Source organism: Paenibacillus sp. FSL M7-0896, assembly GCF_037975415.1.
Lineage (GTDB): Bacteria > Bacillota > Bacilli > Paenibacillales > Paenibacillaceae > Paenibacillus_AQ > Paenibacillus_AQ silagei.
In genome coordinates this window covers 1,095,756-1,211,098 of the sequence record NZ_CP150250.1, presented here as the reverse complement: position 1 = coordinate 1,211,098, position 115,343 = coordinate 1,095,756, and the positions used below count along the sequence as shown (strand labels likewise).

General features: G+C 54.0%; 105 protein-coding genes, 1 pseudogene and 1 other annotated feature (2 of these 107 cut by a window edge). Of the genes and pseudogenes, 34 read left to right on the top strand and 72 right to left on the bottom strand.

The window, feature by feature from the left end; genetic code table 11:
- From ilvC to ilvB, 3 genes are all read right to left on the bottom strand, one after another.
- Positions 1–971, bottom strand: partial view of a ketol-acid reductoisomerase gene (gene ilvC, locus MKY12_RS05185; protein ID WP_036727672.1) — the 5' portion only. The gene continues 22 nt to the left of window position 1, outside the view; 971 of the gene's 993 nt are visible here — the first part of the coding sequence; its start codon is at positions 969–971; its stop codon lies off the left edge, out of view.
- Between the two features lie 205 nt (positions 972–1,176).
- Complete coding sequence (gene ilvN / locus MKY12_RS05180) at positions 1,177–1,656, bottom strand: acetolactate synthase small subunit (protein WP_036727931.1); 480 nt, start codon at positions 1,654–1,656, stop codon at positions 1,177–1,179.
- Positions 1,657–1,661: 5 nt separating this feature from the next.
- The gene (gene ilvB, locus MKY12_RS05175) at positions 1,662–3,413 is read right to left on the bottom strand and encodes a biosynthetic-type acetolactate synthase large subunit (protein ID WP_036727670.1); all 1,752 of its coding nucleotides are present in this window, start codon (positions 3,411–3,413) and stop codon (positions 1,662–1,664) included.
- A gap of 621 nt (positions 3,414–4,034) precedes the next feature.
- Between ilvB and MKY12_RS05170 the strand changes: the two genes are divergently transcribed.
- Positions 4,035–4,481, top strand: a complete 447-nt coding sequence (locus MKY12_RS05170) for a GNAT family N-acetyltransferase (protein WP_036727669.1) — start codon at positions 4,035–4,037, stop codon at positions 4,479–4,481.
- A 21-nt stretch (positions 4,482–4,502) separates the two neighbouring features.
- Here MKY12_RS05170 and MKY12_RS05165 read toward each other — a convergent pair whose 3' ends face one another.
- The 5 genes from MKY12_RS05165 to MKY12_RS05145 all read right to left on the bottom strand — a co-directional run bounded on the left by MKY12_RS05165 (position 4,503) and on the right by MKY12_RS05145 (position 9,953).
- Complete coding sequence (locus MKY12_RS05165; protein WP_036727667.1) at positions 4,503–4,853, bottom strand: hypothetical protein; 351 nt, start codon at positions 4,851–4,853, stop codon at positions 4,503–4,505.
- Between the two features lie 274 nt (positions 4,854–5,127).
- A complete protein-coding gene (locus tag MKY12_RS05160) occupies positions 5,128–6,084 on the bottom strand; it encodes an ABC transporter permease (protein ID WP_036727665.1) in 957 nt (318 codons plus the stop codon).
- On the bottom strand, positions 6,085–7,161 hold the full coding sequence (locus MKY12_RS05155; RefSeq protein WP_339313108.1) for an ABC transporter permease: 1,077 nt from the start codon (positions 7,159–7,161) through the stop codon (positions 6,085–6,087).
- Entirely contained in the window at positions 7,154–8,692 is a 1,539-nt protein-coding gene (locus MKY12_RS05150; protein ID WP_339313107.1) for an ABC transporter ATP-binding protein, read from the bottom strand. Before MKY12_RS05150 ends, MKY12_RS05155 begins: the two co-directional genes overlap by 8 nt.
- Before the next feature lie 178 nt (positions 8,693–8,870).
- Positions 8,871–9,953 (bottom strand): BMP family ABC transporter substrate-binding protein, encoded by a 1,083-nt coding sequence (locus MKY12_RS05145; protein WP_036727661.1) that lies wholly within the window; start codon positions 9,951–9,953, stop codon positions 8,871–8,873.
- A 308-nt stretch (positions 9,954–10,261) separates the two neighbouring features.
- On the opposite strand from MKY12_RS05145, the gene MKY12_RS05140 reads away from it, so the two are divergent.
- Complete coding sequence (locus MKY12_RS05140) at positions 10,262–10,804, top strand: acyl-CoA thioesterase (protein WP_036696107.1); 543 nt, start codon at positions 10,262–10,264, stop codon at positions 10,802–10,804.
- An 84-nt stretch (positions 10,805–10,888) separates the two neighbouring features.
- On the opposite strand, the gene rplT is transcribed toward MKY12_RS05140, so the two are convergent.
- From rplT to MKY12_RS05120, 4 genes are all read right to left on the bottom strand, one after another.
- Entirely contained in the window at positions 10,889–11,248 is a 360-nt protein-coding gene (gene rplT / locus MKY12_RS05135) for a 50S ribosomal protein L20 (RefSeq protein ID WP_036649386.1), read from the bottom strand.
- A gap of 31 nt (positions 11,249–11,279) precedes the next feature.
- Positions 11,280–11,480 carry a 50S ribosomal protein L35 gene (gene rpmI / locus MKY12_RS05130; RefSeq protein WP_036696104.1) on the bottom strand — a complete coding sequence of 67 codons (201 nt, stop codon included), beginning with the start codon at positions 11,478–11,480 and terminating at the stop codon, positions 11,280–11,282.
- 57 nt (positions 11,481–11,537) lie between these two features.
- Complete coding sequence (infC, locus tag MKY12_RS05125; RefSeq protein WP_209879757.1) at positions 11,538–12,035, bottom strand: translation initiation factor IF-3; 498 nt, start codon at positions 12,033–12,035, stop codon at positions 11,538–11,540.
- 57 nt (positions 12,036–12,092) lie between these two features.
- Positions 12,093–12,236: a sequence feature (ribosomal protein L20 leader region), on the bottom strand.
- Positions 12,237–12,319: 83 nt separating this feature from the next.
- Positions 12,320–13,561 carry a glycosyltransferase family 2 protein gene (locus MKY12_RS05120; RefSeq protein ID WP_036727659.1) on the bottom strand — a complete coding sequence of 414 codons (1,242 nt, stop codon included), beginning with the start codon at positions 13,559–13,561 and terminating at the stop codon, positions 12,320–12,322.
- Between the two features lie 417 nt (positions 13,562–13,978).
- Here MKY12_RS05120 and MKY12_RS05115 point away from each other — a divergent pair, with 417 nt between their 5' ends.
- Both MKY12_RS05115 and MKY12_RS05110 read left to right on the top strand, forming a co-directional pair.
- Entirely contained in the window at positions 13,979–14,506 is a 528-nt protein-coding gene (locus tag MKY12_RS05115; RefSeq protein WP_036727657.1) for a phosphatase PAP2 family protein, read from the top strand.
- Between the two features lie 53 nt (positions 14,507–14,559).
- The gene (locus tag MKY12_RS05110; RefSeq protein WP_339254358.1) at positions 14,560–15,699 is read left to right on the top strand and encodes a glycosyltransferase; all 1,140 of its coding nucleotides are present in this window, start codon (positions 14,560–14,562) and stop codon (positions 15,697–15,699) included.
- Positions 15,700–16,262: 563 nt separating this feature from the next.
- Here MKY12_RS05110 and trmB read toward each other — a convergent pair.
- Positions 16,263–16,979, bottom strand: coding sequence for a tRNA (guanosine(46)-N7)-methyltransferase TrmB (trmB, locus tag MKY12_RS05105; RefSeq protein WP_076160578.1), 717 nt, complete (start codon positions 16,977–16,979; stop codon positions 16,263–16,265).
- A 201-nt stretch (positions 16,980–17,180) separates the two neighbouring features.
- Positions 17,181–17,354, bottom strand: a complete 174-nt coding sequence (locus tag MKY12_RS05100; protein WP_179090500.1) for a hypothetical protein — start codon at positions 17,352–17,354, stop codon at positions 17,181–17,183.
- A 245-nt stretch (positions 17,355–17,599) separates the two neighbouring features.
- Here MKY12_RS05100 and MKY12_RS05095 point away from each other — a divergent pair, with 245 nt between their 5' ends.
- From MKY12_RS05095 to MKY12_RS05080, 4 genes are all read left to right on the top strand, one after another.
- A complete protein-coding gene (locus MKY12_RS05095) occupies positions 17,600–18,556 on the top strand; it encodes a TIGR01212 family radical SAM protein (protein WP_209879751.1) in 957 nt (318 codons plus the stop codon).
- Positions 18,556–19,152, top strand: a complete 597-nt coding sequence (locus MKY12_RS05090) for a class I SAM-dependent methyltransferase (protein ID WP_339313106.1) — start codon at positions 18,556–18,558, stop codon at positions 19,150–19,152. Before MKY12_RS05095 ends, MKY12_RS05090 begins: the two co-directional genes overlap by 1 nt.
- A 120-nt stretch (positions 19,153–19,272) precedes the next feature.
- On the top strand, positions 19,273–20,241 hold the full coding sequence (locus MKY12_RS05085; protein ID WP_339313105.1) for a type I phosphomannose isomerase catalytic subunit: 969 nt from the start codon (positions 19,273–19,275) through the stop codon (positions 20,239–20,241).
- Positions 20,242–20,330: 89 nt separating this feature from the next.
- The gene (locus MKY12_RS05080) at positions 20,331–21,293 is read left to right on the top strand and encodes an alpha/beta hydrolase (protein WP_339313104.1); all 963 of its coding nucleotides are present in this window, start codon (positions 20,331–20,333) and stop codon (positions 21,291–21,293) included.
- Positions 21,294–21,839: 546 nt separating this feature from the next.
- Here MKY12_RS05080 and MKY12_RS05075 read toward each other — a convergent pair.
- The 5 genes from MKY12_RS05075 to recQ form a co-directional block, all read right to left on the bottom strand.
- On the bottom strand, positions 21,840–22,691 hold the full coding sequence (locus MKY12_RS05075) for a hypothetical protein (RefSeq protein ID WP_339313103.1): 852 nt from the start codon (positions 22,689–22,691) through the stop codon (positions 21,840–21,842).
- 582 nt (positions 22,692–23,273) lie between these two features.
- Positions 23,274–23,858 (bottom strand): nucleotidyltransferase family protein, encoded by a 585-nt coding sequence (locus MKY12_RS05070; RefSeq protein WP_339313102.1) that lies wholly within the window; start codon positions 23,856–23,858, stop codon positions 23,274–23,276.
- Positions 23,851–24,360: a GNAT family protein gene (locus MKY12_RS05065; RefSeq protein ID WP_339313101.1), complete on the bottom strand. Its 510-nt coding sequence runs from the start codon at positions 24,358–24,360 to the stop codon at positions 23,851–23,853. Before MKY12_RS05065 ends, MKY12_RS05070 begins: the two co-directional genes overlap by 8 nt.
- A gap of 457 nt (positions 24,361–24,817) precedes the next feature.
- Positions 24,818–26,755, bottom strand: a complete 1,938-nt coding sequence (locus MKY12_RS05060) for a B12-binding domain-containing radical SAM protein (protein WP_339313100.1) — start codon at positions 26,753–26,755, stop codon at positions 24,818–24,820.
- Positions 26,756–26,770: 15 nt separating this feature from the next.
- Positions 26,771–28,597: a DNA helicase RecQ gene (gene recQ, locus MKY12_RS05055; RefSeq protein WP_036727639.1), complete on the bottom strand. Its 1,827-nt coding sequence runs from the start codon at positions 28,595–28,597 to the stop codon at positions 26,771–26,773.
- A 187-nt stretch (positions 28,598–28,784) separates the two neighbouring features.
- On the opposite strand from recQ, the gene MKY12_RS05050 reads away from it, so the two are divergent.
- The 9 genes from MKY12_RS05050 to MKY12_RS05010 all read left to right on the top strand — a co-directional run bounded on the left by MKY12_RS05050 (position 28,785) and on the right by MKY12_RS05010 (position 37,342).
- Positions 28,785–30,410 (top strand): spore germination protein, encoded by a 1,626-nt coding sequence (locus tag MKY12_RS05050; RefSeq protein WP_339313099.1) that lies wholly within the window; start codon positions 28,785–28,787, stop codon positions 30,408–30,410.
- The gene (locus MKY12_RS05045; protein WP_339313098.1) at positions 30,403–31,500 is read left to right on the top strand and encodes an endospore germination permease; all 1,098 of its coding nucleotides are present in this window, start codon (positions 30,403–30,405) and stop codon (positions 31,498–31,500) included. Before MKY12_RS05050 ends, MKY12_RS05045 begins: the two co-directional genes overlap by 8 nt.
- Positions 31,497–32,720, top strand: coding sequence for a Ger(x)C family spore germination protein (locus MKY12_RS05040; RefSeq protein WP_339313097.1), 1,224 nt, complete (start codon positions 31,497–31,499; stop codon positions 32,718–32,720). The genes MKY12_RS05045 and MKY12_RS05040 overlap by 4 nt, the downstream gene beginning before the upstream one ends.
- 42 nt (positions 32,721–32,762) lie before the next feature.
- Positions 32,763–32,948 (top strand): CLC_0170 family protein, encoded by a 186-nt coding sequence (locus MKY12_RS05035; protein ID WP_339254332.1) that lies wholly within the window; start codon positions 32,763–32,765, stop codon positions 32,946–32,948.
- Between the two features lie 81 nt (positions 32,949–33,029).
- The gene (locus tag MKY12_RS05030) at positions 33,030–34,001 is read left to right on the top strand and encodes an RluA family pseudouridine synthase (RefSeq protein ID WP_339254330.1); all 972 of its coding nucleotides are present in this window, start codon (positions 33,030–33,032) and stop codon (positions 33,999–34,001) included.
- Positions 34,002–34,059: 58 nt separating this feature from the next.
- On the top strand, positions 34,060–34,584 hold the full coding sequence (locus MKY12_RS05025) for a hypothetical protein (protein ID WP_339254328.1): 525 nt from the start codon (positions 34,060–34,062) through the stop codon (positions 34,582–34,584).
- 24 nt (positions 34,585–34,608) lie between these two features.
- The gene (locus MKY12_RS05020; protein WP_209879711.1) at positions 34,609–35,004 is read left to right on the top strand and encodes a hypothetical protein; all 396 of its coding nucleotides are present in this window, start codon (positions 34,609–34,611) and stop codon (positions 35,002–35,004) included.
- A gap of 25 nt (positions 35,005–35,029) precedes the next feature.
- Positions 35,030–35,599, top strand: a complete 570-nt coding sequence (locus MKY12_RS05015) for a TetR/AcrR family transcriptional regulator (protein WP_209879708.1) — start codon at positions 35,030–35,032, stop codon at positions 35,597–35,599.
- Positions 35,600–35,761: 162 nt separating this feature from the next.
- The gene (locus MKY12_RS05010; protein WP_339313096.1) at positions 35,762–37,342 is read left to right on the top strand and encodes an oleate hydratase; all 1,581 of its coding nucleotides are present in this window, start codon (positions 35,762–35,764) and stop codon (positions 37,340–37,342) included.
- Between the two features lie 345 nt (positions 37,343–37,687).
- Here MKY12_RS05010 and MKY12_RS05005 read toward each other — a convergent pair whose 3' ends face one another.
- Positions 37,688–38,413, bottom strand: coding sequence for a DsbA family oxidoreductase (locus MKY12_RS05005; protein WP_339313095.1), 726 nt, complete (start codon positions 38,411–38,413; stop codon positions 37,688–37,690).
- Between the two features lie 257 nt (positions 38,414–38,670).
- Between MKY12_RS05005 and MKY12_RS05000 the strand changes: the two genes are divergently transcribed.
- The gene (locus MKY12_RS05000; RefSeq protein ID WP_339313094.1) at positions 38,671–39,603 is read left to right on the top strand and encodes a glycosyltransferase; all 933 of its coding nucleotides are present in this window, start codon (positions 38,671–38,673) and stop codon (positions 39,601–39,603) included.
- 169 nt (positions 39,604–39,772) lie between these two features.
- Here MKY12_RS05000 and MKY12_RS04995 read toward each other — a convergent pair whose 3' ends face one another.
- Both MKY12_RS04995 and MKY12_RS04990 read right to left on the bottom strand, forming a co-directional pair.
- Positions 39,773–41,527 carry an SGNH/GDSL hydrolase family protein gene (locus MKY12_RS04995; RefSeq protein WP_339314787.1) on the bottom strand — a complete coding sequence of 585 codons (1,755 nt, stop codon included), beginning with the start codon at positions 41,525–41,527 and terminating at the stop codon, positions 39,773–39,775.
- 201 nt (positions 41,528–41,728) lie between these two features.
- Positions 41,729–42,301 carry a TetR/AcrR family transcriptional regulator gene (locus tag MKY12_RS04990; protein WP_076081854.1) on the bottom strand — a complete coding sequence of 191 codons (573 nt, stop codon included), beginning with the start codon at positions 42,299–42,301 and terminating at the stop codon, positions 41,729–41,731.
- 240 nt (positions 42,302–42,541) lie between these two features.
- Here MKY12_RS04990 and MKY12_RS04985 point away from each other — a divergent pair, with 240 nt between their 5' ends.
- On the top strand, positions 42,542–43,675 hold the full coding sequence (locus tag MKY12_RS04985; protein ID WP_339254318.1) for an FAD:protein FMN transferase: 1,134 nt from the start codon (positions 42,542–42,544) through the stop codon (positions 43,673–43,675).
- 425 nt (positions 43,676–44,100) lie between these two features.
- Here the strand turns inward: MKY12_RS04985 and MKY12_RS04980 are convergent, their stop codons facing one another.
- The 8 genes from MKY12_RS04980 to MKY12_RS04945 all read right to left on the bottom strand — a co-directional run bounded on the left by MKY12_RS04980 (position 44,101) and on the right by MKY12_RS04945 (position 51,647).
- Entirely contained in the window at positions 44,101–44,811 is a 711-nt protein-coding gene (locus MKY12_RS04980; protein ID WP_339254317.1) for an HAD family hydrolase, read from the bottom strand.
- 25 nt (positions 44,812–44,836) lie between these two features.
- Positions 44,837–45,298, bottom strand: coding sequence for a GNAT family N-acetyltransferase (locus tag MKY12_RS04975; RefSeq protein WP_339313093.1), 462 nt, complete (start codon positions 45,296–45,298; stop codon positions 44,837–44,839).
- 12 nt (positions 45,299–45,310) lie between these two features.
- The gene (locus MKY12_RS04970; RefSeq protein ID WP_036727618.1) at positions 45,311–45,817 is read right to left on the bottom strand and encodes a metallophosphoesterase; all 507 of its coding nucleotides are present in this window, start codon (positions 45,815–45,817) and stop codon (positions 45,311–45,313) included.
- 181 nt (positions 45,818–45,998) lie between these two features.
- The gene (locus tag MKY12_RS04965) at positions 45,999–47,210 is read right to left on the bottom strand and encodes an anti-sigma factor (RefSeq protein WP_339313092.1); all 1,212 of its coding nucleotides are present in this window, start codon (positions 47,208–47,210) and stop codon (positions 45,999–46,001) included.
- The gene (locus MKY12_RS04960; RefSeq protein ID WP_339254311.1) at positions 47,203–47,706 is read right to left on the bottom strand and encodes a sigma-70 family RNA polymerase sigma factor; all 504 of its coding nucleotides are present in this window, start codon (positions 47,704–47,706) and stop codon (positions 47,203–47,205) included. Before MKY12_RS04960 ends, MKY12_RS04965 begins: the two co-directional genes overlap by 8 nt.
- A 589-nt stretch (positions 47,707–48,295) precedes the next feature.
- Positions 48,296–49,582, bottom strand: coding sequence for an AAA family ATPase (locus MKY12_RS04955; protein WP_036727614.1), 1,287 nt, complete (start codon positions 49,580–49,582; stop codon positions 48,296–48,298).
- Between the two features lie 2 nt (positions 49,583–49,584).
- On the bottom strand, positions 49,585–51,024 hold the full coding sequence (locus MKY12_RS04950; protein ID WP_339254309.1) for an RtcB family protein: 1,440 nt from the start codon (positions 51,022–51,024) through the stop codon (positions 49,585–49,587).
- A 362-nt stretch (positions 51,025–51,386) separates the two neighbouring features.
- Positions 51,387–51,647, bottom strand: a complete 261-nt coding sequence (locus MKY12_RS04945) for a YqkE family protein (protein WP_036727612.1) — start codon at positions 51,645–51,647, stop codon at positions 51,387–51,389.
- 90 nt (positions 51,648–51,737) lie between these two features.
- Between MKY12_RS04945 and MKY12_RS04940 the strand changes: the two genes are divergently transcribed.
- A complete protein-coding gene (locus MKY12_RS04940; protein WP_036727611.1) occupies positions 51,738–52,091 on the top strand; it encodes a helix-turn-helix domain-containing protein in 354 nt (117 codons plus the stop codon).
- Positions 52,092–52,110: 19 nt separating this feature from the next.
- Here MKY12_RS04940 and MKY12_RS04935 read toward each other — a convergent pair whose 3' ends face one another.
- From MKY12_RS04935 to MKY12_RS04925, 3 genes are all read right to left on the bottom strand, one after another.
- Positions 52,111–52,614 (bottom strand): GNAT family N-acetyltransferase, encoded by a 504-nt coding sequence (locus tag MKY12_RS04935; protein ID WP_209876604.1) that lies wholly within the window; start codon positions 52,612–52,614, stop codon positions 52,111–52,113.
- A gap of 118 nt (positions 52,615–52,732) precedes the next feature.
- A complete protein-coding gene (locus tag MKY12_RS04930; RefSeq protein WP_339314785.1) occupies positions 52,733–53,575 on the bottom strand; it encodes an SDR family oxidoreductase in 843 nt (280 codons plus the stop codon).
- 136 nt (positions 53,576–53,711) lie between these two features.
- Complete coding sequence (locus MKY12_RS04925; protein ID WP_339313091.1) at positions 53,712–54,917, bottom strand: PQQ-dependent sugar dehydrogenase; 1,206 nt, start codon at positions 54,915–54,917, stop codon at positions 53,712–53,714.
- A gap of 174 nt (positions 54,918–55,091) precedes the next feature.
- Here MKY12_RS04925 and MKY12_RS04920 point away from each other — a divergent pair, with 174 nt between their 5' ends.
- Positions 55,092–56,186 carry a Xaa-Pro peptidase family protein gene (locus tag MKY12_RS04920; protein WP_339313090.1) on the top strand — a complete coding sequence of 365 codons (1,095 nt, stop codon included), beginning with the start codon at positions 55,092–55,094 and terminating at the stop codon, positions 56,184–56,186.
- 113 nt (positions 56,187–56,299) lie between these two features.
- On the opposite strand, the gene MKY12_RS04915 is transcribed toward MKY12_RS04920, so the two are convergent.
- A complete protein-coding gene (locus MKY12_RS04915; protein WP_339313089.1) occupies positions 56,300–57,007 on the bottom strand; it encodes a queuosine precursor transporter in 708 nt (235 codons plus the stop codon).
- Between the two features lie 301 nt (positions 57,008–57,308).
- Between MKY12_RS04915 and MKY12_RS04910 the strand changes: the two genes are divergently transcribed.
- Positions 57,309–58,997, top strand: a complete 1,689-nt coding sequence (locus tag MKY12_RS04910; protein ID WP_036727606.1) for a methyl-accepting chemotaxis protein — start codon at positions 57,309–57,311, stop codon at positions 58,995–58,997.
- A 449-nt stretch (positions 58,998–59,446) separates the two neighbouring features.
- Here the strand turns inward: MKY12_RS04910 and MKY12_RS04905 are convergent, their stop codons facing one another.
- The 12 genes and pseudogenes from MKY12_RS04905 to cobD all read right to left on the bottom strand — a co-directional run bounded on the left by MKY12_RS04905 (position 59,447) and on the right by cobD (position 73,887).
- On the bottom strand, positions 59,447–59,773 hold the full coding sequence (locus tag MKY12_RS04905) for a YnfA family protein (protein ID WP_339313088.1): 327 nt from the start codon (positions 59,771–59,773) through the stop codon (positions 59,447–59,449).
- Between the two features lie 2 nt (positions 59,774–59,775).
- Complete coding sequence (locus tag MKY12_RS04900) at positions 59,776–61,332, bottom strand: cobyric acid synthase (protein WP_339314783.1); 1,557 nt, start codon at positions 61,330–61,332, stop codon at positions 59,776–59,778.
- A gap of 792 nt (positions 61,333–62,124) precedes the next feature.
- Complete coding sequence (gene cobS, locus MKY12_RS04895; RefSeq protein ID WP_339313087.1) at positions 62,125–62,937, bottom strand: adenosylcobinamide-GDP ribazoletransferase; 813 nt, start codon at positions 62,935–62,937, stop codon at positions 62,125–62,127.
- On the bottom strand, positions 62,934–63,497 hold the full coding sequence (gene cobU / locus MKY12_RS04890; protein WP_339313086.1) for a bifunctional adenosylcobinamide kinase/adenosylcobinamide-phosphate guanylyltransferase: 564 nt from the start codon (positions 63,495–63,497) through the stop codon (positions 62,934–62,936). The genes cobS and cobU overlap by 4 nt, the downstream gene beginning before the upstream one ends.
- Positions 63,494–64,556: pseudogene (gene cobT / locus MKY12_RS04885) on the bottom strand (nicotinate-nucleotide--dimethylbenzimidazole phosphoribosyltransferase). The gene cobU and the pseudogene cobT overlap by 4 nt, the downstream one beginning before the upstream one ends.
- Positions 64,557–65,531: 975 nt before the next feature.
- A complete protein-coding gene (locus MKY12_RS04880) occupies positions 65,532–66,749 on the bottom strand; it encodes an aminotransferase class I/II-fold pyridoxal phosphate-dependent enzyme (protein ID WP_339313085.1) in 1,218 nt (405 codons plus the stop codon).
- Positions 66,746–67,720 (bottom strand): D-alanine--D-alanine ligase, encoded by a 975-nt coding sequence (locus MKY12_RS04875; RefSeq protein WP_339313084.1) that lies wholly within the window; start codon positions 67,718–67,720, stop codon positions 66,746–66,748. The genes MKY12_RS04880 and MKY12_RS04875 overlap by 4 nt, the downstream gene beginning before the upstream one ends.
- A gap of 9 nt (positions 67,721–67,729) precedes the next feature.
- Complete coding sequence (locus tag MKY12_RS04870) at positions 67,730–69,190, bottom strand: PLP-dependent aminotransferase family protein (RefSeq protein ID WP_339313083.1); 1,461 nt, start codon at positions 69,188–69,190, stop codon at positions 67,730–67,732.
- Positions 69,191–69,874: 684 nt separating this feature from the next.
- Positions 69,875–70,618: a histidine phosphatase family protein gene (locus MKY12_RS04865; RefSeq protein ID WP_339254290.1), complete on the bottom strand. Its 744-nt coding sequence runs from the start codon at positions 70,616–70,618 to the stop codon at positions 69,875–69,877.
- A 95-nt stretch (positions 70,619–70,713) separates the two neighbouring features.
- The gene (gene cbiB / locus MKY12_RS04860; RefSeq protein ID WP_339254288.1) at positions 70,714–71,670 is read right to left on the bottom strand and encodes an adenosylcobinamide-phosphate synthase CbiB; all 957 of its coding nucleotides are present in this window, start codon (positions 71,668–71,670) and stop codon (positions 70,714–70,716) included.
- 40 nt (positions 71,671–71,710) lie between these two features.
- Positions 71,711–72,721, bottom strand: coding sequence for an adenosylcobinamide amidohydrolase (locus MKY12_RS04855; protein ID WP_339313082.1), 1,011 nt, complete (start codon positions 72,719–72,721; stop codon positions 71,711–71,713).
- 74 nt (positions 72,722–72,795) lie between these two features.
- Positions 72,796–73,887 (bottom strand): threonine-phosphate decarboxylase CobD, encoded by a 1,092-nt coding sequence (cobD, locus tag MKY12_RS04850; RefSeq protein ID WP_339314781.1) that lies wholly within the window; start codon positions 73,885–73,887, stop codon positions 72,796–72,798.
- Between the two features lie 752 nt (positions 73,888–74,639).
- Between cobD and MKY12_RS04845 the strand changes: the two genes are divergently transcribed.
- On the top strand, positions 74,640–75,644 hold the full coding sequence (locus MKY12_RS04845) for a lipoate--protein ligase (RefSeq protein ID WP_339313081.1): 1,005 nt from the start codon (positions 74,640–74,642) through the stop codon (positions 75,642–75,644).
- Between the two features lie 88 nt (positions 75,645–75,732).
- On the opposite strand, the gene MKY12_RS04840 is transcribed toward MKY12_RS04845, so the two are convergent.
- Positions 75,733–76,443, bottom strand: a complete 711-nt coding sequence (locus tag MKY12_RS04840; protein ID WP_036727589.1) for a metal-dependent hydrolase — start codon at positions 76,441–76,443, stop codon at positions 75,733–75,735.
- 231 nt (positions 76,444–76,674) lie between these two features.
- Here MKY12_RS04840 and MKY12_RS04835 point away from each other — a divergent pair, with 231 nt between their 5' ends.
- The 3 genes from MKY12_RS04835 (at position 76,675) to MKY12_RS04825 (ending at position 79,094) form a co-directional block, all read left to right on the top strand.
- Positions 76,675–77,586, top strand: coding sequence for a DMT family transporter (locus tag MKY12_RS04835; RefSeq protein WP_036727588.1), 912 nt, complete (start codon positions 76,675–76,677; stop codon positions 77,584–77,586).
- Positions 77,587–77,727: 141 nt separating this feature from the next.
- Positions 77,728–78,540 carry a Cof-type HAD-IIB family hydrolase gene (locus MKY12_RS04830; RefSeq protein ID WP_209876570.1) on the top strand — a complete coding sequence of 271 codons (813 nt, stop codon included), beginning with the start codon at positions 77,728–77,730 and terminating at the stop codon, positions 78,538–78,540.
- A 197-nt stretch (positions 78,541–78,737) separates the two neighbouring features.
- Positions 78,738–79,094: a hypothetical protein gene (locus tag MKY12_RS04825; protein ID WP_339313080.1), complete on the top strand. Its 357-nt coding sequence runs from the start codon at positions 78,738–78,740 to the stop codon at positions 79,092–79,094.
- A 9-nt stretch (positions 79,095–79,103) separates the two neighbouring features.
- Here MKY12_RS04825 and MKY12_RS04820 read toward each other — a convergent pair whose 3' ends face one another.
- Positions 79,104–80,861, bottom strand: a complete 1,758-nt coding sequence (locus MKY12_RS04820) for an ABC transporter ATP-binding protein (protein WP_339313079.1) — start codon at positions 80,859–80,861, stop codon at positions 79,104–79,106.
- A 477-nt stretch (positions 80,862–81,338) separates the two neighbouring features.
- Between MKY12_RS04820 and MKY12_RS04815 the strand changes: the two genes are divergently transcribed.
- Complete coding sequence (locus MKY12_RS04815; RefSeq protein ID WP_235191956.1) at positions 81,339–82,277, top strand: AraC family transcriptional regulator; 939 nt, start codon at positions 81,339–81,341, stop codon at positions 82,275–82,277.
- A gap of 210 nt (positions 82,278–82,487) precedes the next feature.
- Positions 82,488–83,465: an SDR family oxidoreductase gene (locus tag MKY12_RS04810; protein ID WP_036727572.1), complete on the top strand. Its 978-nt coding sequence runs from the start codon at positions 82,488–82,490 to the stop codon at positions 83,463–83,465.
- 185 nt (positions 83,466–83,650) lie between these two features.
- Here the strand turns inward: MKY12_RS04810 and MKY12_RS04805 are convergent, their stop codons facing one another.
- From MKY12_RS04805 to cysT, 5 genes are all read right to left on the bottom strand, one after another.
- A complete protein-coding gene (locus MKY12_RS04805; RefSeq protein ID WP_036727571.1) occupies positions 83,651–84,433 on the bottom strand; it encodes an MBL fold metallo-hydrolase in 783 nt (260 codons plus the stop codon).
- A gap of 199 nt (positions 84,434–84,632) precedes the next feature.
- Entirely contained in the window at positions 84,633–85,706 is a 1,074-nt protein-coding gene (locus tag MKY12_RS04800) for a sulfate ABC transporter substrate-binding protein (RefSeq protein WP_339254270.1), read from the bottom strand.
- Positions 85,707–85,735: 29 nt separating this feature from the next.
- The gene (gene cysA, locus MKY12_RS04795) at positions 85,736–86,800 is read right to left on the bottom strand and encodes a sulfate ABC transporter ATP-binding protein (protein WP_036727567.1); all 1,065 of its coding nucleotides are present in this window, start codon (positions 86,798–86,800) and stop codon (positions 85,736–85,738) included.
- Between the two features lie 2 nt (positions 86,801–86,802).
- The gene (locus MKY12_RS04790) at positions 86,803–87,600 is read right to left on the bottom strand and encodes a sulfate ABC transporter permease subunit (protein ID WP_036727565.1); all 798 of its coding nucleotides are present in this window, start codon (positions 87,598–87,600) and stop codon (positions 86,803–86,805) included.
- Positions 87,597–88,412 (bottom strand): sulfate ABC transporter permease subunit CysT, encoded by an 816-nt coding sequence (gene cysT, locus MKY12_RS04785; protein ID WP_036727564.1) that lies wholly within the window; start codon positions 88,410–88,412, stop codon positions 87,597–87,599. Before cysT ends, MKY12_RS04790 begins: the two co-directional genes overlap by 4 nt.
- 194 nt (positions 88,413–88,606) lie before the next feature.
- Here cysT and MKY12_RS04780 point away from each other — a divergent pair, with 194 nt between their 5' ends.
- Complete coding sequence (locus tag MKY12_RS04780; RefSeq protein WP_339257323.1) at positions 88,607–89,008, top strand: secondary thiamine-phosphate synthase enzyme YjbQ; 402 nt, start codon at positions 88,607–88,609, stop codon at positions 89,006–89,008.
- Between the two features lie 144 nt (positions 89,009–89,152).
- On the opposite strand, the gene MKY12_RS04775 is transcribed toward MKY12_RS04780, so the two are convergent.
- The 3 genes from MKY12_RS04775 to MKY12_RS04765 all read right to left on the bottom strand — a co-directional run bounded on the left by MKY12_RS04775 (position 89,153) and on the right by MKY12_RS04765 (position 91,852).
- A complete protein-coding gene (locus MKY12_RS04775; protein ID WP_339254268.1) occupies positions 89,153–89,734 on the bottom strand; it encodes a TetR/AcrR family transcriptional regulator in 582 nt (193 codons plus the stop codon).
- A 3-nt stretch (positions 89,735–89,737) separates the two neighbouring features.
- Positions 89,738–90,370, bottom strand: a complete 633-nt coding sequence (locus tag MKY12_RS04770) for a YigZ family protein (RefSeq protein WP_209876642.1) — start codon at positions 90,368–90,370, stop codon at positions 89,738–89,740.
- Between the two features lie 126 nt (positions 90,371–90,496).
- Complete coding sequence (locus MKY12_RS04765; RefSeq protein ID WP_036700477.1) at positions 90,497–91,852, bottom strand: glucose-6-phosphate isomerase; 1,356 nt, start codon at positions 91,850–91,852, stop codon at positions 90,497–90,499.
- 260 nt (positions 91,853–92,112) lie between these two features.
- Here MKY12_RS04765 and MKY12_RS04760 point away from each other — a divergent pair, with 260 nt between their 5' ends.
- The 4 genes from MKY12_RS04760 to MKY12_RS04745 all read left to right on the top strand — a co-directional run bounded on the left by MKY12_RS04760 (position 92,113) and on the right by MKY12_RS04745 (position 96,156).
- Positions 92,113–93,012, top strand: coding sequence for an NAD(P)-dependent oxidoreductase (locus tag MKY12_RS04760; RefSeq protein WP_327196471.1), 900 nt, complete (start codon positions 92,113–92,115; stop codon positions 93,010–93,012).
- A gap of 669 nt (positions 93,013–93,681) precedes the next feature.
- Positions 93,682–94,497 (top strand): ATP-binding cassette domain-containing protein, encoded by an 816-nt coding sequence (locus MKY12_RS04755; RefSeq protein WP_339313078.1) that lies wholly within the window; start codon positions 93,682–93,684, stop codon positions 94,495–94,497.
- Positions 94,498–94,524: 27 nt separating this feature from the next.
- Positions 94,525–95,355 carry a hypothetical protein gene (locus MKY12_RS04750; RefSeq protein WP_339313077.1) on the top strand — a complete coding sequence of 277 codons (831 nt, stop codon included), beginning with the start codon at positions 94,525–94,527 and terminating at the stop codon, positions 95,353–95,355.
- 9 nt (positions 95,356–95,364) lie between these two features.
- Complete coding sequence (locus MKY12_RS04745; protein ID WP_339313076.1) at positions 95,365–96,156, top strand: ABC-2 family transporter protein; 792 nt, start codon at positions 95,365–95,367, stop codon at positions 96,154–96,156.
- An 81-nt stretch (positions 96,157–96,237) separates the two neighbouring features.
- Here MKY12_RS04745 and MKY12_RS04740 read toward each other — a convergent pair whose 3' ends face one another.
- Together MKY12_RS04740 and tkt are read right to left on the bottom strand one after the other, a co-directional pair.
- Positions 96,238–96,555, bottom strand: a complete 318-nt coding sequence (locus MKY12_RS04740) for a pyrimidine/purine nucleoside phosphorylase (RefSeq protein ID WP_339254261.1) — start codon at positions 96,553–96,555, stop codon at positions 96,238–96,240.
- A gap of 35 nt (positions 96,556–96,590) precedes the next feature.
- Positions 96,591–98,639: a transketolase gene (gene tkt / locus MKY12_RS04735; protein ID WP_339254259.1), complete on the bottom strand. Its 2,049-nt coding sequence runs from the start codon at positions 98,637–98,639 to the stop codon at positions 96,591–96,593.
- Between the two features lie 318 nt (positions 98,640–98,957).
- Between tkt and MKY12_RS04730 the strand changes: the two genes are divergently transcribed.
- Positions 98,958–99,602, top strand: a complete 645-nt coding sequence (locus tag MKY12_RS04730; protein WP_339222834.1) for a hypothetical protein — start codon at positions 98,958–98,960, stop codon at positions 99,600–99,602.
- Positions 99,603–99,680: 78 nt separating this feature from the next.
- On the opposite strand, the gene MKY12_RS04725 is transcribed toward MKY12_RS04730, so the two are convergent.
- The 14 genes from MKY12_RS04725 to MKY12_RS04660 form a co-directional block, all read right to left on the bottom strand.
- The gene (locus tag MKY12_RS04725) at positions 99,681–103,556 is read right to left on the bottom strand and encodes a hypothetical protein (RefSeq protein WP_339313075.1); all 3,876 of its coding nucleotides are present in this window, start codon (positions 103,554–103,556) and stop codon (positions 99,681–99,683) included.
- A 16-nt stretch (positions 103,557–103,572) separates the two neighbouring features.
- Positions 103,573–105,849: a hypothetical protein gene (locus MKY12_RS04720; protein WP_339313074.1), complete on the bottom strand. Its 2,277-nt coding sequence runs from the start codon at positions 105,847–105,849 to the stop codon at positions 103,573–103,575.
- Positions 105,850–105,852: 3 nt separating this feature from the next.
- Positions 105,853–106,455, bottom strand: coding sequence for a hypothetical protein (locus MKY12_RS04715; RefSeq protein ID WP_339313073.1), 603 nt, complete (start codon positions 106,453–106,455; stop codon positions 105,853–105,855).
- A 71-nt stretch (positions 106,456–106,526) separates the two neighbouring features.
- Positions 106,527–107,024, bottom strand: coding sequence for a hypothetical protein (locus tag MKY12_RS04710; protein WP_339313072.1), 498 nt, complete (start codon positions 107,022–107,024; stop codon positions 106,527–106,529).
- 20 nt (positions 107,025–107,044) lie between these two features.
- Positions 107,045–107,425 carry a hypothetical protein gene (locus MKY12_RS04705; RefSeq protein WP_339254249.1) on the bottom strand — a complete coding sequence of 127 codons (381 nt, stop codon included), beginning with the start codon at positions 107,423–107,425 and terminating at the stop codon, positions 107,045–107,047.
- Positions 107,426–107,440: 15 nt separating this feature from the next.
- Positions 107,441–107,584 (bottom strand): hypothetical protein, encoded by a 144-nt coding sequence (locus MKY12_RS04700; protein WP_155991580.1) that lies wholly within the window; start codon positions 107,582–107,584, stop codon positions 107,441–107,443.
- Positions 107,585–107,589: 5 nt separating this feature from the next.
- Positions 107,590–107,799 carry a hypothetical protein gene (locus MKY12_RS04695; protein WP_339313071.1) on the bottom strand — a complete coding sequence of 70 codons (210 nt, stop codon included), beginning with the start codon at positions 107,797–107,799 and terminating at the stop codon, positions 107,590–107,592.
- Positions 107,800–107,899: 100 nt separating this feature from the next.
- Positions 107,900–108,751 (bottom strand): hypothetical protein, encoded by an 852-nt coding sequence (locus MKY12_RS04690; protein ID WP_339313070.1) that lies wholly within the window; start codon positions 108,749–108,751, stop codon positions 107,900–107,902.
- Positions 108,752–108,780: 29 nt separating this feature from the next.
- Positions 108,781–109,818 (bottom strand): hypothetical protein, encoded by a 1,038-nt coding sequence (locus tag MKY12_RS04685; RefSeq protein ID WP_209876520.1) that lies wholly within the window; start codon positions 109,816–109,818, stop codon positions 108,781–108,783.
- Positions 109,819–109,833: 15 nt separating this feature from the next.
- The gene (locus MKY12_RS04680; protein WP_339313069.1) at positions 109,834–111,408 is read right to left on the bottom strand and encodes an ATPase, T2SS/T4P/T4SS family; all 1,575 of its coding nucleotides are present in this window, start codon (positions 111,406–111,408) and stop codon (positions 109,834–109,836) included.
- Complete coding sequence (locus MKY12_RS04675) at positions 111,405–112,469, bottom strand: hypothetical protein (protein ID WP_339313068.1); 1,065 nt, start codon at positions 112,467–112,469, stop codon at positions 111,405–111,407. Before MKY12_RS04675 ends, MKY12_RS04680 begins: the two co-directional genes overlap by 4 nt.
- A 30-nt stretch (positions 112,470–112,499) precedes the next feature.
- Positions 112,500–113,282, bottom strand: a complete 783-nt coding sequence (locus MKY12_RS04670) for an SAF domain-containing protein (RefSeq protein ID WP_339313067.1) — start codon at positions 113,280–113,282, stop codon at positions 112,500–112,502.
- A 274-nt stretch (positions 113,283–113,556) separates the two neighbouring features.
- Positions 113,557–114,453: a formyltetrahydrofolate deformylase gene (gene purU, locus MKY12_RS04665; protein ID WP_339313066.1), complete on the bottom strand. Its 897-nt coding sequence runs from the start codon at positions 114,451–114,453 to the stop codon at positions 113,557–113,559.
- Positions 114,454–114,498: 45 nt separating this feature from the next.
- On the bottom strand, positions 114,499–115,343 hold the 3' portion of the coding sequence (locus MKY12_RS04660) for a deoxyribonuclease IV (RefSeq protein WP_036727528.1). The gene runs 283 nt beyond the window's last position; the window shows 845 of its 1,128 coding nt (coding positions 284–1,128); its start codon lies off the right edge, out of view; its stop codon occupies positions 114,499–114,501.

The window sequence follows — 115,343 nt, the reverse complement described above, 5'->3', positions numbered from 1 at the left end:
ATTTCACGCAGCTGGCTGCCAACCACTTCTACCGGATGAGCGGCTTCATTGCGGCGGGTAGCGGTCAGGAAGGCACGGCCGGATTGGTTCTCAAGGATAAAGTCGCGGGCGAATTTACCCTGTTGAATATCAGACAGTACTTCTTTCATAGCTTTCTTAGTCTCAGCAGTGATGATGCGTGGTCCAGTTACATAGTCACCGTATTCCGCTGTGTTACTGATGGAATCGCGCATGCTGGACAATCCGCCTTCATATACCATGTCAACGATCAACTTCAGCTCATGCAAGCACTCGAAGTAAGCCATCTCAGGCGCATATCCGGCTTCAGTCAATGTCTCGAAACCAGCCTTAATCAGTTCGGACACACCGCCGCAGAGAACAGCCTGTTCACCGAACAGATCCGTTTCTGTCTCTTCACGGAAGGAGGTTTCGATGACTCCGGCACGGGTACAGCCGATGCCTTTGGCATACGCCAGACCAATAGCCTTGGCATTGCCGGTTGCATCCTGTTCAATAGCGATCAGGCCGGGAACGCCGAAGCCTTCAACATAAGTGCGGCGAACCATGTGTCCAGGAGATTTAGGAGCTACCAACAGCACATCCGCATCCTTAGGAGCTACGATTTGTCCAAAATGCACGTTGAAACCGTGGGAGAACATCAGAGCCGCGCCATTCTTGAGGTTCGGTTCGATATCATTCTTATATACAGATGCCTGAGTTTCGTCCGGCATGAGGATTTGCACCACATCTGCACGGGATACTGCTTCTGCTACAGACAATACTTCAAAGCCGTCATTCTTGGCAGTTTCAAAAGATTTACCTTCACGCAGACCGATAACCACCTGAAGACCACTGTCACGCAGGTTCTGTGCCTGGGCATGTCCTTGGCTACCGTACCCGATTACTGCAATTGTCTTTCCCTTCAATACGCTAAGCTCTGCATCCTGTTCATAGTACGTTGTAACTGCCATTGTCAAAATCCTCCTTTAATTTGGGACCCATCGTAAAGAGCGGGTGCTTCAAGAGCACACTCCTGTTAGGCTTACTCTATTATAGCGTGCTCCTCAAGCCCCCGCTCTTTAGCGGGCAAAGTCTGTCCTAATCTTAATTAAATTAATGTCTTAATTAAATTAATGCACGCAAGCAGCAATTCGTTAAAGCTGTAAAATGTGACGATTAGGCATTCCCGCGGATCATTGCCGTTACTCCTGTCCGGGACAGCTCCTTAATACCATAAGGCTTAAGCAGCTCAATCATTGCATCAATTTTGGTGGTTTCTCCGACTACCTGCACCAGCAGGCTTGCCGTACCGATATCTACTACCGAGGCACGGAAGGTCTCGACTACGCCCATAATCTCAGGCCGCTCAGAGGGCTCAGCCTTGACCTTAATGAGCGCCAGCTCACGGGCAACCATAGGCTTTGAACCCAGATCAACTACCTTAATTACATCAATCAGCTTGTAGAGCTGCTTCTCAATCTGCTCCAGAGTATGCTGATCACCTAACGTTACAATGACCATCCGGGACAATCCGACCTCTTCGGATTGCCCAACAGTAATACTCTCAATATTGAACCCCCGGCGGCCGAATAATCCGGATACCCGCTGCAGCACTCCAGGCTGGTCATTCACAAGCACAGCAATCGTATGTCTCATCACTGTTATTCATCCCCCATCAGCATTTGATCAATGGTAGACCCTTGGGTTACCATCGGGTAGACATTCTCGTCTTTGGGGACAACGAATTCTACCAGGACAGGTCCAGGTGTTTCCATGGCTTCTTTCCAGGCGGCGCTGGCTTCTTCCTTGTTCGTTGCCCGCAGGCCCTTCACACCGTAAGCCTCAGCCAGCTTCACAAAGTCCGGGCTGCCCGCCAGATCGGTATAGCTGTAACGCTTCTCATAGATCAGGTTCTGCCACTGACGGACCATTCCGAGTACCTGATTGTTAATCACAACGATCTTGACCGGAATCTTATTGATCGCACAGATCGCAAGCTCCTGGGAACACATCTGCATGCCGCCGTCACCATTAATGGAGACTACGAGCCGCTGCGGATGGGCCATTTGTGCCCCGATCGCTGACGGGAATCCGAAGCCCATTGTTCCAAGGCCCCCCGAAGTAATCCATGAACGCGGATGGTTGAACTTGTAATATTGAGCAGCCCACATCTGATGCTGGCCTACGTCAGTCGTCACAATAGCTTCACCTTTGGTGGTGTCATTGATCATCTGGATGACCCACTGCGGCTTCAGCTCCGTCTCCGAATCCTTGTACCGGTACGGCTGGTCCAGCTTCCACTGGGCAATCTGTGTTCTCCAGGCGTCAGCCTTCGAGGCACGCTTCACATCCGGGATCAGCATTTCCAGAACCGTCTTAACATCGCCCACAATCGGAATATCAGTTGCTACATTCTTGCCGATCTCGGCCGGATCAATATCGATATGCACGATCTTCGCTTTGGGAGCGAAGCCGTCCAGCTTGCCGGTTACGCGGTCATCGAACCGGGCACCGATGTTAATCAGCAGATCACATTGCTGAATGGCGTTATTGGCCGTGTATGTGCCGTGCATTCCCGGCATTCCCATCCACAACTCTTCGCCGCTCGGGTAACACCCCAGTCCCAGCAATGTAGTAGTAATTGGAATCTCCGTGCGCTTCACGAATTCATACATGGACTCATGCGCTCCAGAGTAGATGACTCCGCCGCCTGCAATAATAATAGGACGCTCCGCCGCCTCAATAGCCTTCACCAGCTTATCGAGCTGCAGCTTATTGGGAACCGTGCGCGGATTGTAGCCGCGAAGGTTAACTCCCTGGTGTTCTGCCGGAGTGAACAATGTCATCGCCGCCGATACATCCTTCGGAATATCGATCAGTACCGGACCTTTACGTCCCGTATTCGCAATATGGAAGGCTTCATGAATAATTCGCGGCAGATCCTCAACATCCCGCACCAGATAGCTGTGCTTCGTAATCGGCATCGTTATCCCGGTAATATCCGCTTCCTGAAAAGCATCTGTGCCAATCAGGCTGGAGAATACGTTACCGGTAATGACCACCAGCGGAACCGAATCCATAAAAGCTGTAGCGATTCCGGTTACCAGATTGGTTGCCCCGGGGCCTGAAGTGGCAATACATACGCCCACTTTACCGCTCGCTCTTGCGTACCCGTCAGCCGCATGGATCGCTCCCTGCTCATGGCGTGTCAGAATATGATTGAAATCGTCGAATCCATAAAGAGCATCATATATATAGAGTACAGCCCCGCCGGGATATCCAAATACAGTATCTACACCTTCCAGTACAAGACTGCGCAGGAGGACTTCGGAACCCGAAACCACCTCTGGATTTTTCCATTTCTCACGTAACTGCTCTATCGACCGCACTTCTTCCGGTAATTGCGCGCTCATCAGTATTCCTCCCTTCGATCGTTCACATGCATTATTCAAATGACAGGACGTCAGTATCCAACCTTTAATATTAGCGAACAGGCTTAAATCTTTCCTGTTTCAACAAAAAAACCTTTCGCCTCCCACGCGCAGAAGAAGCGCGTGAGGGACGAAAGGTTTAGCTTCCGTGGTACCACCCATGTTTGCATAACATCTCACGATGATATGCCTTATCAGGTATACAAAAATCCATCGATGTAGGCAGGGCCCAAATCTTCGTAACCTGAAGTCCCTAACGCGGACCAAACGATTCCCCCTAATAATTCCACCGCTCCTGCTGGTGGACCTTTCAGGGAAACAGCTCCGAGGTGAGCTCGTATATAAGGGATTCTGGTGGAGGTTGCAGCAATTCCTCTCACTCTCTGAACAAAAGAGCCCTTAAAACTTCGTCCTCATCATTGCCGATACATGTATGCTCGTTAAATGTTTAGACACATTATATGATTCCTCACACGGTTAGTCAATACCCATCTGCGGGTTATACATTAAATTGTTCATAAAATCTTGTTCTATTCTTGCCGGAACGCCCACACCGCCCGGGGCATATGATGTACGACAATGCGTGGAAAGGGGGCAATATTTATGATTCGTTACCGCAGACCCAGGCAGGATGACACGATTATTTATGACTTAATTGAAAAGCAGCTTGTCCCGTTATCCCATCTTCCGCAGACAATCATTAATCAGGTCAGGAAGGATCTGCCCCGCCGCCTGGGACAGGGAGTCACACTTGTTGCTTGTCCCGACTACGACAGTGATCCGCTGGGGTTCGTGCATTTTCTGCTGCATGGCGATTTATTATACATTGATATGCTCGCCATTGCCCCGGATGCAAGGCGTAAGCGATACGGAAATATGCTTATGGACAGGGCGGAGCGGTTTGCACTATCCCGTGCATGCCACAGAGCAAAGGTCTCTGTAGATACCGGAAATACTGCCGGTCTGAACTTTTATGAAAAACTGGGCTACAGCGTAGCCCGTTATCAACCGCAAAACTACTGCTATGAGCTTGAGAAACAGTTCCGCTGATAAAGCAGCAAGTTATATGGCTTAAAAGAATCCGATCGGCGGAATTCCATAACCAGGACCTGGGCCGTAGCCGCCATAAGGGCCGGGAACTGGACCATGGCCATAACCATAACCGCCCCCGTAAGGAGCACCGCCATACCCGTAGCCTCCGCCATAACCGTAAGGAGCCGTACCAATGGCCAGCAAATCAAACAATACGAGCGGAATCAGTGCCTTGGTTTGTACTTTTTTACCACTGATACGCTGCAGAATCAACCGGTTTCCTGAGATGCGGATCAGTTTGCCCGTCACTTTGGACCCGTCTTTTTTTACCGCCACGATATGTTTGCCTATCAGCTTGATCACTTGTTGCTTCGTAACCGGGTGTGCCATAATATCCCTCCTGTAGTTGTTTCTTAACACTCTATTCGCCTCACCCGGTATTTGCCTGTACATCTGCCCGCCTCCGGGCTGAAAGTATTCGCAGCTGCTGCCTGCAATGATTACAAAATCCCCCCACAAAGTGGGACTTTAGCTTCGACGATGACTCAGGTGCTTTGCGGGGACCCCAAAACATATAAATTCTTATCTATCAAAAAAGCGCATTCCCGGAAATCCGGAAATGCGCTCTGTTCTGTTAAGCTCTGGAATTGGTATACCGATAGCCTTAGCGTTTGCTCGGATCGTAAGGTTCACCAAGCGCCTTAGGTGCCGAGGAACGGCCCACAGCACTCACCAGAACGATAATGGTTAACACATAAGGAATCATGAAGATGAATTCCTGCGGAATGCTCTTGGACCATTCAAACAGCTGGACATAGTTGCGGATCGCCTGGGAGAAGCCGAAGAATACCGCAGCACCGAAGGCACCAAGCGGATTCCACTTCCCGAAGATCATCGCAGCAATGGCAATAAAGCCTTGTCCCGAGATCGTATTGTGCGCAAACGTACCTGTAGTAGTCAAGGTAATGGTGGCTCCGCCGATACCCGCCAGCAGTCCGCTCAGCATGACACCGATATATCTCATCTTGTTGACATTGACACCCAGGGTATCAGCCGCACTCGGATGTTCACCGACTGCGCGCAGACGGAGTCCAAACGGAGTTTTGAACAGGATGAAATAAATGACAATGACTAAGATAATCGCCAGATAAGTGGTTGGATAGGAGTTAAATATCCCCTCGCCGATAACCGGAATCTTAGAGAGCCCGGGAATCGCCACTTTGCTGAATCCGTCGATCAGCGGAGTTTCGCCTGATCCTTCGAAGAACAACTTAACCATGTACAATGTGCTGCCTGCGGCCAGGAAGTTAATAACCGTACCGCTTATCGTCTGGTCAGCCTTGAAGGTAATCGCAGCCACAGCATGGATCAGTGAACCGATTACTCCGACAGCCATGGCACAAAGCACCCCGACCCAAGGTGCCCATTCGCCCATGCCTGCATCTTGAGCATAGTAGCCACCTACTGCAGCTGCAAAGGCGCCAAACATCATTAAGCCTTCAAGTCCGATGTTCACGACACCGGATCGTTCAGAGAAGATGCCGCCGAGGGAGGCAAATATTAGCGCTGTGGAAAAAACAAGCGTCGTATTGAGCAGTTGGCCTAAGACTACGAAGTCCATCTATAACACCTTCTCTTTCTTGCGCTTGAAGTAAAACGGTTTGAGCACCCAGCGTACAATGCCTTGCGCAGCAATGAAGAATATGATCGAACCGATTACAATACGGATCAGCTCCGGAGGCACATCCGCACCGAAGCTCATGCCTGCCGAACCGTACGTCAGCGTGCCATATAGAATAGCAGCGAGAATGACACCCAGCGGATGGGTCAGTCCAAGCAGGGCAACAGCGATACCGTCAAATCCATAACCAGGTGAAGCTGCAAATACGGATTGATAATGGAATACACCCAGTACTTCACCAGCGCCTGCGAGACCTGCGAACACGCCGCTGATGAACATTGCCTTCACCACATTGCGTCCGACATTCATTCCTGCATATTCGGCAGCATGCGGGTTCAAGCCTACTGCACGCATTTCGTAGCCCTGCTTGGTCTTCCAGAGATAGACATAGAAGAAAGTTGCTGCCGCCAGAGCAATCACGGTTCCCCAGTGCAAGCGGGCATTATCAAAGGTGGAGAAGAGGAAGGTCATGGATAGAGAAGCCGGATTATCCTCCGACCGGTTCTGCCCTTGCAGAAGCAGGAACGTCCGGACAATATAATTCGACAGGAAGAGCGCAATCCAGTTCAACATGATCGTTGTGATAACTTCATTAATACCGCGCTTGGCCTTCAGATATCCGGCAATACCGGCCCATAGTCCGCCGCATACAGCAGCTGCAATGACCGCAAGCGGAACTAACAGGAAGCCGGGCAATACCCCGCCAAGCTTAATGCCGACAACAGATGCAGCCGTCATCCCGATCATGACCTGCCCGTCCGCACCAATGTTGAACATCCCTGAGCGGAAGGCAAAGGCTACAGCCAGACCCGTCAGCATAAGCGGAGTCATCTCGCGGATCGCCTCACCGAAATCATACGGGCTGCCGAACACGCGCTTGAACAGCGCAGAGTAAGCCGCAATAGGATCATAACCGCCAATCAGCATGACGATAGCACCTACAAGGAAACCCATCAGAATTGCTACAAGAGGAATTATGTAGCTGTCTGTTGCGAATATTTTCCGGAGTCTAGACATCCGCATGACCTCCCCGCTTCAAACTGCCCGCCATCATCAGACCCAGCTCCTGGTCATTCGTATCCTGCGGGAATACCTCTCCGACAATCTGTCCTTCATAAATAACGGCAATCCGGTCGGACACATTCATAATTTCATCCAGCTCAAATGAAATCAGCAGTACAGCCTTGCCTTGGTCACGCTGCGCAATCAGCTGCTTCTGCACAAATTCAATGGCTCCGACATCCAAACCGCGCGTTGGCTGAGCGGCAATCAGAAGAGTCGGATTCTTGTCTATTTCCCGCGCAATAATCGCTTTTTGTTGATTACCGCCGGATAAGGAGCGGGCTTTATTCTCTATGGAAGGTGTGCGCACATCGAATTGTCTTACCAGATCTTCGGCATGCTTGTTAATCACATCTGTGTTCAAGAACCCTTTCTGGTTATATGGACTCTTATAATACGTCTCCAGAACCATGTTCTCGCTCACGGTGAAGTCCAGCACCAGACCATGCTTGTGACGGTCCTCCGGAATATGGGAGACATTCATTTCAGATACCTTGCGCGGTGACAGATTGCCAATCTCCTTACCGGAGACCTGGATCGAACCTGAGTCAATCTTGCGCAGCCCGGTAATGGCCTGAATCAGCTCACTCTGGCCGTTACCGTCCACTCCGGCGATTCCGAGAATCTCCCCCGCCTTAACTTCGAAGCTCAGGCCATTCAGCACAGGCACGCCATCCTTGCTTTTGCTGCTGACATTAGACAGCTTCAGGATGCTCTCGCCAATATGCGGCGGCTGCTTGTCCACTTTGAAGGTTACTCCGCGTCCGACCATCTTCTCAGCAAGCTCGTTAGGATTGGTCTCGGTGGTCTTCACCGTATCAATCACCTTACCGCGCCGGATAATGGTGACACGGTCGGAAATCTGCATGATTTCTTTCAGCTTATGTGTGATCAGAATAATGGATTTACCTTCTGCAACGAGCCGCTTCATAATCGCCATCAGTTCCGTAATTTCCTGCGGCGTTAGTACAGCGGTAGGCTCATCGAATATAAGTATATCCGCTCCGCGGTACAGGGTTTTCATAATTTCTACCCTTTGCTGCATGCCTACCGAAATGTCATGAATTTTGGCATTTGGATTGACTTGGAGCCCGTACTGCTCAGATAGCTTACGAACCTGCTCCGCAGCGGATTTATAGTCAATTTTAAGACCTTTCTTCGGCTCCATGCCCAGAACAATGTTCTCGGTGACCGTAAAAGGATCAACAAGCTTGAAATGCTGGTGAACCATACCAATGCCAAGCTCAATAGCTTTATTGGGGTTATCAATAATAACCGGTTTCCCGTCGATTTCGATGCTGCCTTCATCGGGCTGGTACAGTCCGAATACGATATTCATCAAGGTTGATTTGCCTGCCCCGTTCTCACCAAGCAGCGCATGGATCTCCCCTTTTTCCAGCGTCAGACTAATGGAGTCGTTCGCAACGATACCGGGAAAGCGTTTTGTGATTTGCTTCAACTCTACGACAGGAGCCGCAGCACTCATGGAATCACCCTCATCACAGAATATATATAATATTGCCTTTTAGACACGGCTGTACCGCCCCACACAAGGACGGTACAGTTGTGATTGTCTATAACAGATGCTGACAGAGAACAAGGCCAGTGTTTGAACCGGCCCTGCTTCGTCGTTATGTTAAATCGGGTTAAGCTGAAGCAATGAATTACTCGGAAGGAACAACGATTGTTCCATCAATGATTTGTTTGCTGTATTCGTCAACCTTAGCCAGAATATCGGCAGTAACGTTAGCTTTGGATGTTTCAGGAAGGCCTACACCGTTGTCTTTCAGACTAAGAACAGTTGTAGTACCGCCTTTGAAGGTACCGTCAACAACCTGCTGGGAAACCTTCTTAACCGCTTCGTCAACACGTTTGATCATGGAAGTCAGCGTTACATCATCGCCAAATTCCAGGGACTGGTCTTTGTCAACGCCGATAACCCATACTTTGCTGCCGCCGGCTTTGTTGCGGGATTTCGCTTCGTTAAATACGCCGTTGCCTGTTGCGCCTGCAGCAGGGAAAATAATGTCGTTGCCGGCATCATACAGCGTTGCAGCCAAAGATTTACCGGTATCAGGCTTGTCATAAGCACCTGCATAAGTGATAGTTACTTTTGCATTAGGGTTAACCGCTTCTACGCCGGCTTTGAAGCCCACTTCGAAACGTTTGATAACCGGGCTTTCCATACCGCCGATGAAACCTACTTTGTTGGTTTTGGTTGTCATACCAGCAACAACACCCACCAGGAAGGAGCCTTCATTCTCGGCAAAGGTTACAGATTCAACGTTAGGAGCGTCCACTACACTGTCGATGATCGCAAGGTTAGCATTCGGGTTCTCTTTGGCAACCTTCAGTACAGCATCGCCAAGGTCGAAGCCAATTCCCCAAGTGAGGTCATAACCGCCTTTAACGAACTGGTTAAGGTTAGGCTCATAGTCTGCATTGGATTTACTCTGCAGGTATTTGATCTCAGCGCCGAATTCCTTCTCCATAGCCTCCAGTGCTTCCCAGGAAGACTGGTTAAAGGACTTATCGTTTACTCCGCCTACGTCAGTTACTAGACCCAGTTTGACAGCCTTAGGAGCGTCAGTTGCTGCTGGTGCTTCTGTTGCAGCTGCGTCTGTTGGTGCAGTAGTTGCTGTTCCAGCATTGGAGCCGGAATTAGCGCTGTTATTGTTACCGCAACCTGCCAGAATGACAGTGAAGGCCATAACCATAACCAAAGATAGTTGGTAAAACTTCTTCATCGAAAGTGATCCCCCTTAGTAAATTGGATGTCTTCTGTGTTCTGCTTTGGACATACCATTAGTACAAATTATACCTGCAAAAAAAGCTAAAATCCAGTCTATTAATGACCTCAGGTCAATAATAATTTGCATTTTTCAACAAGAAATCGCTTACCTTGACACGGGCTGTTATTTCTGTGTCCGTTGTATGTTAGAAAACCTCAAAATGTAGCTTATGGCTCCAAGTGCATTAACATTATTATTGCACAGGGAAGGCTTTTCTATTATCATGTATGATTACATCTTGTACGCAAAGGGAGTTACTGAAAATGGAACAAGAACACACACCACAAGCTGCACCCGACTTCAAATACTGTCATGAATCCCGCGTATTCAAAACCGGCCGCGTCTTCCCGAATGATGTGAACAATCACAAGACACTGTTCGGCGGCAAGCTCATGAGCACCATCGATGAAGTGGCCTCCATCTCGGCCATGCGCCACTGCCGGGTCAATGTAGTAACGGCATCCGCTGACTCTGTCGACTTCCTCCTGCCGATCCGGCCGACGGACTCCGTCTGCTTCGAATCCTTTGTCTCCTGGACGGGCCGCACCAGCATTGAGGTATTCGTCAAGATTATCTCCGAGAATCTCTACACAGGCGAACGCGCCGTTGCCGCAACTTCCTTCCTGACCTTCGTAGCTATGAATGAAGACGGCACTACAGCCCCTGTTCCGGCCATCGTGGCCCAGACCGACGAAGAGAAGCTGATCTGCCAGTCTGCTGACGAGCGGTCTGCGCTGCGCAAGCTGAGACGCTCCAGCAGCAAGAAACTCGCTTCGCTGCTTAGCACAACGAAATACTGGGAATAGCTGTCCATCCGGCGGTTCCCACCGCGCAAAAAAGCACCGTCACACGGGAGAACCCGCAGGCGGTGCTTTTCGGTTTATAGCGTCTTACGCGTTGATCTTCTCTTTGGCAACAACAGCCAGGGAGTTGAAGGCGTTCAGATCATTCACTGCCAGATCAGCCAGCATCTTACGGTTCACTTCTACACCAGCCAATTTCAGGCCGTATACAAGCTTGCTGTAAGACAGACCGTTCAAACGGGCTGCAGCATTGATACGAACGATCCACAGTCTGCGGAAGTTACGTTTCGTCTGACGACGGTCACGGTATGCGTAAACCATCGATTTCATTACTTGCTCTTTAGCTGTTTTGAAAATGCGGTGCTTGGAACCGAAGTAACCCTTTGCCAGCTTCAATACTTTTTTATGTCTACGACGAACTACAAATCCGCCTTTAACTCTTGCCATATTAATAAACCTCCCAAAAATGTGTGATTAACTATTTCAAGTTAGCGAGTCCTTGTTTCAAACGTCTTACATCCCCAGGGGCCATTACCGGATTGCCGTTCAATACGCGTTTTGCACGTTTCGATTTGTGGGACAGCAAGTGGTTCTTGTGAGCTTTGTAACGCAATACTTTACCAGTTCCAGTGATCTTGAAGCGGCCTTTCAGGCTGCTATGTGTTTTCATTTTAGGCATGGTGTTTCCTCCTTGAATATTATGCGGCGCCAAATTGCTATGCAAGTGACTCCAGGATTATTGGGGCTTCGGAGCCAGAATCATAATCATGCTGCGGCCTTCCAGCTTAGGCTGGCGCTCTACAACAGCAAGCTCTTCTACTTCGCTCTTCACGCGCTCCAGGATCTTCTGGCCGATACTAGCGTGGGTAATCTCACGGCCGCGGAAACGGACGGAGCACTTCACTTTATCGCCTTCGCCCAGGAACTTGATTACATTGCGGAACTTGGTCTGATAATCATGTTCCTCAATGTTTGCACGGAACCAGACTTCCTTGAGATCCACGATCTTCTGGTTCTTGCGGGCTTCCTTCTCTTTCTTCTGCGTTTCATAACGGAACTTGCCGTAATCCATGATGCGGCATACCGGCGGCTTCGCCTGCGGTGCTACGTTGACTAAATCCAGATTAAGATCGATCGCCATTTGTAACGCCTCGCGGATCGGCTTGATCCCGATTTGTTCACCCTCTGCTCCGACCAGCCGAACCTCTTTGGCACGAATTTCATCATTGATCATATGTTCCTTACTGATAATCCTTCACCTCCGAATAATTTTCAGATAATATATTACGGTTCTCCATAAAAAAGGGATGCCGGTAATTCCCCGACACCCCGTTTGATCAACGTTCATGAATTGTAACCATTCATAAAGCATTGAGATCAAAACCAGCAGGCTGTTAGCCTGTCAGGTGAGAAGCCGGTGCTTCTGCTTGCAATCCCTATGTTTTGCACACTTGAATACTATACATCATCAGACTGAAGATGTCAACATCCTCTGAAATTATTAATTTACAGTGCGGATTATGAAACCTGCTTGCTCTGCACTTCCTCCAGCCGGACTACGCGCGTATGCTTGGTATGACTCCACTGCTTGTTGTTCTGCGTGAAGAACGCATAGAACGTGATGGGATACCACGAGAGCAGATAGACCGGGAACACCAGCAGGTACAGATAGACCTTCTTGAACTTCACCCGCTCCAGGGCCATGGCCAGCAGGAAGGTCAGAATGTTCGCCCCTACGGCAAAGTACCCGAGCCACAGCGGCAGATGTCCGTAAATATTCGCAATATGCGGACCGCCAAACACAGCATTATCCACAAACATTACGGCAGTCATCAGGAACGTAAGCAACACAATGTATACGTTCGCTCCATACAGTGCCAGGTCGAACTTCGTCAGGCTGCGTTCCTTGATCCCCTGCCACAGCAGCGGGAAGAAGTAACGGCGGGCTACGGTGAAATGACCCTGCATCCAGCGCAGACGCTGTCTGGAGGAAGCCTTGAAGGTAAGCGGCTTCTCATCGAATACTTTGGCATCATAATTAAATCTTGGATATACGCCCTTGGAGGCGCTGCGCATGGTGAATTCCAAATCCTCAACCAGACTGGTTGCCCCCCAGCCCATTTCCTTCAGCAGGTTCGTCTCGAAGCACATGCCTGTACCGCCGAGGAAGTTGGCCATCTTCAGATTATGGCGCGACAGCTGCCACAGCCGGTTGATGTACCAGTAGGATACGCCGTAAGCAGCCGTGATCCAGGAATCCTCCGGGTTCTTCGTATCAATGTAGCCTTGAATGACCCGTCCGCCTGAACACAGATCGTTGTTCATCTCTGTCAGGAACTCTGTATGTGCGAGGTTGTCGGCATCGAACATGACTACAGCGTCGTACTGGCGGGGCAGCGCCCACAGCTCCTTCAGCATCCACTCGATGGCATAGCCTTTACCGCGCAGGTTGCTGTTGGTACGTACACAGGCATTCATGCCGTGCTCCCGCACGATCGCAGCGGTATTATCCGTACAGTTGTCACAGATGACAAATACATCGTACAGTTCCTGGGGATAATTAAGCTGCTTCAGGTTCTCCATCAGAGCGCCAACCACTTCTTCCTCGTTGTGTGCGGCGACCAGTACGGCAAATGACTTTTGCGGCGCATGCCTAACCTTGTTCTTCTTCTTGCGCAGTCCAAACAGCGAAAATGCAAACTGATAAACTGCGATTGCCGCCAAGATCACTTGGAGCGTAACAAACAATGCGTCTGTCATGATCTTTAGATGCCCCCTTTTTCCAAATCTTGATGTTTTTTCTCTTTCTCTCTCTCTAACTTGCTAACGTTCTATCTGACCCTTTTGTTGCATCCCTTACTGTAGACAAGAATTTCCCCTTAGTTCCGGGCAGGATTCCGAATTGTGTTATGTCCCGTTTCACAAGATATGAATATGGATTCCAGTGTACTGGCTGGCTCCTTATTTCTCTGTTACCTTATAAACGCGATCTTCCTGCTTGAATCATTGTAGTCGCTTTGGGGCTCACAAGTCAAAAGAGACATTTTTCGAGCGGACCCGAGCTTTTTCTTGAACGGGCTACCTTAAAAAAGTATGATAAAGACAGCTTCAGGCCGTGAAATCTGCTGCTTAAGCTGCGCCAGAACTCTTTTAGCCGGACTATCGGAGGGACATGATATGAGACCTTTATTCAAGAAACTGCATCTCCTGGAGCAGCGGGTGTTTCAATGGATTAACGGACGGATGCACAATCCGTTTCTGAACTTCTGGCTCTTCTACCTCACTCATCTCGGAGGTGCAACAAGCGCGATCGGCATCAATCTCTTGGTCTGGGCAGTGTGCCCGCAGCCATGGAGAACTACAGGACTTCAGGCACTGGCCGCGCTGGCGATAAGCCATGTGCCCGTCGCTATCGCCAAAAAGCTCTACCCGCGCCTGCGGCCCTATCTGGCCCTGCCGGACACCAATACGTTCCGCAATCCGCTTAAGGATCATTCTTTTCCTTCAGGCCATACGACCGCTATCTTCGCCTCAACGGTTCCTTATATGATAGCCTTTCCTGTCCTGACTGCGGTCCTGCTTCCTCTGGCCTGCACAGTCGGCTTCTCCCGGATCTACCTCGGGCTGCATTATCCATCTGATGTCCTCGCAGGAGCGGTCATTGGGTCTGGAGTCGCAGCCGGTACGCTTGCCCTCTGGATATGATGCCTAAGGGGCGCCGGCCGGTCAATACCTCTAGGGAACAGGTGAACTATACATTGCGCAAAAAAAGAATATTATTGCTGTCAGAGGGCTTCGGTGCCGGGCATACCCAGGCTGCATATGCGCTGTCGAGCAGCCTGCGGAAGCTGTCTCCGGAGGTGCAGACCAAGGTGCTGGAGCTGGGGAGCTTCCTGAATCCCAAGGTGGCCCCGCTCATTGTCTCGGCATACCGCAAGACGGTTACCTCCCAGCCCCGGCTGATGGGCTATGTGTACCGTCACCAGAAATCATTCAATCGTCTTACCACACTTGCCCTGCACCGCTTGTTTTATACGCATGCCCAAAATATTGTGAAGCAGCTGAAGCCGGACATTATCGTCTGTACCCACTTCATTCCCGGTGCTGTTATCTCACGCCTGAAGCGGCTTCACCCGTCGCTGAAGGCTCCGCTGATTACAGTCATTACAGATTATGACGCCCATGCCAGCTGGATCAGCCCGCAGGTGGACCGCTATCTGGTATCCACCCCTGAGGTCAAGGCGAAGCTGCGCCGCCGGGGCGTTGCCGCCTTTAAGATCCGGGTGACCGGCATTCCTGTCCACCCGAGCTTCTGGGAGCAGCACGGCCGGGAAGACATTCAAGAGCAGTTCAAGCTGCTTGGTGTTCCGACGGTCATGGTCATGGGCGGTGGATGGGGCATGATGAATGACGAAGTAGTGAATGCGGCTCTGGCCGGATGGCGGGACAAGGTGCAGATTGTGTTCTGCCTCGGCCAGAATGACAAGCTGCTGCAGGAGATGATGCAAGACCCGCGGTTCAGGCATCCCAACATCCGGCTGCTGGGCTTCACCCGGGAGATTGACAAGCTGATGGAGGTGTCCGACCTGCTGGTCACCAAGCCGGGCGGCATGACCTGCAGCGAAGGCTTGGCCAAGGGCATTCCGATGCTCTTTCACTCTCCGCTGCCGGGCCAGGAAGAAGAGAACTGCCGGTACTTCACTGCCGCCGGACTGGGAGAGCCGATCAGCTCCCTCGATGTAGTTGACAGGTGGATGGAGCGGCTGCTGAATGATTACGGAAATGTCCGTGCGGCGCGCAAGGCCCATCTGGAGGCCATCTCCAGGTACAACCCGCTGCAAAGCGCCCAAAGCATTATTGATATGCTGGATAAACCGCGCGCAGAACATGGGGAGTAGAGAACCAGGTAAGGAAAGGCACAAAATCACCCTTACGGGTGAATGAGATTACCTGCGCGCCAGCAAATGTATGCTGTTTTTCACATACATTAGGGCCACATGCCTGCGCGCTAGCAAGTGTATGCTGTTTTTCACATACATTAGGGCCACATGCCTGCGCGCTAGCAAATGTATGCTGTTTTCCGCATACATTCGAGCCATGCGCCTGCATATGAGCACAATGTATGCTGTTTTCCGCATACATTCGAGCCACACGCCTGCATATGAGCACAATGTATGCTGTTTTCCGCATACATTCGAGCCATGCGCCTGCATGTGAGCACAATGTATGCTGTTTTCCGCATACATTCGAGCCATGCGCCTGCATGTGAGCACAATGTATGCTGTTTTCCGCATACATTCGAGCCACACGCCTGCCCACCACTTATCCACAACAGAAAAAAACCATAATTCCCCAAACAACAAAAGGCAGTCCGGCATGAATGAACCGGACTGCCTTTTGTTGTAATACCGATAATGCTGCTTACAGGCCAGCTGACAGGCTGCAGGAAACTGCCCGCAGCCTAGAGGCGGTACTTGTCCAGACGGGTGGCCTGATATTGCTTCAGCGCCTCGTCTCCGACAATTGCCTCGCAGCGGTGAATGTTCACGCCCCGTCCATAGAACTTGGTCTCGTATTCGGTCATTACATGCTCTTCGTTGATCACGCCGCCCTCATGCAGGTCAAGCGAAATATTCTTCATCTGCAGGCCATAGTCTGCAAAGGCATTAAGCGAGAATTCAAACAGGCTGCGGGAATCCGTCTTCAAATGGATCTCGCCGAGCGGACTGAGCAGTCCGCGGTATTTATCCAGAAAACGCGGATGCGTCAGACGGCGGCGGGCATGCTTGCTTTTCGGCCAGGGATCACTGAAGTTGAGATAGATCCGTTCCAGCTCCCCTGGAGCGAACACTTCCTCCGCGTAATCGATATTGGCCAGGGCCACTCTCACGTTGGGCGGTGTCTCTTCTCCTGCCGGCTCCCATACATTCCGGGCCTTCTCGGCTGCGCGCCGCACCAGCTCGTCATACATATCCACGCCGATGAAATTAATCTCCGGGTATTTGAAGCTCATTTGACTGATAAACTGTCCCTTGCCCATTCCGAACTCCACATGAATCGGATGATCATTGCCGAACAATTCGGACCAGCGCCCCTTCAGGCTGCGTGGTTCCAGGATGACCAGATCGGTCTGCTCCTCAAGACTTTCACGTATTCCTTTTCTTCCTCGTAAACGCATAGGTACTCCTCCGCTTATCTCTTTATTGCCTTATCTGTGAATAGGATAAATGCCACTTGCAATATTGTGCCGAACTTACCGGCAAAAGTAAAGGGATTTCAGCAAAAGAAAAGGAACCTCCATCCCGCCCCTGTTGGACTGGTCGAAAGTTCCGTGCGTGTTGTATCTGTAATACCGGCCCGCCGTTCAGCGGACTGCCATTTATTTATCGAACTCGAAGGTCTTCTCGAACGCATTGCGGATCTTCCGCTGCGCTTCTGTCTTGATCTTGTGGTTGCCGTTGAATTCTACGCCTGTCAGGGCGAGAGCTTCATCGGGAGTCAGCTGCACATCAATCGAACCTTTGTTATCAGCAAATACCGTTGGAGAATTCATCGTTATCACCTCTAAGGTTTAGTATGGACCGGACGACACGAAATTATGAATTCAAGCATAAGATTGTGGTTGCTGCAGCGTCTTTTTTAACACTTTAAATATAACATAATGTGTAAGCATTTTCAAGCCGGATGGCGGTAATTCACAGCCTATTTTTAGTTTTTTTTCGGCGGATTTCCGGGAGGGATTGTTACGTTCATCACGGATTTTTGATACAATGGGAAGGTTAATGAAAGGAGCTGCACATGTCTAATCTTTTACAGGCCTCCTCTCCGCTTCTGTGGGGGGATAAACGGTTCCATACCTGGAACTACGAAATGCGCGGGCAGATGGATACCAAGGTGTTCAAGGTCATGCTCGATGCGGGCTTCACCTGTCCGAACCGTGACGGTTCCATCGCCAAAGGAGGCTGTACGTTCTGCAGTGCCAGAGGGTCAGGCGATTTCGCCGGAAGCCGCCGGGATGATCTGGTCACCCAGTTCAACCATATCCGCGACCGCCAGCATCAGAAATGGCCGAATGCCAAATATATCGGCTATTTCCAGGCCTATACCAATACGTATGCTCCTGTCGAGGAGCTAAGGGAATATTATGAAGTCATTTTGCAGCAGCCCGGGGTTGTCGGCCTCGCCATTGCCACCCGCCCCGACTGCCTGCCGGATGATGTAGTGGAGTATCTCGCGGAGCTGAACCAGCGCACCTATCTATGGGTGGAAATGGGGCTTCAGACCATTCATCAGTCCACTTCGGATCTGATTAACCGCGCGCATGATACCGCCTGCTATACTGAAGCTGTTGCGAAGCTCCGCCGTCACGGCATCCGGGTGTGTACCCATATCATTCACGGTCTTCCGCAGGAAACGCATGAGATGATGCTGGAGACTGTAGCTGCTGTAGCGAATATGGGGGTTCAGGGGATCAAAATCCACTTGCTTCATCTCATGCGCAAAACGCCGATGGTGAAGCAGTATGAAGCCGGGCTGCTGCGGTTCCTGGAGCAGGATGAATATGTGAAGCTCATTGCCGACTCGCTGGAAATTCTGCCGCCGGACATGATCGTCCACCGCTTGACCGGCGATGCCCCGCGCGATGCTCTGATCGGCCCGATGTGGAGCCTCAAGAAGTGGGAAGTGCTGAATGCCATTGACCAGGAGCTGGTTGCCAGGGACACCTGGCAGGGTAAGTACTGGAGGAAGGGCTGATGGGCTTCCTGTCTGTCCTTAGCTTCGCCCATAAGCTGATCGCTGAGCGGCTCCCGCCCGGCGGAATGGCTATCGACGCCACCGTGGGAACCGGCGCCGACACCCTGTTCCTCGCCAAGGCGGCCGGGCCGCGCGGCGGGGTGTACGGGTTCGACATCCAGCCGCAGGCGCTGGCTCTTGCCGGCGAGCGCCTGCGGCTAGCCCGGGAGGAAGCGCCTGCTGCGCTGGCTCCCGTGACGCTGCTGCAGCAGAGCCATGCAGCAATGGCTGAAGCCGTTCCGCCCGCTTGGCGCGGAACGGCCTCGGCGGTGATGTTCAACCTCGGCTATCTGCCCGCAGGCGATGCCGATAAGACTATCATCACCGAGCCGGGAAGCACGCTGGCCGCGCTGGAGGCGTCGCTTGCGCTGCTCCGCCCGGGCGGGATCATCACGGCCGTGCTGTATCCCGGCCACGAAGGCGGCGGCCGCGAAGCCGCCGCTGTCGAAGCCTGGGCCGCCGGACTGGCCCAGCAGGACGCGCAGACTATCGTGTACCGCCAGCTTCAGCGCGAGTCTGCCCCTTATGTTGTAGCGGTAGAGAAGAAAAGAAGCTGAGCAGAGATTGCAATCGCCCAGTTTTCGCAGCGATTGTATTTTCCCGGGACACCATCATCGGGTTGACAGCCCGGGACAAGACAAAACACCAATTCAATTATCAGGAAGGAAGATGTTGTAATGACGAAACCATATCCTCTGAAATTTCAGCCGGAATTCAAAGAACGTGTCTGGGGGGGCCGGGCGCTGGAGAAATTCGGCCTTGATCTGCCCGAAGGCCATATCGGCGAAGGCTGGATGATTGCCGATCATCCGAATGGCACCTCCTCTGTAGTCAACGGTGAGCTGGCCGGACAAGGCCTGGATGCCATCCGTGAGCAGTTCGGGCACGAGTGGTTCGGCAGCAAGGGCATCACGGAGGAAGGCGGAAGATTCCCGCTGCTGATCAAGCTGCTGGATTGCAACGATAACCTCTCTGTACAGGTGCACCCTACGGATGATTATGCCGGACTTCCCAAGGGAGAGCTGGGCAAAACCGAAATGTGGTACGTGCTGGACGCCAAGCCAGGCGCCAAAATCATCTACGGCCTGAAGGAAGGCGTCACCCGCGAGATGCTAAAGGTCGCGCTGGAGAACGGAACGGTGATGGACAGCCTGCAGGAAGTGACTGTAGCTGCCGGTGACTCCTTCTATATTCCTGCCGGGACTGTACACGCCTTGTGTGCAGGTGTCGTTGTAGCGGAGATCCAGCAGAACTCTGACACTACATACCGGATTTACGATTACGACCGTCCGGGTCTGGACGGGAAGCCGCGCGAGCTGCATATCGAGGATTCCCTGAATGTTACCGCCTATGAAGGCGCAGGCGCGACTTCGATGAAGACCGATGGTGCAGTGGCCGGTGAATGGCTGCAGATTGCCTCCTCCCCTTATTTTATCGTGGAAAAAGGTCTGGTGTCCGGCGAATGGCAGCTCGCCACCACCGATGACAGCTTCACCATCCTGGTGATCTGCGAAGGCAGCGGCCACCTGATCTGGGACGGCGGCTCCCAGCCATACGCAGCGGGCGAATGCTATCTGCTTCCGTCCAGCCTTGGCGCTTACAGCATTGAAGGACAATCTACCGTGCTGCGCTCTTATCTGCCTTAAGCAGACGGACTGTGTTTCACTTGGATCAGGGTAGCACCAGGTACTCTTTACGCTAGGAATGCTGAACTTCATTTTCAGGAGGACAGGCGATGACTGAGAACACTTTTTCCATGACTGATCCCTTAGATGTCAAAATCCATGTCTATGAATGGCTGCCGGACACGGGAACAGAGATCCGGGGGATTGTGCAGATTGCACACGGGATGTGTGAGACGGCTGCGCGGTATGCCCGGTTCGCTTCGGCGCTTGCCGCAGCCGGTTATGCCGTGTATGCCAATGACCACCGGGGGCATGGGCTTACCGCCGGCAGAGTCAACCTGCTCGGTGACAGCGGGGAGAACGGCTTCTACTGGATGCGGCGCAACCTGCTGCAGCTTGCGGGGGTTGCCTGCTCCCGGCATGAGCATGCCCCTATCTACCTGTTCGCGCACAGCATGGGTTCGTTTCTGGCTCAGAAGCTCATGTGCGAAGAGGGGCATGAGATTTACAGCGGCTTCATCCTCAGCGGCACCAATGGTCCCCGGAGCATGCTGCGGCTGGCAGAATCCTTGTCGGCTATGCAGTTAAGGCTGCAGGGCGATCATCACCGCAGTGTACTGCTGAATGGCATTGTTTTCGGCGCTTATAACCGGTCCTTCTCTCCGGTCCGCACAGCTTTTGACTGGCTCAGCAGTGATCCGGAGGAGGTAGATAAGTTCATTGCAGACCCGTACTGCGGGGCGATCTGCACCACCCGCTTCTTCCGGGACTTCTTCCATTTGCTGCGTGAGCTTCATACCAGGTCCACTCTTCAGCACCTATGCAGCGACAAGCCGGTCTACCTGTTTGCGGGCGAGAAGGACCCTGTGGGGATGAACGGTCAAGGGGTGATGCGTCTGGCTGAGTTATACCGGAAGCAGGGGCTTCAGGATGTAGAATGCAAGCTGTATCCGGGAGGAAGGCATGAGATGCTGAATGAGGTCAACCGGGACGAGGTCACGGCCGATGTGCTGGACTGGCTCGCCCGCCACCTGCCTGCCGAATCCATGCGGCTTCAGCCTACGGCGGATTAGCCTATTGATGCAGACGCACTTACTGGTCTGGTGCTGACGTTGGTCTGATGCTTACGGTGGTGTAACACAGTGCATACCTATGTCGCCACTGCACTTTGATCCGCAGGTATAGTACGACAAGAGAGGCACTCCGCCCGGACGGAGTGCCTCTCTTTCGATTATTTTGCCGTAGCAGCTGTATAGCGTCCTCATCGGTAATATTTAACCGTAGCAGTTAGTTAAGCTCTGTGGTAATTCTCACCTTAGCTGTAACGTAAGGTCTGCCGCTGATCCTGCAGTAGCAATTGTTGTACTTTTTGCAGGATCTCCACCCTATCAGCACCGTCACAGTAGAAAATGTTGCACTTTTTGCATTATTTTTAACAAATTAACGCTCTTAGAAGCACCAGTTGTTGCATTCTGTGCAGGATTTCTCCATGTTGACGCTCCAGAAGCAGCGAATGTTGTAATTCATACACGATTTCCAGGCTTCTTCTTAAGCCTCACTTACCGCGTCAAAACCCAAATTATCACCTCAGGTATTAACAGTAACTCTACGAGGACCCTTTATTCACGCTCTAAATATCCTGCCAGTCTCCCCGCTAAATCTTGCTTATACGCCAGAAGATCATACGAAGAATTATTGACTTTGATCTTGTGCATGTTTATGCGGTTATATATAATTTCTTCCAATTTCAGTCTGGCCTCAAGAACCTTCAGAGTTCCTTCTAAGCCCTGGTGCCCCTGTTTAAAGCCATACCCCTGTTTGGTGTAATATTCAATGAACCCCTCTGACCACTCCAGGGGTCTTTCGCGGACTGCTTTGCGGAAAGAATGCTCCAGATCGTCCTGTTCAATATAGATTAGCAGCGGATTCAATCCGGCCGTGATGGCCTCCAGCTCCAACGTGTAGCTTATAATGTCTTCCTCGGCTGCCCCATGCTTAATCATGCCCATTGTTACCGGGTTCTGGATAAAGCAGCAATCGAACACATACGTGTCCGCCCCCTGCAAGGCCTTTTCCGCGAACTGCCTCCATCTTGCTGTAATCAGCTCCCTGTTCTGCGCGAACGACAATTCATACACATCGTTCCGGGCAAAAATATCCGTGCCTTCCTTTGGAACCCGGGAACTGTGTTCATTTAGGATTTTCCGGTATTCCACCAGGTAATGGCTGTCATGAACAGTTGTCCGCGGACTTAATACATGCCTTGAATCGGCCCACATCCCCAACAGCTCATCGTACTCTGCCTTTGTAAGACAAGCGACACCATCATAATCCGCCGGATGATCCAAATTCCCCTCCAGGAATAGCTGAGCTTTAGTGCCCGACTCAGCAAGAATGTCATAAATCAGCTGCGCCGTGGTGGATTTCCCGAAGCCGGGTAAGCCCTCGATAAAAATCAATTTAGGTTGCATATAGTAGTTCCCCCATTCACGATTTAGGAGGATAAGCAGATAAGAAGCCATTGAGATGCGGTGTCCCGGCAACAAAAAAAAGATACCCTAAGGTATCCGCAGAAGTCGGTCTATGAACCAAGCTCACCCTGCATACCCTGTAAGATTAAAGAAAGACATGCCTAATAGCATCGTGTTCTCCACTAATGCTGGCATTCTTCCGGTTAATTTATCCTTACAGAGTAATCCACATGATAAGGTATATGCTCCTTTAATTGCATCTCATCATTTAACGTAACACTTAATGGAGATAAATACAATGAAGTGTTTATAAAAGAAGTGTTTTTGAAAATAGCTTATATTTCAGAAGACTCCGGAGTTTTTGTATATTCGCTGATAGAAGCATGTGGTGTTTCCGCAGCCTCCCCTATCAAGGTACGAAAAGCCATGCCGTGTCCGGTAATGATCACCTTTTGGAACCCGAGATATTGGTCAATCACCTTCTCTACACGGTTCCTCAGCAGCTCCTTAGATTCCCAAATCCGGGTCTCCCCGGGAGGATAAGCTCCGCCGTCTATTCGCCCAAAAACGGTCAGAGTCTCACTACCCCCAAGGGACCACTGTAAGCTCCGGCCACTTCGACTTCCATTTCTGCGTCTTCGCTTCGTAGATCTTCTCGCTGATCAGTGCTTTGTTGGGGCGTAGAATTAATTGAAATAAATCCTCCAGACCAAATGGGGCATAAACCTTCCAGTCACCGTTCAGCTCAAGCCGTGCTCCCAGAGAAGTCACCGTGGTTGGCCAGCTATTAATTGCAGCTTCCAGCGATGTGTAGGGCTGGATCTCCACACCGAACTTCTGGGGGTACCACAGATGAACTCGGGCCTGATTCTTGAGATCGACCGGGATAGCAATTCCCGCAAAAAGCTTCTTGCCCTTCGCAACCACCTTATCCTCAGCAGCATAACTCAGATCAGCTGCATCATAGTAAATAATATCGATGTCACTAATTCCGTACCCCGGCGCACGCCCGGTAAGCTCATTCCACACCGTTTGCACCAAGCATCCTGCACCTATGTAGTAAGGGAACGGGGCCAAGCCTTGGGCACGCTTAAAAATATCCATTAGCAGTGTATTGCGGGTGAATAGCTCCGTAAGACGGTTATACATTTCATCGCAACTATCCATCGCCCAAATCCCCCACACTCCCGCCAGACAGCGCATATTGCAAAATCAGCTGTGTTCCCTTGCTACCACTGCGCCGCAGGCCGTGATCCTGAAATCCGGCACGGAGATATAGCTGACTGGCGGCGGTATTGCGTTCATTCACAGCCAGCACAATCTGCCGGGCTTCAGGGTAGTGACAGCGCACAAAATCCGGCAGCAGTGCCATCGCTGCTTTGGCGAACCCGCGGCCCTGGCTGGCGCAGTCCATCAGGAAGGCCCGGAGAAGAACTGCTCCTTCGTAGTCCTGGTAGAAATTCGAGATACCTTCACCAGTATGAAGGATGAAGAAGCCCACCGCCCGTTCTCCACAGGTAATGACCACTCCCTCCTTACCGGCATCCTCCTTGATATCCTGAAGCGTCTCCTCCGGCAGTCCGGTGAACTGCAACTGCTCCGCCGGAAGCTTAAAGCCAAGTAACTGGTCCTTGAATTGCTCCCCGTGCTCGTCACCGTATCTAAACAATGATATGTGCTGCTCCTGACTCAACTGTATGCCCCCCATAGGTAACCGACTCCCGCTCATGCTCCCTTGCGGCCGCTTCGCCGAATGTGGTCGGTTTTTCGATTACATTTGGCTCACGTGCCCACTCAGCGCCAAATATGGTCGGTTTTTCGATTACATTTGGCCCACGCTACCACGCAACGCCGAATGTGGTCGGTTTTTCGATTACATTTGGCTCACTCGCACACGCAACGCCGAATGTGGTCGGTTTTTCGATTACATTTGGCCCACGTGGGCACTCAGCGCCAAATATGGTCGGTTTTTCGATTACACTTGGACCACGTGGGCACGCAACGCCGAATGTGGTCGGTTTTTCGATTACACTTGGTTCACGCGCCCACGGAACGCCGGATGTGTCCGGTTTTTCGCATACATCCGCATCGGCAGGCAGGTGTCCAGTGTAGTCAGGGGCATTCCCCTACAAAGGCAGCGTATAATACTGCGCCCGCTGGCTCTCGTCCTGCTGATACAGGACGACCAGCAGCGTGCGGCCATCGCTTGCCCCGGGGTGCGGACCCGGCAGGGCCGTCCCGCTCCCGGCGGCGACCGCCGTTGCAGCCGCCCGGCCTTCACTCCCGCCTCCCCCGGCAACCGCCGGAGGCGATACTTCTGCCTTGATTGCGGCAACTGCTTCACCTTCGCCAGAAGCTCCAACCTCCGCCTCAGCGCCAAGCTCCCCGTCATAGCGCAGCCCGCTGATCGATTCCAGCACCGGATCGAGCCGGAACGGCAGCTCGTCGAGCACGATGAACTTCTGGAGCTCCCGCTCGCTAAGTCCGGCCTCCGCCAGCTTGGCCGAGATTAGCTCCGGCTGACTGGCGATCTGCTTCAGGTGCTTCGCCCACTCCGCTTTATCAAGCACATCGTCCCACCAGATCTTGCGGGGCTTGTACTTGTGGGCGAGGAAGTAGTCCAGCTTCATCAGGCCGGTGACTATGTCCATAGAGGCCGTGCCCCGGTCCGTCAGGAAGTCATGCAGCCGGGTGAACAGATCCTCCAGCTGATGCCCGATCTTCTGCCAGCCCCGCTCTTCCCAGTAGTCACCGAACTCCTGGAAGAAGTCGAACGGAGACGGGAAGACATGGCGGATCAGGTACTTGACCGAATGAGCCAGCCGCTGGCTGTTCCAGTACTTCTCCAGCACATCCTCCAGCCGCTTGAGCCGGATAATATCGGCGAACGGCATCACATGGCTGCTGAGAATTTCGTATGGCGCATGCTCCATATACGTATAGTCATATTTGGCGGCCTGGGCGCGCAGCCCGGTGCCGCGCAGCATTTTGAGGAACCCTAATTGCAGCTCCTCCGGCTCCATGGCGAAGACGTCATTAAACGTCTTGCGGAAGGTGTCGTAATCCTCCATTGGCAATCCGGCGATCAGATCGAGATGCTGGTCGATGTTGCCGCTGGCCTTGATCTTCATCACAGTGCGCGACAGCTTGGTGAAGTTCTGGCGGCGCTTGACCAGCTCATTCGTCTCGTCATTCGTCGACTGGACGCCGATCTCGAAGCGGAAGACGCCCGGAGGGGCGTTCTGCGCCAGGAAATCCAGCACCTCGGGACGCATAATATCAGCGGTAATCTCGAACTGGAACACGCAGCCCTGATGATTATCGATCAGGAACTGGAACATCTCCATCGCATAATTGCGGTTGATATTGAACGTGCGGTCCAGGAACTTGATCACCTTGGCCCCGCCCTCAATCAGATAGAGCAGATCGGACTTCACCCGTTCGATATCATAATAACGCACGCCCACCTCAATGCTGGACAGGCAGAATTGGCAGTTGAAGGGACAGCCCCGGCTCGTCTCAAAATAAACAATCCGCTTGCTCAGCTCCGGCAGATCCTCCGCGAAGCGGTGCGGGGTCGGCAGGGTGTTAAGATCACTTTTGGGACGGGGAGGATTAACGATCAGCTCTTCGCCCTTGCGGTAAGCCGCACCGTATACGAAATGGTACTTATGTTCATCCCGGATCTCCTGCAGCAGATGGTGGAAGGTCTCTTCCCCGTCACCGATCACGACAAAGTCCACTCCGGCCTCCCGCTTCATCCAGTAGAGCGGCTCATAGGATACCTCCGGCCCGCCCAGCACAATCTTGACCTCCGGCATGACCTGCTTGAGAATACCGACCAGCTTGATGGTCTCCTCGATGTTCCAAATGTAACAGGAGAAGCCAATCACATCCGGCTGCTTCTGAAAAAGGTCAGACACGATGTTCATCGCGGGATCTTTGATGGTATATTCCGCCAAAAGGATATCCTCGAACTCATGCTCGCTATACGCCTTCAGCAGCCGGATCGCAAGCGAGGTATGAATATATTTGGCATTTAATGTGGCCAGGATGATTCTCATGCCTTATAACCTTCTTTACATGTCATTTTGAAAAAACTCCAGGAAGGCCTTGCCGTACTTCCGGTACTTCACTTCACCGACACCCTTCACCCTCAGCATCTCCGCTTCTGTCTGCGGACAAACCACGCTCATCTCACGCAGCGTCGCATCATTGAAAATGATGTACGACGGCACATGCTCGCGCCCCGCCAGCTCGCGGCGGATCAGACGCAGCTGCTCGAACACCGTCTCGTTGACCGCAGACGGCGAAGTATCGCGCGAGCGGCTGCGGTCCCGCGTGCCGGAGGTGACCAGCGTGCGGGCCACGCGCTGATGCACCTGGCGCTGGCCGCGCAGCACCTCGGCTGCCAGCGGCTGCAGCCGGACCACCGGATACTGGCCTTCGGACAAGGCCAGATATCCTTCCGAGATCAGCATATTGATGATCTCGGTAATCTCCTTCTCGCTGCGGCTGGACATAGCGCCGTGAGTCGGCAGCTTCTCGAACCCGTATTGCAGCACCTTCTGGTTACGTGAGCCCTTCAGCACGGATGAGACCAGCGCCACGCCATAACGCTCCCGCATCCGGTGGATGCAGGAGAAGATCTTCTGCGCTTCAACGGTGATATCGACCAGTTCACGCTCGTCGGTACAGGAGCTGCAAATCCCGCAGTGATCATCGTCATGACTCTCGCCGAAATAGTCGAGCTGCGCACTGCGCAGGCAGCGGGTGGTATAGCAGTATTCAATCATCTGCTGGAGCTTGCGGTATTCGTTGGCTTTACGTTCCGGGTCCTGCGGGTTCTGCTCAATCAGGAATTTCTGGGTCATGATATCCTGCGCACTGAACAGGAGGATACAATCGCTCGGCTCCCCGTCACGCCCGGCACGTCCCGCCTCTTGAACATAAGCTTCCATGTTCTTCGGCATATTGTAATGGATGACATAACGCACGTTAGACTTGTCGATCCCCATCCCGAAGGCATTCGTGGCGACCATGACGCGGATATCGTCATAGAGGAAGCCTTCCTGGCTGTCCGCCCGCTCCTGGTCGTTCATTCCGGCATGATAGCGCCCGGCGGTGATTCCTGCGGCCTGGAGGCGCTGATAGAGATCATCCACCTCCTTGCGGGTGGCGGCATACACGATGCCCGGCTGATGGGCATGCTGAGCCGCGTAATCCAGCACGAACTCGCGCTTGTTCTCTCCGCGCAGCACGGACATCGCCAGATTGTCGCGGCCAAGTCCGGTCATGAAGACGCCCGGCTCGCGCAGGCGCAGCAGCCGGACCATATCCTCCATGACCTCCGGGGTAGCTGTAGCGGTGAAGGCCGCCAGAATCGGACGCTGCGGCAGCTGCTCCACGAACGGGGACACTGCCAGATAACTGGTGCGGAAGTCATGGCCCCACTGCGAGACGCAGTGCGCCTCATCCACAGCTACGCAGGAGATGTTCAGTCCCGCCATCTCCAGGCGGAACCAGTCCAGCTCCAGACGCTCGGGAGCTACATAGAGCAGCTTCAAGTCGCCGCGGCGGGCCGCACGGATGCGCTCATTCACTTCCTTGCCGCTCAGGGTGCTGTTGATATAAGCAGCCGGAATCCCTGCCGTCGTAAGAGCATCCACCTGATCCTTCATCAGGGAGATCAGCGGTGAGACGACCAGGGTAAGCCCCGGCTGCAGCAGCGCCGGAACCTGATAGCAGATGGACTTACCGCCTCCGGTAGGCAGAATGCCCAGCGTATCGCGGCCTTCCAGCAGATTGTTCACAATTTTTTTCTGGCCGTCCCGGAAATCGGGATAACCGTAATATTTTTGCAGCTCGGCCTGGGCCTGCTCCATTAATGATCCTTGCATCTCCATATCTCTTCAAACTCCTTAAGGCTTTCTACCTTTTAGTTTACCGGGCAACCGGCTGCCAAGCAACCGCCTGAAGCAGATATCATAGCACTCCTTCCGGGCCTTACACATAGAAATTACATAAAAACCGTACGATCAAGCAACACTTTATATAGATTCATCCATCTGCCCTATGAAGGAGGTCGCCCGTTTGCAAGACTGGAAAGATAAATATGCCTCCTACATAGATAAGCAACAGTCTTCTTCTTCAGAGCAGAAGCCTGCTAGCGGCAGCAGGCTGAGCGGCAGCAGGCTGACAGGAGAGCTGAAGACCGATCTGCCGGAGCTTCAGGCGAGGCTCGGAGAGAACGGCGACCTGGTCGTACGCGACTTCCTGCTCTTCGGGGCTTATCCTGCTGCAATGCTCTTCTTCTCCTCACTCGTGAATATGGAGCAGGTGCGCGAGCATGTGCTGAAACCGTTAATGGCACCGCCTCCAGGGCAGTCTGAGGTCCCGGAGGATACGGGCGGAATGATTCATTATATCTGGAGTACAGCTGTCCAGGTCACTCAAGGCACCACGACTGCCGATCTGTCCGCACTCCCCCAAGCCGCCGTGAAGGGCGACCTGATTCTGCTGATCGACGGGATTCCAGAGGCGCTTCGCATGGAAATGCGCCAGATTGAGATGCGCGGGGTCGAGCAGCCGCAGACGGAGCAGGTCATCCGCGGGCCGCGTGAAGGCTATGTGGAGAAGCTGGAGAACAACCTCTCCCTGCTGCGTTACCGGCTGCAGAGCACGGACTTCCGCATTGAGATCAGCCCGCTCGGAGAGCGCACCCAGTCAAGGGTGGCTCTATGTTACATTGACAGTGTCACTGACAGCAGTCTGGTCGCTGAAGTCATGCGCCGAGTCTCGCTGATTCATACGGACGGCATCCTCGATGCCGGATACATCGAGCAGTTCATCGAAGACCAGCCGCTGTCCCCCTTCCCTCAGGTTCAGAGCACCGAGCGGCCGGACAAAACTGTGGCCGCCCTTCTGGAAGGACGGGTCGCCATTCTTGTGGATGGCTCCCCGTTTGCCCTGATTGTTCCCGCCCTCTTCAACCAGTTCTTCCAGACGGTGGATGACTATACGGAACGCTTCATTATGGGCAGCCTGATCCGGATCATCCGGCTGATTGCTTTGGCCTGCTCGCTGTTTTTCCCGGCGTTGTATGTGTCTGTCATCTCGTACAACCCCGAACTGCTGCCTACAGATTTCGCTGTGGCGATCTCGGGCGGCCGGGCGGGCGTGCCGTTTCCGGCTGTGCTGGAGGTGCTGATTATGGAGGTATCCATGGAGGTGCTGCGGGAAGCGACGATCCGGCTGCCGCAGATGATCGGCGGGGCATTATCTATTGTAGGCGTCCTCGTCATCGGACAGGCTGCAGTGGGCGCAGGACTCGCCAGCCCGATCACGGTTGTCATTGTGGCTCTGACGACCATCGGCTCGTTCGCCACCCCCGCCTACAATGCAGCGATCGCCCTGCGTATGCTGCGGTTTCCGCTGATCCTTCTGGCCGGTATGTTCGGCCTCTACGGGGTTATGATTGGTACGATTCTGATTCTGAATCATCTGCTCTACCTGGAGTCCTTCGGAGTTCCCTATATGTCCCCCTACATTCCCGGTAAGTGGCGTGATCTGAAGGATACGCTGGTGCGGGTGCCGCTCTGGTGGATGCGCCGCCGCCCCAGCTTCCTGCATGTCCGGGATACCGACAGACTGCCCCGCAGTGTACCCACCGCAGAGATTGACCAGATTCTCAGGCAGGGAGATGAGACCGATGAATAATCCGCGCCAGATTACGAGTCTGCGCGCAGCAGCCGTGATCAGCAGCACCATTATCGGAGTGGGCATCCTCAGCTTCCCGCGCTATATGACCGAAGCAGGTAACAGCAGCGCTCCCCTTGTTGCATTCTGCGGCGTACTTTTCTCCTTCATCAGCTACTGGCTGCTGGCCTCTCTCTGCCAGCGGTTTCCGCAGGAGACCCTGTTCGTGTTCAGCCGCCGCCTGATCGGACGCCCGCTTGCTGCTATTTTCACTGTGGTGATTATGCTGCTGTTCATTGTACTCACCGGCCTCACTGTACGCCAGTTCGGGGATGTTGCCACAACCGTGCTGTACAAAAAAACACCGATCGAAGCAACCATCTTCCTGATGCTGCTTATCAGTCTGCTGTCCTCCAGGCGCAACGTTGTGAAGTTCTCCTATATCCACTTCTTCTATCTGCCGCTGATTGTCGGCTCTATTCTGGCCACCATTCTGCTCTCGCTCAAAAATGTGGATATGCTCAATCTGCAGCCTGTCCTGATGGCTCCCGGCCTCCAGTTCTGGAAAGGGGCGCGGGAGGCCACCTATCTGTTCCAAAGCTCCTTCGTCATCGTGCTGCTGATTCCATTCATGGAGAAGCCTGGGCATGCCGTCCGCGCGGGGGCCTGGGCCATCTTCCTGTCGGGTGCAATCTACGTGCTGATCGTCATTGCTTCTGTAGGGATATTCGGTGCCGAGGAGACCAAGCTGCTGATCTACCCTACTCTGGAGATGGCCCGTTCGGCGGCTTTTGGCGAGGGATTCCTGGAGCGGCTGGATGCTATCTTCATTATTATCTGGGTCATCTCTGTCTACACGACGATCTACACTACTTATTACATATCTGCCTATCTGCTGCACAAGCTGCTGCGATTCCGCGACCAGCGGATGGCCTCCACGGTCCTGCTGCCGGTGATGTTCATCCTGGCCATGCTGCCCTCAAATGTGTTCGAATCTTACCAGTGGGCCCTTCATCTGGGCAATGCCGGCATGATGCTGATGTTCGGCTATCCGCTGCTGTTATGGACAGTCTATCTGCTCAGACGCCACAAGGAGAAGGTGACCTCATGAAAATACAGCTTCCGCGCACGCTCGCCCTGCTCCTCCTGCTCACTATAGCCGCCCCGCTGCTCAGCGGATGCTGGGATCAGGTGGAGATTGAGGACCGCGCGCTGGTTCTCGGCCTATCCATTGACAAGATCCCTGCAGACGATACGCAAAAAGAAGACCGGGTCACTCACATCCATGATAACTCTCTGCCTACGGAGATGATCAGTGTCACCGCTCAGATTGCCGTCCCGGGCAGAGTCCCGCTGGGCCCCGGCACCGGCGGCAGCGCAGGGGAAGGCAAGACCAGTCCCGTCTGGGTAGTCAGCGTGCGCGGCATCTCCCTCGACGATGCCATGAATAATCTGCAGCAGCAGATAGCCGACCCGCGTTATCTGGTTCACCTGCGGATCATCATCATCAGCGAGGAGATTGCCCGGGGCAGTCTCGCCGAGCTGAATGATTATCTGCGGCGCAACCCAGAAATCCGGCGCAGAACCTGGCTGCTCGTCTCCGAGGGCCGCGCGTCCGCCTTCATGGATGTGAACCCGCCGCTGCAGCGTGTGCCTACTCTTTATATTTTGTCCATGATGGAGAAGTCCGTCTCCTCCGGCAAATTCCCCCGGGATTATATCGGCACCTTCTGGTCAGCCGACTCCAGGTGGGGACAAAGCGCTTATCTGCCTTATGTGGCACTTCGCAACAAGGATAATATTCTGATCAAAGGGCTGGCTTATTTCAGCCGCGGCAAGATGGTCAGCAAGACTGCCCCTATAGAGATCGGCGGGTTCATGGCGATGCAGGGGATGGACCCCGGCGGCTATTCCACTCTGCTCCGTACGCAGGAGCTAGGGATTGTCATGACCAAGATCAATGAACGCTTCACCCGCACCCGGAGCTATATCAAGGACGGCAAGCCCTATTTGTCCTATGAGATCTTCCTGGAGGGGGATTTGGACGAGCATTACAGCAGTGACATTCCTGTCAATTCCCCACAGAAGCTGCATGAGATCGAGCGGGATTTCGAGCAGCAGATCCAGACGGTGCTGACCGGACTGGTGAAGCAGACCCAGCAGGACCACTCCGATATTTTTGGCATGGGCGAACAGATCCGAAGCCATCATCCCGCCTACTGGAGGAAGCATATCCACGGCAAAAACGACTGGGAGAGCCTGTACAGCAGTGTTGGTGTAGATATCAGACTGACCCTGCATATCCGCAGAGTGGGCCTCAAGCATGATTAAGCGCCAGCCCGTGCAGGTAACCGCCTATGGAGGAGGAAGCGTATGATCCGATTGCTGGGAAGCCTTGCCGGGATGCTGTTCTTCTCGGCCATGCTTCTGCTGGTTGTAGATATCCGAATTTACAGTAACCGGGGCTGGCTCCGGGAGAAAAAGTACGCAAAGATCATAGCCTGGAGCTATATCCTGCTCTCCCTGATAATCTGTATCGGCCTGCTCCTCTATATCTAGTGCCCCACGTCCCTTCGTAGTATTTCTTCACGGCCCATGGTATATTGAGGAGTAACCTATTAAAGGACGGAGAATGCGGTCATGAATACAAGAAGAACCAGAAATCAGGGGAACAGAACCTCTAACCATAAACAGGGCGCTAGATCCGGAGCCCCGGCCAAGCCGGCAGCTGCACCCAAATCCTATACGGTAGCCGAGCCTGCGGAGCTGCTTGCTTTTCTGCTGAAGACGATTACGAACAAGGGGCGCAACTCGATCAAATCCATGCTCTCCCGCGGACAGGTTGCGGTGAACGGCAAGCCGGTGACGAAGCATAACCATCCGCTCCATCCCGGCCAGACCGTGACGATTGACCATGAGAAGCCTGCCGAAACCAAGGAGATGCTCGGACTGACCATTGTCCATGAGGATGACGATATTATCGTGATCCAGAAGGATGCGGGGCTCTTGTCCATCGCTACCGGTGAAGATAATGAATTGACGGCTTACCGCCAGCTGATGGAGCATGTCCGCCTGAGCAACCCGAAGAACCGCGTCTATGTGGTGCACCGGCTGGACCGTGATACCTCGGGTGTCATGATGTTTGCCCGCAGCGAGGCGATTCAGCAGCAGCTCCAGAACAGCTGGAAGGAGACCGTCAAGGAACGCTCCTACGTGGCTCTGGTGGAAGGCGCCGTTAAGAGATCCGAAGGCACGATCAGCTCCTGGCTGAAGGAGACCTCCACACTGAAGATGTACTCCAGTCCGCATGAGGGAGACGGGCTGCACGCCGTAACCCGCTATAAGCTGATCCAGGCGAACCGCCACTTCTCCCTGCTGGAGGTGCACTTAGAGACCGGACGGAAGAATCAGATCCGTGTCCACATGTCCGACATCGGACATCCGATTGCCGGGGACAAGAAGTACGGCGCTGAGACCAAGGCGGTCGGCCGCCTCGGCCTGCATGCCCGCGTGCTCTCGTTCGTCCATCCGACCACAGGTGAAATTCTAACGTTTGAGAGCGCGATTCCGAAGAGTTTTCTGAAATACACGGCACCGGCACCTACGAACTAATTCCTAAGCTGTGAGTGCCAACAGCAAATCATAATATATTATAGAGAAACGATAGAAGGTGCCGCTCTTGTTCCACCCTACTGTTTTTGACAATATCAAAATCGCCCTGGAGAACCAGATCTACGACTACGATAATCTGGATGGGGTTCTAGTTGTAACTGACCGGTCCGATCTGCTCAATCTCGCGCTGATGTCGCGTGAATTCAGCCTCGCGTTCAAGCTGACCGGAGGCCTGAATGTGACGTCCGAGATTCTGCTCCAGTCCACAGTGAAGGACCTCAGCGATGAGATTCTGGAGACGCCGGGCAGCGATCCGGGATGCAGTCTTTTCTTACGCTTTTATATGGAGATAGAAGATGTGAATGTGCAGTGCCCGGCCATTGAAGAGATTCTGACCCGAATCTGGGGACCCGAATTCCAGCCTGTGCAATCGCTCAGCTTCCGCTATGGACAGACAGACGATACGTACAATAACTGTGTTGAACTGCAATTCAAACGGCAAATTACCGAAGAGCAAATGGAAGACCTTCCGAACCTCCTGAAGTTCATGCTGCAGAGCGCAGAGGAACTGGAAGAGGTATAACGCTATACATGGGGTGAGCTGATAATGAATTTCCTGCCTCCTGCCCGGACGGGCCGCTGGCTGGCATGGTCTGCCGGTTACGCGCTGCTGCTGTGGCTATCGCTGATTCTGCACCGGTATATGTGGTTAGGTGAGCCTTTCAACCTTATTCTTGCCCTACGCTGGGCCATCCTTGCCCTTGTCATCTCCGGTATAGTCAACGGGTTCGGCTGGTTGGGTGCACAGCTTGTGTGGATTTTCTCAACCGCTGGAACTGTGGCGGGGCTCTTCCTGATGTACCTGTACACTTACCGTGAGATGTCGGGCTTCGAGGATCTTGCGGGCTTTCTTTCCTTCGGCCTGTTTACAGCAGGCGGCTTCGCTCTGGGTCTGATCGCCGAGGGCGGCCGGCTGCTGATACACTATTGGCGCACACGCTGATTCCTGTTAGGAGCTGATGACCCTTATGTCCAATTCCCTGCTGACCAAAAATGCGCTCGCCCGCTCGCTCAAAGACCTGATGGAGGAGCTTCCGCTGAACAAAATCTCCGTCCGTCATCTGGTCGAGGATTGCGGCGTGAACCGGCAGACCTTTTATTATCATTTTCAGGATATCTATGATCTGCTGGGCTGGATCTACAGGACGGAGGCTGTCGAGAGCATTGCCCAGTACCGCAGCTACAGCACCTGGACAGACGGTTTCTACCGGATATTCTGCTATATCGGGAACAATAAGGCGTTCTGCAGCAATACCTTGGACTCCCTCGGACGGAGGCATCTGGACGCGTATCTGTATGAGGTGACGAATGATCTCGTTATGGGCGTCATCAACGAACTGGCCGCGGGGCTGGATGTCGGGACGCCGGATAAGCAGTTCATCGCCAACTTTTACACGCTGGCCTTCACCGGACTGGTCATTCAGTGGATGCAGGACGGGATGAAGGAGCCGCCGGAGCAGATGATCGGGAAGCTGAGCGTCCTGATAGAAGGGAACTTTCTGAAGGCGCTGCATAAATATGAGAACATTGTGTCGTAACCTTAGAGGCTGCGGCTTTTTTTCCGCTCAAAAACGTTACACTTTGTTCCATATGTCCAAATTTTATACAGATCAAGCGCTTTGATGATACCCTCCAGGGCGGGACTGGATTACACTCGGTTCAGGTCTAGTATTCAAGCAAATCTATGGAGGCGGTAATCAGTGAAAAAAGAGTACGGTAACGAGCAGGTATATTTCGTAGGCGGTGGCATTGCATCCCTTGCGGGTGCGGCCTATCTGGTCAGAGACTGCGGTTTTCCCGGACAGAACATTCACATTATTGAAGAAATGAAGATCCTTGGCGGCAGCAATGACGGTGCCGGCGATGCAGAGCATGGATATGTCATTCGCGGCGGCCGGATGCTGAACGATGAGACCTATGAGAACCTGTGGGAGCTATTAAGTACCATTCCGTCCATTGATCAACCAGGGCTGACGCTACGGCAAGAAATCATTCAATTCGATGAGTCCAATCCAACCCGCGGCCAGGCACGGCTGATCAACAGCAAGGGTGAGGTTCTGGACGTCACCTCCATGGGCTTCGATATGGCAGACCGCCTGGCCATGGGCAAGCTGATCATGACGCCGGAGCCAGCCATGGGCACCTTGCGGATTAACGACTGGTTCGGACCACATTTCTTCACAACGAACTTCTGGTACATGTGGGCGACCACTTTTGCCTTCCAGCCTTGGCATAGTGCAGTTGAGTTCAAGCGGTATATGCTCCGCTTCATGCACGAGTTCCCTAGAATTCAAACCCTTGAAGGCGTAACCCGGACCCCATATAACCAATATGATTCCATTATTCTGCCGCTGCATCAATATCTGGAGCCGCTGGGCGTAGATTTCAACTTGAAATGTACGGTAACTGATTTGGAATTCAAAGAAGGCGACGGCATCACTGTGACAGCGATGAAGGTCGTCCGCGATGGCGTGGAGGACACGATCCAGGTTCATGAAGGCGACCGCGTCATTGTGACGAACGGCTCGATGACCGAAGGCGCAAGCCTTGGATCAATGACCTCCGCTCCCGGGCTGAACGGTAAGGGCAGCTCATGGAAGCTGTGGGAGACGATCGCCGCGAAGAAGCCGGGTCTCGGCAATCCCTCCTCCTTCGATGATCATGTGGACGAATCCAAATGGGAATCCTTCACGGTGACCTTCCAGGACTCGAAGTTCTTCGACCTTATGGAGAAGTTCACCCGCAACCGGGCCGGAACCGGCGCACTTGTAACGTTCAAGGATTCCAGTTGGTTCATGTCGGTCGTGCTGGCGTTCCAGCCGCATTTCCGCAACCAGCCGGAGCATGTCAGGGTCTTCTGGGGATATGGCCTGTACCCGGACAAGGTCGGCGATTATGTGCATAAAAAAATGTGCGACTGTACCGGCGAGGAGATTATGGAGGAGCTGATCGGACATCTGCACTTCGAGGCGCATAAGGAAGAGATCATGGCTACCGCCAACTGTATTCCTTGCATGATGCCGTATATCACCTCCCAGTTCATGCCGCGCCTGAACAGCGACCGGCCGCAGGTGGTGCCTGAAGGCTCAACCAACCTGGCCTTTATCGGGCAATACTGCGAGATCCCGGACGATATCGTTTTCACGGAAGAATATTCAGTCCGTGCCGCCCGCATCGCCGTCTACACCCTGTTCGGCCTGAACCGTCCGGTAGAGCCGATCAATGCGTACCAGAACGATGTCCGCACACTGTTCTCCAGTCTGGTGACCTCGTTCCGGTAACGGAATGATTCGGTTTCCCGCTCCAGGCCAGTGGTCTCTGTAAGCAAGTGGAAACGGCTTTGCCGTCCTTTTAAAGGACGGTACCGTTTCAGCGAGAAATAGAAGGATAATTTATCGTGTGCAACATATAAATTCTTATATTTGAACAAAAAACCCCCGCTGCATGAAATTCATGCAGCGGGGGTTTGGTGCGTCCATTGATGCAAACTTGCCAGTCCGGCACGCCGCTCCAAATGGCCTTTTGGCGCAAAAAGCGGAACTATAGTCCGTAACCAGAATGAATCGTACGTCCCGTCCAGGCACAGCTTGCTGCAACGCTTATCTCATACCTGCCACTGATCCTAATCAGATGCTGCAGGAACCGTCATCGCAGCCGTCAGCAGACGGTGCAGCCCCGGACTTCGGCTGGCCGACCACCTGAAGCTCTGGACCCTTCTGTTCCTCCGCCCATACCGTGTCCAGCACTTCAGTAAAGACCGGACCCGGCTGTGCGCCAGATACGGCGTACTTATTATTGAAGACGAAGAAGGGAACGCCAGTGATGTTCAGCTGCCGGGCAGCTTCAATGTCAGCCTCAACGCGGTCGCCGTAAGCCTCACTGTCGAGCACCGCAGCCACTTCAGCCTGATCCAGTCCGGCCTCCGCAGCCAGCTCAGCCAGCACTTTACGGTCACCTACATTCAGTGTATCGGTGAAATAAGCACGCAGCAGCCGTTCGGTCATCTGCGGAGCCTTGCCCTGAGTAGCGGCATAGTGGCTCAAGCGGTGAGCGTCAAAGGTATTCGTGGACTGAATCGTATCGAAATTGAACTCCAGACCCACACCCTGCGCCTGCTCGGCCAGCTGTGCGTTCATCTCCTTGGCCTTGTCACGGGTCATGCCGTATTTACCGGCCAGCAGCTCATGGATATCTCTCGTCTCATCGGTGCGTGCATTCGGGTCCAGCTGGAAGCTGCGGAACACGACCTCCACCTGGTCACGGCCCGGGAATTGGCTCAGCGCGTGCTCCAGCCGTCTTTTGCCGATATAGCAGAACGGGCAGGCATAATCAGACCATATATCTATTCTCATGGGAATTCCTCCTGAATGGTATTGATATTGATATTGCAATTCACTTACTATTATATAGTTAAAAACCGAAAATTACAAACAAACTTTCTGAACGGCCCCTTCCCATTGAATGTCCCATACATTCTCTTCCCTGCTGGCTTCCGGGAGAAAAGTAAACGAAAGAGGTATATACGTACGCCCGGCCGGGCAGGTAAAATTAAAGCAACATCTCTAATTCAAAGCGGACGGTCTATGGCGTCCCGAAAGGAGTCAGCGGCATGCATGACCTGTCTATAGTCATTCCCACGCGTAACCGGATCAGCGATCTGACCCTCTGCATTGAGTCCATCGGCGCGCAAAGCGGGCTGGAGAATGTCTCCATCGAACTGCTGATCGTGGACGACGGTGAGATCGAAGAGCAGGTGCTGGAATATTTCCGTGAGGTGCTCGGGCGTCTTCCGGATGCCAGCCTGCGTTATTACCGCAAAACCAAGCCCGGCGTCTGGCTCTCCCGCTATGAGGCCCTCGGGCTCATCGACGGGGAGATTCTGCTCAGCTTCGATGACGATGCGGAGCTGGACGATCCGCTCTATATCCGCCGGTTGCTCGACACCTACGCCTCAGATCCGTCCATTGCCGGAGTCGGCGGAATCGCCAAGGGTCTCTCCAGCAGCAAATCGGGCAAGCTGCTCGGCAGGCTCACCTGTCAAATGTCGGCTTCGCCAGGCAGACTGTCAGCCAGTACACTGGCCGGGTCTCTTCTCTTATGGGGGGAGACCGAGAATATTTTTGAGACGGATTTCTTCCACGGCTGCAATATGTCCTTCCGCAGCTCGGCGCTGCGGGATATGAAGCCGTACCCCTGGATGACCAGCTATGCAGTAGCGGACGATATCTATATGTGCCATCTGGCGAGCAGATACGGCAAGCTGGTGATTAACCCGGAGCTGAAAATCATGCATCATGAATCGCCCAGCTCTCGCGACAAGGCAGGCCGGGTCGCCCGGGCGACCGCAGTCAACCATTATTATCTGCTGAATCTGCGCAAAGCACCCGTGAAGAATTATGCAGCTCTGCTCTGGACCTTGTCTTACCTCGCCGTCAAGTCTACGCTCAAGCGGAACTTCAATGCCGTCTCCGGCTACGCCAGTGGCATCCTCTTCGTCCTCAACCCCCGCAAGAACAAGTACAGGGAATTCATGCTGGATTAGGTACAGCATTCCGCGAAGAACCGCTAGTGTGCACAGAACCAAACAGTTTAAGGATGCTGGGGGCCCTGTGCCCCATACATCCGGTTCATACACCCTCTGGTCAGTACATTAAAAAAGGTGCCACAGGCAGCTGCTTCAATGCGGCCTCAGTGGCACCCTTATATTATTCTTAAGCCGTGTAGCCAAAGCCCAGGATCGTGAAGCTCTTGTCCTGATCCTCCGGCGCCATCCGGATCTCCACCACATGCTCCCCGCTCTGCTCATTGTTGTATAGAATCACAGCGTTGCAGTGCGTCCAGCTATTCACATGCGGATCTGCCGTCAGAACCAGCTTGCCGTCCACATAGACCTCCGCCTTGCCTACATCCGGGTTGCCCGAATCCTTGAAGACCAGGATCAGATTCTTGCTGGTGATTGTCAGCCCGAAGCGATCCTCACCGGACGCAGCCGTGTGCATCCAGTTATGCGGAAATTGCGGAGTGCCGAACGGATTGGCATCCATCTCCACCTGCTGCAGCTCCTCATCCGTACCCTGGAAGCCGCCTGCTTCAATAGCAATCGCAGTACCTGCGCTGCCCAGATCACTTATACGGTCCAGCAGCCGGACATGGGCAAAATCATTGCCGAGCTCAGGCGGTCCCGCCAGCATATCCTGCTCCTTTTCATCCAATCCCATCCGGGCGGTCTCGGCGAAAAGGTAGCCCAGGGAGTCCGCCATTACGCGGTGCCCGTCATTCGTGGGGTGATAGATATCGTAGAAGAATTGCCGTTTGGAGATGATATTCCCTTCGGACTTGCTCAGCCGGAACTGCTCTGTTACTGCATCCTTGACACTAACCATAGGAAGATTATAGCGTCTGCCTACCGGGGAGAGGCGGTCCTGCAGGTTCCAGTCATTCACGAAGACACTGAACAGCAGAATAACGGCAGGCTGGTTCGGCGCAGACAGGATTTTGAGACAAAGACTCTCGAAGCAGTTGCCCTTCGTCTCGTCCCCTTCATCATTCACGGCAAATTCCACCACTACGATGTCGGGAGCGGCTGCACCATCCCTCAGCACATCCCGCTCATAGCGGATCATCCCAAGCTCAGAGGGCGTCCCGCCAACCCCAGCCTTGATGAAATGAATATTCTCTCCACCCTCCTTGCCGAATAGCTCCTTAAATCTTAAGTACGACTGATAGGCATAGCATTCTGTATGAATGGGCTTAGCTCCGGCCCCCTGTGTGATGGACCCGCCAATATAAGCAATCGTCACATCCTCTCCGCTTGCAGCCTTGTCCATAGCCCGCTTCAGCCGCCGGTTATTGCCCGCATACAGCAGAGACTTCGCAATCATCGCGCGGTAAGCAGACGACTCGAAGTCTACGGAAGGTTCCGCTGTCAGCTCAGGCGCCGTGTACCCGTCATTCAGGTAGAGAACGATGCTCGCTGTCGCCAGTTCCCCCTCCTTACTGAATTCAAAGGCGTATTTGCCGGGAGCCACATCCTCCTCAGACCACTCGTGCTCTTCCAGCTTCACTAGGATTTCCGTTCCATCGCCCGGGCAGGGGACCCGCAGCTGCGTGCCGGTCTCATACTTGCTGGTTCTGCCCCAATTCTGCATAAGAAAAGTGACTGCTCCCCCTTCTTCCGCCGTCTTCACGGACACTCCAATGCTGTGCACCAGCTTGCGGAAGCCGGTCCAGTCTCTAAGCATCGCCAGCATCTGCTCATCCGTAACCCCGCCTATGTATTTGGCCTTATCGATCAGATAATTGCCTTCCAGATAGACCTCCTGCGAGGGCTTGCCCTCCGCCCGGGCGGTTGCCTCAATCGCCGTCTCGAACATGACGAAGAAGCCGTCACGGCGCTCCACTGGATCTTGGGGTGCCGCCGGACCCTCCTGCCCGCCAAGCCCGATACCGCTGTTATACTCTTCCATAACCATCAGCCTCACTTTGTCTGAAGGCGCTCTCATCCATCTGGAACAGGACAGCAGTACCCCGCCGCCATGCCAGCTCTAGACTTCAGCTGCGCCATAATCGTTTTCATTAACGCTTTCATTATAGCCCGGGGTGCCGGAACAGCTCAACGTACAATCTGAAGCTCTGTTTAGTTATTACAACAATTCGCTTGTTTGCCTCTATTGCAGTATTCCGGTGGAGATGAACAGAATCATATGCTCTTTGATCTTGTCCTGATCCAGCGGCTCATGGGATTTGTTCCATTCCGTGGTCAGAGCCAGATACATCCGCAGAATCATAAACGCCGCCACACTGGCATCGCAAGGCTTCACTTCTCCGCTCCCGATGGCCTCCTCAATCTGCTGCTGCAGGAAGTCCAGCGCATAGCCCTCCATCCGCTTCACGCCTTCGAGCGCCTGGGCCGTACCGATGTCCCGTACCTCCTGGGCCAGCTTCACGAACAGCTCATGGTCCAAGCGGAATTCCAGAATGGAATCCAGCAGATTAAGCAGCTTATGTACGAAGGAAGTTTGCTGCGCAGCCACACGGCTCATCACCGATGTTAATTCAGAGGTAGCCTTGTCCAGAATTTCCTCGAACAGTTCTTCCTTGGTTTTGAAAAAGGTATAGATCGTGCCTTTGCCCACATTGGCAATTCTGGATACCTGATCCATAGTCGTAGCTTTATAGCCAAATTGAACAAAGGACAGGGTTGCTGCCTGCAGGATTAATGCTTTACGGTCAATGGACATGGGTAACACTCCATTCTCTAGAATACAAATTGACTAGAATTTATTTCCGGTCATTAATTACCACCCAATTTACCACGCCACCGGGAAGAAGACAATATTTTCATCAAAATATCACCGGATTCGGCACTCCGCAAGCCGCTCTTCTGCACAAAATGTCACCAAATGAGTATCCATTGTCGTTCTTTCTGGGGTATGATAGTAAAGATGCAACCACGAAACTAATTGTATGGATGGTGGAATATGTCTGAAATCAAAAAAACATCTAAGAACAAAAAAAGCGTTGTAATTCTGGCTGCTCTAGTCGTTGTTATCGCTGCGGCTGTGGTAGTCTGGCTTACAATGGGTAACAAGAGTGAAGACAGCCCTGCTGCTACCGGAACCCCCGGCGCTACTGCCTCCAAAGACGGCGATACGAAGTCCCTGGAGCAGACGTTTTATATTTATGATACGGTTGTGAATATCAAGGTGTTCGGCGATACGGTGGAACAGAAGAATATGGACGACATTCAGGCTATGCTGGAACGGATGGATATCGAGTTCAGCCGCACCAAGACGAACGGGGAATTGTACGCGGTGAATCAAGCCGCCGGCAAAGAAGCCGTTGCTGTGTCTGATGAAACGCTGGATATTGTGAAGCTCTCCCTCAAATATGCTGAGGAAATGGACGGACTGTATGATCCGACGGTTGGCCCGCTTGTGGATCTATGGGCGATCGGCGAAGGCGGGGAGCATGTGCCTGACCAGGCGGCGATCGACAAGGCCCGGAGTCTGGTCAATTACAAGGATGTGATTGTCGATGAGGCTGCGAAGACGGTCAAGCTGGCCAAAGAAGGCATGGTGCTGGACATGGGCGGAATCGGCAAAGGCTATGCGGCTGACCGGATCGCCGACTATCTCAAGGCTCAGGGCCTGAACAGCGCAATGATCAATCTCGGCGGCAGCAGCATTATCGCCCTTGGCAACAAGCCGAACGGCTCCCAGTGGAATATCGGCCTGCAGGACCCCGATCAGAGCCGGGGCACCCAGCTGGGCACGATTAAGATTACCGATGAGGTCATTGATGCTTCCGGGGTGTATGAGCGCTTCTTCATGCAGGACGGAGTGCGTTACCACCATATCCTCGATCCGCGTACAGGCTTTCCTTCCCAGAACGGGCTGAAGAGTATCACCATCATGAGCCCCAACGCGACAGACGCGGACGCTCTTTCCACCGGTGTGTTCCTCATGGGCCTGGAAGAAGGCATGAAGTATCTCGAAGCGCTGCCGGAGAAGGTGGAGGCCTTCTTCATTACAGATGACAACAAGATCTATGCCACCTCTGAGCTGAAGAAACGGCTGAATCTGACCGATTCGACTTATAGCTTCGCTAATTAATAGTCTGTGGTGCGGGAGATGCGGAAACGTAGCGGATGAGGAGCTGAAGATAACCCGGCTCAACTTAGCCACGGATCTGGTAGCTTAACTATTATAGCTGATCCGATGAACAACAACAGTAAAAGGTGCCTTCCTTTGGCGGAGGGCACCTTTGTTTGTGTTACTGACTACCATCTACTGAAGGCCGCATTCACCAGCGGCCCCTCATTCCATTGCGTTCGGGTTATCGCATACATTTGGCCCGGTCGGTGTGATTCAAGCAGATTTTACTTTCAATTATCCGTTTCGCCAACTTCCGGGCGATTCAATGGGATTTTTCCCTTTAAATTGTCCGTTTCACCTACTTCAGTGCGATTTAATGGGATTTTTCCCTTTCAGCGCTCCAAAGAGAATGGGCCGCTGAAGCACCGGCCGGAAGCAAGGCTTCACACCAGCGGTAACGCACCGAACTCCTTATAATTCTTGAAAATATAGCTCGGCGTATGGTCCGTGCCCGGCTGCCGCTCGCGCGGATTGTACCAGCATACCTTCCAGCCTGCCGCCAGCGCGCCTACTACATCGTTGGCCCAGGTATCGCCCACATAAAGGCTGTTCTCCGGTGTAGTTCCCGTCACCCTGTTGACATGAGCGAAGATGGCCGGGTCCGGCTTCGCCAGACCGACAGCATCCGAGATGAAGATCATCTCCGGGGGAATGATCCGGTCGATGCCCAGCCCGCGCAGCTTGCCCATCTGGTGCTCCTGCGGGCCGTTGGTGATAATGCCTACCGGATGGCCCAGGCTAATGAACCGCTGAAGCTGCTCTGCTACGCCGTCAATCATCTCAATCGTGTACTGGCGGGCAATATAGGAGGCCTGTATCTGCACCGCCTGCTCCTGGTTGAGCGGCAACCCATATTCGGCAAAAGCCAGCTCCAGCCGCAGCACCCGCGTCTCCTCCAGCTCCATCTCCCCGCGCAGATACTTCGGCCACAGCAAGTCGCTGTGATGCCTTACCGTGTAGAACAGCTCCGCATAATCCAGCTTGTCCTCCTCAGGAGCCAGCACCTCACGTACGGCTTCCCTGAAAGGGATCAGGTGGTCATATAGTGTATCATCCAGATCAAAAAATACAGCCAGCTTACTGCTTGTCTCCACCACTATAACTCTCCTAACTATATCTTCAGAAATATAAATGATAAGTGAAAAAGCTCTCGTCCCGCTCATATCCATGGGCTTCATACAAACGCTGGGCACCGGTGTTGTCCATCATGGTGGACAGTGTCAGACCTTTGGCTCCTGTCCCCTGGGCGAAGCCCTTCACGCCTTCAAGCAGCAGTGAGCCCAGTCCCTGGCCCCGCTGCTCCTTCGTTACGAACAAATCGTTCAGAATCCATACCGGCTGGACCGTGATGGAAGAGAACGAGGGATAGAGCTGTGCCAGACCATACATCCTCCTGTCTTCACCCTCACCGGCAACAGCCATGAAAACAACAGACTCTCCGTTCTCCAGTCTTGCCTGCAGGAATTCCCTGGCGGCTTCCCTGTCCGGCTGCTGGCCGTAGAAGCTGCGGTATTCATCGAACAGCGGTACAAGCTCCTCCACATCCTCAAGACCTGCCCGTTCAAAACGATAATTCAACAAAGGTAATCCCCCTTATTCCCTGGAATCATAAAAGACATGACGGGCGGTAATCTTACCATCCTCAATGTCCATCAGGCCGAAGGAATATTGCTTCTCCCTGCGTTTGTCCGTGGGCGATCCGGGGTTAAACAGCAGAATCCCGTTCTCCCGGCGCATCAGCGGCTGATGGGAATGCCCGAAGAGAATGCAATCTACGTCCTGGCCTTCAAAAGCGAGCAGCGCATTACCGTCCGTCCCTTTGCGGGAATACGGAGCGTGTCCGTGAATCATTCCGATGCGCATGCCTTCAAGCGTAAGGATCTTGCTCTCGCCGAAGCGCTCAATAATCTCATAGCCATCGTTGTTCCCGGCAATCCCCTCTACCGGAGCAAGCTCGGCGAGCATATCGTAAATCTCCGGCGACACCCAGTCGCCCAAATGCAGAATGATATCCACCTGGCGAAATTCCTTCATAAGCACGGACGGCAGCCCCTTGGCCCGGCTTGAGAGATGTGTATCCGATACCACTCCAATCTTCATCTGCATTCTCCTCCTTATTCAAAATGGCTAAGAAGCGCGGTAAAATGCGATCCCCAGCCATTTTTATGTTCAAATCCAAGTTTACGTTCTATCATTGTACGATGCCCTGAAGAGGGAATGCAAATTGAAGCTTCAGGGCACCGCGATCTGATCCTTTAGCCATTTTCATATATAGCGATCCTCACTCCGTCCAGTTCCAGAGCCGTACTTCCCCTACCTGGAGGTGGCTTACCCACGAAGCCTCGCGCAGCTTCAGCAACTCCTTGACCGGTCCAGTGACAACGGCTCCGTAGAGCTTGACCCCGTTCTGCTCCAGATAGGCCACGGAGGTGTCTAACTGTTCGATATACACCGCTTTGCCCGCGAGTGTCTGATGCTGCTGCAGCAGCTTAAGGGTCTTGATGAAATTGGCATCTCGTAGTTCTCCGCTCCCGTATGCCTCAACGGAAGGCGACACACTGCTGTAGGAGGATACGGAGCTGAACCAGCCTGTTTTTTCCTTGGTGACCTCTGATCTCTTCATATCATCCTTATGCCAGATAGGATAATAGGGGAAGCCAAGCGGATATACAACCACATCGTCATTCCTCGTTGAAGGTCCGGTATCGGCACCGAACCAGACAGGCTGAAGGTTCAGCGGCTCCAGCTGCTTCAGGAGTTCATCTGTGGTATATAAATGGCCGAGTGACAGATACGCCTCAGCAACCGTACCTTCAGGAAGCTTCGCAAGCCTCTTCCACTGGTCATTATCATCCCCTCCAACGGCGCCGCCCTTCGCAGACGGATAATAGAACACTTTTCCAGACCCGTTCCGCTCATCCATCCAATTATATATACCATTATTGGCCAGTCCCAGAAGGAAATTCTGTGAATAATTACCGACCTGAATGCTCTCGCTGCCCACCTGCTTCAGCATATTCCCGGATAACTCCATCCGGAAAAAATAATGTGCATCCGATGACAGCCGCACCGTGGTGTTGGGGCGGGTAACGGCAATCGCTGATTCTACCACATCACGGTAAGTGTCACCCCGGTCTCCGGTGTTGTAGAAGACTACTGTGATAATACTGCTAATGACCGTAAAGATCAGGAACGCCGAAAATACAGTAAGTGTATTGTTAATCCGCGCCTTCCATTTGCCCCGGCGAATAATGGACTTCTCTCTTCGCTTCTTTTTCGCCTTCTTGAACCCTGGTGCTGCGCTTCCTTGCGGGTCCGTCTTGGTCCAACTCCCGGTGACCTGCCCGTCCTGCTCCTCCCGTTCCATCTGCTCCTCCAGATACAACTGATACGCTTCAAGCTTCGCCAGCTCACTCTCCAGCTCCTCACGCTCTTCCTCCGGGAGGGTACCCTCGCTGTATTGGCGCAACTTCTCTTTGAATTCCTCACTCATGCTCGTTCCTCCTCCGATCCGCCTCACGCAGCTTCTGCCTGGCGCGGAATATGAGTATCTTGTATTGGGACAAGCCCACCTCCATAATGCCAGCAGCTTCCTTATAGCTCAGCCCGTGCACATCGTGCAGCAGCAGGGCATGGCGCTGCCCCTCCGGCAACAGGCTAAGCGCCCGCGCCGCTTCCTCCCACCGTTCCTGCCTGAGCAAGGTGCCCTCCGTAGTCTCCGGGTGGGGCAGGCTGCTGAAATATGCGCCTTCCTTCGCCACGCTCCGCTTCTCTTTGCGCTTATAATCCACGAATGCATTATATGCGACCCGGAACAGCCACGGCTTAACCCGTTCCTCCCGGCAATCCTCCAGATACAGATACGCCCGGTAAAAGGTATCCTGCATCAAATCTTCAGCCGCATGATGGTCCTGGCAGAGGGAGCGCAGATAGCGGTAGATGTCGTCAACATATTGTTCATATAGTTCATCCAGCGAATTTGGCTCCATCTCCTCCCCCCTTACTCCATCCACGTATGAGAATGCGAAAAGTTACACCTCTGTACGAAATTTCCTGAAATCATCCATTTTGTTCGCAAGCAAAGTCCATCTTCCCCGGAGGCGGTGGTGCGGGATCCGCTAGGGTGCAATGGGCCGAGATGCGATGGTGCAGGGGGCGACGTGCAGGGGGCGCGATGTGCAGGGGGCCATGTGCGGGGGTGCGAACCCCGCCACTCCCGTTGCGGACTGGAGATCCCTTATTTGGCCGGAACACAGCATTTCGCATGCCTGGCGGACTCAGATGCCGTTAAGCCCCCTCTCCGGCCTCCGTTTACGCTCCACAATACAATATAGGGGCTCCTGAGTCCGATACGAGCAGAAAAGCCGTCTTTTTCGCCAAATAACGTCCTCTGTGTCCGCATAACTCCCCAGATGACCCCAAAAACTCTAATTTGTAAACACCGAAGGCTAGCAGCCAGCAACGGCGGAGGAGCTCAAATTCAGCACAAAGGGAGCCTCCCGGCCCCCTGTATGCTAACTCTGGCGATTCATTCCCCAGCCTCATTCGCGCTGGCAGCCTGCTCTCCACGTATTTTACTCAATAAAAGCCGATGCTGGACGATGCATCCTTCATCCATTCCCGTTTGCGGCCCTTGTCCAGCTCGCCGCGCATGCCGCGCACAAGAAGCTCCACATCTGCCGTGCCGTTCTCATGCCATTCCAGTGCAGCACTGACATACAGCTCACCGAGCTGGGTCAGGGAGAAATCCCCGGTCAGACGCGCAGCAGTGGCCGTGCCTTCCTCACCGGCGAAGGCGGAGAAGCCGCGCAGCTGCAGATATTCAAGGCGCAACGCCTCGCTTGGCATCTTGATCTCATAGGCCCGGTCGAAGCGCCCGGCGCGGTTCATGAGACCCGGGTCGATTTTGTCAGGGTAATTGGTCGTGCCGATCAGGAAGATCCCCTCCTTGGAGGTGGCCCCGTCCAGCGTGTTGAGGAAGAAGGAGCGTACCTCCTGCGGCATGGAGTCGATGTCCTCAATCACGAGCACCATCGGCGCCAGCCGGGCCGCAGCCTCGAACACCTCATTCACCGATTCGCTGCTCGTATACTCCGTAATCTGCCAATAGAGCACCGGTCCCGGCACGCTTCCGGCAATGGATTTGACCAGGGTGGTCTTGCCGTTGCCCGGATGCCCGTAGAGCAGAATTCCCCGCTTGTACGGGATATCATAGGTCACATAGAAGCTCCGGTCGCTATCGAAGAACTGGTCGAGCGAGCGGTAGATCTCTTTTTTGATACCGGCGTCCAAAATCACCTCTTCACGCCTAACCGCACGCGTAATCGGCTCATCCTCACGGGAAATCCCGTTCCGCCGGTCGGTAAACACCGTCACCTTGTTGATATTCTGCTCCCGCTGACGCTTGCGCACATTACCAAGGAAGAACTGCAGCTGCTGATCCGATGCGGCAAATACATAATCCTGAAAGTTAATCCCGTTCTCCTGGAACACGGGGACCCGCGCCAGCGCAATGCCCATCGCCGGATAAGCGAGCACATTATTGCGGACCGACAGATGGATATGGTACTCCGGCTGCTCCTTCTCATCATCGAACACGAAGGTCCGGTCCTCCAGACGGTCAAAAATCCGCGCCACATGCTCCACCCCGGCATTCCCGCTCTGCACATCGTTCTCCAGCAGCTTCCAGTATTCGCTATTGGGATCATCGCTGGCATACAGCTCGTAACGGACACCGTACCGGGTGTAGAGGGCTTCAAGGATACCGTCCACCAGGCGGGCATACACATCGTAGCCTTTGATAATGCCGGCTCTCTCTTCATCATATTCATAGATTACAGCCGGTTTCTTGTTCTCCTGCTCCATCCTTATTTCGTCCCCTTTATCGCTGCGAGCGGCTTGCATTTGGCCACAACGGCAGCCAGGCCGGCCCCCGTAACGCTTTCTATGATCTCATCTACATTCTTATAGGCTTGGGGGGATTCGTCAATGATAGATTCCAGGGAATGCTGGTTCACGACAATCTCGTCTTCCGTTCCCACCTTCATCGACCGGGAGAATTCCTGGACACTCACGAGCCGCTTCGTGGCCGAGCGGGAGCGGATACGTCCTGCACCATGGCAGATGGAATAATAATTCTCTTCCCCTCCGGGCTGGCCGACCATGATATAAGAGGCCGTACCCATCGAGCCGGGAATCAGCGCCGGATGTCCGGTCCCCGCATAAGGGCGCGGATTATCCGCATGCTCCGCAGGCAACGCTCGGGTAGCCCCTTTACGGTGTACGAACTTGCTGCCTGAGGAAGTCTTCTCTTCCCAGGCGTAATTGTGCATCAGATCGTAAAGGGTGCGCAGCTCGCACTTCGTGCCGAAGACGTCACGGAAACCCTCACGGACTCCATAAGCGATCAGGTGACGGTTCACCACCGCATAGTTCAGTGCCGAGTACATCAGATTAACATAGCGCTGCGCCTGCGGATGCGCCAGAGGCGCATAGATCAAGCGCGGGTCGGCGCTGCCCAGCCCCAGCTGGCCCATGACCTTGGCGAAGGCCGGGGTACAGAATTGATTGACCATGCCGCCCCAGGCCCGTGAGCCGGAGTGGATCATGACGACAATCTGCCCGTCCTTCAGCCCCCAGGCTTCCGCCACCTCCCGTTGCTCCTCTGCGATCTCAATCGCCTGAATCTCCACGAAATGGTTGCCGCCGCCAAGAGTTCCGAGCTGGCGGTGGCCCCGGTGCCAGGCCATGTCCGGCAGCTCATTCAGAATCTCTTCGTCGAAGCCCAGCTTGCTGATCTCCACGTGGGAAAGCGCACTTGATTTCTTCGGCGTATAACTGTCCGGGATATATTTGTTCGGCAGGCCGTGCAGTCCCTTGCGTACGATATTCTCCAGCCGGATATCGCTGTAGTGGCCGCGCTGCTGGGCCTCCATCGGCAGATACCGCTCAATGGCCCGGACCAGCTTGCGGCGCAGCTTCACTTCTCGCAGATCATCCACGTGCAGGTTGGTCAGATGCACGCGCATCCCGCAGCCGATGTCGCTGCCCACAATGGACGGCGACACATAGCCTGATTCGGCATCCCAGACAGCCGTAGTGCCGATACAGGTTCCGACACCTACATGTACATCCGGGGTATAGCTCATATATTCGATATTTGGTATCTGAAGATTGTTATTAGCCATCTCCAAGACCTTGTAATCCAGCGTGCCGAATAATTGCTCACTGGCGTAGATTTTGAGGTCGCCGCCCGGAAGGGCCACCTCATGTTTATAGCGGGACATCTCTTCCGCTTGTTGCTTCATGCTATTCATATCTATTTTCATTTCCTCTCAGGTTGGGTTTCCAGGTACACAAAAAAGAGCCGCAGACCAGTTCTGATCATGCGGCTCCCGGCGCGCTAAGTGCAGCTTCCCGTTGAAGCTTGCACCCGTTCAAAGCACACCTGTATTCAGTTCAGACATCAGCAGCAATACCCTGCGCATTATGTCTTCCGGACGAAGGCGATGAGATCAGATCGTACATATGCGGTTGTCAGGTGATCCTGCTGTCTGTTCCGTTCATTTGTTCCAATCATGATCCATCAGCCTCCCTTCTCTAAATGATAAACCCAATAATATATGGCCTTGCAGCAGATTGTCAACCCTTATTCTGGTAAAAAATTATTTTACTTAAATTTGGACCAGTCCTGATTGCTGTTCTCCAGCAGATGGCCGAAATCATTCTCCAGCCGCTTCTGCTCGGCCTTGCGCTTATCCTCGGCTGCCTTTAGGACAGCCTCCTTCTTGTCCCGTTCTTCTGCCTTGAGCGCATCGGACTGCGCCTTTAGCTTCTCCAGAACCTCGCCGCTCAGCATATCCTTCAGGGTTGCCGGAGCATCCGTTGCCGCAGGGCGCGGGGCCGGTGTGTTCTTCTTCTTTTTTGCCATGGGAATCATCCTTTCATGCGCCTATAATCCTTCAAATTTGTTTTAGGCACAGGTCTTTTCGTTTATAATGTACAGTAAGAGGTGAGCCTAATGAAATCCACAGAGTTATGTCCAAGATTACAAAAAAGCATGGATATTATCGGCAGACGCTGGACGGGCTTAATCATCTATCAGCTTTTGCAGGGTCCCCAGCGCTTCGGGGAAATTGAGTCCTCGCTGCCTGTCAGCGGCCGGCTGCTGTCCGAACGGCTGAAGGAGCTGGAGCAGGAAGGCATCGTGCTGCGCGAGGTATTCCCTGAGACCCCCGTCCGCATCCAGTATTCGCTTACAGGCAAAGGCCGGGCGCTGGAATCCGTCATCCGCGATCTCCAGGTCTGGTCGGAATCCTGGATTACGGAAGAGGAATGCCGTTCCGCCTTCAGCGCTCCTCCGCAACCTCAATAAGGCCTGTCGATTTATATATTTACAGCTTGCGGCCGATGATGACCAGATCGCGCGGGATGCCGTCTAGCACCGCGACTCCCGGCAAAAGCCCCCATTCTTTGAATTCGAACTTCCGCAGCAAGGCGAGGCTGGGCTCGTTATGGCCGAATACGAACCCGACCAGATTCTGCAGCCCAAGGCGCGGACATTCCTCCACCGCCTTGGCCAGCAGAATACTTCCCGCACCGCTGCCGCGGAATTTCTCATTTACATAGACACTAATCTCTGCTGTTCCATTGTAAGCCGGACGTCCGTAGAACGACTGGAAGCTGAACCAGGCGGCGATCTCGCCGCCCTGTCTCAGTACCCACAGCGGCCGGTGATGGCTGCTATGCTCATGGAACCATCCCACCCGCTCCTCCACGCTAACCGGTTCAAGATCCGCAGTTACCACTCTTCCGGCAACCGTTGAATTATAGATCTCCACAATTGCTCCCAAATCCTCAATTCGTGCATCCTCTATGTTATAAGCCTGCCATTCCATGCTCTATTTCCTCCTAATTGTGGTATAAGCACTGTACATTAATTATACTCCAAGCCGATCATATTACGCAGTAGCTCTACAGTTGCAGCAATGCTGAAGCAACCCTACTGAAACCACATTACTCAAGTCCCGTCTGCTCCAGACTCCACCTCCATAATCGTGCAGCCGCTTCTGCATCCTCTGCCCGTGGCGTCAGTTCCTTGATCTTGCGCCGGTAATAGTACTGTCCGCTTACCCCGTCCAGCTCCGGTGCAGTCGCCAGATAGATGGCCGTATCCGCCCCCTGCTCTGGAGTGAGGAAGAAGTAGGACACCAGATTCAGAACCCGGCGTCCGAAGCCCGTCTCCCGGTTCACGCCGATGCTCGTTCCCACTGCACCCGGATGCAGGCTGTTCACCGTCACCTGCGTTCCCTTCAGGTGCGCAGCCAGCTCACGGGTGAAGAGAATATTCGCCAGCTTGGAGCGGCCGTACGCTTTGGCCGGATTGAAGCCGCGCGACAGCGTATGATCCTCCAGATAGAGCTTGCCGATCTTATACGCTCCCGATGCCACGACAACAATCCGCCCCTGTTCAGCAGCCTTGAGGTTATCCAGCAGCAGGTGGGTCAGCAGAAAGTGCCCCAGATGATTCACGCCCAGATCCAGCTCGTAGCCATCTGCTGTCAGCTCACGCTTCAGCGCTACCACCCCTGCGTTATTGATCAGAACATCCAGCACAGGATATTCGGCAGTGAACGCCCCGGCAAAAGCGCGAATGCTATCGAAGGAAGCGAGATCGCACAGCATCAGCCGGATCTGGCTGGAGCCGCTCTGCCGCACCGCTTCGGCAAGAGCCTCTTCCCCCCGCTTAAGGCTGCGGCAGGCCATAATGACAGTTGCTCCCCTGCGGGCCATTTCCACGGTTGTAGCCAGCCCCATCCCGGAGTTTGCACCGGTGACCAGCACCGTTTTTCCTTGCATGGACATCTTCCCCCTCTCCTGCATATAGGTCCTATAGGCAATTGTAGCGGCCTGGCCTAATCCGAGTAAGTATATGCTAGTTAAGGTTATGTTACATCATTTCAGAGGGTTAACATAGTCAAAAAACGGCCATTCTTCACTTCCAGTCCGGACGCAGCGCAATCAGCCGGTCATCCTGCGCCTGCGGATCTCCTCTGCCGTCGCGGTTGTTGGTCATAAGGTACAGAGTACCATCCGGCCCTTCCGCCACATTACGGATTCGCCCGTACTTTTCCTTGAACAGGCTGGTAATGGAAGGCGTTCCGCCCGCAGGCGGCAGCGATACCCTTAGGAGCTGCTGTCCGGCCAGACTTGCAACCAGCAGCTCACCGGCCCAGGGTCCCTGCGTAATGAAGGTCATTCCTGACGGAGCCCAGGTCTCCTCTCCGCTGTGGACCAGCGGAGTCACCAGCTTCGGCTGGCCGTCTCCGGTCTCATCGCCTTCGATCAGCGGCCAGCCATAATTGGCTCCGGCCTTGATGAGATTCAGCTCATCATGATTGGACTGCCCATGCTCGGAGCTGTAGAGCGACCCGCTCTCCGGCTGCCAGGCCAGCCCCTGGGCATTGCGGTGACCCATGCTGTAGACCGGCGATCCGGGCCACGGGTTGTCTTCGGGGATGGAGCCGCTGGTCGTAATCCGCAGGATTTTGCCGCCCAGATTATCCTTGTCCTGCGCCAGCTCCGGCTCATAGCGGTCACCTGTGGTGATGTACAAATTCCCGTCCGGCCCGATCTTGATCCGTCCGCCGTTATGATTGTTGTCGCCAGGTATTTGATCCAGCAGAACCCGGCTGATCTCTGCTGAGCTGCTTCCAATCTGAAGCTGCAGCACCCGGTTCGCCGGTTCGCCCTCTTCGGTACGGTATGTGTGATAGACATAAGCCCGTCCATTCTGCTCAAAATCAGAATCCAGCGCAAGCCCCAAGAGCCCGCCTTCTCCCTTGCTGACAAAAGGATCCGAGAGCTTCAGCAGCGGAGCATCGCGCAGCTTGCCGTTCTCCATGACACGCAGGCTGCCGGAACGCTCTGTAATGAAAATTCGTCCATCCGCTGCAAACGCCATCTCCCAGGGAACCTCCAGTCCGCTGGCTAAAGTCTCAGCAGTATAGGGGAAATCCGGGGATACACCCGGAGCTTCATCAGGCTGGGCGTTGACCGGCGGACTGCCTTCTGCCCCATTCTCCTGCAGACTATCCTCCTGTGCAGCAGAAGTGCAGGCTGACAGCAACGTCATCAGCAAGACCAGTGTTACACGCAGCAGACAGGTCCGGGAGAGTAACCTTATTTTTGATCCATTCATATTCCTAACCTCCTTCAAGTATTATCAGATCCTGATTGTGGCAACTATTACCCTGTGCTTCTCTTCCTCAAACGACTGAGGCTGCAGTGATAACGGGAGGTGCAGCATCCATTTTTATGAATTATAATGGGAACATTGCTGTTCAAGCGTGTAGATGAAAGGGGAACTAATGAAATGAATGCAGCTCTGCAACAACTGGAGCAGGACATGGCAGCCGCAAGCCTGGATGCCCTGCTCGTAACCGATCCCAAGCATGTGTACTATTTGACGGGCTTTGCCAGCAACCCGCATGAACGTTTTCTGGGCCTGCTGCTGATCCGGGGCGAGAACCCGGTGCTGATCGTTCCGGCGCTGGACGCCGAAGCCGCGCATGCCGCCTCCTCGGTGAAGACGATTCTGACACACAGTGACACGGACAACCCGTACGCTCTGCTGAAGTCACGCTTCGGCAATGTTAGTCCGGGCAGCATCGGCATCGAGAAGGAACACTTCTCCGTCAGCCGGTATGAACTCCTCGCAGAAGCGGTCGCCGCCGGTTCCTACCAGGATATCGGCCATCTGCTACGGGCGATGCGCGCGGTCAAGACCCCGGAGGAAGTGCGCATCATGCAGCATGCCGCCGAGCTGGTGGAGGAGGTTCTCCGTCAGGGTCTGGCGCATGTCAAAGCCGGCGTCAGCGAGATTGAACTGGTAGCGGAGCTGGAGTATCTGATGAAAAAAACCGGTGCCTCCGGCCCCTCCTTCGACACGATGGTGCTGTCCGGTCCGAAAACGGCCCTCCCACACGGCGTACCGGGCGAACGCCTTATTCAGCCGGGCGATCTGCTTATGTTCGACCTCGGTGTGTATGCCGGAGGCTACGCTTCCGATATTACCCGCACCTTCGCTGTAGGTGAAGTGGACAGCAGACTGCGTGATATATATAGTGCTGTGCTTGCTGCCAATGAAGCGGGCATTGCCGCCTCCGTGGCCGGAGCGTCCTTCGGTTCTGTCGACAAAGCGGCACGTGATGTCATTGACGCCGCAGGTTACGGAGAGTACTTCATGCACCGTGTCGGACACGGGCTGGGCATGGACACCCATGAATATCCTTCGCTGCACGGGCTGAATACGGATATTATCCAGAACGGCAACGTCTTCACCGTAGAGCCGGGAATTTATGTGCCGGGTCTCGGCGGTGTGCGCATTGAGGACGATGTGCTGGTCACCGCCGAAGGTCCGCAGACGCTGACCCGCTTCCCCAAAGAATGGACAGTGCTTAACCTGTAATTCTGCTGAGCGTTCAGGAAGCTTCAAGTTAGTTCGCGAGTCCGCTATACATCACGGCACACAAAAGCCCCAGTCTCCCGATCTTCGGGGCTGGGGCTTTATAATGGGGAGACTTACTCCCGGATAACAGGCTTCTGCTCTTCTTCGGCGAATTTGAAGGAACGGCCCAGATACAGCACCGGCGTGCCGGCGGCCGTGAGGATGAACTTGGACAGGTAGGTGGTCAGCAGAATCTCGGTCCACACCTTCATGTCATAGGTTCCGGCAAAAGCAATCGTGCAGAAGATCAGCGTATCGACAAAGGAGCTGATCATCGTGCTGCCGTTCGAGCGAATCCATAGCTGCTTAGAGCTGCCGTAATATTTTCGTATCCAGGCGTAGAGCCGTACATCCAGGAACTGGCTGATAAAATAAGCGGTCAGACTGCCCAGCGCCAGTCTCGGCATCAGGCCGAATATCGTCTGCAGCGCGGATTGGGCAATGTCCGTCTCCTGCGGCTTGAACACCAGCACCATCTGCATAATGACGGTCGTCATCAGCAGCGTGAAGAAGCCGAACCATACAGCGCTCCGCGCTTCAGCCCGGCCATACCGCTCATTGAGCAGGTCACTGGTCATATAGAGTGTGACATACATCGTATTGCCCAGCGTCATCACGATATCGAACGGCATCGCAATCGTCTTGGCGACCTGGATATTAGCGACTACGGTCGCCATGCCGACCCAGGCGTAGAGCCCTTTTTTACCGAATAAGCGGTAGCACAGCAGAAAAAACACAAAATTAACGACAACAAAACAAACGCCCCACAACAAATTAAACATAATGCCTGGTATTCCTCCTAGTTTTGGTTACGCGGGATGGTTACGAACCGCGGATCGCAGTATTCAAGAAACAAAACATTACTACTCTATCACATACAAAGCTAACATGCTATGAAATTTTAAATTTTCAGAAAAACGGCATTTCGTTGCTTCTTTTTGCCGAAATAGTGATAGAGTCATTAAATATTCAGTTATTTCTGAAAATAATGCAGTATATTGCAAATTTTCACTATTCAACCGGAGGTTAATTCTATAGAATATGGAGATTAAGATGCATTTCACGTAAAAAGGAGCGAATGCCATGTTTGGCTTCAAAAAATCAATTAGTCGCAAATTTACGCTGTTGCTGTTTGTCGTTTTGCTACTCACTTCTCTTACGTTGAGTATCAGCTTCTACATTATATCTATCGGCACCATTAACAGCTATGTCATTCCGCAGATCGACAAGTCTCTGAGTGCCGCCGCCCAGGATGCCTATAAGAACCTGAATGCAACCAGTGCGCAGCAGACCCTGAACAAGAATGAGCAGGCCAGGACCAATGTCGAATTCTATTTGGAAGACAAGCGTAAAAAGCTGGATGTGGATACTCTCTTCCTCATCAATCTGAAGGATGGCCAGGCCACTGTCCTGACCGCAGATCATGGCGCCAAGCTCCAGCCGGATGAAGCCTTAGAAGTATCGCCTGCCATGGAGCAAGCCTCCAAAGGAAAGACAGGGCTTAGTGAAATCTATAGTGATAGCCACGGTATACATAAAAGTGCCTATGTCGGTGTTCCCGGAACAACCATGATTGTAGCTGCAAGCGCCGATATGAACTTCGTCCAAGACAAAATGAGCAGCATCCTGTGGACAAGCGCAGGAATTACCCTGCTGGCGCTGGTGGTAGGCGTCACTGCTGCTGGCTTCATGAGCCGCAGAATCACCCGTCCGATCTCTAAGCTTGCGGCCTACAGCAACAAGCTGGCAGGCGGCGACTTCACCGAAGCGCTCACGCTTAAGGGTACCGATGAAGTCGGACAGCTCTCCGAGAGCTTCCGCATCATGAGTGAGCGCTTGAAGGAGATGATCGGACATGTGCTGGATACCTCCGGGACAGTAGTGGCCGATTCCAATGATCTGAAGACGCGTGTCCAGATCCTTAATGAGATGGCTGAACATTCAGCGGCCTCTGTGGAAGAGATCGGCAAGGGCAGTACCATGATTGCCAGCAGCGCGATGGATAACTCCCGCGCCATGGATGAGATCAATATGGGCATCCAGCATATTGCCTCCGCCGCCGGTGAGGTCACCGAGCAGATCAGCGAGGCTTCCACCGAAGCCCAGAGCGGCAATGATATTGCCCAGAGTGCAGTGGAGCAGATGCGCCAGGTAGAGCAGGCCTCCGAACAGTCACTGGAGCAGTTCCGCTTGATGAACGAACGCTCGCTGATGATCGGTGAAGTCGTGCAGGGGATTACTGAGATTACCAAGCAGATTCAGATGCTGTCGCTCAATGCTTCCATTGAGGCTGCCCGTGCCGGGGAGCATGGCCGCGGATTTGCTGTGGTGGCCGGGGAAGTGCGTAAGCTGTCCGAGCAGTCCAAGGAATCCAATGAGCAGATCCGTGAATTCCTGCTGAGTCTGCAGGAGGATATGAACCAGTCCGTATCCGAAATGAACCATGTCAACGCTGAAGTGGCTTCCGGAGTGAATAAGGTGGTCGAAGCAGGCAACGCCTTCAACCACTTGCTGATCCTCATTCAGAGCATCAATCACAGCATCCAGTCCGTCTCTGCCGCCACTCAGCAGATCTCGGCAGGTACCGAGGAAGTCAGTGCCTCTGTAGAAGAAACGGCGCAGATTACCGCCAAGTCGCAGCAGAACGCAGACACGCTTGCCGACAACTCGGCACGCCAGCATGAAGAGCTGGAGGGCCATGCCCTAACTGTCGAGCACCTCTACCAGCAGGCCGTGAAGCTGCAGAAGGCCGCTCAGCAGTTTAAGATTTGAGGGTGCTAAGAGCGGTTATGTGGAGATAGCGGGAGCGCTTATAGTGTGAATTGATTTTCAAACGGTATCTTGTTTAGTGGAAGGGAGTGCTGGGACCTCTGTGAATGCTGCTGCCGTTAGCGTGATGCAGGATTTAGTTGGATAAATGTATCTTAATTCGGAAATTTTGGAACGCTAGAGGATTTTAGTTGGAAAAGTGTAACTTATTATCGGGTGAATTCTCTTTTTTCGGTAATTCCAGCTTTTTTAAGTGCCTTTTTTCCAACTATTGCTTGGTAAGGTACCGGTGGTGCATGAACAAGTGCCGAAAATCCAACTATTTTTGACGCTGATACTGATACTGATACAGAGCTTGAAGATCCGCCGGACCAGCTATTAAATAGAAAAGCAGTTCCCGAGGCGATGTGGCCTTTGGAACTGCTTTTTTTTGGAAAAGTGAAGGTTGTTGCTCAGTGCCTTGGCGCCCATAAAATGACGGATACCCCGATGACACAGATGCCGGCCCCGATCCAGTCGTAGAGATCCGGCGTCTTGCGGTCCACCAGCCAGCCCCACAGTACAGCCAGCACGATGAATACTCCGCCATAAGCGGCGTATACCCGGCCAAACGAAGGGAACTTCTGCAGGGTCGGGATTATACCATAGGCGATCAGGATAACCGAACCTGCTAATCCATACCATAACGGGTGCGATTCCCGCAGCCAGAGCCAGATGAGGTATCCGCCGCCGATCTCAGCGAGACCAGCTACAACAAACAGCAGCACCGCAAGCAGCATGGCTATTCTCCCCCTCCAGGCAGACCCATGATTGCATATACCGCAGCCATATTCAAATGGGACTCCACAGCATCTGCCAGCCGGTCAAATTCCTGTTCACGGAGTTCGGCAGCCGAGAAGGTCGCCGTTAGCGGTGTCAGCCCCTTGGAGCTGCGCAGTCCGTTCAGCCAGCTCCGGCGCAGGGCATCGTTATGGAACAGCCCGTGCAGATAGCTGCCCCAGACTCTACCGTCCCGGGTTCCCCAACCCTCCGGCACAGCCTGTCCTTCCGGTCCGGCCAGCGTAAACAGGCTGAGTACAGAAGACGGATCGTGGTTCGTGGTTGTTCCCATATGTATCTCATAACCAGCGACAGGCAAAACTTCCGGTATTACACCATTGGCTGTGGTGCTTAACCGCAGGGGATGATCCGCAGCCAGCCCGCCGCTCACCCGCACCGTAGTCTTGTGCTGGAGAAAAGCTGTCGAGAGCGGCAGATATCCCAGCCCCTCGCTCTCCCCCGGTTCCGTACTCTCTACGGCATGGGGATCAAGCAGCTTCAAACCCAGCATCTGATACCCGCCGCAGATCCCGGCAAGCTGTTGCGTTCCCCGCTCCAGCGCAAGCTCGATTGCAGCCGGGAAACCCTGCTCGCGCAGATATTGCAGGTCAGCAGCGGTGTTCTTCGTGCCCGGCAGGATAATTACATCGGGCGTTCCCAGCTCATCTGCAGACTGCACGTAGCGTAAGACGGTATCCGGCTCCTCCTCCAGCGGATCGAAATCGGTGAAGTTGGAGATCCGCGGATAACGGATGACCGCGATATCAAGCTCCTTCGCGGAATCCTCCCGCTGACGGCCGGACGTTCCATCCAGTACTACGGAATCCTCCGCCTCAATCCGCAGCTGCGGCAGGAACGGCAGCACCCCGAGTACCGGGATGCCTGTACGCTCCTCCAGCCAGTCTAGTCCGGGCTGTAACAGGGAGACATCCCCGCGGAATTTATTGATGATAAAGCCCTTCACCCGGGCGCGTTCATGCGGCTCCAGCAGCTCCAGGGTGCCGACGATGAAGGCGAAGACCCCGCCGCGGTCAATGTCGGCGACCAGCAGCACAGGCGCATCTGCCCATCCGGCCAGATTCATATTGACGATATCCCGGCTCTTAAGATTGATTTCCGCCGGACTGCCCGCACCCTCCATCAGCACAATATCATAAGCCTCCCGCAGCCTCCCGAGCGCATCCATTACGGTGTCCTTAGCTTCGGGAAGGAACTTCTCACGGTATTCCCTCGCGCTGAGGGCGGCATGCGGCACCCCATGCACGACAATCTGCGCACTCATCTCCCCGGAGGGCTTCAGCAGAATCGGATTCATATCGCTGGTAGCCGTAATGCCGAAGGCTTCCGCCTGCATCCCCTGGGCACGGCCGATTTCCTTGCCGTCCGCTGTGACATAGGAATTCAGCGCCATATTCTGCGACTTGAACGGGGCCGCCCGGTAGCCGTCCCGGGTCATAATCCGCCCGATGGCGGCAGTGACCAGGCTTTTGCCGACATCGGAGGCTGTCCCCTGGATCATCAGCACCGCGCCGGGCCGCCGAGACCCGGATTCCGCTGACCGGGCTGCGCCTAGTGCGCCTATTGCGCCTATTGCGCCTATTGCGCCTATATATGAGGCTGTATCTTCCATGTTCATCTTCCTCGCTTTCTTGCTGCTGCCGGCGCTTAGCGGCTGCGCAGGTGTTGGTCGCCGGGTTGTGCGGCGTATAGGTGAAGGGCCGGCGCGGCGCACAAGGGCAGGGCGAAGCAGCGATTAGTTACACGAAACCACCTAGTATGTCTTCGGTTTTCCGCATACTTTTGGCCGGAATACCTCCGCGCTACCGATTGTGTTCGGTTTTCCGCATACATTTGGCCGGAATACCTTCGCGCTACCGATTGTGTTCGGTTTTCCGCATACATTTGGCCGGAATACCTCCGCGCTACCGAATTGTGTTCGGTTTTCCGCATACATTTGGCCCATCGAATTTACTTTTTCAGTCCTTAAGGGTTCGCCGTGCCCCGGTAAGGGTACAAGGGGTGGCGGAATTGAAGTTTGTACAACTAAATCGCCTGGTCTGCCGCCGAATCTCCGTTTAGCTGTATTTCGTGCAATTAAACAGCCTCTATATCTGGATTTTCGCCCATTCAGGTAAATTTAGTTGTACAGACTACAGTTACAAGAAGAAAGCCTGCCGTTTCACTGTTTTTAGTTGCAAAGAATACATGTATCACTAATTGTTCGCTACGTGCGCGGCGCGAAGCGGCGCTTAAATGCTGCGTAGGCACGGCGCATAATTCAGACGGACGCGTGCGGTTGCCGCGCAGCCCGCTAAGGCAGGTTGTGCTGGGCCAGTACCAGCACAAGCAGGACCACCGTCTCCAGCAGCTCGCCCAGCGCGCCGTAGACGTCGCCGGTGAGCCCGCCGAGCCGGCTGCCAATCCGCCGGGCCGCGAGCCGGCCGCAGGCCGCCGCCGCCAGCGGCGCCAGGATGGCCGCAGCCGCCAGCAGCGGCCAGGCCCCGCCGCCAGCGCCCAGCGCCAGAGGCGCAGCGGCAGCGGCCAGCGTCAGCAGTGCGGCGCTCAGGCCCGCGCGCCGCTCCTGCCGGGCAGGCAGCCCGCCGAAGGTGGCGGCCAGCCCTTCATTGCCGCGGGCCAGGGGATAGCGGGCCATCGCCCGCACCATGTACCAGCGGCCCCAGACCGGCGGCAGCAGGAGCAGCGGCAGCAGGCTGAAGCTGCCGCCTTCGAGCCATGCCGCCAGCAGCGAGGCCTTCAGCAGCAGGAGCAGCACGCAGGCCAACACGCCCATAGCGCCGACACGGCTGTCCTTCATGATCTCCAGCATCCGCTCCCTGGAGCGGTAGCTGAGCAGGGCATCGGCAGTGTCCATCCAGCCGTCCAAATGCAGCCCGCCGGTCAGCCCCACCCACAGGATGAGGGTGACGACAGCGGCAGGCCAAGCCGGCAGCAGCCAGCCTGCCGCTGCGGCACCGAGCGCCGTGCTAAGGCCGATGGCTGCCCCGACGAGCGGGTAATAGACCACGCTCGCGCGCAGCAGCTCCGGCGAGAACTCCCCGCTGCTTCTGACCGGAAACCGCGTCAGGAACTGAAACGCGGCTGCGGCGCTCCCCCGCGCACTCACAGAAGATACTCCCGGCTTCTCAGCTCAACCGGGATTCCGGCGGTAACAAGAAATACCTGCCCGCACCGGGCAGCAAGCCGGGCGTTCATCCTTCCGGCCAAATCACGGTACAGCCGGCCCAGCGGATACTCCGGCACAATGCCGCCGCCGACCTCATTGGTAACGAGGATCAGCGTTCCCTTGAAGCCGGAGACCGCCTGCTCCAGACCAGCAATTTCATCCTCCACGAATTTTTGCCTGTCGCTCCTCTCCTCCACAGCCAGCAGCTGATTCGACAGCCAGAGCGTCAGGCAGTCCACCAGCACAGTCTGGCCGCTGCCGGAGAGCTGCTCCAGTAGCGCTGCGAGCTTAAGCGGCTCCTCCAGTGTCTCCCACTGAAAGCCGTCCGCGTCCGCCTGCCGCTGCTGCCGGTGCAACGCAATCCGCACTTCCATCTCCGCATCATAAGCCTGTCCGGTTGCCACATAGACCGCCTGCCGCGAGTGAGCCAGCTTGCGGGTCAGACGCTCGGCGAAGCCGCTTTTGCCGCTGCGTGCCCCTCCCGTGACCAGAATGCTCATACGCTCTCCGATCCGGAGACGCCCGCACTCTCGAAGGTTGCCATCTCACGCATAATCCGGCAGACCGCTTCGATGAAATGCAGACACAGCGCGCCCCCAGTGCCTTCTCCCAGCCGCAGGCCCATATCAATCAGCGCTTCCAGACCGAGGCGGTCCAGCATCAGCTTATGCCCCTGCTCACCAGAGACATGGGAAGCGATCATATACGCTGTGGATTCCGGCGCCAGTGCCCGGGCGATCAAGGCTGCCGCCCCGGAGATGAAGCCGTCCAGAATGACCGGAATCCGCAGGGACGCCGCTCCGAGAATCAGCCCGGCCAGCCCGGCAATCTCAAGCCCCCCGACCTTGGCTAGCACATCAACCGGATCTGCGGGGTCAGGGTTATTCACCTTGAGGGCACGTTCAATTACCGAGATTTTGTGCTGGAGCCGCTCATCGTTAATGCCTGTCCCCCGTCCTGCTGCCGTCTCTGCCGGAATGCCTTCGAGTGCGCACAAGACCGCCGCACTGGCTGTCGTATTCCCGATGCCCATCTCCCCGGTAATGAAAATCTCCGTTCCGTTCTTCACCGCCTCCTGCGCCACATGAACTCCGGCCAGAATCGCGCGCAGTGTATCCTCCCGGCTCATCGCCGGGCCTGCTGCCCATATTGTCTGTGCCCCGGCGGACCTTACGGTTAATCAGCTGCGGGTGCTCGATATCGCCGTTGATCCCGATGTCCACAAACTGTACCTCAGCACCGCCCTGACGGGCCAGCACATTCACAGCCGCCCCGCCGCTGAGGAAGTTATAGGCCATCTGCATGGTGACCTCCTGCGGAAAAGCACTGACGCCTTCACAGCAGACCCCATGGTCTGCGGCCATAACCACTACCGTTCGTTTGCTGTAGCAGGGCTGCTCTACTTTGGAGATTCCGGCCAGCCGGACAGCCAGCGCCTCCAGCCGCCCGAGGCTTCCGGGCGGCTTGGTCAGACTGTTCAGGCGGAGCACCGCGCGCAGGGTAGCTTTTTCGTCAGGCGGGGCGATCCGTCCGGTTACTTCTTGAATGGCTGAGATCATTAATAATGCCTCCTATTAGATAGTGCGGAAGCGGGCTCCCGCTGCAAGAATACATCTGTGTCTGCTGATCAGGTTACGTTGAAGTTGTGAAACAGTCATTGAAGTTCAAATTCGCAAGTATTGCAGGCCATGCTGCTCATTAGCGCACTGAAGAGTCTAAGCCTGTATGTGAAGAAGAAATTTAGTCAAAATGCTTCTTTGGAGGTGATGCAACTGTATGAGCATACAGTGTAAAAGTTGCAGGGTGCGGGTGTGCGGGGGTGGCGGAATGGTGTAGTCGTGTGGTAGGTCAAGTTAGCTGAAATCAGGTGCACTTATACCCCTCATTCGATCGACTGGCCCCATTTCGCTGAAATCAGGTGCACTAATGCTCCTCATTCGATTGCCTAGCTCCATTTCGCTGAAATCAGGTGCACTAATGCTCCTCATTTGACCGCCTAGCCCATTTCGCCGATTTCGTCGAAATCAGGTGCACTTATACCCCTCATTCGACCGCCTGGCCCCATTTCGCCGAAATCAGGTGCACTAATACCCCTCATTCGACCGCCTGGGCCCATTTCGCTGAAATCAGGTGCACTAATACCCCTCATTTGACCGCCTAGCCCCATTTCGCCGAAATCAGGTGCACTAATACCCCTCATTCGATCGACTGGGCCCATTTCGCTGAAATCAGGTGCACTTGTGCACCTAAGCACTTTAGGATCAAAGGGATTTCTCCCTCTCTTTCCTCCCCCGCCTACTTTGCTCTCTTACGCCAGCCTACATCCCGCCACAATTACCTAGTTACCTGCCAACCGTCTACCCGCCCGCCAACTTTCAGCACCATCAAGCTCCTGCCGGCTCCCCAGCCTTCCCCCATTACAAGCCCAAAAGCCCCCCTCCAAATGAAGAAGGGGGCTTCCTGATCCGGCGGCGGGCCGGAATGCTGTTACAATATCCCTATTTCTTCCTTTAAGGATTATAGGTGATATGAAATCATCTTACAATTACATTTTTACCTGCAACACTATGCAGCATTGACATCTTCATGAAGTCGTCCAGCCGCTCCAGCGCTCCGGTCAGCTTCGCCGTAGAAGCGGCGTAGGAGCAGCGTATATAGCCTTCCCCTCCGGCTCCGAACACATGGCCCGGTACTACGGCAACCCCTGCCTCCTGAAGCAGGCGCAAGGCGAACTCTTCTGACCCGAGCCCGGTGCGGCCGATCGAAGCGAAGGCATAGAAGGCCCCCTGCGGCATATGGCAGGATAATCCGGCGGACCGCAGGCCCTCCACGATCAGCGAGCGGCGTTCTTTGAAGCATGCCTTCATCCGCTCCATATCCGGGAGCGCACTGCGCAGGGCTTCAGCAGCAGCAATCTGTCCCGGTACAGGGGCGCACATGGCGGTGTATTGATGGATTTTGAGCATGGCCGAGAGCAGCTCACGGTTCCCGCAGGCATAGCCCACCCGCCAGCCCGTCATGGCAAAAGCCTTCGAAAACCCGCTGATCACCACCGTCCGCTCCTGCATCCCGGGCAGGGAAGCGATGCTTACATGCTTGCTGTCATAGGTCAGCTCGGCATAGATCTCATCGGAAATAACGATCAGGCCATGCTCCTTCACCACCTCAGCCACCGGCAGCCAGTCCTCGTACGTCATGACCGCCCCGGTTGGATTACTCGGAAAATTCACAATCAGCAGCTTGGAGAGTGGGGTAATCGCTCTGCGCAAGGCTTCTGCCGTAAGCTTGAAGCCTTCCTCCACCTTCGTCTCCACCGGTGCCAGCGTCCCGCCGTTCAGGTAGGCGATAGGCGCGTAAGCAACATATCCCGGAGAAGGAATCAGAATCTCATCCCCGGGAGCCATGAAGGCCCGCAGCGCCAGATCCACCGCTTCACTGCTGCCCACCGTAACCAAGATTTCATCCGCAGGATCGTAACGCAATCCGAAGCTGGTCTGCATATAGCCCGCAATCTCCTCCCGCAGCTCCGGCAGTCCGCTGTTAGAGGTGTACCCCGTCTCCCCCCGATCCAGCGCACGGATACAGGCTGCTCTTACCTGCTCGGGTGTAGCGAAGTCCGGCTCGCCTACACCGAGTGAAATAATATCGTTGTTACCCGCAGCCAGATCAAAAAAAGCCCGGATGCCCGAAGGCGGAATCTCTTGTAACCGCGGATTAATGATGAAGGCATTGTCCCTTCTCATCGTGCTCATAGCCTGACACCTCCATATTCTACAGTCCGCGCTCCCTCTCCAGATGCACCTTGCAGCCCCCCGCGCTCACGCAGCGATCTGGTAATGATCTCATCCAGCAGGCTGCTGAAGTCCATTCCGGCTGCCTCTGCACTCTGGGGCAACAGACTGGTTGCCGTCATTCCGGGCAGGGTATTCACCTCCAGCACATAAGGGATGCCATCCTTCAACAGCATATCCACCCGTGCATACACTGCGCATTTGAGCGCCCGATAGCTGGTTAACGCCGCCGTCTGGACCTGTTCCTGCAACGCATCCGGCAGCCGGATGATCTGCTCCTCCGCGCCGCCCTGCTCGTATTTGGCCTCATAATCGAACCAGTCCGCACCCAGCGATTGAATGCCGATGACCGGCAGCATTTCTCCCCCCAGGATAGAGCAGGTAATCTCCTGTCCCGGGATATAGTGTTCAATGAGCACAGAGCCTCCATCCGCACTGGCAAAAGCTTTTTCCACCGCCGCCCGCAGCTCCTCTGGCCCTCTTACCTTGGTCATGCCGATGCTGGACCCGCCGGAATTCGGCTTCACCATCACCGGATAACCGAGCCGCTGCACGGCTTCCGGGGCATATTCGTCCATGCTGTCCCAGCACAGCCAATCGGGTGTGGGGATGCTTTTGCTGCGGATGACCGTCTTGGCCAGCCCTTTATCCATACATAAGCTGCTTGCGAGCACCCCGCTACCGGAATACGGGATTCCGAGCGTCTCCAGGGCTCCCTGCACCGTACCATCTTCCCCGTAGGCCCCATGCAGGGCGAGCAGAGCGAAGTCCAGTCCCGCTGCCCCTTCCAGCAGCTCTTTGCGCGAGGTAATGTGTACCGGAACCGCTGTGTATTTTGCCGGATCAAGCGCCTTCAGCATCTCCCTGCCGGTCTTCAGTGACACCTCATATTCGGACGACACCCCGCCCATAATCACACCTACTCTTAGCATATCCGCACCTCATTCTCCCATGATTTGCCGTGCTGTCTTCCCGATGATTGCAATACCCCTCTCGATATCCTCATCCGCCACCCTGGAGAAGCCCAGCCGCAGCGTGTTCTGCCCTGCACCGTCGGTGAAGAAGATGTCTCCCGCCGTAAAAATAACCCCCCGCGCATGGCAAACCGTCAGCAATTCCCTTGTATTGAAGCCTTCCGCGAACGTTACGAACAGATGCAGCCCGCCATCACCCGACAAGGAGGCATATGGAATATGCTCCTTACAGCAGGCCAGGGTCAGCTCGTATTTGCGTTTATACTCCAGCCGGGCTTTTTTGAGATACTTCTCCAGGTTGCCGCCCAGCAGGTATTGATACAGAATGGACTGGTCGAGCGTCGAGGTATGAATGGTCCGCGCCCGCTTCACACTCTCCAGATAATAGATCAGCTCCTCATCCGCCAGCACCCAGCCCACCCGCAGCCCGGGGAACAGGACTTTGGAAAAGCTCCCCAGATACACCACGCCATTCCCGCCGCCCGCCGCCGCAATTAAAGGAGCCACATGGGCGCCGGAATACCGCAGCTCCTCGTTGAACCCGTCCTCAATCACCGGCACGTTATAGTCCTGCATCAGCTTCATTAGCCTTTGTCTTTTCTCGGGGGACATGACGATGCCGGTGGGATTATGGTAGGAGGGAACCAGATAAGCACAGTCGTATGGCCGCGCCTCCAGCGCCTGCTTCAGCTCCCCGAGGTGGATGCCGTCCCGCTCCATCTTGACCCCGTTAATTCCGAAGCCGTGCAGCTTCAGATTCTTGATCGCCGTATGATGCGTCGGATTCTCGCAGACCACTGTGCCATGACGCTTGCCGAGAGCCGACAGCACCAGGTCGAAGCCCTCCGTGAACCCGTTCGTAATCAGCAGATCCTTGCCGCGCAGATCTACGCCTTTATGCTCCATATATTGTTTGAGATAGTCTATTAATGGCTTATAGCCTTTGGCATATCCATAATTCAGCAGAACGTTGCCCTCTACGGACATACGCTCCAGGAACGCTCTGCGCACATGATCCAGATCGAAGAGACGCTCATCCGGGGCGATGCTGGTAAAAGAAATCGTGCCCTTCTCCGCGCGTATCCCCCGCTTCATAATGTCCAGCTCCTCCGCGAGCAGCGCCTGGCTGCTGAGCCGCTCTGTCCAGTCCAGCGTCCATGGGGCGGCTTCCGCACCGTTCTGCGCTGCCGCGCCTTGTGCGACATAACTGCCCTGGCCCTGCACGGTGTAGGCGAAGCCATCGTCTTCCAGCCCCTCGTAAGCCGAGATCACCGAGTTCCGGCTGACCTTCAGCAAGGTGCTCAGCTCACGTGTCGAGGGCAGCTTCTGCCCGCCTTGGAGCGCGCTTTTGATGATGAGATGCTTCATGTAATCCTTCACCTGGATCGATACCGGACGCCCGGCAATGAGCTTGAAATCCTTAAACATCCTGTGATCGCCTCCATAGCTATCATGGCACAGACGCTGCCGTAAAAAAAGAACCACCGCCCCGGGATTTTCTTCCGGGCGTGGTTCTGTGGGGGATGAGGGGCGGGAATGTGCCGCCTGCGGTGCTGGTAGGCGTCCCCGCCTGTTGAGAACGGAATGTCTGATGAGAGGCTGCCAATGCTCCCGGGACCAGCCGTTCCAGATATAATACTGCGAGTGCCCGCATGGGACCGGAATGCTAATGTGCTACTACGAGTACCCACATGGGACCTAAACGACGGGTGCGGCGGGACAGGGACATGATGTGATTATACCAGTTGGCTCTAGACACCATTCGGGGGCTCTCCTGAGGGTTCTATTGTATTTTGTACAGTCAGATTAGCGTATATTGACACTTTTTCGTGTTCTGCTGCATTATGTACATTAGAAATTTGGATTTTGCCCGTTATGGGGGCAATTGCTGATATTCTGTTGCAGGAAATACAGTAGAACGTGTTTTGGCACGGTTATTAGACCAATCTGATGTACATAGTGCAACTCACCCGTTAGCAGTTGCACGGAATCATCAGCGGTTGCGTTATCGTCAGGGAAATCGTCAGTATCTCGTTAGCGATAGCGTATTCGTTAGCGGAATCTTCAGTATCTGCGATAGTGGAATCGTCAGCGTTAGTAGTTACGCCACATTCACCCGTTAGCATTCTCCGCTGCCATCCGCCAGCTTCCTCCAACCTTCCGCAGATGCAGGACCGTAACCTCACCTGGAGCCGGTGCTGCTGCGGTATAGAATGTCACGCCTTCGATGATCCGCGCCAGCAGCTGCCGGATGACACCGCCGTGGGTCACCAATAGCACACGATAAACCACGGGTGCCTGCTTTGACTCTAGCTCCCGTGCTGTGGTCTTTGGCATATCTCTTCCTTGGACGCACTCTTCTCGGCTTGCCGAATCCGCACCTGGCAGCGCAGCAACAGACCCTGTTGCGTCTGTCTCTGCTCTTGCTTCAATTCCTAGCTCTGCTTCCCGCTGGAGTTGACCCCAGACAGCCTCCACCCGGCCCGTGAAGTCCTCCCATGACTCCCCTTCCGGCGGCGTTACCGATTCGGGATGATCGATCCAGTTGCGGTAATGTCCATTATCCTGTAGCTGCTCATAGGTGCAGCCTTCCCAGGCACCGAAATCCATCTCCCGCATCCGGGAATCATAGACCGCCTTCTGCTCCAGGTGCGGAGTCAGGATTGTTAGAGTCTCTCGGCACCGGCGCAGGTCGCTGCAATAGACTTGCTGAAATTCCCCGCTAAGTGCAGACTGCAACCGAAGATCAGCAAGCCGATGCGCTTCCCCCGGTAGCAGTGGGAGATCTGTCCTGCCTAAATAGCGCCGCTCCTTGTTCCACTGCGTATAGCCGTGACGCAGCAGCACCAGTTCCATTTGCACTGGCTGTAACAGGTTTCTTGGCGCGCTGGAATTTCCCCGAGGAGAACCTCCACTCCATTCTGCTTGGCAATGGTCAGCTTTCACCCCGCTCAGCCCCCGATCCCGTGCCATAGCAGGGCAACGGCTGCACAGATGCAGACAAATATTGCGGATGACCACATCATCATCCGCGAAGTCACAATAATATCCTCCGGCTCCATCGTCCGCAGCGGATCACCCATGTAAGCGCGGAAGGAGACGATGCCATGGTATACATTCTCGCCGCCCAGCCGGATGCCGAGGGCCCCGGCAACTGCCGATTCCGGGTAGCCGCTGTTTGGACTGGGATGAAGGCGGGCATCCCGGCGCACGGTGCGCCAGCATCTCCGCCATTCCAGCCGCAGGAGCGCAGCACATAAGGTTAAGAGCAGTGCGGTCAACCGCGCCGGTATGTAGTTGGCGACATCGTCCAAGCGGGCCGATGCCCAGCCGAGGTCGCGGTATTTATCGTTCTTGTAGCCGACCATGGAATCCAGCGTGTTCACCGCACGGTAAGCCATGGCCAGCGGCGCCCCGCCCAGCAGGGCGAAGAACAGCGGAGAGATGATCGCATCGACGATATTCTCTGCGACCGTCTCCACCGTACCGCGCACAATCTCCGGGCTGTCCAGATGAGCCGTATCCCGGCCCACGATCATCCCCAGCGCCCGGCGCGCGGCGGGAATATCTCCTGAACGCAGCTCGGTGTATACTGCCATGCCTGCATCCTTCAATCCCTTGGAGGCGATGGTGGTCGAGATCAGCCAGACTTCGGCAAGCCAGGGAGACAGGCGGGCGAGCAGCATAACAAGCAGCGCGGTCAGCGCCCAAGCGCCGCCCGCCACCAGCAGCGGAAGAAGAATACCGGCCCGCTTCAGAGCACTTGGAGCTGAGGCGAAGCGGCGAATCCCCCGCTCCAGAGCACTAATGACCTTCCCTATGTAAATAACCGGATGGGGCAGGCTGCGCGGATCACCAACCACCCGGTCCACAATATAAGCAGAGAGCAGGATGATAGCAAGCTTCACCTTGGCTCACCCCGCCGCTCTGTATAGCAGTCCGTGTTCGTCATTCCCGGCCGCCGCTCTGAGCGGCATGAGGCTGAGCAGACCGTGCATCCTGTGAAGCTTCCGCGTGTACTCCGTATGCTTTCTGTAACACATCCGCTTGTACTCCGTGCCCAACCTGCGATACCTCAGCGTGCCCCCCATGTGCAGCCTGTAACGCTCCCGCGTGTACTCCTTGCTTTGCCTGCGATGCTTCCGAGTTTACTCCGTGTACAGCCTGCAATGCTTCCGCCTCTGCCCTGCTCTCGGATTGCGCTGCCTTCACCGAACGCAGGCTCTCCGTCACCGCGCTGTACACCAGTCTGCCAATGGCTCCGCCGAGGTCGGTCGCCGTCCCGGCATATACATGCTCCGCAGCATAGCGGCGGCTTCCGCTCACCGCAATCACAATGGCATCCGTAGTGGTTCCGGTTGCGCCAAGCCCATTCTCGGAATCCACAATTCCGAGATCTGTCAGCGCCGCCGCCTTCGCTTCGGTGGCGGTCATCACCGCGTTGACCATGGCTGACTGGGACAGCCAGCCGTCGATGCCGAGCATAATATTGATTGTGCCCGCGCGGTAGGCTGCCAGCACGCTGCGCTGCGACCCGGCCCGGGCAGCATTGCCCGCAGCCGCTGTTACGCAGCAGAAAATCCCCGCTGATCCCGTATCCTCCTCGGCAACAGCGGCGTGCTCCAGCGGAACTGCTGTCATCAGGCCCGCACAGCCTTCCAGCGGGTAGCCCCACTCCTGAAGCTTGTTTTCCAGATCCTGCACCGGATTGCTGCATTCGTAGTCCCTGCTGACGTATTGGTTCACCGCACGTTTCAGACGCCCCGCGCCTCCACCATATACTGCACTCGATATACTATCCGCTTCAGCCGGAAACTCCAGCAGCAGATGGCCCTCCCGCCATTCCAGCGTCAGCCCGGGCCACACCTTACTGCGGTACGTCTTTTCCCCGTCTTCGGCCTTAAAGGGCAGCTTTACCTCCGCTACCTTCGCTTCCTGCACTTCCTTTGCTTCCTTCATATCCTTCGCTCCTCTCCGTTCGCTCCGATTAGCCCTCTTCGCGCGCTCGCAGCCTGCACTGCCGCCGTTCTTGCTCACAATCCCGCCCGCAGCAGCTCCCCCATCTGCCGCAGCAGACGGTCGTTGTCTACGCGGCCCTTGACCGCGACGCGGATATGCCCGGCTTCAAGGCCGGGGTACATCGCGCAGCTGCGGACGAGGATGCCGCGCGCACCCAGGCGCTGCTGCATCTCCTGCGCGCTCCACGGAGCGGGCAGCCGCAGCAGCAGGAAGTTCGCTTCGCCCGGCGGCACGCCGCAGCCGAGCTCAAGCAAGCCCTCCCGCAGCCGCTGCCGCTCGGCTGCGATCAGCGCGCGCGTCTCCTGCCCGTAGCCGTCGCCGCAGCGCAGGCAAGCTTCCCCGGCCAGCAGCGCCAGGCCGTTCACGCTCCAGGTCACCTGCTTGCCGCTCATGGCCGCGGCAAGAGCCGGATGCGCGGCAGTGAAGCCCAGCCGCAGCCCCGGAATAGCAAAAAACTTCGTCATCGAGCGCACCAGCACCGTATGACGGTAAGCCCCAAGCTCCGGCAGCAGAGATTGCCGGTCCGCTTCCGGGATGAAGTCGATGAACGCTTCATCCACCGCCAACACCGTCCCGCAGGCCTCCGCCTGCTGCGCGAGCTGCCGCAGCGCGTCCAGCGGATACTGGACGCCGTTCGGATTATTGGGCTGGCCGAGGAACAGCAGATCGACCTGTTCCAGCAGGCCGGAGATGCTGTCCACGGCAGCCCGGTAATCCGTCCGGCTGGTCCCCTGAACGGACAAGACCTCCGCACCGAACTGCTCCGCGAGCTGGCGGTACTCGGAGAAGCACGGCTCCACGATGCCCACCCGGCGCGGAGCCACCGCCAGCAGCAGCAGCGCCATCGACTCTGCTGCCCCGTTCGCCACGGTAATCCACTCCGTGCCGAGACCCAGTTCCTCCGCCAGCAGCGCCTTCAGCCTGCGGTGACCCGGATCGGGGTATGCGGTGATCGCGGAGACCGCATCCCGCAGCAGTTCCAGCACACCAGGCGGCGGACCCAGAGGGTTAATATTGGCGCTGAAATCCAGGAAGCCGCTGCCGCTGTCCCCGTATAACTCGGCGGCGGTCAGCAGATCACCGCCGTGGCCGTATTTTTCAAGCATATGTATAGCCTCCATGTCCATATTTCCCCATTGTATATATCCGCCGCGTCCATCTTTCCAGTCCTATATATCTTCCGTGTCCATATTTTCCCATCATAGATCCTCCCTGTCCACACTATTCATAGTCCATTCAAGCTCTATCAGTTCATTCAATTCTATGTAAGGCCCGCTATACTAATCCATAGCTCCAACGCCGTTCTCCCAATTATTGGCCAATTCCCGGAAATTCGTCAATGCTATATCGCCTATGCACCCTGCCTTGAACCCGTAAACTTTCTGCATAGCCCCGTAACCCCGACTTGATCTCAAGGCTGATGCTATTTGTGACGGCCGGTGCGAACTGCGAATACTCTAACTGCACTTTGTACAACTAAAGGGACCGATATTCACGCGGAGTGCGTTTTAATTGCAGTTTGTACATCTAAAACTAACCCTATCTCAAATAATAGCAGCATCTCCTATTTTTAATTGTACAAAGTGCATTTAAACGGATAAACCCGCTGATTTCCCATCCTTTAGTTGCACGAAATACATTTAACTGCTATATACATGCCGCACCTGTTCATGCTGCTCAGACACTCATCCGTCAACCGTTTCAATCCGCCACCCATGCCAATTCATCTTATTCCCCCATCCTACCCGCCAATAGCTCCCGCCCCTCCACCCGCCATTCCCGTTCCGTTTTGAAGAAATCTCTCTTTTAGTTTAGAATAAGTACAGCAGTTTACTATGGTCACGCGGAGGAATCACGAATGCTTTTTATCGATAATACCGGAATTACAGACGCATCGATCAATCTGGCCATTGAGGAGTTTGCGCTCAAAAACCTGCCGATGGACGAGAGCTACCTGCTCTTCTATATTAACAGCCCGTCGATCATCATCGGCAAGCATCAGAATACGATCGAGGAGATCAACCAGGAGTATGTAAAGGACAACAACATTCAGGTCGTACGGCGGTTGTCCGGCGGCGGCGCTGTGTATCATGATCTCGGCAACCTCAACTTCAGCTTCATTACCAGGGATGACGGCCAGTCCTTCCACAACTTCCTGAAATTCACCCAGCCGGTCATCGACTATCTGAAGTCTATGGGCGTGAATGCCGAGCTGAGCGGACGCAATGATCTTCAGGTCGGGGAGCAGAAAATCTCCGGCAACGCTCAATTCTCCACACGCGGACGCATGTTCAGTCACGGAACCCTGATGTTCGATCTGAATCTGGATGATGTCCAGGCTTCCTTGAACGTGAATCCAGAGAAGTTCAAGTCGAAGAGCACCAAGTCGGTCCGCAGCCGGGTCGCCAATATCAAGGAGCTGCTGGGCAATCCTGACATGACGATTGAACAATTCCGCGAAGGGCTGCTGCGTTCCATCTTCGGGATGGAGGCCGCTGACGTTCCGCAGTACAAGCTGACCATGGACGATTGGGTGCGGATCAATGAAATCTCCAAGGAGCATTACCAGAATTGGGACTGGAATTACGGTCTTTCGCCTAAGAGCAACGTGAAGCATACCCGCAAATTCCCGGCAGGGCTCGTGGATATCCGCATGGATATTGAAGATTCGGTCATCCGGGAGATCAAAATCTACGGCGACTTCTTCGGCGTCGGCGATGTGGCAGATGTGGAGAACGCGCTGCGCGGCAAGCGTTATGAGGAAGCCGAGGTCCGCCAGGCGCTGGCTGATCTCGATCTGAAGCATTACTTCGGCCGTATTGAGCCGGAGGACTTCATCGGACTTGTGTTTCTTGAGGAATAGCTTTATATAAAAAGAACCCCGCTAACCTGCCGCGTCCTGCGCAGAGCTAGTGGGGTTCTTTGCCTTCGTATGCTTGCCGGGTTCGCTGCTATACAAGCACGAACACATACAACACCAGCGCCAGCGTAAGCATCACGCATACTTTCTCCACCGCGTTGCCCTTCTTCGTGCCAGTGCTCATCAGCTTCAGCCGCAGCTTAAATGGAATCGGAGGCAGCGGGGTGATCCCGCGCTGGGTCAGGGAGTCGGCGAGGAGATGCAGTCCGTAGGACAGGCTCCCGGCAATCCACAGGCTGCCGCCGTCATTCATGTCAAGGGAGACGAAGTACAGCAGCGCGCCCCATCCGGCAACGGCATACAGCGTATGCGTGATTCCCCGGTGAGGAACTATGGAAGCTACGACCAGCACACAGGCGGCGATATAGTTCCATGGATCATAGGCATCGGCAAAAGCAAACAAAGCCAGCGCAATCAGCAGCATCACCAGATGCCGCAGCCTGCGGCTGGGCAGGAAGGATACGCTGCCCACCAGCAGCGCCAGTGCGATATTCCAGGGCGGCTCCGCTATCCCGGCAAAATAAAGATAAATGCCCGCTCCGATCAGCGACACCTGCAGAATACGCAGCAAAAACTCCGGCACGGCCTTGCGTACCAGCATGGAATTCGGCTCGTCGATATCGGGCAGCAGCGAGCTGACGACGGCGACAGCAACAGCAGGAAGGGTAATAGCATGCCCTAGCAGGCTCATGGCGGACAGGGTAACCCCGGTGCTGATAACTAAATGGGATTTGCCCATCATGGTGAATCCGCTCCTTAGATGAAAGTATAAATGCTTCTGGATGTCTTGAAATAAGAACAGGTGTGCGGTTACCGAAGTATACCAAGGCTTTCCTTTTTTGTCCAGCTTATATGTAGTTTCCAGGCTCTTCACGCCCGCAGGGCCAAGGATGCCGCACAGTTTCGGCTTGTCCTGCCCCCTGTTTTAGGATACAATTTGGACAACTCAACTGGCCCTGAAAGGATGAACCCTGTGAATCGCTCCCGAATCGCCGATCTAAGTCTGCTACTGGTGGCGATGATGTGGGGATGCACGTTTCTGATCGTGCAGTCTGCCGTGCGGGTGCTGCCACCACTTGCTTTTAACAGCATCCGGTTTACAGGTGCCGCCGTGCTGCTGGCCTTGATTACCGCTGTCTTCTACCGCCAGGAATGGCGTAAGCTGAGCTTACGCATGGTGATGCATGCCCTGCTGCTGGGCCTCTTCCTGTTCCTCGGCTACGGCTTCCAGACCGTCGGGCTGCTGTACACCACCACCTCCAACACGGGATTTATCACCGGGCTGTCGGTGGTGCTGGTGCCGTTCCTGTCTCTGGCACTGCTGAAGACGGCCATCTCCAGATATACCTGGCTGAGCGCCGGGCTTGCAGCGGGGGGCTTGTATCTGCTGACCTTTACCGGCTCTGCCTTCTCCCTGAATAAGGGCGATGGCCTGATTCTGCTCTGCGCCGTGGCTTTTGCGCTGCAGATCGCGTATACCGGCAGATACGCACCGCGTTATCCGGCCCTCCCGCTGGCGGCGCTTCAGCTTGGCTTCGTAGGCCTGCTCAGCATCGCCGCCTCCCTGCTCGTGGATGGAAGCGGCCCGCTGCTGCATAGCGGAGAGCTGCTCCGCCAGCCGGAGGTGCTCTCTGCTATGCTGATCTCCATCGGCCCGACCAGCGCCTTCGCCTTCTGGATTCAGACGGCCTGCCAGAAGTACACCACCCCGTCCCGGGTGGCGATCATCTATGCCATGGAGCCGGTGTTCGCTGCCGTCACCGGCCTGCTCTTCGGCGGAGAGACGCTGGGCGGATCCGCGCTGCTCGGCTGCGGCTGCATTCTGGCCGCTATGCTGCTGGCGGAGCTCAGCCCCGCGCCGTCAGGAACGCAGGCGGAGGGCTGAGCCGGAATCTGCGGACCCTTTTACCAGATTAACGTTAATAAGTTCCATTACTACAGACAAAGAGCCGTTCTTCCGTTACCCTTCCTATAGAAGCTTCAGCGGATAACCGGACTACAACTTACCACTTAGGAGAGAACCCAAATGTACAAATTGATTGCCATTGATATTGACGATACCCTGATTAATGACGACAAGGAAGTGACCCCTGCCACCCAAACCGCGCTGGAGCAGGCTGTAGCCGCTGGCGTAGTAGTTACTCTGGCTACCGGACGCGCTTATGCTTCCGCCCAGGCGATTGCCCGCCAGACCGGTCTGAACGTGCCCATCATCACCTATCAGGGCGCACTGGTGAAGAATCTGCTCGATGAAGCAGTGCTCTATGAGCGTTATGTGCCGCAGGACGCGGTGCGCAAGCTGTTCCAGTATTGTGTGGAGCATGATCTGCACCTGCAGACTTACATTGACGACAAGCTGTATGCCCGTGAAGAGAACCAGAAGCTGATCGATTATTCCACCCTGAACGGGACACAGTACTACATTGAACCGGATTGGGAAGCGAAGCTCGTTCCGCAAAAGACACCAAAAATGCTCATCATCGACGATCCGGACTTCCTCGATGAGCTGTCCCCGATCCTGCGCAGCCTGCTCGGCGATTCGGTTCATATTACGAAGTCCAAGCCGCATTTCCTGGAAATCATGCACCATGAAGGCACCAAAGGCCTGGCGCTTGAATTCCTGGCTAAGCATTTCGGCTGCGACCTGTCCGAGACCATCGCTGTAGGCGATTCCTGGAACGATCATGAGATGCTTGAAGCTGCCGGCCTCGGTGTCGCAATGGCGAACGCCATTCCAGCCTTGAAGGAAATTGCCGATTTCGTTACCCTCAGCAACAATGAGGACGGCGTGAAATACGCCATTGATAAATTCATTCTTAACGCAGGTCAAGAAGCATAAGCTGCTGCAACAACAGCAGAACATCTTATGCTAAATAACCCCACAAAGTGGGGCTTTAGCTTCGATGTATATTCAGGTACTTTGCGGGGACCCCAGAACATCTAAATTATCTTTCCAAAAAGGGTGGCCCCCCGCAGGTTCATGATACGAACTGCGGTGCGCCACCCTTTTATACTAAGTAGAAAGGAAGTGCCTTCATGGAAGAGATTTCGAATGAGGAACAACTGCAATCCATAGCCTCTATACAATCGACAATCCGTAAGCTTGAGAGCGCCTTAACCCAGATGACACACAGGGGCACCAGCACAACTCTGGTTCAGAAACGCCTAAATGCTATGCACATCGGGTTAGCTGTTCTGGACCATGTCTGGAATCAGAAGCCGCTCTCTTATCCCCCTGCCGAGCTGGCAGAAGCCCGTCATGTTCTTCTCGGGTTAACCCCATCCGTAGAATCCAGTTATGCTAAGTCTAAGGCCGGGAGCCCGCAGCGGACGCTTTTGGACAGAAGATTGAAGGCGCTCGGACAGGTCATCCAGGCCATGGATACTCTCTAAGAAGCTAGGCTATAGGGCTAAGAGTTCCTCCGCCGCCTCCTGCTCAAGCTGGGAATGATACAGATCCGAGTACCGTCCCTCCGCCGCAAGCAGCTCCTCATGTCCGCCCCGCTCCACAATCTCCCCGTTCTCCATCACCAGGATGACATCGGCATTCTGGATCGTTGAGAGCCGGTGAGCGATCACAAGCGTTGTCTTATCCTTCATCAGCTTACGGATCGCCTGCTGGACCATTCGCTCCGACTCATTGTCGAGGGCAGCCGTAGCTTCATCCAGCAGCAGAATCGGCGCATTTTTGAGCATCGCTCTGGCAATGGACAGCCGCTGTCTCTGCCCGCCGGATAACCGGGAGCCATGCTCGCCAATATCCGTGTGTATACCTTCCGGCAGCTCCGTCACGAACTCGTACGCATTCGCCTGACGCAGCACCTCGATAATCTCTTCGTCTGACGCACCGGGCTTGCCGCTCTCGATATTGTCCCGGATGCTCCCGGAATATAGGCCCGACTCCTGAGGCACATAGGCGAAGTAGCTGCGCAGCTCTGCCAGCGGTATTCCGCTGATCGGACGGCCGTTGATCGCAACCTCACCTGCATCCGTCTGGTAGAAGCCCAGCAGCAGCTTGAACAGGGTGGATTTCCCGCCGCCGCTCGGACCTACTACGGCCATTTGCTGGCCGCGTGCCAGCTCCAGACTGACCTTATTAAGGCTCTGCTTCTCACTGCCCGGATAGCTAAATGACACCTCTGCGAGCTGAAGCTCCCCGAACCCCGGCAGCTCCGCCTGGACCTCAGGCAGCACCTCAACCTCAGCAGGCGCATCCATCACCTCGAAGATCCGCTCCGCCGCACCCAGCGACTGCTGCATGGAAGCGACCAGGCCCGGCAGGGACGAGAACGGCCCAACCAGATAATTCATCAGCTGAATGAAGGCAATCATCGCCCCGACCTCAAGTCTTCCATTCGCCACGAACCACCCGGCAATCACCAGAGCCAGCAGGAAGGTCAGATTCCCCAGCAAGGAGGAGATCGCTCCGGTGGCTCCTTCGATTCTCGCTTTCTTTTTCTCTCCTGAGGCAATATCCTCACTGTAGCCAACATATTGCTTCTGCAGCCTGCGCTCCATGGAGAATGCCTTGAACACCATACTGCTGCCCAGAATATCGTTCAGAAAAGCCGTAGTCCGGCTCATACTTTCCTGCACCCGCACACTGTTGATGCGCATCGCATTGCCGAAGATTTTACCGGTCAGGAACAGCAGCGGCCCGATGGACAGGCAGATCAGCGCCAGCAGCCAGTTAATATAGAGCAGATAGCCGAAGGAGGCAATTGCCAGCAGCGGGTTGCGCAGCAGATCCAGGATCACCTGCCCGCAGGCTTCACCGACCGATTGATTGTCATTCGTGAACCGGGACAACAAATCACCGGAATGATTGCGGTCGAAATAAGACTGCGGCAAGGCCAGCGTATGCCCCATCATGTCCTGGCGCAGCTCATTTCTGATTTTGGCCGATACATTGGTCTTGAGATACGCACTGACGAAGGTATTCAATCCCGTAACCAGCAAGAATAGAATCCCGAACCAGGTAAGTCCCTTGAACGCCTCCACATCCAGCCGGACAGCAGCATCCGTAATCCGGGCCAGGAACCAGGCCATCGTAAGATCGAGCACAATACTGAATAACGTCACCAACAGCAACACGGCATAAATCAGCTTATGTCTAAGCATGTATGTACTTAATCTGGCAAAAGCACCTTTCTTTCTCACAACATCAGCTCCTCTTTAGAATTCCGCACCCCGCACCTTGGCATATACCTTGCTGTCGTGGAGTTTCCCGTCCGGCTCACGGGTGCTTTTGTGGAGAATGCCATCCCCACTGGCACATCGTTTTAGTATAGTACCTCCTTCTCTTTTTGAAAATAAAGAAATATACGCATCATATTCATAAAACTGGAAGTCAGCCCCGTCGTGGGCTCACTCTCTGCGGCTCCGATGCCACTAGTGTACTAGACCCCTGGCAAGGGCCCCAGCGGCGGGGGGCGGATTCCCGTATCGGTCTTAGGGCTGAAATACATTGTAAGAGTCCTGAAGAAAATGAACGCTGTAGCTTCAAAAGACACTGCGGAGTTATGCGGGGGTTATGCGGAAATCATTGCGGATGCTTGGTGATCACTTGGGGGAAATATGGGGGAGAGTATTGTATACTTGCACAAAGTATGGATCGTTAAGAGAGGATGAATGGTCATGGCCAAAACACATATGGAGGTAGTAGCAGAAGAGCAAACACGGCAGGAAACGCTCCGGCTGGCCCGGCTGATCGAGGCTCATGTTACACGTGACGGGACTGCCGAGACAGCGATACAAGGATTGTATTTCAACCGCTACTCCAGAACAGAGCCGTCCGATTACATGTACACGATGCAGTGGCCGACGGTGGGCATTGCCGCCCAGGGCACCAAAATGATCAAGATCGGCGAAGCCACTTCCGAATACAGCGGCTCGCGCATTCTGGTTGCTCCCGTAGCGGTGCCCATCCGCATGCAGACGATTCAGGCAAGCGCTTCGGAACCGTTCCTCGGCGTGGGCGTCTATCTCGATCCGCGCAGAATCGCTGCGCTTATCCCTCAGGTCTTCCCGAACGGCCTGCCGAAGATCGGCAAGCGCAGCGCAAGCTATGTGCTGGAAGGTGAACCGGCCTTGATCGGCGCGGTAGCCAGGCTGGTCGCATGCCTGGACGAATCCGGCGACAACGGCCTGCTGGCCTCGCTTGCGGCGGATGAGATTTTCATCCGGCTGCTGCGCAGTCCCATCGGGGTCTATGTGGCCGAGACCATGCTGGCCGGCTCGGATGTCCAGCGCGTCGCCAAAGCGATCGACTGGCTGCGGACCCACTTCGCCGAATCGCTGAGAATTGCCGAGCTGGCAGACATGGTCCATCTCAGCGAGTCCTCCTTCCGCGAATATTTCAAGTCGGTGACCTCCATGAGCCCGCTCCAGTACCAGAAAGCGCTAAGGCTGCAGGAAGCGCGGCGGCTGATGCTGTCCGGCGGGCGGGATATTACCACGGCGAGCCAACTGGTCGGATATATCAGCGATTCCCAGTTCAGCCGGGATTACAGCCGCTTCTTCGGCAATCCGCCGAGCCGGGATATCGCCAAGTGGAAATCGGGCCTCATCTCCTGAATGCTACCCAACAAGCCCTCCGATCTTGTCAACGGGGGGCTTTTCCGTTGAATCGGGCAAGAAATCAAGCAGAACAGTCAAATGAAAGGGTATCGGGCCGTCTATACTGATCTTATCCGGATAAGCCAAGCGGCGAAGCGGAAATCATCGTTGGAACAAGCTGCTTTGTACAGGGATTTAGAGGCTTGATTCTACAAGGAGGATACCGGAATGCGGATTTTTGTAACGGGAGCAAGCGGCTTTATCGGGTCGGCAGTGGTCCGGGAACTGCTTGAGGGCGGACATGAAGTGGCCGGGCTGGTACGCTCCAAGGAAGCGGCCGAGCGGCTGGAGGCGGCTGGAACGAGAGCTGTTCGCGGCTCTATTGAGAACACAGAGCTTTTGCGCCGGGAAGCAGCTCAGGCCGATGCAGTTGTGCATACGGCATTCTATCATAAGTTCTCCCATGCCGGCCTGCCGGCAAAAATGCGGATTATGCTGGGCGGAAGTCCGGGGCGGGCGGCGGCACGTTTCATGGCAGCAGCAGTCGGCACGGATTGCCGCGCCATTCAGGCATTGGGAGCCGGGCAGTCCGGGCGGTCTGGAGCGCTTGTAATTGCGATCCCCACTATGACGCTCACTCCCGGAAGGCTGGCGACCGAGGAGGATGCAGGAGATGCCTCATCTATCGGAGGAGGACGGGTGGCGTCGGAGAAGGCTGTGCTCGCACTTGCCGGATCCGGCGTCAGGGCATCGCTGGTACGTCTGCCGCCGATCGTATACGGCAACGGCGACCAAGGCGGCCTGCTGCCCTCCCTGATCCGGGCCGCAAGATCCAAGGGCGCTGCCGCCTATATCGGGCAAGGGACCAATCATTGGCCCGCCGTACACCGGCTTGATGCGGCGCGTCTATTCAGGCTGGCCGTAGAGCAGGCTCCGGCGGGCACGCGGCTCCATGCTGCCGGGGAAGAAGGCTTGCCCTTCAGGCAGATTGCGGAAGCGATTGCGCGGCAGGCGAGTGTGCCATCCAAGCAGATACAAATGGAAGAAGCCGCTTCGTATTTCGGCTGGCTGGGCCCGTTTGTCTCGACCGACAATCCCGTGTCTTCAGCATTGACCCGCGAGCGTTTCGGCTGGAACCCGCAGGAGCGCGGCCTGCTGGCCGAAATCGCACAGGGTGATTATTTTACAGGCCAATCGCTGCGTTAAGCAAACCCCATAAATGATCGTACAAAGAACAAAGTTACTGGCTATGGAGCATGGAGCCCATCCCCACAAAAGAACATCATAATTCCTAAACAACGAGCAAGAGCCTTCCAAAAAGTCAGTACAAACTAACTTTCTGGAAAGCTCCTTTTTGGGTTATCCGTGAACCTGTTGCTTCCCTTCAATACTCAGATCTGCTCCCGGCACAGCGGAAGCCTCATCCCTGTAACGGCCAGCGTAACCTTCTCCGGCAGAATATAATCCTTCTCCAGATTGATATCATGCGACATATGCGTGTAGACCGCGCGGCGCGGCTGAACGGTCTCCAGCAGGTCGGCGGCTTCGGTCATATCATACACAGAGCGGGTGGATAACTCAGCTGCCTCGTAATAAAAGCTGGTTCCCAGCACCAGCAGATCCGCTCCATGCATACGCCTGGTTTCCTCCGTGGTCAGAGAGATTGAGTCCGGGCAGTACACCCAGATATATTCCTCCTTCTCCAGCCTGTAGGCATAGGAGTAACCATTCTTGCCATGGTTCACCCGCCATGTGCTAATCTGCCAGCCATCCAGCGTAATGCCGTCATCGCAAGGGATCATGTCGATATGCCCGCTGAGCCACGGGTATTGGCGCTGGATGACGGGAATGACCTCCGCCGGAGCGTACAGCTCTCCCCGGAAGCCCATCCAGCGGCAGCTGTCTGCCCATTCCGGCAGCCCGCCGATATGATCGAAATGCGCATGTGTCACGAGCAGACGCTTCATGGTGCGGTGCCCCTGCAGCTCCATCTGTCTCCGCCAGTCCGGTCCGCAGTCAATCGCCAGGAAGCCGCTGCCGTTATCTATAAGCACAGAAGAACGCAGGCGGTTATTGCGCCCGGTGGTTCTTGCTTCCGTACAGGTCTCACAATCACAGTAGACCCGGGGTACGCCCATGGCATCCCCTGTTCCGAGGAACACTAATGTATCCATATGCCTGCCCACCTCATCATCTTTTTTCTCGAATATCCGTCAGTTCATTATAGAACAGGAGCCGGTCCTTTGCACCCCGGCCTGTAAGACAGTAAAGAGCTGCCCTTCAGCCTGATCCGGCCGGAGAACAGCTCTCTTAATCCTTCGCACTCCACACTAAGCAGGTGTCTTCTAATCCTCTTCCGTCTCCTCTACCCGCCTAGATCCCGGCCAGCACCTGATACCATATGCCCCGCTTGGAGTACAGCGTGGTGCGGACTTCCTCCCAGCCGCCAAGATAGCTGATATCGAACAACCCGGCAGGAACCGGATACTGGCTCTCATGTGCCGCATAGACCTGCTGGTTCACGGGACGGAAGCCGAACTTGGCGAATATCTCCTGCGCCTCAGGCGTCGTCAGATAATCGACCAGCGCTTCTGCGGCCGCACGGGTACCGTGCTTATCTGCGTATTTATCCACCACGGCCGCAGGATTCTCGATCAGAATCGTATTCTTCGGGATGACCACCTCATACTTCACACCCTCTGCAATCCGCGCCAGCAGCTCATTCTCATAAGTGACGATCACATCGCCTACGCCGTACTCGAAGGCAGCCATGGAGGCCCGCCCGCTTTTATCCAGAGATTCGACGTTCCTGTGTATGCTCTCCAGGAAGGCCTTGGCAGCCGCAGGGTCCTTCACCCCCTCCTGCTCCTCAGAACGCTTCAGGCCGGCCCCGTAGATCGCGTTGATGTCCCACTGGGCACCGCCGGAGGTCTTCGGATTAGGGTAGAGCACCTTCACCCCCGGCTTCGCCAGATCGGCAAAATCATGAATCCCCTTCGGATTGCCCTCCCGCGTTCCCAGGGCCACAACCGACCGCGTCACCATGCCCGCCTCGCCGCCTCGCTGCTTCCAGTCCTTCTCCACAAGGCCCGCCTTGACCAGCTTCCCGATATCGCCTTCCATGGCAAGCAGCGTGACATCCGCCTCGAAGCCGCCGGCAATTGCCCTCGCCTGAGTGCCTGAAGCTTCATAGGACTGCTGGAATACGATAGTTTGACCGGTATCCGCCTTCCACTTTTCCGCGAACCCGGGGAGAATCTCGCCCATGGCATCCTTCACCACGCTGTAGGCGCCCACCACAAGCGTTAGATCTCCCTGCGGCGGCGCACCTCCCTCTCCTGCATCCGGCTGCTCATTCCCGCAGCCGGCAGCGGTCAGGGCGAACACCGCCAGCAGTAAGACCGTCAGCCATCCGTGCAGTTGTCTGCTCCTTCTGATAAGCCACATACCGGCGACACATCCCACTCATTTATTTTTTAGATAAATACAGGCATCGGATCTTTCTTCAGCCCATTCTCCTGAATCCAGCTCCGTTCCTCATTGAACAGGTAGGCGCGGTGTACCAGCACAGATATTTCCTGGCCCGGAGTCAGCGTTTCTTTCTCCAGAGAGCGGTAGGTGACCAGCTTATGTCCATTGATCTCAACCTCCACCAGCCATTCACTGCCGCGGAAATGCAGATGCTTCACAACGCCCTGCTCCGTGGCCGAAGCTATTTTGAATTCATGCAGATGGCCCACCTCAATATATTCCGGACGGATCAGCGCCTTGGTCGGCTTACCGCCGCCTGCGCCTTCGAAGCCCTTCAGCTCGGAAGCACTCCCGATCAGCGTCGATTCCCCGATGAAGGTTGCCACGAACGGTGTCTTCGGCTCTTTATAGATATCCCAAGGCGTACCCTTCTGCTCCAGCCGCCCCTGGTTAATGATCATAATCTCATCCGCAACTTCAATCGCCTCATCCTGGTCGTGGGTGACGAAGATTGAGGTGATCCCGACACGTTCGATCAGCTCCCGCAGCCAGGAACGCAACTCCTGGCGGATCTTCGCATCAATCGCCGCGAACGGCTCATCCAGCAGCAGCAGCTGCGGCTCAGGGGCCAGCGCCCGGGCAAAAGCCACCCGCTGGCGCTGCCCCCCGGACAGCTGATGCGGATACCGGCTCTCGAAGCCCTTCAGTCCGGTCAGCTCCACCAGCTCGGTGACACGGTCACGGATGACTGACTTACTAGCTTTCTTGACTTTCAGGCCGAAGGCGATATTCTCGAACACCGTCATATGCTTGAACAGCGCATAGTTCTGGAAGACAAAGCCGATCTCACGCTCCTGCGGCGGAAGATGGTTCACCGCCCGGCCGTGGAAAATAATCTCGCCGCTGTCCGGCGTCTCAAGGCCCGCCAGCATCCGCAGGATCGAGGTTTTGCCGCCGCCGCTTGGGCCAAGCAGCCCAATCAGATGGCCTTTGGTAATGCCGAAATGGACATCCTTCACCGCATGAAAATCGCCAAAATGCTTATCGAGTCCCCGGACCTCTACATGCATAATTAGTGCCCTCCCTTTCTTCTCTTGCTCCATTCCATAAGCAGCAGCAGTCCTGCGGAGAATGCGGCCAGCACCAGTGCTATCCCGCCCGCAGCCGTAACATTGAAATTCTCGACATCCTGATAGACCAGTGTGGTGGCCGTCTGGGTCCGGTTCATAATATTGCCTGAGACGACGAGCACCGCACCGAACTCACCCAGTGAGCGGGCCACCGTCAGAATCACTCCATAGATGACCGCCCAGCGGATTGAAGGCCAGGTCACCTTCCAGAAGGTCGTCCAGCCATATGCGCCAAGTGTGGACGCGGCCTCTTCCTGCTGGGACCCGATCTCTTGCAGTACCGGCATCACCTCACGCACCATTAGCGGGAACGTGACGAACAGCGTAGCAATCACCATTCCCGGAAAAGCATACACAATCTTCACTCCAATTTGCTCAAACAACGCACCCAGCGCACTGTCCGGCCCGAGCAGCAGAACGATCATCAGCCCTCCGATAACCGGCGATACCGCATAAGGCAGATCCACGATGCTGTTCAGCAGGCTTTTGAGGCGCCGGCCCAGCCAGTTCGCCCGTACCAGATACAGGGCCGTCATGATCCCAAACAGCGTATTCAGCAGCGTCACAACCACTACAACATATCCGGTCATCAGCAGCGCATGCAGCGCCTCGGGCCGGGTCAGGGCGTTCCAGAAGCCGCTCCAGCCTTCGCTGAAGGCCCCCATTGTCATCCTGCCAAGCGGAGCTGCAATCAGGACGAAGAACACGAGGTAGGTCAGTGCAATCCACAATCTTCTCATGATCTTCTCCCCCGCATCTGCATGAGGCTGATCAGCCAGAGAATCAGGAAGGATAAGGTCAACAGAATGATCGACACCGCGGCAGCTCCCGCCGGATTATCACTTTCGACCTCACCGAAAATATAAACAGAAGACACCAGCGTTCGCCCCGGAATATTGCCTGCCACGAGAACTACCGCACCGAATTCAGCGAGCGCCCGCGAGAAGGCCAGCATCCCGCCGCCGATCATGCCAGGTGCCATAGACGGCAAGATCACCTGTAGGAAGACCCTGCTGGGCTTCGCTCCCATCGTATAGGCTGCCTCTTCTTCCGAAGCGTCCAGCTCCTCCAGCAGCGGCTGCACCGCCCGGATGACGAAGGGGAATGTGACGAAGACCATGGCAATCACAATGGCAGGCTGGTGAAAAACAATCGTGAAGCCCAGCGATTCCGCAAGGCCCCCAATCAGGCTTCCCGGGCCCAGCAGCAGCAGAATCATCAGTCCGCCAACCGCAGTTGGCAGGGCAAACGGGAGATCAACAAGGCTGTTCAGCAGCGCCCTGCCCCGGAACTTATAACGGATAAGGACCCAGGCGATCATCGTGCCCAGCAGCACATTCGTAAGAGCCGCAATGACCGCCAGTTTGAGTGTTAACAGGACCGACTTCCAGGCAATCGGATCGCTCACACTTTCAGTGAAGCTTCCGAGCCCGGATGAGAATGAATTGTAATAGACCCCAAGGATCGGAAGCACAATCAGAATGACGAAATACAGTACAACCGTTGATCTAAATCCCCAGGTCCAGCCCTTGTGCCTGATCAGCGAATTCAATGGTCAACCTCCCACCTCCGGATAACCGGTCGGTATACTCGACTTTAAGGTTTGATTATTCCTATTAATATACTTGGTTTAAAGTTATTCCTACTTTACCAAATACCGCTTGCTGCCGTCAATTACTTTGTTAGTTTTTGGGTTAAAGTATAAGTAGCACTTGTTATATCCAAACCAGAGAGGGGCTGTTCATGATGCTTCATACTATGGAGATCACCACCAGCAAACGGGATGAAATGCGGGATATTACCCGCGAGGTTCAGGCTTATGTGAAGAATAGCGGAGTTCTTAACGGACTGCTGATTGTCTATTGCCCGCACACCACCGCAGGGATTGCGATTAACGAGAACGCCGATCCTGATGTGAAGCGTGATGTGTTGATGTGTCTGGATGAGGTCTATCCCTGGGAGCATCCTAAATACCGCCATGCCGAGGGCAATACGGCTTCCCACCTGAAATCCATTACGGCCGGTCCTTCGCAGACCCTGATTGTTCATGAAGGGGCTGTGCTGCTGGGCCGCTGGCAGGGCATCTATTTTTGCGAGTTCGATGGTCCAAGGCAACGCCAGTGCCACCTCAAAATTATGGAAGGCTAGCACTGCCTGCCCTTGTAGAAGAGCAGCTGCGCATGGACCGCGAAGCTGCTCTCTATACAATTTATAGTTCCTGTAACACTTTCACCATGCAAAGTTATACCAATGCAACGCTCTAAAGTACGAGCTGTTAAAAAAAACAGCTTTTTATAAACTGCGGCTTAATACCTTGACATGTGTCAGGGCGGCTTCCTTCACATCTTCAAACAACACTTTATCCTGAATATAATACGAAATGAATCCGTGAGCCGATAAGAATAAGGTCAACGGCACGTTCTGCCAGTCCTCCGATACATATCCCTCTTCCTTCATATGACGGCGGACAATGCTTGCAAATAACTCGAAACATCGGCCCTGTTCTGCCCGACAATACGCCAGCAGCTCTTCGTCGCGGATCATGAACATGATCTCATACTGATACGGATGGTTCAGCCCGAACCGGATGAACTCCATAATCAGCTGCTCCACCCGGGTCATTCCCTCTTCAGGCGGAGAGGTCATTGCTTGATTCAGCAGCGAAGCCACATGATTGAAATCCTCAACTACAATGGCGTAGAAAAGTTCGGCCTTCTCTTTGAAATGGTAATACAGGGAGCCGTGGCTATAACCCAGGTGCTGACCAATGCTGCGCATCGAAATGGCACGGTACCCTTTGGTGATGAAAAGATGCCTCGCCGCCTCCAGAATTCTTTCTCTCGACAACTCCTGTTCCACTGCTCTTCTTGCCATAATCTATTCCCCTTCGCTGTAGTAAAGCCGCCGCCCTTCCGTAACGAGGGATTGCCCCTCCGTAAGATCGGTTATCCATGCGATAAATGCGTCACCTTCATCATTACGCGGAAGACACAGCAGTGTAACTTTATCCGTAAACAAAGTCTCTCCGGTCTGGATATTCCGGCCCCGCAGTGCATTCTCCACCTTGCCCAGCCAGGTGTACTCGATTTCCACGAATACCTCCCGTCTCAGCACACGTGTAATGACCTCTCCGGCTTCCAGCGCCAGTACAGCGCCATCGGTATAGGCCCGAATCAGCCCGCCTGCACCCAGCATAATGCCTCCGAAATAACGGGTAACTACAATAGCGACATTCTTCACCTGTTGGCTGCGGATTACTTCCAAAATCGGTTTCCCGGCCGTTCCACTCGGTTCCCCGTCATCCGACTGTCTCTGGATCTCATCCCTCTCCCCGATCATATAAGCAGAGCAGTTATGCGTAGCATTCCAGTGCTGCTTCTTGATCGAATCGATAAATTGCACAGCTTCTTCCTCGTTCTCCACCGGCATAACATGCCCGATGAAGCGTGATTTACGGATTACGACCTCCCGCGAGCCGGGGGTACGTACCGTCCTGTATTGTTCCAGCATTGTTGTCCATTCCTTACTTTGCATGTGATGACTTGATATATATTAGGAGCAGCCCTGGTAGTGGTTACCTATGGACTGCTCCCTGATGACTTACTTTACTATGAATGATCTGCGGTTAGAGTGGGACTATTCGGTAAGTCTTGCTTCCAGTTCTGCCTTTTCTTTCTCGTAGCCTGGTTTGCCCAGCAGTGCGAACATGTTCTTCTTATAGGCTTCAACACCCGGCTGGTCGAACGGATTCACACCCAGCAGGTATCCGCTGATCCCGCAAGCCTTCTCGAAGAAGTACACCAGATAGCCGAAAGTATACGGCGTTTGGTCAGGAATGGTAACGATCAGGTTCGGCACCTGTCCATCGGTATGCGCCAGCATAGTTCCCTGGAATGCCTTCTTATTAACGAAGTCCATCGTCTGGCCGGTCAGGAAGTTGAGGCCGTCCAGATCATCCGGATCATTCTCGATCGTTACATGATGCTGTACCTTCTCCACTTGAATAACCGTCTCGAAAATGTTGCGGTTACCCTCCTGAATGAATTGGCCCATGGAGTGCAGATCTGTCGAGAAGTCCACCGAGGACGGATAGATTCCCTTAAAGTCCTTGCCTTCGCTTTCGCCGTACAGCTGCTTCCACCATTCAGAGACAAAGTGCAGGGACGGCTCGTAGTTCACGAGGATTTCTGTCGTCTTGCCTTTGCGGTAGAGCGCGTTACGTACTGCAGCATATTGATAGCTCTGGTTCGTAGCCACATCGGGATTGTTGAACTCATCGGCTGCGGCTGCGGCCCCTTGCATCATTTCTTCAATGTTAATTCCCGCTACGGCGATAGGCAGAAGCCCTACCGGTGTCAGTACGGAATAACGTCCGCCTACATCATCAGGGATGATGAACGACTCATAGCCTTCTTCGTTAGCCAGCTTCTTGAGTGCGCCCTTCTCCTTGTCTGTTGTAGCGTAGATCCGTTTGCGTGCTTCTTCCTTACCGTATTTCTTCTCCAGTGCTGCACGGAAGATACGGAAAGCAATAGCAGGCTCGGTAGTTGTACCGGATTTGGAGATTACGTTCACGGAGAAGTCTTTACCTTCTACCAGGTCAAGCAGATGCGTGATGTAGGTAGAGCTGATGTTATTACCGGCAAAATAAACCTCCGGTGTCTTGCGCTTGTCCTTGGACAGGTTATTGTAGAAGGAATGCGAAAGCGCCTCGATAGCTGCGCGTGCCCCCAGATAAGAGCCGCCGATACCAATCACGATCAGCACTTCGGAATCACTCTGAATCTTCTTGGCGGCCTGCTGAATACGGGCGAACTCTTCCTTGTCATAAGCTGTAGGAAGATCAATCCAGCCCAGGTAATCGGAGCCTGCTCCGCTCTTGTTATGCAATTGTTCGTGGGCCAGCTTCACCGGAGCGGCGAAGTAGTCGATCTCGGTCTGGCTGAAGAAGGAAAGGGCTTTGGTGTAGTCAAAATTAATCTTCTTGGACATCGGTAATGGTAGCCTCCTGTTTATCTCTTTAGATTTGACACCGTGTGTTGCAACATTATAATCTAGAATACTTTAATTTGCCTTGACTGGCAAGGTCTTAAGGCATATCCCCGGCTTTCCGAACCCTGTTTATGAAAAAATAGCTGAAAGCGGTTACTAAGCAGATAAGCAGACCTGTTCTGTGGAACAGGCTGTAACCTTCTGATAGAATGAAGGCAAACTTAGTTTCTATAATATGATCTCAGGAAAGCAAAGGTGGAATTGAAATGAAGCACATCGGCTTTATCGGACTCGGAACAATGGGAGCACCTATGGCGTCGAACCTGCTGCGAAGCGGCTTTGAGGTTACGGTGTATAACCGTACAGCAGAGAAATGCAAACCATTGGAACAGGAAGGTGCGAAGACAGCCGCCACACCGCAGGCAGCAGCGGAAGGCAAGGATGTTATTATTACCATGATCAGCAACGATGATTCGATCCGTGAAGTCTTCCACGGTGACCATGGCATTCTCGCCACCCTTCAGCCGGGAACAACCGTAATCGATTCCAGCACCATCTCCCCCGGCCTTGCAAAGGAGATCGCTGCTGAAGTTGAAGCACGGGGCGGCAGCTTCCTTGATGCCCCTGTAACCGGCAGCAAGCCGGCAGCTATCGACGGCACACTGGTCTTCATGGTCGGCGGACATGCCGAAGTGATTGAGAAGCACCGGGATCTCTTCGACTCCATGGGCCGTCTGCTGCTGCATATGGGCGCTAACGGCAGCGGCGCTGTAGCCAAGCTGGCTCACAATGCCATGGTCGGCATTCACAATGTCGCGCTCGCCGAGGGCTTCTCCATTGCGGTGAAGTCCGGGGTACCCGCAGATAAGTTCCTGGAGCTGGTGAAGAACGGATCAGCAGGCAGCAAGCAGGCCGAGCTGAAGGGCCAGAAGATCATTGATAACGACTTCAGCAACCAGTTCTCCCTTGCCCTGATGCTCAAGGATCTCAAGCTGGCGTCCTCGCTCAGTGATTCCACTGGCGTCCCTTCCCCTATGCTCGGCGTAGCCAAGAGCATGTTCCAGGCAGGCTTCAACCACGGCTACGGCGACGAGGACCTGTCTGCTGTGGTCAAATCCTACGAAGACTGGATCGGCCGGAAGATCGGCGAAGGTAACTAATGTAACGGCGGCTTTTCCAGAATCTGTTTATGATGGTGTTTCACACACTATTGTAAACAGGGGAGGAAGTTTCAATGCTGACCTTTGAACTCGCCCGGCCTCAAGATGCGGCCATGTTGGCGGATGTACAAAAAAGAACCTGCCTATTGTGTTCGGTTTTTCACCTACATTTGGACCATGTGCCGACGCTCAGCCTATTGTGTTCGGTTTAATACGAAAATAAAAGTCGGGATGCGACTGATGCACCCGACTTATTTTCATTCCTGGGGGTGACAAGGCCTCTGTCTTGTCATGCCTGTTTTCCGCATACATTCTGTATATGTAACTTGTAATCAGGGCGCAGCCAGGCAGTATCGGCTGCGCCCTTTTACTATGCGAGCATGGCCTTCTTGTCAGGAGTGAGAACGCAAAAATACCGGTGATTTAATCACCGGTACGGGAAGTTTATTTTACAGTATATGTACAAAAAAACATACGTTTTCCTTGCGTTAACTATAAAATTAATATAGCACAGAAATGTCAACATAACAAGCATTTTTATGGAAAATGAAGAAAATAAATGATTCTCCCCCTGGCAGCCTGGCAGCAAGGATCCAGAAGGCGCCCGACGCGGCTGTCCCCCTCTCCTCCCCTGATGATATGATCTTCTGCACGAAGGAGGCGACTGATATGCAAATTAGACTGAGAGATATCCGTAAAAGCTTCAAGGTGTACAAACGGCCCGAAGGGAAATGGGGACTGCTGAGAGGAGCGTTTATGCGGAATGTTACCCAGGTGGACGCGCTCGGCGGCATCAGCTTTGATATTGAGGAGGGTGAACTGGTAGGTTACATTGGCCCGAACGGCGCCGGCAAATCCACCTCCGTCAAGGTAATGAGCGGCATCCTGACACCCGACAGCGGAGAATGCACTATCTTGGGCAAGATTCCATGGAAGCACCGCGTAGAGCATGTATCCCGGATCGGTGTTATGTTTGGCCAGCGCTCACAGTTATGGTGGGATGTCCCGGTGGCAGACTCTTTTGACGTGCTGAAGGATATTTATGCCATTCCTCCAGGCGACTACCGCTTAAGATTATCCGAGTTATCGGCAACACTTGGAGTGGAAGCGCTCTTAAGGACTCCGGTGAGACAGCTTTCGCTCGGGCAGCGGATGCGCTGTGAGCTGGTGGCAGCACTGCTGCACCGGCCGAAGCTTCTCTTTCTGGATGAGCCAACCATTGGACTTGATGCGGTATCCAAGCTCGCGCTGCGCAATTTTCTGAAGGAAGAGAACCGTAAGTACGGGATTACGATGCTGCTGACCACACACGATATGGACGATATTGAGGCATTATGCGAGCGGGTCATGGTGATCGGGCACGGCCAACTGCTCTATGACGGGCAGCTCTCAGGTCTGCAGCAGAAATATGCGCCGGAGGTCGTCATGAAAGTGAACACGGATGCGATGATTGCTGCTATGTACAATGACTTGGCTTTGGGTTAAGCCCATCCACCCATCAGGAGGTGCACAATGAACTTTAGATATACATGGCGGGCCTGCAGCTCCCTCTTCCGAATCCGCATGGCAGAAGGGCTCCAGTACCGGGTGTCCGCCATATCTGGCACGATGGTCGGTGTGTTTTGGGCGCTTATAGAATGTGTGCTGTTCACCGTGTTCTATACATACAGCGAGAATGGCTCCTGGAACAATAACGGACTCAGCCTCCCTCAGGCCATATCCTATGTTTGGCTGGCTCAGGGGCTGTTTGTACTCCAGAGTATGAACATCGACAGCGAAATTATGGGCAAAATCAACAACGGCGACGTCGGTATCGAGCTGTGCCGGCCCATGAACCTGTACACCCACTGGTTTGTTAAAAGCTCGGCCGGCAAGCTCGGCACCAGTTGGATCAGGGGGCTGGCCACCGTACTCGCCGGGCTCCTGATGCCTGCCGGGTATGCCCTAGGGGGCCCTGCCTCATTGCCTGCACTATTCTATTTCCTTCTGTCGGCGGTTATGGCGTTTGTGCTGTGCTCGGCCTTCGCTATGCTTGTGACTGCGATCCGGCTGAATATCACTTGGGGGGACGGACCGACCTATATGCTTCTACTGCTAAGCGGCATATTGTCCGGCACCTACCTCCCCCTGCGGCTCTGGCCTGATTTCATGCAGACCTTCCTGTACCTGCAGCCGTTTGGCGGATTTGCCGACATCCCTCTACAGCTATATATAGGCAGCGTGGCTACTGCCGCCGCATTGCCCGGCATCGGCTTACAGCTCCTCTGGAGCCTTATCTTTATCGCGGCGGGCCGGATGATCATGAAACGCAGATTACACAGCATTATCGTCCAGGGAGGGTGAGAGTAACGTATGCTTGCTGAAGGTAAAATTTATTGCAAATACTTGCGGATGCATCTGCTGTCCGGCATGGAATATAAGGGCTGGTGGCTGATGCTGATTCAGGTGCTTACTGTGGTGATCTCCGATCCCATAGCCACCGTCCTGCTGTTCTCCCGCTTTGGCAATATCGGCGAATGGACCGTCGCCCATATCATTCTGGTGTACTCGCTGGCGGTGGCTTCCTTCGGACTTGCCGAGAGCGTATGCCGCGGCTTTGATTATTTCCCGTGGCATCTGCTGCGCTCCGGCGATTTCGACCGGCTGCTGCTCCGCCCGCGGTCCCTGTTCGTGCAGGTCGCCGCTTCCAGATTCCATCTGCACCGGCTGGTCCGGCCGTTTACAGGGATCTGTGCTGCGGGCTGGGCGCTGGGACAGCTCGGAGTTCCCTTGACGCCCAGCAGACTCGGCATTCTGGCGATGGCGCTGGCCGGAGGCTGTCTGATGTACTGTGGAGTGTTCGTGCTAACCTCAGGTCTTGCTTTTTTCACGATCAAAGGGCTGGACTGGATTTTTCTGCTGACCAACGCCAGCTACCAGATTACCCGCTGCCCAGAGCCCTATTTACCGCGAATGCTAAAATCTGTGTTCAGCTTTGTGCTCCCAATGCTGTTCATCAGCTTCTATCCGGCGGCCACCGTCTGCGGCTGGGATTATCCCCGCTGGCTGGGCTTCCTCTCGCTTCCCTCTGGAGCTGCCTTCCTCGGAGTGTCTCTGCTGGTATGGCGCATAGGCGTGAGGCATTACAAAAGCACGGGGAGCTGAGCTCCGCTGAAGCTGACAATACAAAAAAAGCACCCCGGGACCATGAATCTTCCAGGGGTGCTTTTTTTCTACCACTTTCTTTTACACAATCGGGTAAGAACAGCAATAATCAGTTAATGCGAATACTTCCAGAGCAAACTTGGAGTTGCCGGGAACATGGAAGGTTTCCGCCCCGTCAATGTCCTTCCACACTTCAGTACCGGGAAGCAGCACCTTAAGCTTGCCGGAGAGAATCTCCATCGTCTCGGGGCCATCGGTGCCGAATTCGTATACGCCAGGCAGCATAATGCCGAGTGTCACCTTAGTGCCGTCTTCCAGTGTAACTGTACGGCTGGTCACTTTTCCGTCGTAATAAATATTGGCTGCTTTTTGAATTGTCGCGCCTGTAAACTGACTCATGTGCTTATTCTCCCCTTTGTCGTTAGATCCGTCTATTATAGCAGCGCTTTTACGCGGCTGACTACATTTTCTACAGTGAAGCCATATTCTCTAATTACGGTGTCGCCAGGGGCGGAAGCGCCAAAGGTAGTGATTCCCAGAATGTCACCCTGGTCGCCTGTATAACGTTCCCAGCCGAAGGTTTGCGCCATTTCGATAGCCAGACGGGCTTTCACTTCAGGCAGGATAACGGAATCGCGGTATGCTTTATCCTGCTTCTCGAACAGATCCCAGCTCGGCAAGCTGATGACACGAACATCAATGCCTTCTTCGGCAAGCGCAGCCTGAGCCTTAACCGCCAGCTGTACTTCAGAGCCTGTAGCAATGATCTGTGCCTGTGGAGTGCCGTTCTTGGAATCAGAGACCACATACCCGCCGCGTTTGATGTTATCGCGTACACCGTCTACGGTTCCAGCCAGGATCGGCAGGTTCTGACGGGTCAGGACCAGTGCTACCGGATTGGCGGTATTCTCCATAGCGTATGCCCAAGCTGCAGAGGTTTCATTGGCATCAGCCGGACGAATGACCGTCAGACCCGGAATGATACGCAGGGAAGCAAGCTGTTCAATAGGCTCATGGGTAGGACCGTCTTCACCGACAGCGATACTGTCATGGGTAAGCACATAGGTTACCGGCAGCTTCATGATGGAAGCCAGACGGACAGCCGGACGCAGGTAATCTGTGAAGACGAAGAACGTACCGCCGAACACCTTAAGACCAGTGTGCAGTGCAATCCCGTTCATGGCTGCAGCCATTCCGAATTCACGTACGCCGAAGTAGATATTACGGCCGTCATAGGATTCGGAGGTGAATTGGGACAGACCGTTCAAGTGCGTCATGGTCGAGCTCTCCAGATCGGCTGAACCCCCAACCAGCTGCGGGATACCGCCAGTCAAGCCGTTCAGTGCATTACCGGAAGCCACACGGGTAGATACAGCTTTGTCTTCTGCTTTATAGAATGGTAGATTAGCATCCCAGCCTGCAGGAAGCTCACCCTTCAGTGCAGTTTCGAGCTGTGCAGCAAGCTCTGGGTATGCTTTTTTGTAGGCTGCAAATTTCTCATCCCATGCTTTGTTAGCGGCGATTCCTTTGGCCTTCACTTCAGCGAAGCTGGCACGGACTTCATCCGGTACATAGAAATCTTCTTCATATACCCATTTGTAGTATTCCTTCGTCAGCTTCGTTTCATCGGCACCCAGCGGGGAGCCGTGGGTACCGCCGTGGCCGCCTTTACCTTGCTTGTTCGGGCTGCCGTAGCCGATGACTGTCTTCACTTCGATCAGCGTCGGTTTGCTGCTGTCTGCTTGAGCCTCTTCAAGAGCCTTAGCCAGTGCAGGAAGATCGTTACCGTCTTCTACGCGCAGAACCTGCCAGCCGTAAGCTTCAAAACGCTTAGCAACATTCTCGGAGAATGCAAGGTTGAGCTTGCCGTCTAGGGAGATATCATTCGAATCGTACATTACAATCAGCTTGCCCAGCTTCAGGTGTCCGGCAAGTGAAGCAGACTCGGAAGAGATCCCTTCCATCAAATCACCGTCGCCGCAGATGGCGTACGTATAATGGTCAATCACGTTATGTTCATCTTTATTGTAAGTCGCACCCAGCTGCGCTTCAGCCATTGCCATACCTACAGCCATACCGATACCTTGTCCAAGCGGACCGGTTGTCGCATCTACACCGGCAGTGTGGCCGACTTCCGGATGTCCCGGAGTTAAGCTGCCCCATTGGCGGAACTGCTTCAATTCTTCCATAGGCAGATCATAGCCGCTGAGGTGCAGCAGGCTGTAAAGGAGCATGGAACCATGTCCGGCAGACAACACGAAGCGGTCACGGTTGACCCAAGTCGGGTGGTCCGGGTTATGATTCATCGTCTTGGCGAACAATTGGTATCCCATAGGTGCGGAGCCCATCGGCATACCCGGATGTCCGGAGTTTGCCTTTTCAATGGCATCAATGGCAAGTGTACGGATCGTAGTGATGGCCAGGTTGTCCACCGTTGAGTTTTCTTCTTTATGAATGGCTTGATCTTTTGCTTGTTCAGTCATTACAATAATCCTCCTCGAATCAAGAATGTCATTTTGACTATTATTGTATCACGGAAGTGGAAGCATTTCCAATTGTTTTTGCTGCAGCTTATATTTAGCGGCTTCTGTCGGGTCTATGCACGCCTGTGCCAGATTCACGGTGCTTCAGGAGGTTCTTTTTGGAGATACGGATAGGAATCCAGAAACTTAGCCTTAAGTCTAGTTTCTAATTAAGACTAAAGTTTGTTTTACAAAGCGGATTTATACAGTAAGATGGAAGTACCACAGCGGAATTTTAGCCGGATTATCCATAATTTCCAGCAGAAAGGAATTCAGAAGATGACTGCAAACAGAGACATTTATATTGTGCTGACCGGAACAGGCACGGCCTTCAGCGGAATTATTAAATGGTTCACCAAAGCGGAGCTGAATCATGCCTCGATTGCTTTTGACAGTGAGCTGCGTGAGGTCTACAGCTTCGGCCGAAAAAAAGTGTACAACCCGTTTATTGCCGGACTTATCCATGAGAACTTCATCCATCCGTTCTACAACAGTGCAGATTGTGCCATCTACCAGCTCAGAGTCAGTGAGGAAGAGTACAATACTATGTATAACCATGTCCAGGGTATGATGCAGAATCAGGAGCGTTATAAATATCACCTGCTCGGTCTGGTCGGTGTGCTGTTGAACATCCGGATTGACCGGGAGAACGCCTATTTCTGTTCCCAATTCGTCGCCTCTGTATTAGAGGAAACCACCGTTCATCCGGTAGCCAAGCCCTCCTGCTTCGTTACTCCCGAGGATTTCGCTTCATCCCTGTGTGCCCACAAAATATTCAGCGGCAAACTCTCCTACTATATGGACCGGAGTCATTCTGCGGACCTCAGAGGTTCCAGTCTACATAACCCCCAAACTACTAATCCGGCAGATTTTGCAGCCCCAAGGCTGCGGCTGCATGAAGAACGGACCGAGGGAATCGTCTGAACGATCACCCTCCGCCCGCTTGATGCCAAGTAAAACAAAATCATAGTAGCACATAAGGCATAAGGATTGCGTCCCGCGTTATTTTACACGATGGCTCTGATAATATTCTGTCCAATCTCCAAGAATTGTTACCGCCACTGTATCCACCTTGGTCTGATACTCATTAGTTGCGGTAAAGGTAAAAGTAACCGGACCATCCGGCAGCTGTTCGAACGATGGGTCGGCCAGCTCACCCGTCCATAAGGTCTTGTCACTCCCGGTCGGACTCAGCGCAGCCGTGTATCCTCCAGTCATTGTGACTTGCACGGTATACGGCAGTCCGGTAGCTGTCCCCTGCAGCACAAATTTTTCGCCAGCCCAATAGACACTATACCCCCGCGGACTTTCAGGCGAGCCGCTCTGCTTCATATTGTACGCCTGACGGTTGCCATTCCACTCCTCTGTATGACGGACAGCCCCCTTGATGCTAAGCAGGTTAACCATAAAGTACTTTCTTGCGGACACAACACTCCAATCAAATCCATCGAAGACCTCAACTTCTACAGCATATTTTTCGTACTCTGCTAAGGCTCCATCCGGTACCTTCCATTGTTTTGAACTTGAACCCTGGTCACCGGACTGCACCTTAACCGCACCTGTGGCCAGATTTATTATCCGCACCCGGAAGCGCTGCTGCTGATCCCCGTCCTCATCCTGATAATCCCACTTGATGATTGGTGTCAGCGTGCTGGCAATGGTAGGCTTGTTGGGGCTGTCACTTGTCGGATAGGTAATTGAGACCTTGGGCAACCGGTTCAACACGGTAATGCTATGGGACAGCTCTCTGAACAGTCCCAGGGAGTCCGTAACAAGCTGCCGATACGTAAAGGTACCGTTTGTAGTAAACTTTTTGTTAAAATCGCCTTCTGTGCTCACAAGCCCCTCTACACCAGCCGCCGGCTTCAAGAAATACTGATGACTTATGCTGTCTCCTTTCGGAATATCCTCATCTGTTGCCGTGCTCTTGATATTAAGCACATCCGTCCGGTAGATTGCTACCTTGGTGGCATCCTTTCCGGTATCCGTAATGAGGGTGAATCCCGGCTGGGGCGGATTGTCGATGATGAAGGCTTTTTCGTTTGATACCTCGGACCAGGAGCCTTTGGAATACGCCCGCCCCAATACCGTGAAGTACTCGAAGCGATTGAAGGTTCGGTTCGGAACTTGATACTGACGGATCGATCCGCTGCCATCTGTATTCTCTACCGTTTTCTCCAATAGCCCTTCTTTGGTGAAAAATTCAAGCCTGTACTTTTCCTGAGGATCATTCTCCGGATCGGAGTAGGTCCACTGAATCAACGGGTCCCCCTGCTTCTCTGCATCCAGGACGGTAGGGTTCCCTACTGTACCCGGCGGAGAAGTGATCGTCATGGACGGGGCTTCGTTTTTGATTACATTCACTTTGAGTGACTCAATATTTGACTTCGCCCCAATCTGGTCCACTGCCCAATGTTCCAGGGTGTATATCCCCGGTTCCGGGAAGCTGATTTCGATGCTCGGCGTCTTATATAATTTGGTGGTGCTGTCGCTGTCTGTCACCTTCCAAAAATATTGAAGACTGGCGATATCCGATGGATCTCCATCATTATCAGATGATGTGAACTGCTTCGTATCGAACTGATACACCGCCCCTGGCCCGTTGATGGCAGCCGTAGGGACATGGTTGAGGACTTTGAACGTCCGTGTCGCATTAGAGGAAAGCGACCCGTCTGAAGCTGTCAGGCGCATTTCCCAGCCATCTGAAATAGCTTGTTGTGGTGCAATGCCACTACGCGCGATCAGATCCCGGATGGTGATCACCTGGTTTCGGTTACCTCCGGCATAATAGTACGGGCTGCTATTGATCCGGGCATTCCAGGCATAGCTTAGCCAATCCCCATCCTCATCCGGGTCTGGTGTCATATTCTCCATCGTAATGACCGTATCCCGGTACACTTCCACCGGCATATTGAAGGCAGCTGCTGGCGGGTGATTCAGGACTTGTACCGTTTGGCTGTAGGGCTGCGACCATAGCCCGCGGTTATCATGGACCTGAAGGGTTAACTGATACGTCCCCACGCCAAAGGCAGCGATATTCGGCGGCACCGCCGCGCCGCCCGAATGACTCCATACCTGTTGCCAGCCATCTTTGATCACCGTCCAGTTATACACATCGAGTGGATCATTATCCGGGTCGAAGGACTTATCAGTGATGGTGGTAACTTTGCGGTACGATACAATGTTGGGCTCTACGGTAAACAGCGCTACCGGTGGCAGATTGCCGGCCGCACCCACCGTTTGCTGTGACCAGTCACTCCAGACGCCAACCCCGTTCTCTCCATCGATGTCCCGCACTCTTAGCCGGATATCATATTGGTCATTGGTCGGTAGCTGTGCCGGCGGATATCCATCGGTCCAGACTTGCCCTTCCGTCTTCTTGTATTGCCATTGCCAATCCATGATCCCTTTATTGGAGGCGGTGACATGATCCAAATCGTAGGAGCTGTCCGTGATCTGCAGCCATCCGCCTGACAGCCGGGCACTGAATAGCGCAATTGGCTTGCGGTGCACATGGAACGTCATCGAAGACAGGTTATTCCGGCTCCATTTCCGGTACACGTCGAACCGGTCGTCATCCTTGGGATTGTCACGCCCCTGGAACGTGGCCACGTAGGACCCGCTATACGGGAAAGTCGTATAGGGTGAACTTCGCCATAATCCAGAATCCCAAATGATCCCCATCGAATTATCAAAGAAATACGGATCATGATCAAACCGGTACCGTTCTTCCCGCTTAGGGTCCCATTCCGAGTCAAAGAATTTCGTTCTGGTTTCTACAGGGGTATTGATCAGGACAAAGGACTTGTTCCGCATCTGCTGTTTGACATTAATCGTAAGCGCCGCCTTCGCGGTCATTCCCGACGGGTCGGAGGCTGTGATGTTCACGGTGTAGGTCCCCGGCGGGATCGAGTCTTGCAGCACGTCCAGTGGGATATTGAATGGTTTGGACAGCTTGGCTTGAGGCACCACCGTCTTCTTGTAGAAGACACCAGGGATCTCGGCGGTGACGGTAACGTCCTCGTTATCTGGATCGCTGACATACCCCTCTATGTTGATTCCGCTGAGGCCCGAAGCATTAACCAGCGTAATTCCATTCGCTGTTCCTACGGACAGGCTAGGGGCATAATTGGGTATCAATTGAGCTACTCTAGTCATGTACGGCGACCACCAATAGGTTTTCGTCCAAGCCAACACTCGAATGCGGAACATTTCTGGATCTTTATCTAGTCCTGGCGTATAATCACTTGGCTGATAATAGTTATATCCTTGTGCATACTCATTCGGATAGGTGTTCGCCATCAAGTTCCGTATGTTGGACATATCTACATCAATAACAGCAGGCATATAATATCCTTGAGATGCTACTGCATTGGTGTGTAACTTTCCCCAATCTGCTGACCAGTTATAATACTGACCATAAAAGTCAGGTGTTCTAGGATCATTACAGCTCCAGTTATTATCATCACCATAAGCATTTCTGTTTAATTCATACTGGTACGCCTCTTTGGTATAAATGGAACTACACATTTCGATTTCCATGGGCTCCGTATATCCGCCCCAATCAGGCCTCCCCGTTGTATAGGTGACATGCAAGTTAGAGCCTGGAACAATATCATAGGTCATTCTTTTGGTCGTTTTATTAAATTTAAGATTGGTTACCTTCAGAGCAGGGAAATCAATGACAACCTTATCATCCTGATTGGCATGTCCCCCTCGCCCAGCTTCAAAGACAATATCCCGGTAATAAATGAAATTGTCCTCTGCCGCCTGCACCGTACTGGCCAGTCTCGTCATTTCGACAACTGGCTGCGGCAGTGCGGGAATGAGCAGCAAGTAGGCCATAAGCAAAATGATACTTCTCTTGAATCTCTTCAATGTCTGCCTTCCTCCCCTACAAGTCCCAATCGACTTCTGGCGCGCGGTTATCTATTTCTACCGTCCGCTCCACCAGCGCTTGTTTGATCGAATCGGTATACGAATCTGCAGAACGCCGGTCCGCCTCCGTCACGTAATCCTCAATGGTCGGTTGACCAAACTCTTCAAAGACCGTCAACCGGATCTCGTATCTCCCCACCTGAGTCAATTCCAGCTTAGGATTAATCTCATTTCCATTATTGAAAATCTCCCAATTCTCATCGGTAAACCGCCCGTCATTATTGGAGTCGTACCGATACTCCCAGATCCGCCGGTTCAGGGTATCCTTGTCTGTGGAAAAGGATCTGTCCGTAATTTGGATGATCGCTCTATTCCCCTTCTCCGGGTCCCGATACATTTTTTGGGCAACGTCAAAATAAACACTTGGGACTTCGTCCGGTGCAATATCGAACGTGATTTCCCCATCTGCACCATAGCCGGCTGTATTCTCAACATGAATATTTGCTTTGTATTTCCCTGGCTTCCGGAAGAGAACGTCCTTGCTCTCCAGCTCGGCCAGACTGCCGCTGTATTTGATATCTGCATTAGTCCCGCCGCTGACTGCGCTGATCGTGACCTGAGTTTTAGACTTAATGATCGGGAATCGTGTCGGGCTTGTGCTGCTGTTGGTGAGCGTGGTTTTCCGGTTCTGCTTCAGCGATCCGGTGATCTCCAGGCTTGCGGATGGGGTTGGCTCAATGACCGTTACCTCCGTGCTGGTGCTCCCGATCAGCCCGTCATTATCGACAACGGTAAGCATTATGGGGAATGTCTGTCCAACCTTATCCCGTGTGTACCACACATAGCCTCTGGCTGTATTTTCAATCCCGCCCTCTGCTCCAGGAGTTCCCCAGGCATAGTCCGTAATGTATCCGTCCGGATCGGAGGAAGCTCCCCCGTATACCATCATGTCAGAACCGGCCTTGACGTACTTGGGTGCGCTGATCCGGGCAATGGGTGGCTTACCTTCCGGCTTGCTCGGCGTGCCCGGTATGGATGGATAGGTAATGGGGTTGTCCTTCTTATACACCCCGGCCGAGACTTCCATTTTCTGTTCCAGGGAGGTTATCGAACCGGACTTGGTAACCACCGGATTCTTGAACCGAATAATCACTGTCAGCGCGTAATCCTGCTTGAAGCTGTCACCGGTCACCCGGCTGGCCGGGATCTGGAAGTCAAAGCTTTTCGATGCGGTGAGCATTTTACCGTATTCTTTCTTCATATCAGCTTTAGCGGATCCATCCTTTTCACGGGCATAGAATACCCATTCCTCGATGTTAGAGGAATTTGTGTAACCCAGCAGCTCGCCTTTAACGTTGATCTTCACATCGACCTTGCTGCCTTCCAGCTTGATTGGGTTTGGACTCGGCTTCTCTAGCGTGGCCGTTCCGTTCAACGTAGCCTGGTCAGGTGGGGAATAATCAAAGGTGACCGAACCGGCATAGCTGTAGGATGTGACTTTGGCTTCAGCGTCGAAGTAGTAAGGGAGAGTTACGTAATAAAGCCAACCTCGAGCATGACCACCTCTTCCAAAACCTTCGGATACTTCTTCTGGTCTCCTTTTTTCAGACGGTACTGAATAATTAATTATAAACTTTCCATTTTTAATGGAAGTTTCTCCTTTATCACCTTTAAGAGCTTGTGGATTAAGCTTGATGCTAGATTGAACTATACTACTATAGGGAACCTGTGTTTTATCTTTCCTATACCAAGTTGCCGTGCTCGGACTGACAGGATCTGACTTCGTGGATACAGTCCTTTTTGGAGGATACTCTGAGGGTATAGAAGCATCCCCTGCATTGACGTTATAACTTTCGTTAATTCCCTTGTCTTCTTTATAGTCATTAATCTGCCATCTTCGGCCATCTGAATAGCGCCAGATGGAGTTTCCGGGAACAGATATAAAAGAATCTTCAAAACCACCGTCCATTCCTGTTACTGGAAATATTTCATCCTTCACATTCCCCTTCAGTGTAATCTTGATCTTTCCGTTCTCGACCATGATTGTTCCTACGACAGTATTATTTCCGTTGTATTTGAGTGTCCCCATCTTGATCGACGGGCCAGTGACCCCACTTGGAAGATCAAGATAGAACGTTTTAGCGCTGTTATTCGAGCCCGTTAAGCCAGTAGTAGTCGGTAAACTTACACTGCCCTGCTTGGTACCTTCTGTCTGTGCAGAGTACATCATAGTAGGCATGAGTACCAAGCAAGCGAAGATGATAAAAGTCGTAATCCATACTTTTTTTTTCATTGTTTAATATCCTTTTGGTTCCACAATATATTTCGAGATAGAATTATTTCTGTTATCTACACGGATCTTAAAATAATTAAAGTTTCCAGTGTACAAATACGCTTGGTACGTACTGAGCTTTTCTCCCGATTTTAGACTCCAATCCCAAAGAGATTGCTTGCTATTTTTGATATCTGTCATTTTATCTGGCATACTAGTATACGCTTCGCCTTTGGACAAATCCCCGAAATTCAAACGCCATTTGTCTTTTAAATCCTTAACGTTTTGTTGAACCATACTCCCACTCTTATTTTCCACAGTGATCTTCGTCCAAATAAAATACTGAGCATTCCCTAAGTTATAACCATACGTTTTACTCAACACCTGAGCATCCTTCGACTTAGAATCAAAGATCATAATCTTCTCCAGCGTATAGCTCAGCCCGCCGGCCGTAACCGTAACTGGCAGCTCCACATCCTTCACCAATCCGTACTTAGAAAGGTTGTCTCTCATAATCGGAGCAGTTGGCTTTGCAGCGGCAGTTGCCTGTGCAGATCCCACTTGACCTAAAATAGAACCCGCCAACAGTGTTGTTGCTAACATTGCTTTCATCATTATCTTTTTCATGTAAATCTCTCCTTTAGTAGTTTGTGCGGCCTGCTAAGGTTCGCCTAAGGGCAGGCCGCAATTATCCTGATTTACATATTAAATTTATACTCCTGAACCGCCGGTACCGTGATCGCCTCTTGAACTTTGCTTCTGGAGATCAGCACCGGATGCTGCGTTTGAATCACTGCAATGACCGAAGGACCCTGTATGTATTTGGTGATACCGTAAGTACTGTCCTCATAGAGCAGCGGAAAAGTATCGCCCGTAGATTCATCCACGATGTCGAACTTGACGATCTTCACTTGAGCCTGAAGCCGGCTCCCCGCCAAGGGGGATAAGCCGTCATCCAGTCCCAGATTACTCTGCAGGGTATGGCGGAAGGTGGCATAAGCCTCAGCGGGATCAATGACCAGACGGCCTTGGGCTCTCGCTGCTTCGTTCAACTCCTGTGATGCGTCATGGACGGCCATATTATTGGCATCCTTAAGCATGCTGCGCACCTGGTCCCATTCCTGATTCTGAATCTGAAAAAACCAGGAATAAATAAAGATCAAGAGGACAAAGGCCAGTTTGATAATATAATCCATAGGTTAGCTTCATCCCTTAATTAATCGAGATATTCACTCATGATTGAGCCATGTCCATAGTACTGTGTTGGCTGGGATACGCCGGAGAAATTGTAGGGGAACAAGTTCACCCGCGGTGCGGTTACGTACACATCAATCCGCTGTTTGCGTTCAAGGATCACTTCTGTTCCGCTGGTTATCTTAATCGAACCTTCGGGAAATCCTACAGCTTTCAGATTCGAAATGACCTCAGCCTTCATGGAGGCAGTGACCATCCCTTCTGTCGCTGCCTTTTGCGTAATATAAGAGGTGTTGGCCTTGACCTGCAGATCGAGCAGATAATCGATGTACGTAAAAATCGGCTGCAGGATAATAAACAACACCAGCCACATGAACAAGGCCCGGAGGACGGTTGCCTTCAAACGCAGCGCCTCCTTTTAATACTTCTCGACAGCTTTGACATGAGTGATAATATCATCCTGGCTGCCGCCGATGATGCTTGTTGCCCCAGCAATAAAAATCCCGGCAATCACAAAGCCAATAGCCAGAAACAGCGCGACGGAAATCGAGTCCTTCTTCATCTCTGTTACACCAACGGACTGGCGATCGTATACGTTACTGCCGCTTCCACAGAAACTGCGGGCTGAATCATACTAACCGCCGGGATATCAGGTCTGTTGTCATCTGCTTTATCGATTACGTCCCGTACCACAGGAATCAATACGGCAATTACGATAGCCACACACAGAAACCCGATAGCGATAAATAACCCGGTAGAAATAGCGTCTTTTTTCATTGTTAATATCTCCCTTTTGATTGTATATTTTAAAATGATTCTTGAATATAACAAAAATTTCACTTCGTTTATTTTCTTGCTTCCAGCCTGCCTAATTAGCTCATTGGAACATCCCTACGCCGTTAAAATTCCCTTTGATCAGCATAATGTACTGCATCGCCAGCGACACAATCATCAGAAAGGTGGCGATCGACGGAATGACATTGATGATCGTGGAAATGTCCCCGATAAAGGACCACTTCTTCAGATATTGGTCACTTGAGATTTTGGTAATAATTTTGCCCTGCTCCTGCAGATACTTCGCTGCTTCATGGTCATCATCCATCCCTTCTGTCGCAAGCAGAATTGAACGGATATCGTTGATAAACATGTGGTTCTCCGGGAATTTGCTGCAAAACCATTCAATGGCCCGCTCCGTCCCCTCATCCACCGCCCGCTCTGACAGCTCATACAGATCCTGGCGGATGTAACTGAAATGGTTGGCCGTCCCGGCGCAGAAGGCGCCAAATTCCACATACCCCCGCTTGCGCAGACGGTTGTTCTCATAAAGACGGATGAAGGAGATCAGCTCCCCGTCTTTTTGAATCAGTGTCTTCTGATGCAGCCAGCTCAGCACCCAACCGAACGGCAGCACCCGCTGCGGGCTGGTAATTACGAGAATCAGCAGAGCAATCAGAGGATCGTATATGGACAGTGGCTCTGATCGTACGAAGTCTCCCGTTACCTGGGCCAGCAGATAGAGGAGAGCCGCCGAATATCGGAACAGGGTGATTTTGGCTGCTGATATAGAGAGTCCGCTCTGATTGAGCAATTGCTGCAGCCGCTCATTGTGCACACGTTCCCCGAAAGCCTTCCACTGCTGGCCCAGACGGAGCACATACCGCTGCTGACGGCTGCTGCTGCTGACAAAGACCAGTAAGGCAAGATACACAATACCTGTTACAGCTATCAAAAGTAGTAATCTATCCATCATTCATCACCTTAATGGTAGTCCAGTCTGGGTCTGGCGAGGATGGTACTGATCATGAACGAGATGAATAGGCCCGTCAGGATCACCATCATAAATGTAAGTCCAATCGTTGTCTCGAACTGCAATTTGAAATACACATCCGGCTTCAGCATGTACATGAACGTTCCCACAGAAGACACCAGCACAATCAGATTACCGTACAGCCCCAGGCTGATCGCATCCCTGCTGCTGGCCTTCACCGTCAGAATAGTCTCCCGTTGCAGCTCCATGGAGCGGTTAAGCGTCATGAGCGAGCTTTTGAGATAACGGGTGCCTTCCTTCTCGCAATAGAGCAGATCCGATACGAATTCTACGGCAAACGTCGTGCCAATCGCTCCGGCAAAACGCCCGGCTTCCTCGTTCAGCTCCCGTTCATTGCTATAGCCAGCGAACGCTGCCCCCAGCAGCCTCAAGGGCGTCTTCAACACATTCTCCCCCGGCAGCAAGTCACTGGTCTTGGACAAAATGGAATCCGCAGACAAATGCGTGAATTTGGTGGCGATTTTGATCACATCGAGCAGATCGTAGCTCCCCCGCACCTTGCGCTGGGCGTAGGTATATCTCATCCGCAGATAAGGAATACAGGCCGAGAGAACCGCCAGGAACAGCGGAAGCCGCCAGGCATTCGCCACAGGTGCGCCATCATTCAACACCATGCCTTCCAGAAAAGGATTGCTGAAGCTCATCTGCCCCGGCAGCTCTTTAAGAGTCAGCAGACTCGATAGGAATACACCGAGGAACAGCATCCCCGAACGGGTGACGAAGCGCAGCACACTGATGCCCGGCTCGTATCGCTTATGGGCAAAATACAGCAGATCATCCAGATGGCGGTACAGCCACATTTTCCTCTTCGCGCTGCTGACCTTGTGGCCGAACAAGCTCATCCGCAGATCCAGCTTTTGCCCCCACTGCCATAGATGCCGCTCAATCAGCGGCTTGACCAGCAGCCAGAGTCCGCCTGCAACGAGCAGGTGAAGCACAAACTGGATGATATAGAACAGCAGCTCCACAAGCTCTCTCTCCTCTCATTCGTTCAAAACGATTTTGGACTTCAGACTTTCCTTCAGCGGGTCAATCATCGGCTTCTGCGCAGCGAGATGTCCAAGCTCCTGCAGCAGCATCCGTGCCGCTCTGGCATTCTTCTTCTTCATCTTATCGATCAGCGCTTGGGTTAGCTTGTCATTATAGGTCCAGCCCGCCTGCTCCGGTTCCCAGCGCATCAGATCATTCGCGAAGACCGAATTACTGGCCTCTTCATAAAAGACCTCGGAGATCCGCGCGAGCCGCTTCTTGCCATCCGGGACACTCTCCAGAATAAACACCAGCTCACAGGATTTCAGCGCTGAGATTAAATGCCCCTTCAGACTGCCGCCGATCCGTGTAGATACAGCAAACGCCCCCTGATAAGGAATATCCTCTGAATCTACAGTATGAAAAGTGCCCGTAATGCCGTCATAGCCCTTCTCGCCGCTCCACAGATAGAATTCCCACTCGTTATATCTCATTTCTGTCATGTACAAAATGTTCGGGTCATGCCGCAGCGATTCCACACCGACCTCCATCAATTCCTCATTGGAAGCCTGAATGGGAATAATCCGGTGGCCTTTGATCTGATACGGTAAAATCGACTCCGGATGCTTCTCGATCATCACGACGCCCATACAGGAAGAGGAGCCGAGCAGCTGCTCGCCGACAATCGTGTTGGCAAAAGTGGTTTTACCCGAGCCTACGGCCCCCGCGATAATCGTGTTGCGAAACGTCCCGGTAAGCGCACGAATCAGATCAATCGCTTCCGCAGGAATACATTCCGTGCCGGCCTGATCATCCAGATCCAGAAATTCAACGACCTGCCGCCGCAGCGAGATGGTAGTGAAGCCCTCCCAGACCCGCGGGGAGACCCAGATAGCCAGACGAATGAATCGGCCGGGCCAGAGAGGATCATCCATTTTGAATTCAACGGAAGGATTATCCTTGTTCAGCTTCTTGCCGGGATCACTCTTGAGGAGAGAACGCTTAAGCTGCTCCACCCGGTCCAGCGAAGGCATCTCATAGGGATACGCCACAAACCTCCCCTGATGGTTATAAAAAATTTGCCGCCCGATCATCTGCAGTCCGGTGGATTCGCTATAGGCACGGTCTGTGAACCAGCGGTAGGCGGGGCCGAAGCCCTTCCATTCATGAAACAGCGCTTCAGCGGCTGTGCGGTAAGCCTCCGGCACTTTCCCGGTAAACGGGGTCCGGCGCAGATATTTCTCAATCTCGTTCATGAAAAAGCTGACCGCCTGCGGATCACCAACCAGCGCCTTCGCATTCAGTTCGAAATAGCCGTCATCCTCACGCTCCAGCCCGGCGTTCATTTCACTTTTCATGGTGTGCAGGAAGCTGTAGAAGTCCACTTTGCCGGGTTTGCTGGTACGCAGTACGCTCTGCTTCAGTGAGAATAGCCGTCTGCTCTGCGTTCCGTCCACGCGTCCAGGCACCGCCTGTAAGCTCTCGTCCCGTTGTCCCTGCCGCCTGCCTTGTTCAGGGTCCAGCGGAGCCCATCCGGACAGCACACGCTTCTGCTGCAACGGCAAGCTGTCATCCTTGTTGTTCATCATTGAAATATCCCCTTCTTGCGGGTTTCCTGGGCGAGGCCCAGTGATACAAGCAATGCGTGGACCTTATCGTCCACTTGCTGAAGCTCTTTTTTGCCCAGCGGCAGGCTCTCTGGAAAAGATGGATAATACGGTAGCTCCAGCAGAAGCTCGCTGCCAAAACGCAGGGCCAGGCTCTTCGGTGACGTTAGCTCCTCCACATTGCTGCGGTTAATTATCCACTGAAAGTCCTGCGGATGCAGGTCCATATGTCCGGCCAGCTCCATCAGGGGCTGCAGCCTGTGTTCATGCCGCGGGTGTGTAACGATCATGCGCAGCAGCGACTTCTGCATTCCCACATACCACGCGGCGCTCTCGGGAATCGACCCGAAGTCCGCAATCACCACATCGGCGCTTTCACTTGCTCTCGCCAGCAGATATTCGATCTCCTCCTCCTGATAATCCTGGGCGCTTAGGTAATCGAAGTTCCCGGGCAGATAGGCATAGCCTTCCTGCTTCACCAGTGAGCTGAAGTCCTCATCATGCAGCATTTTACCGGTAATCCGCGGCCGCAGCCTGTCCAGACTAACCGCCGTCTTCCGGTCATAGCCCGGATCGTACAGGTCGAGACCCAGCATAATCACCCGCAGCCCTGAAGCGGCAATCCTCCTGGCGAACAGCTTGGCAATACTCGTGCAGCCAATACCTGGCCCCGAGCCGAAAAAGCCTACCACATTACCGCTCTCCTTATGCTCATCTTCGAGCATATAGCGCAGCTTATCGATAATTGCTGCTGAGGTTGAACGCGGGGGCATGAAAAATATGCCCAGACTCTCACACTGCATATGTATAGCCTGGTAACCCCGCACCCCTTTTTGCAGATAGATGTACAAAATTGAAGAGTCTGGATACCTCCCTCTTAGCTCTCTTAATTCCGCTACCGGCACCTGCTCGCTCGTCACCATTAACAGATGCCCTCCGGCATGTTCTGGCTCCGGCAGCACACTTTGGGCAATAACGGTGAAGCCTGCCAGCTTAATCTCATTGATCGTCAGCTGATCTATGCCCAGACTGAATATTCTCAAGTCTCATTCCCCCTTCCCTTCTGTCCACGCCTACTCTACCCGGACAATCCATAGCTTCTTGCCCTGCTCGAGATAAGCTCCCAGCAGCTCACCGTCGCTCTTCTTCAGCTTCAGCTCTGGGGCTGCCACCTTCCCGGTCGAAGTAAAACGGTTATTGTTGTTGCCGTTCTCCGAGTCGAGTACATCGTTGTTATCTTCCGTACGCACGTAGTTTACGGTCACTCCGCTTAAGAATACTTTGCGCGCAGGGATCTCCGGCGGAGCCTCTGCTTCCAGCAGGGAAGAAGCGTCTGAAGCCTGTCCCCCTCCGGGAGTAGCTACAGATGCTGCTGCAGCCGGACTGTATCCTCTCCGTTCTTTTGCGGGTAAGTCTCCTTCGACCAGATAGATATCTACCTTATCCCTGCTGCGGAGAGAACCGTTGATGGCATAGATGGCGTCTTTGGGAATCGGGAAAATCCCCTCGTCCTGCTGTGGCTCCAGCTCGCTTACATCCACCAGCGACTCGGTCAGAATACTGCCATCCGTCAGATTGACATTCGTAATCTTCTGTTCCACCTGCTCCAGACTACGGACGACCCCTGCCGGGATGTCTTTGGTCTGTACGGAATCCAGATAGAGATTCTCCGCTGTCAGCTCATGATTCTTAGGCAGGAAGCCCCCGCCGTCCACCTTGATTTTGACAACGGTCTGTGACAGTACATAAGGCTTGAAGTAGAGATCATAGCCGAGCAGTCCGCCGAAGCCGGTGAGCAGGATGAGTCCGGCGAAGAAATAATTGCGTTTTAATAGACGTCCGCGTTTTGTTGACAAGCCCTTTACCCCCTTTGAATGTGATTTCTGCACATAGCAAAATACACTTTGGCTCGTATGTCCAAAATGCCGGCAAAATGCTTTTTTACCTTAGTGGTTGAGAAGTGTATTAGATTATCCTTGTGAGGTTGTGAAGCCTGAGGCTGCGGGAAGCTCCCGCTGAAGATGAATGCCGGTAAAAGCCAGGCCAGAACGATGTTCCATATCCCCTGCGTTACGCAGGATTGCTGACTTTTACCGGAGTGGTTGTAATGGTTAAGGCAAGATTAGCTGATTAATTAAATACTACTGTTTTATTGTGATGCACGAGGATTCTGTCCTCAATATGCCATTTGACCGCACGGGCCAGAACGACCCGCTCAATGGTACGTCCAATGCGCTTCAGCTCATTCACATCATCACTGTGGCTGACCCGCTGAACGTCCTGCTCGATAATCGGCCCGCCGTCCAGCTCCTCGGTCACGTAATGGGCAGTCGCCCCGATGATCTTGACTCCGCGCTGATAGGCCTGGGCGTACGGCTTACCGCCGACGAAGGCAGGCAGGAACGAATGATGGATATTGATGATCCGGTGCCGGTAATGCTCGATGAATGAAGGGGAGATAATCTGCATGTACCGGGCCAGTATAATGACATCGATATCTTCACCGATAACCTCCAGTTGACGCGCTTCAGCTTCAGCCTTCGTCTCTGCGGTAACCGGAATGTGATGGAACGGAATGCCGAAGGATTCCACATAACCCTGCATATCAGTGTGGTTGCTGACCACAAGCGCGATATCTGCATCCAGGTCACCCGCCTGCCACTGCCAGAGCAGCTCCACCAGACAATGGTCCTCCTTGGAGACGAAGATCGCCAGCCGCTTCTTATGGCTTACCTTGAAAATCTGCCAGTTCATCTTGAAGCGTTGGGCAACACCGCCGAAGATGTTACGTACCTCTTCCAGCCGCTCATCCAGCTTAGGCAGATCAAACTCTACTCTCATGAAGAACATTCCGCCGTCCGGGTCCATCGTATATTGGTCCGACTGCACGATGTTCGCGCCATGCTGATACAAAAAATGCGATACCGCCGCTACAATCCCAGGTCCGTCAGGACAAGATATGAGCATACGCGCCCGTTCGGGATAAGGTCTGCCTGATGAATGCTCTCTCTTCACATGTAATTCCATAGTTCTCGGTTCATCCTCTCATCTGCTTGCGTTATCTATGCGGGTCTATGCCTTCACGAGCAGCTGTTTGCCTGCCAGCCAGGCGATCAGCCGGTGATTAACGGCTTCCTCACTAAGCTGAGGGAATAGTCCGGCAGCTATGACTTGATCATAGAGACGCTCCAGCGGTTCACGGGGATCTGCCTTCTTAGCCTTGGCGTCATTCTTGAGCAGCTCCCACACATCCAGCACATAACGGCGGGAATCCAGCTCCTGCTTGGCAAAAAAGGCATGCAGCTCTTCCAGCTCCTGCAGGAATTCCGCTCCGAAGCGTTCAGCAACATTGCCGCGCAGCAGGGCGATTTCTACTTCATACATGGGACGGAGCTTCTTGGCATCCTTGCCGATCCAGGGTGTCTCCAGAATAAACGGCAGACCTGCGAGTGCTTCATGCTGGACTACATTGTTGATCGTCTCGAATCCCAGATAGCCGGAGCCAATCGGTGTATGACGGTCTTTGCCCGCTCCGCGCGGGTTCTTGCTGTCATTAAGATGGATCACGCCGAGCCGCTCCAGGCCGATGGTATCATCGAACTTCTTCAGCACCCCATCCAGATCGTTCACGATGTCATATCCGGCATCATGAATGTGACAGGTGTCAAGACAGATCGATAGCCGCTGATTAAATTCGACCTTATCTATAATGGAGGCAAGCTCCTCGAAGGTGCGGCCGATCTCTGTGCCTTTACCAGCCATCGTCTCCAGTGCGATATGCACATCGGTCTCATTCGTACCGCCCAGCACCTCATTCAGGCCGTCTGCAATACGCTGAATGCCGTAATCAGCATCCTTATCAGTGAATGCACCCGGATGCAGGACGATATGCTTAACCTCAAGCGCATGGGTCCGGC

Coding starts and splice junctions, on each gene's coding strand:
- ilvN (WP_036727931.1), bottom strand. CDS start 1,656: ATGAGACATACGATTGCTGTGCTTGTGAATGACCAGCCTGGAGTGCTG.
- ilvB (WP_036727670.1), bottom strand. CDS start 3,413: ATGAGCGCGCAATTACCGGAAGAAGTGCGGTCGATAGAGCAGTTACGT.
- MKY12_RS05170 (WP_036727669.1), top strand. CDS start 4,035: ATGATTCGTTACCGCAGACCCAGGCAGGATGACACGATTATTTATGAC.
- MKY12_RS05165 (WP_036727667.1), bottom strand. CDS start 4,853: ATGGCACACCCGGTTACGAAGCAACAAGTGATCAAGCTGATAGGCAAA.
- MKY12_RS05160 (WP_036727665.1), bottom strand. CDS start 6,084: ATGGACTTCGTAGTCTTAGGCCAACTGCTCAATACGACGCTTGTTTTT.
- MKY12_RS05155 (WP_339313108.1), bottom strand. CDS start 7,161: ATGTCTAGACTCCGGAAAATATTCGCAACAGACAGCTACATAATTCCT.
- MKY12_RS05150 (WP_339313107.1), bottom strand. CDS start 8,692: ATGAGTGCTGCGGCTCCTGTCGTAGAGTTGAAGCAAATCACAAAACGC.
- MKY12_RS05145 (WP_036727661.1), bottom strand. CDS start 9,953: ATGAAGAAGTTTTACCAACTATCTTTGGTTATGGTTATGGCCTTCACT.
- MKY12_RS05140 (WP_036696107.1), top strand. CDS start 10,262: ATGGAACAAGAACACACACCACAAGCTGCACCCGACTTCAAATACTGT.
- rplT (WP_036649386.1), bottom strand. CDS start 11,248: ATGGCAAGAGTTAAAGGCGGATTTGTAGTTCGTCGTAGACATAAAAAA.
- rpmI (WP_036696104.1), bottom strand. CDS start 11,480: ATGCCTAAAATGAAAACACATAGCAGCCTGAAAGGCCGCTTCAAGATC.
- infC (WP_209879757.1), bottom strand. CDS start 12,035: ATGATCAATGATGAAATTCGTGCCAAAGAGGTTCGGCTGGTCGGAGCA.
- MKY12_RS05120 (WP_036727659.1), bottom strand. CDS start 13,561: ATGACAGACGCATTGTTTGTTACGCTCCAAGTGATCTTGGCGGCAATC.
- MKY12_RS05115 (WP_036727657.1), top strand. CDS start 13,979: ATGAGACCTTTATTCAAGAAACTGCATCTCCTGGAGCAGCGGGTGTTT.
- trmB (WP_076160578.1), bottom strand. CDS start 16,979: ATGCGTTTACGAGGAAGAAAAGGAATACGTGAAAGTCTTGAGGAGCAG.
- MKY12_RS05100 (WP_179090500.1), bottom strand. CDS start 17,354: ATGAATTCTCCAACGGTATTTGCTGATAACAAAGGTTCGATTGATGTG.
- MKY12_RS05095 (WP_209879751.1), top strand. CDS start 17,600: ATGTCTAATCTTTTACAGGCCTCCTCTCCGCTTCTGTGGGGGGATAAA.
- MKY12_RS05090 (WP_339313106.1), top strand. CDS start 18,556: ATGGGCTTCCTGTCTGTCCTTAGCTTCGCCCATAAGCTGATCGCTGAG.
- MKY12_RS05085 (WP_339313105.1), top strand. CDS start 19,273: ATGACGAAACCATATCCTCTGAAATTTCAGCCGGAATTCAAAGAACGT.
- MKY12_RS05080 (WP_339313104.1), top strand. CDS start 20,331: ATGACTGAGAACACTTTTTCCATGACTGATCCCTTAGATGTCAAAATC.
- MKY12_RS05075 (WP_339313103.1), bottom strand. CDS start 22,691: ATGCAACCTAAATTGATTTTTATCGAGGGCTTACCCGGCTTCGGGAAA.
- MKY12_RS05070 (WP_339313102.1), bottom strand. CDS start 23,858: ATGGATAGTTGCGATGAAATGTATAACCGTCTTACGGAGCTATTCACC.
- MKY12_RS05060 (WP_339313100.1), bottom strand. CDS start 26,755: ATGAGAATCATCCTGGCCACATTAAATGCCAAATATATTCATACCTCG.
- recQ (WP_036727639.1), bottom strand. CDS start 28,597: ATGGAGATGCAAGGATCATTAATGGAGCAGGCCCAGGCCGAGCTGCAA.
- MKY12_RS05045 (WP_339313098.1), top strand. CDS start 30,403: ATGAATAATCCGCGCCAGATTACGAGTCTGCGCGCAGCAGCCGTGATC.
- MKY12_RS05040 (WP_339313097.1), top strand. CDS start 31,497: ATGAAAATACAGCTTCCGCGCACGCTCGCCCTGCTCCTCCTGCTCACT.
- MKY12_RS05035 (WP_339254332.1), top strand. CDS start 32,763: ATGATCCGATTGCTGGGAAGCCTTGCCGGGATGCTGTTCTTCTCGGCC.
- MKY12_RS05030 (WP_339254330.1), top strand. CDS start 33,030: ATGAATACAAGAAGAACCAGAAATCAGGGGAACAGAACCTCTAACCAT.
- MKY12_RS05020 (WP_209879711.1), top strand. CDS start 34,609: ATGAATTTCCTGCCTCCTGCCCGGACGGGCCGCTGGCTGGCATGGTCT.
- MKY12_RS05015 (WP_209879708.1), top strand. CDS start 35,030: ATGTCCAATTCCCTGCTGACCAAAAATGCGCTCGCCCGCTCGCTCAAA.
- MKY12_RS05005 (WP_339313095.1), bottom strand. CDS start 38,413: ATGAGAATAGATATATGGTCTGATTATGCCTGCCCGTTCTGCTATATC.
- MKY12_RS05000 (WP_339313094.1), top strand. CDS start 38,671: ATGCATGACCTGTCTATAGTCATTCCCACGCGTAACCGGATCAGCGAT.
- MKY12_RS04995 (WP_339314787.1), bottom strand. CDS start 41,527: ATGGAAGAGTATAACAGCGGTATCGGGCTTGGCGGGCAGGAGGGTCCG.
- MKY12_RS04990 (WP_076081854.1), bottom strand. CDS start 42,301: ATGTCCATTGACCGTAAAGCATTAATCCTGCAGGCAGCAACCCTGTCC.
- MKY12_RS04985 (WP_339254318.1), top strand. CDS start 42,542: ATGTCTGAAATCAAAAAAACATCTAAGAACAAAAAAAGCGTTGTAATT.
- MKY12_RS04970 (WP_036727618.1), bottom strand. CDS start 45,817: ATGAAGATTGGAGTGGTATCGGATACACATCTCTCAAGCCGGGCCAAG.
- MKY12_RS04965 (WP_339313092.1), bottom strand. CDS start 47,210: ATGAGTGAGGAATTCAAAGAGAAGTTGCGCCAATACAGCGAGGGTACC.
- MKY12_RS04960 (WP_339254311.1), bottom strand. CDS start 47,706: ATGGAGCCAAATTCGCTGGATGAACTATATGAACAATATGTTGACGAC.
- MKY12_RS04955 (WP_036727614.1), bottom strand. CDS start 49,582: ATGGAGCAGGAGAACAAGAAACCGGCTGTAATCTATGAATATGATGAA.
- MKY12_RS04950 (WP_339254309.1), bottom strand. CDS start 51,024: ATGAAGCAACAAGCGGAAGAGATGTCCCGCTATAAACATGAGGTGGCC.
- MKY12_RS04945 (WP_036727612.1), bottom strand. CDS start 51,647: ATGGCAAAAAAGAAGAAGAACACACCGGCCCCGCGCCCTGCGGCAACG.
- MKY12_RS04940 (WP_036727611.1), top strand. CDS start 51,738: ATGAAATCCACAGAGTTATGTCCAAGATTACAAAAAAGCATGGATATT.
- MKY12_RS04935 (WP_209876604.1), bottom strand. CDS start 52,614: ATGGAATGGCAGGCTTATAACATAGAGGATGCACGAATTGAGGATTTG.
- MKY12_RS04930 (WP_339314785.1), bottom strand. CDS start 53,575: ATGCAAGGAAAAACGGTGCTGGTCACCGGTGCAAACTCCGGGATGGGG.
- MKY12_RS04925 (WP_339313091.1), bottom strand. CDS start 54,917: ATGAATGGATCAAAAATAAGGTTACTCTCCCGGACCTGTCTGCTGCGT.
- MKY12_RS04920 (WP_339313090.1), top strand. CDS start 55,092: ATGAATGCAGCTCTGCAACAACTGGAGCAGGACATGGCAGCCGCAAGC.
- MKY12_RS04915 (WP_339313089.1), bottom strand. CDS start 57,007: ATGTTTAATTTGTTGTGGGGCGTTTGTTTTGTTGTCGTTAATTTTGTG.
- MKY12_RS04910 (WP_036727606.1), top strand. CDS start 57,309: ATGTTTGGCTTCAAAAAATCAATTAGTCGCAAATTTACGCTGTTGCTG.
- MKY12_RS04905 (WP_339313088.1), bottom strand. CDS start 59,773: ATGCTGCTTGCGGTGCTGCTGTTTGTTGTAGCTGGTCTCGCTGAGATC.
- MKY12_RS04900 (WP_339314783.1), bottom strand. CDS start 61,332: ATGATCCAGGGGACAGCCTCCGATGTCGGCAAAAGCCTGGTCACTGCC.
- cobU (WP_339313086.1), bottom strand. CDS start 63,497: ATGAGCATTCTGGTCACGGGAGGGGCACGCAGCGGCAAAAGCGGCTTC.
- MKY12_RS04880 (WP_339313085.1), bottom strand. CDS start 66,749: ATGAGCACGATGAGAAGGGACAATGCCTTCATCATTAATCCGCGGTTA.
- MKY12_RS04875 (WP_339313084.1), bottom strand. CDS start 67,720: ATGCTAAGAGTAGGTGTGATTATGGGCGGGGTGTCGTCCGAATATGAG.
- MKY12_RS04870 (WP_339313083.1), bottom strand. CDS start 69,190: ATGTTTAAGGATTTCAAGCTCATTGCCGGGCGTCCGGTATCGATCCAG.
- MKY12_RS04865 (WP_339254290.1), bottom strand. CDS start 70,618: ATGGAACTGGTGCTGCTGCGTCACGGCTATACGCAGTGGAACAAGGAG.
- MKY12_RS04855 (WP_339313082.1), bottom strand. CDS start 72,721: ATGAAGGAAGCAAAGGAAGTGCAGGAAGCGAAGGTAGCGGAGGTAAAG.
- cobD (WP_339314781.1), bottom strand. CDS start 73,887: ATGCTTGAAAAATACGGCCACGGCGGTGATCTGCTGACCGCCGCCGAG.
- MKY12_RS04845 (WP_339313081.1), top strand. CDS start 74,640: ATGCTTTTTATCGATAATACCGGAATTACAGACGCATCGATCAATCTG.
- MKY12_RS04840 (WP_036727589.1), bottom strand. CDS start 76,443: ATGATGGGCAAATCCCATTTAGTTATCAGCACCGGGGTTACCCTGTCC.
- MKY12_RS04830 (WP_209876570.1), top strand. CDS start 77,728: ATGTACAAATTGATTGCCATTGATATTGACGATACCCTGATTAATGAC.
- MKY12_RS04825 (WP_339313080.1), top strand. CDS start 78,738: ATGGAAGAGATTTCGAATGAGGAACAACTGCAATCCATAGCCTCTATA.
- MKY12_RS04815 (WP_235191956.1), top strand. CDS start 81,339: ATGGCCAAAACACATATGGAGGTAGTAGCAGAAGAGCAAACACGGCAG.
- MKY12_RS04810 (WP_036727572.1), top strand. CDS start 82,488: ATGCGGATTTTTGTAACGGGAGCAAGCGGCTTTATCGGGTCGGCAGTG.
- MKY12_RS04805 (WP_036727571.1), bottom strand. CDS start 84,433: ATGGATACATTAGTGTTCCTCGGAACAGGGGATGCCATGGGCGTACCC.
- MKY12_RS04800 (WP_339254270.1), bottom strand. CDS start 85,706: ATGTGGCTTATCAGAAGGAGCAGACAACTGCACGGATGGCTGACGGTC.
- cysA (WP_036727567.1), bottom strand. CDS start 86,800: ATGCATGTAGAGGTCCGGGGACTCGATAAGCATTTTGGCGATTTTCAT.
- MKY12_RS04790 (WP_036727565.1), bottom strand. CDS start 87,600: ATGAGAAGATTGTGGATTGCACTGACCTACCTCGTGTTCTTCGTCCTG.
- MKY12_RS04780 (WP_339257323.1), top strand. CDS start 88,607: ATGCTTCATACTATGGAGATCACCACCAGCAAACGGGATGAAATGCGG.
- MKY12_RS04775 (WP_339254268.1), bottom strand. CDS start 89,734: ATGGCAAGAAGAGCAGTGGAACAGGAGTTGTCGAGAGAAAGAATTCTG.
- MKY12_RS04770 (WP_209876642.1), bottom strand. CDS start 90,370: ATGCTGGAACAATACAGGACGGTACGTACCCCCGGCTCGCGGGAGGTC.
- MKY12_RS04765 (WP_036700477.1), bottom strand. CDS start 91,852: ATGTCCAAGAAGATTAATTTTGACTACACCAAAGCCCTTTCCTTCTTC.
- MKY12_RS04755 (WP_339313078.1), top strand. CDS start 93,682: ATGCAAATTAGACTGAGAGATATCCGTAAAAGCTTCAAGGTGTACAAA.
- MKY12_RS04750 (WP_339313077.1), top strand. CDS start 94,525: ATGAACTTTAGATATACATGGCGGGCCTGCAGCTCCCTCTTCCGAATC.
- MKY12_RS04745 (WP_339313076.1), top strand. CDS start 95,365: ATGCTTGCTGAAGGTAAAATTTATTGCAAATACTTGCGGATGCATCTG.
- MKY12_RS04740 (WP_339254261.1), bottom strand. CDS start 96,555: ATGAGTCAGTTTACAGGCGCGACAATTCAAAAAGCAGCCAATATTTAT.
- tkt (WP_339254259.1), bottom strand. CDS start 98,639: ATGACTGAACAAGCAAAAGATCAAGCCATTCATAAAGAAGAAAACTCA.
- MKY12_RS04730 (WP_339222834.1), top strand. CDS start 98,958: ATGACTGCAAACAGAGACATTTATATTGTGCTGACCGGAACAGGCACG.
- MKY12_RS04720 (WP_339313074.1), bottom strand. CDS start 105,849: ATGAAAAAAAAAGTATGGATTACGACTTTTATCATCTTCGCTTGCTTG.
- MKY12_RS04715 (WP_339313073.1), bottom strand. CDS start 106,455: ATGAAAAAGATAATGATGAAAGCAATGTTAGCAACAACACTGTTGGCG.
- MKY12_RS04710 (WP_339313072.1), bottom strand. CDS start 107,024: ATGGATTATATTATCAAACTGGCCTTTGTCCTCTTGATCTTTATTTAT.
- MKY12_RS04700 (WP_155991580.1), bottom strand. CDS start 107,584: ATGAAGAAGGACTCGATTTCCGTCGCGCTGTTTCTGGCTATTGGCTTT.
- MKY12_RS04695 (WP_339313071.1), bottom strand. CDS start 107,799: ATGAAAAAAGACGCTATTTCTACCGGGTTATTTATCGCTATCGGGTTT.
- MKY12_RS04680 (WP_339313069.1), bottom strand. CDS start 111,408: ATGATGAACAACAAGGATGACAGCTTGCCGTTGCAGCAGAAGCGTGTG.
- purU (WP_339313066.1), bottom strand. CDS start 114,453: ATGGAATTACATGTGAAGAGAGAGCATTCATCAGGCAGACCTTATCCC.